This window comes from Pseudoalteromonas sp. MBR-15, assembly GCF_053628915.1.
In genome coordinates this window covers 115,344-230,686 of sequence record NZ_JBRJHH010000003.1, presented here as the reverse complement: position 1 = coordinate 230,686, position 115,343 = coordinate 115,344, and the positions used below count along the sequence as shown (strand labels likewise).

General features: G+C 41.5%; 105 protein-coding genes, 1 pseudogene and 1 riboswitch (2 of these 107 cut by a window edge). Of the genes and pseudogenes, 60 read left to right on the top strand and 46 right to left on the bottom strand.

What is annotated here, in order from left to right; all coding sequences use genetic code 11:
* Both ACSSVW_RS06060 and ACSSVW_RS06055 read right to left on the bottom strand, forming a co-directional pair.
* A protein-coding gene (locus ACSSVW_RS06060; RefSeq protein ID WP_454179016.1) for a glycosyltransferase family 9 protein crosses the window boundary here: on the bottom strand, window positions 1-771 show its 5' portion. The gene continues 237 nt to the left of window position 1, outside the view; the window shows 771 of its 1,008 coding nt (coding positions 1-771); its start codon is at window positions 769-771; the stop codon falls past the left edge of the window.
* A gap of 31 nt (window positions 772-802) precedes the next feature.
* Window positions 803-1,552, bottom strand: coding sequence for a glycosyltransferase family 25 protein (locus ACSSVW_RS06055; RefSeq protein ID WP_454179015.1), 750 nt, complete (start codon window positions 1,550-1,552; stop codon window positions 803-805).
* A gap of 126 nt (window positions 1,553-1,678) precedes the next feature.
* Here ACSSVW_RS06055 and ACSSVW_RS06050 point away from each other — a divergent pair, with 126 nt between their 5' ends.
* A complete protein-coding gene (locus ACSSVW_RS06050; protein ID WP_199524352.1) occupies window positions 1,679-2,515 on the top strand; it encodes a sulfurtransferase in 837 nt (278 codons plus the stop codon).
* Here ACSSVW_RS06050 and ACSSVW_RS06045 read toward each other — a convergent pair.
* The 3 genes from ACSSVW_RS06045 to ACSSVW_RS06035 all read right to left on the bottom strand — a co-directional run bounded on the left by ACSSVW_RS06045 (window position 2,490) and on the right by ACSSVW_RS06035 (window position 7,054).
* The gene (locus ACSSVW_RS06045; RefSeq protein ID WP_454179014.1) at window positions 2,490-4,028 is read right to left on the bottom strand and encodes a tetratricopeptide repeat-containing sulfotransferase family protein; all 1,539 of its coding nucleotides are present in this window, start codon (window positions 4,026-4,028) and stop codon (window positions 2,490-2,492) included. The genes ACSSVW_RS06050 and ACSSVW_RS06045 overlap by 26 nt on opposite strands.
* 55 nt (window positions 4,029-4,083) lie before the next feature.
* Window positions 4,084-6,516 carry a TonB-dependent receptor gene (locus ACSSVW_RS06040; RefSeq protein ID WP_454179013.1) on the bottom strand — a complete coding sequence of 811 codons (2,433 nt, stop codon included), beginning with the start codon at window positions 6,514-6,516 and terminating at the stop codon, window positions 4,084-4,086.
* Between the two features lie 181 nt (window positions 6,517-6,697).
* Window positions 6,698-7,054: a DUF5522 domain-containing protein gene (locus tag ACSSVW_RS06035; RefSeq protein WP_074988837.1), complete on the bottom strand. Its 357-nt coding sequence runs from the start codon at window positions 7,052-7,054 to the stop codon at window positions 6,698-6,700.
* A 43-nt stretch (window positions 7,055-7,097) separates the two neighbouring features.
* Between ACSSVW_RS06035 and ACSSVW_RS06030 the strand changes: the two genes are divergently transcribed.
* On the top strand, window positions 7,098-7,418 hold the full coding sequence (locus ACSSVW_RS06030) for a hypothetical protein (protein ID WP_182396117.1): 321 nt from the start codon (window positions 7,098-7,100) through the stop codon (window positions 7,416-7,418).
* A 94-nt stretch (window positions 7,419-7,512) separates the two neighbouring features.
* On the opposite strand, the gene ACSSVW_RS06025 is transcribed toward ACSSVW_RS06030, so the two are convergent.
* Window positions 7,513-8,481, bottom strand: coding sequence for a class 1 fructose-bisphosphatase (locus ACSSVW_RS06025; protein ID WP_036971090.1), 969 nt, complete (start codon window positions 8,479-8,481; stop codon window positions 7,513-7,515).
* 161 nt (window positions 8,482-8,642) lie between these two features.
* Here ACSSVW_RS06025 and ACSSVW_RS06020 point away from each other — a divergent pair, with 161 nt between their 5' ends.
* Both ACSSVW_RS06020 and ACSSVW_RS06015 read left to right on the top strand, forming a co-directional pair.
* A complete protein-coding gene (locus ACSSVW_RS06020; protein ID WP_454179012.1) occupies window positions 8,643-11,072 on the top strand; it encodes a zinc-dependent metalloprotease in 2,430 nt (809 codons plus the stop codon).
* Window positions 11,073-11,223: 151 nt separating this feature from the next.
* Window positions 11,224-12,006, top strand: coding sequence for a YggN family protein (locus ACSSVW_RS06015; RefSeq protein WP_036971085.1), 783 nt, complete (start codon window positions 11,224-11,226; stop codon window positions 12,004-12,006).
* Between the two features lie 151 nt (window positions 12,007-12,157).
* On the opposite strand, the gene ACSSVW_RS06010 is transcribed toward ACSSVW_RS06015, so the two are convergent.
* Window positions 12,158-13,783: a methyl-accepting chemotaxis protein gene (locus ACSSVW_RS06010; protein ID WP_036971082.1), complete on the bottom strand. Its 1,626-nt coding sequence runs from the start codon at window positions 13,781-13,783 to the stop codon at window positions 12,158-12,160.
* Window positions 13,784-13,886: 103 nt separating this feature from the next.
* Window positions 13,887-14,585: a 16S rRNA pseudouridine(516) synthase RsuA gene (gene rsuA, locus ACSSVW_RS06005; protein ID WP_421419287.1), complete on the bottom strand. Its 699-nt coding sequence runs from the start codon at window positions 14,583-14,585 to the stop codon at window positions 13,887-13,889.
* A gap of 58 nt (window positions 14,586-14,643) precedes the next feature.
* Here rsuA and zapE point away from each other — a divergent pair, with 58 nt between their 5' ends.
* The gene (gene zapE, locus ACSSVW_RS06000; protein WP_421419288.1) at window positions 14,644-15,750 is read left to right on the top strand and encodes a cell division protein ZapE; all 1,107 of its coding nucleotides are present in this window, start codon (window positions 14,644-14,646) and stop codon (window positions 15,748-15,750) included.
* Window positions 15,751-15,815: 65 nt separating this feature from the next.
* On the opposite strand, the gene ACSSVW_RS05995 is transcribed toward zapE, so the two are convergent.
* Window positions 15,816-18,848 carry a TonB-dependent receptor plug domain-containing protein gene (locus tag ACSSVW_RS05995; protein ID WP_421419289.1) on the bottom strand — a complete coding sequence of 1,011 codons (3,033 nt, stop codon included), beginning with the start codon at window positions 18,846-18,848 and terminating at the stop codon, window positions 15,816-15,818.
* A gap of 341 nt (window positions 18,849-19,189) precedes the next feature.
* On the opposite strand from ACSSVW_RS05995, the gene ACSSVW_RS05990 reads away from it, so the two are divergent.
* A complete protein-coding gene (locus tag ACSSVW_RS05990; RefSeq protein ID WP_075594072.1) occupies window positions 19,190-21,328 on the top strand; it encodes a winged helix-turn-helix domain-containing protein in 2,139 nt (712 codons plus the stop codon).
* A 351-nt stretch (window positions 21,329-21,679) separates the two neighbouring features.
* Here ACSSVW_RS05990 and ACSSVW_RS05985 read toward each other — a convergent pair whose 3' ends face one another.
* The 3 genes from ACSSVW_RS05985 to ACSSVW_RS05975 all read right to left on the bottom strand — a co-directional run bounded on the left by ACSSVW_RS05985 (window position 21,680) and on the right by ACSSVW_RS05975 (window position 24,445).
* A complete protein-coding gene (locus tag ACSSVW_RS05985; protein ID WP_421419290.1) occupies window positions 21,680-22,729 on the bottom strand; it encodes a metallophosphoesterase in 1,050 nt (349 codons plus the stop codon).
* Between the two features lie 788 nt (window positions 22,730-23,517).
* Window positions 23,518-23,847 carry a 5-carboxymethyl-2-hydroxymuconate Delta-isomerase gene (locus ACSSVW_RS05980; RefSeq protein ID WP_065978132.1) on the bottom strand — a complete coding sequence of 110 codons (330 nt, stop codon included), beginning with the start codon at window positions 23,845-23,847 and terminating at the stop codon, window positions 23,518-23,520.
* Window positions 23,848-23,857: 10 nt separating this feature from the next.
* The gene (locus tag ACSSVW_RS05975) at window positions 23,858-24,445 is read right to left on the bottom strand and encodes an outer membrane beta-barrel protein (protein WP_065978131.1); all 588 of its coding nucleotides are present in this window, start codon (window positions 24,443-24,445) and stop codon (window positions 23,858-23,860) included.
* A 101-nt stretch (window positions 24,446-24,546) separates the two neighbouring features.
* Here ACSSVW_RS05975 and ACSSVW_RS05970 point away from each other — a divergent pair, with 101 nt between their 5' ends.
* The 6 genes from ACSSVW_RS05970 to ACSSVW_RS05945 all read left to right on the top strand — a co-directional run bounded on the left by ACSSVW_RS05970 (window position 24,547) and on the right by ACSSVW_RS05945 (window position 29,487).
* A complete protein-coding gene (locus ACSSVW_RS05970; RefSeq protein ID WP_075594074.1) occupies window positions 24,547-25,017 on the top strand; it encodes a CreA family protein in 471 nt (156 codons plus the stop codon).
* Between the two features lie 3 nt (window positions 25,018-25,020).
* Entirely contained in the window at window positions 25,021-25,803 is a 783-nt protein-coding gene (locus tag ACSSVW_RS05965; protein WP_421419291.1) for a hypothetical protein, read from the top strand.
* Window positions 25,804-25,810: 7 nt separating this feature from the next.
* Window positions 25,811-26,431 carry a LysE family translocator gene (locus ACSSVW_RS05960; protein ID WP_036971052.1) on the top strand — a complete coding sequence of 207 codons (621 nt, stop codon included), beginning with the start codon at window positions 25,811-25,813 and terminating at the stop codon, window positions 26,429-26,431.
* Window positions 26,432-26,438: 7 nt separating this feature from the next.
* Window positions 26,439-26,954 carry a gamma-glutamylcyclotransferase family protein gene (locus ACSSVW_RS05955; RefSeq protein ID WP_036971050.1) on the top strand — a complete coding sequence of 172 codons (516 nt, stop codon included), beginning with the start codon at window positions 26,439-26,441 and terminating at the stop codon, window positions 26,952-26,954.
* Window positions 26,951-28,498 carry a serine hydrolase gene (locus ACSSVW_RS05950; RefSeq protein ID WP_065978128.1) on the top strand — a complete coding sequence of 516 codons (1,548 nt, stop codon included), beginning with the start codon at window positions 26,951-26,953 and terminating at the stop codon, window positions 28,496-28,498. The genes ACSSVW_RS05955 and ACSSVW_RS05950 overlap by 4 nt, the downstream gene beginning before the upstream one ends.
* A 68-nt stretch (window positions 28,499-28,566) precedes the next feature.
* Window positions 28,567-29,487: a histone deacetylase family protein gene (locus ACSSVW_RS05945; RefSeq protein WP_036971046.1), complete on the top strand. Its 921-nt coding sequence runs from the start codon at window positions 28,567-28,569 to the stop codon at window positions 29,485-29,487.
* Here ACSSVW_RS05945 and ACSSVW_RS05940 read toward each other — a convergent pair.
* On the bottom strand, window positions 29,484-29,777 hold the full coding sequence (locus ACSSVW_RS05940) for a DUF4144 family protein (protein WP_036971045.1): 294 nt from the start codon (window positions 29,775-29,777) through the stop codon (window positions 29,484-29,486). The genes ACSSVW_RS05945 and ACSSVW_RS05940 overlap by 4 nt on opposite strands.
* A 78-nt stretch (window positions 29,778-29,855) precedes the next feature.
* On the opposite strand from ACSSVW_RS05940, the gene ACSSVW_RS05935 reads away from it, so the two are divergent.
* The gene (locus ACSSVW_RS05935; RefSeq protein WP_196857585.1) at window positions 29,856-32,360 is read left to right on the top strand and encodes an EAL domain-containing protein; all 2,505 of its coding nucleotides are present in this window, start codon (window positions 29,856-29,858) and stop codon (window positions 32,358-32,360) included.
* Here ACSSVW_RS05935 and ACSSVW_RS05930 read toward each other — a convergent pair.
* The 13 genes from ACSSVW_RS05930 to rsmD form a co-directional block, all read right to left on the bottom strand.
* Window positions 32,357-33,166: a DUF2797 domain-containing protein gene (locus tag ACSSVW_RS05930; protein WP_036971040.1), complete on the bottom strand. Its 810-nt coding sequence runs from the start codon at window positions 33,164-33,166 to the stop codon at window positions 32,357-32,359. The two genes, ACSSVW_RS05935 and ACSSVW_RS05930, sit on opposite strands and share 4 nt — an antisense overlap.
* A gap of 46 nt (window positions 33,167-33,212) precedes the next feature.
* Window positions 33,213-35,711 (bottom strand): EAL domain-containing protein, encoded by a 2,499-nt coding sequence (locus tag ACSSVW_RS05925; protein ID WP_454179011.1) that lies wholly within the window; start codon window positions 35,709-35,711, stop codon window positions 33,213-33,215.
* 94 nt (window positions 35,712-35,805) lie between these two features.
* Window positions 35,806-37,092, bottom strand: coding sequence for a phosphoribosylamine--glycine ligase (purD, locus tag ACSSVW_RS05920; RefSeq protein ID WP_036971033.1), 1,287 nt, complete (start codon window positions 37,090-37,092; stop codon window positions 35,806-35,808).
* A 16-nt stretch (window positions 37,093-37,108) separates the two neighbouring features.
* Complete coding sequence (locus ACSSVW_RS05915; RefSeq protein WP_454179044.1) at window positions 37,109-37,930, bottom strand: class I SAM-dependent methyltransferase; 822 nt, start codon at window positions 37,928-37,930, stop codon at window positions 37,109-37,111.
* Between the two features lie 96 nt (window positions 37,931-38,026).
* Complete coding sequence (gene purH, locus ACSSVW_RS05910) at window positions 38,027-39,613, bottom strand: bifunctional phosphoribosylaminoimidazolecarboxamide formyltransferase/IMP cyclohydrolase (RefSeq protein ID WP_065978124.1); 1,587 nt, start codon at window positions 39,611-39,613, stop codon at window positions 38,027-38,029.
* A gap of 241 nt (window positions 39,614-39,854) precedes the next feature.
* Entirely contained in the window at window positions 39,855-40,145 is a 291-nt protein-coding gene (gene fis / locus ACSSVW_RS05905) for a DNA-binding transcriptional regulator Fis (RefSeq protein WP_002957804.1), read from the bottom strand.
* Between the two features lie 21 nt (window positions 40,146-40,166).
* Window positions 40,167-41,138, bottom strand: a complete 972-nt coding sequence (dusB, locus tag ACSSVW_RS05900; RefSeq protein ID WP_036971025.1) for a tRNA dihydrouridine synthase DusB — start codon at window positions 41,136-41,138, stop codon at window positions 40,167-40,169.
* Between the two features lie 260 nt (window positions 41,139-41,398).
* A complete protein-coding gene (prmA, locus tag ACSSVW_RS05895) occupies window positions 41,399-42,280 on the bottom strand; it encodes a 50S ribosomal protein L11 methyltransferase (RefSeq protein ID WP_454179010.1) in 882 nt (293 codons plus the stop codon).
* 66 nt (window positions 42,281-42,346) lie between these two features.
* The gene (gene rpoD, locus ACSSVW_RS05890; protein WP_036971019.1) at window positions 42,347-44,200 is read right to left on the bottom strand and encodes an RNA polymerase sigma factor RpoD; all 1,854 of its coding nucleotides are present in this window, start codon (window positions 44,198-44,200) and stop codon (window positions 42,347-42,349) included.
* Between the two features lie 123 nt (window positions 44,201-44,323).
* Window positions 44,324-46,075, bottom strand: coding sequence for a DNA primase (dnaG, locus tag ACSSVW_RS05885; protein ID WP_036971774.1), 1,752 nt, complete (start codon window positions 46,073-46,075; stop codon window positions 44,324-44,326).
* A gap of 135 nt (window positions 46,076-46,210) precedes the next feature.
* The gene (locus ACSSVW_RS05880; RefSeq protein ID WP_036971016.1) at window positions 46,211-46,657 is read right to left on the bottom strand and encodes a GatB/YqeY domain-containing protein; all 447 of its coding nucleotides are present in this window, start codon (window positions 46,655-46,657) and stop codon (window positions 46,211-46,213) included.
* A 21-nt stretch (window positions 46,658-46,678) separates the two neighbouring features.
* The gene (gene rpsU / locus ACSSVW_RS05875; protein ID WP_002957797.1) at window positions 46,679-46,894 is read right to left on the bottom strand and encodes a 30S ribosomal protein S21; all 216 of its coding nucleotides are present in this window, start codon (window positions 46,892-46,894) and stop codon (window positions 46,679-46,681) included.
* A 145-nt stretch (window positions 46,895-47,039) separates the two neighbouring features.
* On the bottom strand, window positions 47,040-47,657 hold the full coding sequence (rsmD, locus tag ACSSVW_RS05870; protein ID WP_454179009.1) for a 16S rRNA (guanine(966)-N(2))-methyltransferase RsmD: 618 nt from the start codon (window positions 47,655-47,657) through the stop codon (window positions 47,040-47,042).
* A 211-nt stretch (window positions 47,658-47,868) separates the two neighbouring features.
* Here rsmD and ftsY point away from each other — a divergent pair, with 211 nt between their 5' ends.
* The 5 genes from ftsY to glsB all read left to right on the top strand — a co-directional run bounded on the left by ftsY (window position 47,869) and on the right by glsB (window position 53,790).
* Window positions 47,869-49,959: a signal recognition particle-docking protein FtsY gene (gene ftsY, locus ACSSVW_RS05865; protein WP_454179008.1), complete on the top strand. Its 2,091-nt coding sequence runs from the start codon at window positions 47,869-47,871 to the stop codon at window positions 49,957-49,959.
* Window positions 49,960-50,014: 55 nt separating this feature from the next.
* Entirely contained in the window at window positions 50,015-50,692 is a 678-nt protein-coding gene (ftsE, locus tag ACSSVW_RS05860) for a cell division ATP-binding protein FtsE (protein ID WP_036971003.1), read from the top strand.
* Entirely contained in the window at window positions 50,689-51,675 is a 987-nt protein-coding gene (ftsX, locus tag ACSSVW_RS05855) for a permease-like cell division protein FtsX (RefSeq protein WP_065978123.1), read from the top strand. Before ftsE ends, ftsX begins: the two co-directional genes overlap by 4 nt.
* A 238-nt stretch (window positions 51,676-51,913) precedes the next feature.
* Window positions 51,914-52,777 (top strand): RNA polymerase sigma factor RpoH, encoded by an 864-nt coding sequence (gene rpoH, locus ACSSVW_RS05850; protein WP_036970997.1) that lies wholly within the window; start codon window positions 51,914-51,916, stop codon window positions 52,775-52,777.
* A 92-nt stretch (window positions 52,778-52,869) separates the two neighbouring features.
* Complete coding sequence (glsB, locus tag ACSSVW_RS05845; protein WP_036970994.1) at window positions 52,870-53,790, top strand: glutaminase B; 921 nt, start codon at window positions 52,870-52,872, stop codon at window positions 53,788-53,790.
* A 6-nt stretch (window positions 53,791-53,796) separates the two neighbouring features.
* Here the strand turns inward: glsB and ACSSVW_RS05840 are convergent, their stop codons facing one another.
* A complete protein-coding gene (locus tag ACSSVW_RS05840; protein WP_036970992.1) occupies window positions 53,797-55,101 on the bottom strand; it encodes an inosine/guanosine kinase in 1,305 nt (434 codons plus the stop codon).
* Between the two features lie 230 nt (window positions 55,102-55,331).
* On the opposite strand from ACSSVW_RS05840, the gene tadA reads away from it, so the two are divergent.
* Window positions 55,332-55,829 carry a tRNA adenosine(34) deaminase TadA gene (gene tadA, locus ACSSVW_RS05835; RefSeq protein WP_065978122.1) on the top strand — a complete coding sequence of 166 codons (498 nt, stop codon included), beginning with the start codon at window positions 55,332-55,334 and terminating at the stop codon, window positions 55,827-55,829.
* Here tadA and ACSSVW_RS05830 read toward each other — a convergent pair whose 3' ends face one another.
* The gene (locus ACSSVW_RS05830; protein WP_454179007.1) at window positions 55,830-56,003 is read right to left on the bottom strand and encodes a hypothetical protein; all 174 of its coding nucleotides are present in this window, start codon (window positions 56,001-56,003) and stop codon (window positions 55,830-55,832) included.
* A 103-nt stretch (window positions 56,004-56,106) separates the two neighbouring features.
* A complete protein-coding gene (mltF, locus tag ACSSVW_RS05825; RefSeq protein WP_036970988.1) occupies window positions 56,107-57,582 on the bottom strand; it encodes a membrane-bound lytic murein transglycosylase MltF in 1,476 nt (491 codons plus the stop codon).
* Window positions 57,583-57,902: 320 nt separating this feature from the next.
* Between mltF and ACSSVW_RS05820 the strand changes: the two genes are divergently transcribed.
* From ACSSVW_RS05820 to ACSSVW_RS05800, 5 genes are all read left to right on the top strand, one after another.
* Window positions 57,903-58,070, top strand: coding sequence for a hypothetical protein (locus ACSSVW_RS05820; protein ID WP_421419298.1), 168 nt, complete (start codon window positions 57,903-57,905; stop codon window positions 58,068-58,070).
* A 151-nt stretch (window positions 58,071-58,221) separates the two neighbouring features.
* Window positions 58,222-62,106 (top strand): phosphoribosylformylglycinamidine synthase, encoded by a 3,885-nt coding sequence (purL, locus tag ACSSVW_RS05815; protein WP_421419299.1) that lies wholly within the window; start codon window positions 58,222-58,224, stop codon window positions 62,104-62,106.
* Between the two features lie 168 nt (window positions 62,107-62,274).
* Window positions 62,275-64,758 (top strand): YdbH domain-containing protein, encoded by a 2,484-nt coding sequence (locus ACSSVW_RS05810; protein WP_454179006.1) that lies wholly within the window; start codon window positions 62,275-62,277, stop codon window positions 64,756-64,758.
* Complete coding sequence (locus tag ACSSVW_RS05805; RefSeq protein WP_036970983.1) at window positions 64,751-64,933, top strand: YnbE family lipoprotein; 183 nt, start codon at window positions 64,751-64,753, stop codon at window positions 64,931-64,933. The genes ACSSVW_RS05810 and ACSSVW_RS05805 overlap by 8 nt, the downstream gene beginning before the upstream one ends.
* Window positions 64,934-64,942: 9 nt before the next feature.
* Entirely contained in the window at window positions 64,943-65,278 is a 336-nt protein-coding gene (locus ACSSVW_RS05800; protein WP_074988845.1) for a YdbL family protein, read from the top strand.
* Window positions 65,279-65,314: 36 nt separating this feature from the next.
* On the opposite strand, the gene ACSSVW_RS05795 is transcribed toward ACSSVW_RS05800, so the two are convergent.
* Together ACSSVW_RS05795 and waaA are read right to left on the bottom strand one after the other, a co-directional pair.
* Entirely contained in the window at window positions 65,315-65,836 is a 522-nt protein-coding gene (locus ACSSVW_RS05795; protein WP_036971769.1) for a DUF1415 domain-containing protein, read from the bottom strand.
* Between the two features lie 28 nt (window positions 65,837-65,864).
* Window positions 65,865-67,136, bottom strand: coding sequence for a lipid IV(A) 3-deoxy-D-manno-octulosonic acid transferase (gene waaA, locus ACSSVW_RS05790; protein WP_421419301.1), 1,272 nt, complete (start codon window positions 67,134-67,136; stop codon window positions 65,865-65,867).
* Window positions 67,137-67,301: 165 nt separating this feature from the next.
* On the opposite strand from waaA, the gene ACSSVW_RS05785 reads away from it, so the two are divergent.
* From ACSSVW_RS05785 to hldE, 3 genes are read left to right on the top strand one after another with little or no spacing between them, the layout of a single operon-like run.
* Window positions 67,302-68,744: a capsule assembly Wzi family protein gene (locus ACSSVW_RS05785; protein WP_454179005.1), complete on the top strand. Its 1,443-nt coding sequence runs from the start codon at window positions 67,302-67,304 to the stop codon at window positions 68,742-68,744.
* 28 nt (window positions 68,745-68,772) lie between these two features.
* Window positions 68,773-69,363: a D-sedoheptulose-7-phosphate isomerase gene (locus ACSSVW_RS05780; RefSeq protein ID WP_036970972.1), complete on the top strand. Its 591-nt coding sequence runs from the start codon at window positions 68,773-68,775 to the stop codon at window positions 69,361-69,363.
* On the top strand, window positions 69,363-70,802 hold the full coding sequence (gene hldE / locus ACSSVW_RS05775) for a bifunctional D-glycero-beta-D-manno-heptose-7-phosphate kinase/D-glycero-beta-D-manno-heptose 1-phosphate adenylyltransferase HldE (protein ID WP_036970970.1): 1,440 nt from the start codon (window positions 69,363-69,365) through the stop codon (window positions 70,800-70,802). The genes ACSSVW_RS05780 and hldE overlap by 1 nt, the downstream gene beginning before the upstream one ends.
* Here hldE and ACSSVW_RS05770 read toward each other — a convergent pair.
* Window positions 70,792-71,514 (bottom strand): 3-deoxy-D-manno-octulosonic acid kinase, encoded by a 723-nt coding sequence (locus tag ACSSVW_RS05770; RefSeq protein ID WP_421419303.1) that lies wholly within the window; start codon window positions 71,512-71,514, stop codon window positions 70,792-70,794. The two genes, hldE and ACSSVW_RS05770, sit on opposite strands and share 11 nt — an antisense overlap.
* A 125-nt stretch (window positions 71,515-71,639) precedes the next feature.
* Here ACSSVW_RS05770 and ACSSVW_RS05765 point away from each other — a divergent pair, with 125 nt between their 5' ends.
* The 6 genes from ACSSVW_RS05765 to glpG all read left to right on the top strand — a co-directional run bounded on the left by ACSSVW_RS05765 (window position 71,640) and on the right by glpG (window position 76,870).
* A complete protein-coding gene (locus ACSSVW_RS05765) occupies window positions 71,640-72,698 on the top strand; it encodes a glycosyltransferase family 9 protein (RefSeq protein WP_036970965.1) in 1,059 nt (352 codons plus the stop codon).
* Window positions 72,698-73,258, top strand: a complete 561-nt coding sequence (gene gmhB / locus ACSSVW_RS05760; protein WP_065978004.1) for a D-glycero-beta-D-manno-heptose 1,7-bisphosphate 7-phosphatase — start codon at window positions 72,698-72,700, stop codon at window positions 73,256-73,258. Before ACSSVW_RS05765 ends, gmhB begins: the two co-directional genes overlap by 1 nt.
* Before the next feature lie 150 nt (window positions 73,259-73,408).
* On the top strand, window positions 73,409-74,605 hold the full coding sequence (locus ACSSVW_RS05755; RefSeq protein ID WP_421419304.1) for a glycine C-acetyltransferase: 1,197 nt from the start codon (window positions 73,409-73,411) through the stop codon (window positions 74,603-74,605).
* Window positions 74,606-74,659: 54 nt separating this feature from the next.
* A complete protein-coding gene (gene tdh / locus ACSSVW_RS05750) occupies window positions 74,660-75,685 on the top strand; it encodes an L-threonine 3-dehydrogenase (RefSeq protein WP_036970956.1) in 1,026 nt (341 codons plus the stop codon).
* A 55-nt stretch (window positions 75,686-75,740) separates the two neighbouring features.
* A complete protein-coding gene (glpE, locus tag ACSSVW_RS05745) occupies window positions 75,741-76,058 on the top strand; it encodes a thiosulfate sulfurtransferase GlpE (protein WP_065978005.1) in 318 nt (105 codons plus the stop codon).
* Window positions 76,055-76,870 carry a rhomboid family intramembrane serine protease GlpG gene (gene glpG / locus ACSSVW_RS05740; protein WP_065978006.1) on the top strand — a complete coding sequence of 272 codons (816 nt, stop codon included), beginning with the start codon at window positions 76,055-76,057 and terminating at the stop codon, window positions 76,868-76,870. Before glpE ends, glpG begins: the two co-directional genes overlap by 4 nt.
* A 33-nt stretch (window positions 76,871-76,903) precedes the next feature.
* Here glpG and ACSSVW_RS05735 read toward each other — a convergent pair whose 3' ends face one another.
* Window positions 76,904-77,311, bottom strand: coding sequence for a flagellar basal body-associated protein FliL (locus ACSSVW_RS05735; RefSeq protein WP_036970946.1), 408 nt, complete (start codon window positions 77,309-77,311; stop codon window positions 76,904-76,906).
* 166 nt (window positions 77,312-77,477) lie between these two features.
* Here ACSSVW_RS05735 and ACSSVW_RS05730 point away from each other — a divergent pair, with 166 nt between their 5' ends.
* Window positions 77,478-78,023: a chorismate--pyruvate lyase family protein gene (locus tag ACSSVW_RS05730; protein ID WP_421419305.1), complete on the top strand. Its 546-nt coding sequence runs from the start codon at window positions 77,478-77,480 to the stop codon at window positions 78,021-78,023.
* Complete coding sequence (gene ubiA, locus ACSSVW_RS05725) at window positions 78,020-78,898, top strand: 4-hydroxybenzoate octaprenyltransferase (RefSeq protein WP_036970938.1); 879 nt, start codon at window positions 78,020-78,022, stop codon at window positions 78,896-78,898. The genes ACSSVW_RS05730 and ubiA overlap by 4 nt, the downstream gene beginning before the upstream one ends.
* Here the strand turns inward: ubiA and ACSSVW_RS05720 are convergent, their stop codons facing one another.
* The 4 genes from ACSSVW_RS05720 to ACSSVW_RS05705 all read right to left on the bottom strand — a co-directional run bounded on the left by ACSSVW_RS05720 (window position 78,899) and on the right by ACSSVW_RS05705 (window position 82,645).
* Window positions 78,899-79,519, bottom strand: a complete 621-nt coding sequence (locus tag ACSSVW_RS05720) for a 2OG-Fe(II) oxygenase (protein WP_036970936.1) — start codon at window positions 79,517-79,519, stop codon at window positions 78,899-78,901.
* A 129-nt stretch (window positions 79,520-79,648) separates the two neighbouring features.
* The gene (locus ACSSVW_RS05715; RefSeq protein ID WP_065978067.1) at window positions 79,649-80,536 is read right to left on the bottom strand and encodes a LysR family transcriptional regulator; all 888 of its coding nucleotides are present in this window, start codon (window positions 80,534-80,536) and stop codon (window positions 79,649-79,651) included.
* 122 nt (window positions 80,537-80,658) lie between these two features.
* A complete protein-coding gene (locus tag ACSSVW_RS05710) occupies window positions 80,659-82,185 on the bottom strand; it encodes a DUF3369 domain-containing protein (protein WP_454179004.1) in 1,527 nt (508 codons plus the stop codon).
* 52 nt (window positions 82,186-82,237) lie between these two features.
* Window positions 82,238-82,645: a DUF2721 domain-containing protein gene (locus ACSSVW_RS05705; protein ID WP_036970930.1), complete on the bottom strand. Its 408-nt coding sequence runs from the start codon at window positions 82,643-82,645 to the stop codon at window positions 82,238-82,240.
* A gap of 85 nt (window positions 82,646-82,730) precedes the next feature.
* On the opposite strand from ACSSVW_RS05705, the gene ACSSVW_RS05700 reads away from it, so the two are divergent.
* The 3 genes from ACSSVW_RS05700 (at window position 82,731) to tsaD (ending at window position 84,745) form a co-directional block, all read left to right on the top strand.
* On the top strand, window positions 82,731-83,096 hold the full coding sequence (locus ACSSVW_RS05700; RefSeq protein ID WP_065978009.1) for a putative signal transducing protein: 366 nt from the start codon (window positions 82,731-82,733) through the stop codon (window positions 83,094-83,096).
* The gene (locus ACSSVW_RS05695) at window positions 83,080-83,670 is read left to right on the top strand and encodes a YjaG family protein (protein ID WP_036970924.1); all 591 of its coding nucleotides are present in this window, start codon (window positions 83,080-83,082) and stop codon (window positions 83,668-83,670) included. Before ACSSVW_RS05700 ends, ACSSVW_RS05695 begins: the two co-directional genes overlap by 17 nt.
* A gap of 61 nt (window positions 83,671-83,731) precedes the next feature.
* Window positions 83,732-84,745, top strand: coding sequence for a tRNA (adenosine(37)-N6)-threonylcarbamoyltransferase complex transferase subunit TsaD (gene tsaD, locus ACSSVW_RS05690; RefSeq protein ID WP_036970921.1), 1,014 nt, complete (start codon window positions 83,732-83,734; stop codon window positions 84,743-84,745).
* Between the two features lies 1 nt (window position 84,746).
* Here the strand turns inward: tsaD and plsY are convergent, their stop codons facing one another.
* Entirely contained in the window at window positions 84,747-85,355 is a 609-nt protein-coding gene (gene plsY, locus ACSSVW_RS05685) for a glycerol-3-phosphate 1-O-acyltransferase PlsY (protein WP_036970917.1), read from the bottom strand.
* A 226-nt stretch (window positions 85,356-85,581) separates the two neighbouring features.
* Between plsY and folB the strand changes: the two genes are divergently transcribed.
* From folB to trmB, 8 genes are all read left to right on the top strand, one after another.
* Entirely contained in the window at window positions 85,582-85,938 is a 357-nt protein-coding gene (gene folB / locus ACSSVW_RS05680; protein ID WP_036970914.1) for a dihydroneopterin aldolase, read from the top strand.
* Window position 85,939: 1 nt separating this feature from the next.
* Complete coding sequence (folK, locus tag ACSSVW_RS05675; protein ID WP_118844009.1) at window positions 85,940-86,428, top strand: 2-amino-4-hydroxy-6-hydroxymethyldihydropteridine diphosphokinase; 489 nt, start codon at window positions 85,940-85,942, stop codon at window positions 86,426-86,428.
* The gene (locus ACSSVW_RS05670) at window positions 86,425-87,228 is read left to right on the top strand and encodes an undecaprenyl-diphosphate phosphatase (protein WP_036970908.1); all 804 of its coding nucleotides are present in this window, start codon (window positions 86,425-86,427) and stop codon (window positions 87,226-87,228) included. The genes folK and ACSSVW_RS05670 overlap by 4 nt, the downstream gene beginning before the upstream one ends.
* Window positions 87,229-87,389: 161 nt before the next feature.
* The gene (gene mpl, locus ACSSVW_RS05665) at window positions 87,390-88,733 is read left to right on the top strand and encodes a UDP-N-acetylmuramate:L-alanyl-gamma-D-glutamyl-meso-diaminopimelate ligase (RefSeq protein WP_339612268.1); all 1,344 of its coding nucleotides are present in this window, start codon (window positions 87,390-87,392) and stop codon (window positions 88,731-88,733) included.
* A 21-nt stretch (window positions 88,734-88,754) separates the two neighbouring features.
* Complete coding sequence (locus tag ACSSVW_RS05660) at window positions 88,755-89,378, top strand: flavin prenyltransferase UbiX (RefSeq protein ID WP_036970902.1); 624 nt, start codon at window positions 88,755-88,757, stop codon at window positions 89,376-89,378.
* On the top strand, window positions 89,375-90,304 hold the full coding sequence (locus ACSSVW_RS05655; protein ID WP_036970900.1) for an ABC transporter ATP-binding protein: 930 nt from the start codon (window positions 89,375-89,377) through the stop codon (window positions 90,302-90,304). The genes ACSSVW_RS05660 and ACSSVW_RS05655 overlap by 4 nt, the downstream gene beginning before the upstream one ends.
* Entirely contained in the window at window positions 90,304-91,071 is a 768-nt protein-coding gene (locus ACSSVW_RS05650) for an ABC transporter permease (RefSeq protein ID WP_036970898.1), read from the top strand. The genes ACSSVW_RS05655 and ACSSVW_RS05650 overlap by 1 nt, the downstream gene beginning before the upstream one ends.
* Window positions 91,071-91,736, top strand: coding sequence for a tRNA (guanine(46)-N(7))-methyltransferase TrmB (gene trmB / locus ACSSVW_RS05645; RefSeq protein WP_074988851.1), 666 nt, complete (start codon window positions 91,071-91,073; stop codon window positions 91,734-91,736). Before ACSSVW_RS05650 ends, trmB begins: the two co-directional genes overlap by 1 nt.
* Here trmB and ACSSVW_RS05640 read toward each other — a convergent pair.
* Window positions 91,733-93,592: an EAL domain-containing protein gene (locus ACSSVW_RS05640; protein ID WP_454179003.1), complete on the bottom strand. Its 1,860-nt coding sequence runs from the start codon at window positions 93,590-93,592 to the stop codon at window positions 91,733-91,735. The genes trmB and ACSSVW_RS05640 overlap by 4 nt on opposite strands.
* Window positions 93,593-93,840: 248 nt before the next feature.
* Between ACSSVW_RS05640 and panP the strand changes: the two genes are divergently transcribed.
* The gene (panP, locus tag ACSSVW_RS05635; protein ID WP_036970892.1) at window positions 93,841-95,469 is read left to right on the top strand and encodes a pyridoxal-dependent aspartate 1-decarboxylase PanP; all 1,629 of its coding nucleotides are present in this window, start codon (window positions 93,841-93,843) and stop codon (window positions 95,467-95,469) included.
* A gap of 251 nt (window positions 95,470-95,720) precedes the next feature.
* Here the strand turns inward: panP and argE are convergent, their stop codons facing one another.
* Window positions 95,721-96,875 (bottom strand): acetylornithine deacetylase, encoded by a 1,155-nt coding sequence (gene argE, locus ACSSVW_RS05630; RefSeq protein WP_454179002.1) that lies wholly within the window; start codon window positions 96,873-96,875, stop codon window positions 95,721-95,723.
* Window positions 96,876-97,096: 221 nt separating this feature from the next.
* Here argE and argC point away from each other — a divergent pair, with 221 nt between their 5' ends.
* From argC to ACSSVW_RS05585, 9 genes and pseudogenes are all read left to right on the top strand, one after another.
* Entirely contained in the window at window positions 97,097-98,107 is a 1,011-nt protein-coding gene (gene argC, locus ACSSVW_RS05625) for an N-acetyl-gamma-glutamyl-phosphate reductase (protein ID WP_454179001.1), read from the top strand.
* Window positions 98,107-98,868, top strand: a complete 762-nt coding sequence (gene argB, locus ACSSVW_RS05620; protein WP_454179043.1) for an acetylglutamate kinase — start codon at window positions 98,107-98,109, stop codon at window positions 98,866-98,868. The genes argC and argB overlap by 1 nt, the downstream gene beginning before the upstream one ends.
* Before the next feature lie 7 nt (window positions 98,869-98,875).
* Window positions 98,876-99,796, top strand: coding sequence for an ornithine carbamoyltransferase (locus ACSSVW_RS05615; RefSeq protein ID WP_036970885.1), 921 nt, complete (start codon window positions 98,876-98,878; stop codon window positions 99,794-99,796).
* A gap of 9 nt (window positions 99,797-99,805) precedes the next feature.
* A complete protein-coding gene (locus ACSSVW_RS05610; protein WP_036970883.1) occupies window positions 99,806-101,008 on the top strand; it encodes an argininosuccinate synthase in 1,203 nt (400 codons plus the stop codon).
* Window positions 101,009-101,059: 51 nt separating this feature from the next.
* Window positions 101,060-102,421 (top strand): annotated as a pseudogene (gene argH / locus ACSSVW_RS05605) (argininosuccinate lyase); the annotation flags it as partial.
* A 583-nt stretch (window positions 102,422-103,004) separates the two neighbouring features.
* Window positions 103,005-103,211: a hypothetical protein gene (locus tag ACSSVW_RS05600; RefSeq protein WP_454179000.1), complete on the top strand. Its 207-nt coding sequence runs from the start codon at window positions 103,005-103,007 to the stop codon at window positions 103,209-103,211.
* 84 nt (window positions 103,212-103,295) lie between these two features.
* Window positions 103,296-103,763 (top strand): hypothetical protein, encoded by a 468-nt coding sequence (locus ACSSVW_RS05595; RefSeq protein ID WP_454178999.1) that lies wholly within the window; start codon window positions 103,296-103,298, stop codon window positions 103,761-103,763.
* A 75-nt stretch (window positions 103,764-103,838) separates the two neighbouring features.
* Complete coding sequence (locus ACSSVW_RS05590; RefSeq protein ID WP_454178998.1) at window positions 103,839-104,402, top strand: hypothetical protein; 564 nt, start codon at window positions 103,839-103,841, stop codon at window positions 104,400-104,402.
* Window positions 104,395-104,928 carry a hypothetical protein gene (locus tag ACSSVW_RS05585; protein ID WP_454178997.1) on the top strand — a complete coding sequence of 178 codons (534 nt, stop codon included), beginning with the start codon at window positions 104,395-104,397 and terminating at the stop codon, window positions 104,926-104,928. Before ACSSVW_RS05590 ends, ACSSVW_RS05585 begins: the two co-directional genes overlap by 8 nt.
* 11 nt (window positions 104,929-104,939) lie before the next feature.
* Here the strand turns inward: ACSSVW_RS05585 and ACSSVW_RS05580 are convergent, their stop codons facing one another.
* Both ACSSVW_RS05580 and coaD read right to left on the bottom strand, forming a co-directional pair.
* On the bottom strand, window positions 104,940-106,316 hold the full coding sequence (locus ACSSVW_RS05580) for a capsule assembly Wzi family protein (RefSeq protein ID WP_454178996.1): 1,377 nt from the start codon (window positions 106,314-106,316) through the stop codon (window positions 104,940-104,942).
* Window positions 106,313-106,795, bottom strand: a complete 483-nt coding sequence (gene coaD, locus ACSSVW_RS05575; protein ID WP_036970871.1) for a pantetheine-phosphate adenylyltransferase — start codon at window positions 106,793-106,795, stop codon at window positions 106,313-106,315. The genes ACSSVW_RS05580 and coaD overlap by 4 nt, the downstream gene beginning before the upstream one ends.
* Before the next feature lie 218 nt (window positions 106,796-107,013).
* Here coaD and ACSSVW_RS05570 point away from each other — a divergent pair, with 218 nt between their 5' ends.
* Window positions 107,014-107,667, top strand: coding sequence for a TetR/AcrR family transcriptional regulator (locus ACSSVW_RS05570; protein ID WP_036971760.1), 654 nt, complete (start codon window positions 107,014-107,016; stop codon window positions 107,665-107,667).
* A 109-nt stretch (window positions 107,668-107,776) separates the two neighbouring features.
* Window positions 107,777-109,234 carry a tRNA uracil 4-sulfurtransferase ThiI gene (gene thiI / locus ACSSVW_RS05565; RefSeq protein ID WP_454178995.1) on the top strand — a complete coding sequence of 486 codons (1,458 nt, stop codon included), beginning with the start codon at window positions 107,777-107,779 and terminating at the stop codon, window positions 109,232-109,234.
* A 121-nt stretch (window positions 109,235-109,355) separates the two neighbouring features.
* Here thiI and ACSSVW_RS05560 read toward each other — a convergent pair whose 3' ends face one another.
* Both ACSSVW_RS05560 and ACSSVW_RS05555 read right to left on the bottom strand, forming a co-directional pair.
* Window positions 109,356-110,258, bottom strand: coding sequence for a ketopantoate reductase family protein (locus ACSSVW_RS05560; protein ID WP_454178994.1), 903 nt, complete (start codon window positions 110,256-110,258; stop codon window positions 109,356-109,358).
* Entirely contained in the window at window positions 110,251-110,601 is a 351-nt protein-coding gene (locus ACSSVW_RS05555; protein ID WP_036970865.1) for a VanZ family protein, read from the bottom strand. The genes ACSSVW_RS05560 and ACSSVW_RS05555 overlap by 8 nt, the downstream gene beginning before the upstream one ends.
* Window positions 110,602-110,755: 154 nt before the next feature.
* Between ACSSVW_RS05555 and ACSSVW_RS05550 the strand changes: the two genes are divergently transcribed.
* Entirely contained in the window at window positions 110,756-111,238 is a 483-nt protein-coding gene (locus tag ACSSVW_RS05550) for a YajQ family cyclic di-GMP-binding protein (RefSeq protein WP_074988861.1), read from the top strand.
* Between the two features lie 216 nt (window positions 111,239-111,454).
* Window positions 111,455-111,610, top strand: a riboswitch (cobalamin riboswitch).
* A gap of 34 nt (window positions 111,611-111,644) precedes the next feature.
* Window positions 111,645-113,498: a TonB-dependent receptor domain-containing protein gene (locus ACSSVW_RS05545; RefSeq protein WP_454178993.1), complete on the top strand. Its 1,854-nt coding sequence runs from the start codon at window positions 111,645-111,647 to the stop codon at window positions 113,496-113,498.
* A 60-nt stretch (window positions 113,499-113,558) separates the two neighbouring features.
* Here the strand turns inward: ACSSVW_RS05545 and msrA are convergent, their stop codons facing one another.
* Both msrA and ACSSVW_RS05535 read right to left on the bottom strand, forming a co-directional pair.
* On the bottom strand, window positions 113,559-114,092 hold the full coding sequence (gene msrA, locus ACSSVW_RS05540; protein WP_036970858.1) for a peptide-methionine (S)-S-oxide reductase MsrA: 534 nt from the start codon (window positions 114,090-114,092) through the stop codon (window positions 113,559-113,561).
* A gap of 85 nt (window positions 114,093-114,177) precedes the next feature.
* Window positions 114,178-115,343, bottom strand: partial view of an efflux RND transporter permease subunit gene (locus ACSSVW_RS05535; protein WP_065978026.1) — the 3' portion only. The gene runs 1,933 nt beyond the window's last position; the window shows 1,166 of its 3,099 coding nt (coding positions 1,934-3,099); its start codon lies off the right edge, out of view; its stop codon occupies window positions 114,178-114,180.

The window sequence follows — 115,343 nt, the reverse complement described above, 5'->3', positions numbered from 1 at the left end:
TACATCAATCATTTCAATAAGTGATGTTTTACCAACTAAGTTAGTGATATGGATTGTATCTTGTTGAAGCTGAGAAGTTAGAAGCTCTGAGTCTTTTTTTTCAGTTGGATCGCCGACAAGATAGAAATGACAACTTTTATATTCAGCATTTATTTTTTGCAAAGCGTCAATTGCTAAGTCTACAGGATAGTGACGGTGTCCTTTGTTTGTCCCGCCAAAATAAATACCAATATTTTTTCTTTCACTTTTCTTAATTATCAAGTTACTTTTTTTATAATGTAAATTGGTATTGGGAAATTGGGAGAAAGGCTCGCCGTGACTTTCATTGACTAAGCGACAATAACGATAAATATAATGGTGGTTTTTATTCAGCTTAAACTTATGTGTTAAGAGTGGAGAGCGGCCGTTTTGTGCATAACCAACACGAAACTTTATACACGCTGCGTAACATAGTAGTGCTTCAGAAAGAGAATTACGGAGTATGATTGCTAGTCCTATATTCTTTTCTTTTAACTTTTTCGCTTGGCCTAATAAAGAAGTAGGTTGGTTTTTGTTAAACCTTTCATCACTGATAACATGGATTGTTTCATCTCTAGCAAGAATATCAACTAGATGAGGACGAGCAAGAACGTAAATTTGTTTTTGTGGATAAAGATTTTTTAATATGCCGATTGTAGGGGTACAGTTGACAACATCACCAATAAATTTTGGTAATACAATTAGTACATTTCCGCTGATTGAGAGGTTATTTATAGTTGATAAGTTTTTCATTAGTATTTAAATATGCTTCAACAATCCGTTTTTATATATTTGTTATAACTATTTTCTCAATATCTGCTGTTTTCACTTTTCGTTGCAAATACATGTAAGTTCTATACTTTAGGTTCCTAAGGAATGTGGATCGTGATGAGTGCCTTCCTGAATTTGCCATCACTATATCACTTTCAAAACTTCTGTCTTCTGAAATTGGATAGGGTTTGATACCTAGCATTTGCAGCCCTACCTCGCTATGGAATTGCATATCCACATCGACAGGCCGGCAGAAGGGTTTTCGAGTAAGTAATTTTTTTGCTCCAGGTAAACTTATTAAGTATCCCTGTGTGCCATTTGGGGCTTTTCGATAATTACCAAGTGTGAAATTATGTTGAAGGCTTTTGCTATCAATAAACGGAAAATCTCTGTTGTCAGAAAGCTTAATGAGATCCCAACCATGCAGCGAACTTGATAATTCTATGATTGATATTAGGTGCTCTTCAATAAACAGGTCGTCTTCAAGCACTAAACAATGATTAATTTTTTCATCGACCATTTTTTGCCATATACGCATGTGGCTTACATAGCAGCCTATTTCGCCTAGCGTTAAGTCACGATGATATTTTTGTTTATTGTTTTGCGGTGAATACCACTCATCTAATTGCTCTTTAGTGAGTTCCTTGCCAATTGTCGCAGGAAACCTCTCGGCGCTGATACCTATGTTCGTAAGTCTATTATTGAGTGTTTTCCAGCGCTTTTCACTGCCTTGCATGTTAATGACAAATATAGGAACTGACATGACTTCTATTAATTAACCTTTTCTAATTTTTATTCTAACATTTAGAATAAAAGATACATCCAGAATTTGAAAGTTTGATGAATTGCGTTTGCAGCGTTTAAACACTTATGACTAAACAGGAATTAAATGAAAAATATAGTCTCAGCCTCATGGTTAAATAATAACCTGACAGCGAAGGATCTGGTTATTTTTGATGCGGGTATGGTTCGCCCAGGTCAGGAGGGCAGCTACGCTCCAGCCGCTATGCTACCGAATGCACAGCGCTTTGATTTTAAAAATACACTGGCTGATAACAGTAATCCGGTCCCAAGTATGATGTGTAGTAGCGAGCAATTCACCGAACACATGCAAGTCGCGGGAGTTAATCAGAATTCACGTGTTGTCATTTATGAAGACCAAGGTTTATTTAGTTCAGCACGGGCATGGTGGATGTTTAAGGCTATGGGCTTTGATAACGTAAAAGTCTTAAGTGGAGGTTTAGCAAAGTGGTTGGCTCAGGGATTTGATGTTCATTCTGAGTATTACACGCCGACAACAAAAGGTAACTTTGTCGCACAGCCCCGTAAAGATTATTTTATCACGGCAGAACAGGTACTAAATTCACTTTCAGATACGAGTATTATCACGCTAGATGCAAGGCCTACAGCTCGTTTTACTGGCGAGCAAGCAGAGCCACGTGATGGCATGCGCAGTGGTCATATTCCGGGTAGTCGTTCTTTACCTTTGTCAGATGTATTGAATGACGGGGAGCTTAAGTCTCTTGATGCATTACACACATTGTTCAACTCACATGTAAATGGACACACTCAGCTGCAATTTAGCTGTGGCTCAGGAGTGACGGCCTGTGCCCTTGCTTTGTGTGCGGATGAGTGTGGTTATACTAACCTTCGGGTTTACGATGGTTCATGGAGTGAGTGGGGAGCTTGTCACGATTTACCTATTGAAAAAGGTCCGCATCAATAAATGCAGCGTAGTTATGCCAGCTGCCGATACTATTTTTGTTAAGTGGCTGGCGAATTTGCTTTTTACTCGCTGTCGCAGATGCTGCGTTATTTTTATAAAATGCCAAACAGCTTGCTTGCCAATTTAAGTTACAAAATGCATAAAGCTTTTGGGTTTGTTTAATTGGCTCTTCGACTAACTGCTCGTAACTCTGTAAATACACTTGTTTAGGGTACTTAGTGGCAAAGTGCGTCGCTAAAGCGGTGTAGTCTTGGTGAAAGGCGACAATATCGTAAAATGTAAAGCTGTAATGGTGAAAGACACTTTGCGGGTTATATAACTGCCTGTAATTGGCTACGCTGCAATCATGCCAATTTCGTTGCATACACACTATTTTGGCGTGAGGAAAAGCCGCTAAAATAAAATCAATATAGTAAAAATTAAACGGTTGTTTATCACAACTGCGCAGTGTGTTACTGAGTTTTTCGGCTCGTTGTTGGTAGTGGGTTATTGTTTGGTGAATGTCAGCGCTAGCGTAAGCCTTTGCGAACATTTCACTATCAATAACACGGTTTGATTGTGTGCCATGTTGCATGAGTTGTGCGATATCATTCAGTTCGCCAATCCCTTGTAATTCATCACTTTGGTTAAGTATTTTTTCAACGAGAGTGGTGCCTGACCGCGGCATCCCTACAACAAACACAGGGGCAAAGTCAGAGTTACTAGGGGTTAATTGACTGTGTGTGCTGTGTCTCATTAATGTTTGGCAGAACTGACGATGTTGCTGTGATTGATAGTTAAGTTGTTGCGCAATAGCTTGTTTACTGTGCGTAAAGTACTTAAATGCATTCTCGTAGTCGTTTAAATGCTCATAATTTAAAGCAAGACTATGGAAATACGCCTGTTGATCACTCGCTGTATGTACGCGTTGAGCTTGGGGGTGTAACACGTTTAAGTGCTGCTTAGCTTCTTCGGTATTGTTCAACTCGGCCAGTGAATAATGGGCTTGATAATAGTGCTCGTGTTCAGTAATAAGCTGCTTTAATAATGTTTTAGCTTCGCCAAACAGGCCGTGAACTTTTAAGGCCACTGCTAAGTTATAGCTTATTTGAGGTGTTTGCTTATCAAGTTGATAGGCTGATTGTTGAAATGTAAGGGCATCATCATAATAGCCTAAGCGAGTTGCAATGTTGGCGAGTGTATCTAACTCCAACGCACTGTAATGCTGTGTTGCCATTGCACTTTTATAATGAACAGTGGCGCGACTTATCTCCCCTCGCAATATAAGGTGCTTAGCGAGGTTTAAATGATAAATATTTAAAGGCTCAATACTGAGGGCTTTTTCAATTAACTTAACCGCTTTATTTAAATCACCGGCAGCTGTATTTACTTCACTGAGTAAAAAGTAGCTAACGTGATCATGCGGGTTTTGCTGCAGGCGTAAAACTAACTGCTGGTGGGCTTCAGCCAGTTGTTTATTCGCTAGAAGTTGATGTATATGTGTGCGAAGCGCGTGTTGAGTACTATTAAGCATGGTTCATCTTAAAAGCCTTGCGGTAAACCAGCAAGGCTTTTATGAGATAGGCTAATTATAGCTCAAAGTTATAACTAAATTTTAAGCCAATAGTACGGGGTGCTGTTGTGTAGTGGCCATATACACGTTGTAACTCAGGTAACTCTTTGTTTAGCTCAGCATATTGAGACTGTCCTGCCCATGACTTATCACGGCGTACAGAGGTAAATGCATACTTATCAAAAAGGTTATCGATGTATAAGGTTGCTGACCACATATCGCCTGTAATTTTTGCTGATAAATTGCTAAGAGCGTAACCTGGCAGTATTTCACCGTCAGCTTTTAAACCTACTTTTGTGATTACATCGCTTTGGGCTGTAATCCCGTAGTTTACGCTAAGTAACTTATCACCGAGGATGTCTTGCTCATAACGCAGACCAAATGAGAACTGATGTTCAGGTGCTCCCGGTAAACGGTCTCCTTTTGCGCCGTCATAGTAGCTTTGATAGTGTGCAAGTTTGTCATCAAGAACACCAAATAAATAAGGTGTATCTTCAGTTAGCTCTGCTTTAGCGTACGCGTAGGTTGCATAAGCAGCCCATCTGTCGCCAATCATGGCACGGGTAGACAGTTCAACACCTTTTGAGTTGGCAGAGCCTGCATTTGACGTGATAAGTTCTTGGCCGTTAACAGTACTGCTGCCGACTTGCGCATCTTTCCAATCAACGTTGAATAGCGCGGCATTAAAGTGCAAGCGATTACGCAACCACGATGATTTAAAACCAAGCTCGTAGTTAACGGTGGTATCCGGTTTATAATCTTCTTCGTTTGGAAGTGCACAAACGATTTGTTGCTCTGGCAATACGTCTGGGCATGGTGCAATCCCATTACCACCACCAATACGGAAACCTTCACTGACGGTAAAGTAAGCAAGAATACCATTATCAAACGTGTAATTAGCATTAAACTTAAATAAGTTACCACTATCGCTTGCACTGACATTTTCCATTACTAGGTTATCAAGTGAATCAAAGTCGCCTGAATATAGTGGTGTTGCAGAGCCCGACGAAGTCGATACGTCATATTCATAAAAACGCGCACCTAAAGTGACATCAAACTGATCAGTGATGCTGTAGCCAATTTCACCGAAAATAGCTTTTTCAGTGGTTTCATTATCTGAAATGAGAATGTATTCAAGATCTTCTTCTACATTTAAAATGCCACCCCCCCAGTACTCAGTAAGACCCGGCGTATACTCGCGGTCATCAGAGTGGCTTTCTAGTTTGTTGTAGAAACCGCCGACAATCCAGTTGAGGTTACCACTGCTGTTTGATACGAGGCGCAGCTCTTGAGTGAAATTATCGCGCTCTGATGTATCGTGCGTGTAACCAACAAATGCAGGGAAATCAGCATAGCCAGACCAAATATCGTAGAGTAGGTCTGTTTGGTCTCGTTGACCCGACTGCTCGTAGCTTGACCAGCCAGATGCTGAAACAAGTTCAGCAAAACCAAGATCTGCTTTTATTTCTAAGCTTAATAAATCGTTTTCTTCTTCTCCAGGTTCAAGCACTCGCGCGACATTGTCGTATTTACCTAGTACGCCTTGCAAAGCACTGCTATCAGCCAACGAGCCGTATTGCGATGTTGAGTTGCCGCCATTTTCTTGTTTTTGATAGAAGTAGTTAAGCGTTGCATCAACTGTTTCTGTTGCTAACCAACGAAGTGATAAGCGGGCAGTGGTAATTTGCTCATCGTTCACGTCACTGACGCTTTTAAGGTTCGCATTAACGTCGCTACTGTCGCTAAAGTCAGGATTTGGGTTAGACACACCCGGCTCTTTAACCACGTGGGTGTAATCAATGTAACCTGGATTATCGTAATAGTTCAAGCTGGCACGTAATGCGAGTTTATCGTCAATGAGTGGGGTGTTAAATACCACACCAAACTCACCGCCAGTGCCATCACTTTCATTCATGCTGAATACATCACCGGTTACTTTACCTTCAGTGATATCAAGTTCTGGCTGCTTTAATAAATAGCGAATTGCGCCACCTAAAGTACCTGCACCATACAGGGTGCCCTGCGGACCAATGAGGACCTCTACACGGTCAACATCAGTTAAACGCAAATCGATGCTGAGCGGTATTTCACCAACATAAGTTGCAACAGTGCCACTGTCAGAAATACGGTCTGAGGTATTTGTATTAAGACCACGTACAATGATCGGAGACCCTTCACGACCACCTTGGTCAGAAATTGTTAAACCGGGTACCCAGCGTGCAACATCTTCAAGATCGCCAATATTCTGATCGCTAATTACATCACCATTTAAAGCGGTGATATTAAGTGGCGCATCTTGTACTGAACCTGCTCGTCGCGTTGCAGTGATTTGAATAGTTTCAATTGATTTATCAAGTTCAACAGTATCATCAGCAGCGAGTGCGATGTTGCTATTGATTAAAACCGCAGAAATTGCACTGGCAAGTAGAGCAGGCTTAAAGGTATTCATGTTTGATTCCGATAAAGTTACAGTAAAATTATGCTTAAAAAACACACTAAGTTAATAGTTTAAGCAATAAATAAAGGATATTAAGTGAATTTATATCCAATTATAATGTATTTTTATTCTTGCAGTCATGCGTTATTTGCAATTAAATGCAAAATAATTGAATAAATACTCTACTTTACTGTTATTTATCGGTAAATGGGCAGTGAGTGCAGCCATTGGAACAGCAATGACCACGCTTTAAAAAGAACCAGCGGCTAAATACCATGTAGTTGTTCTGCATTGTGTAATCGAGATTTTCTATTAAGTTTCCATGATGCGAAAAGGGTTTAGCAAAAGCCAATTGCTGTGCAAGGGGCTGTTCATATAGTGTAGATAAAAATAGATTTATCTTTTTAATTGTACAATCACGGCATAAACAGGATGTTGCGGCGTCATCAAGTGGTAAAATAGCAGGTAACTCATTACACCAGCATGCGTTTATATCGTCGGCACGACATGTCAGTGTCGCATTACACTGTGAACAACTAAGGATGGTCATTGGCTAGAAGTAATTTTTTGGTATTAATAGGTAAGCATAGCAAATGGATAAATTAGACGCACTAAGTCAGTTTGCGAGTTTTGGTAAGAAACGCGAGCAAGCTGTGGCTGTAATCGTTAATACCGCAGATGATCAAGGCGCTATATATACACTAACAAAAGCAACTTTTTGTAATGTACTAGAGCGTGTGATCAGCAATGAAATTGATATTGATGAGTTAGAATTATGGGCGAGTGTTTTAGAGTCACGCCAAGATATCGATGAAAGTGCTGTTGAAGGGGCTATTTTTGCGTTGAGTAATGCTGAGCAAATGGGCGAGCTGAATAAAGAGACGCTGATTACGTTATTAGCACTTATTAAGTAACTTTTGTTGGCCCTGTGATTGCACAACCGGGAGTGAGTAATAAAAAACCGTGCTGCTTTAACAAACACGGTTTTATTATTTTTAATAGCTGTCGCTACTTATGATAACTCAAGCAAGTTTCTACTTCGTTTTTGGAACCTAAAATCACCGCAACACGTTGGTGAATGGCATTAGGTTGGATATCCATAATGCGCTCAGTGCCGGTAGAAGCAATACCGCCAGCTTGTTCAATTAACATTGCCATAGGGTTTGCTTCGTATAGTAAACGTAATTTGTTTGGTTTATTGGGATCTTTTGTGTCAGTAGGGTAAGTAAAAATCCCCCCTCGACATAACACGCGGTGAACATCTCCGACCATTGCGGCAATCCAGCGCATGTTAAAGTTGCGTCCACGAGGACCTGTATCACCAGCAATCAAGTCAGTAATGTAGTTTTGCATAGCCGGTTGCCAATGACGTTGGTTAGAGGCGTTAATTGCAAACTCACTGGTCTCTTCAGGGATACTGGCAAAGTCTTCTGTTAATAAAAAGGTACCGTGTGTTTTATCTAACGTAAAAAAGCGAGTGCCTTTACCCGTTGTTAATGCCAGTACTGTCGATGGGCCATATAAAACATAACCAGCCGCAACTTGGTTTTTACCTGGTTGCATGAAAATGCTTTGGTCAGCTGGGTCTGCACCTTCAGGGGCTTCCATTATTGAAAAAATAGTACCAACTAAGGAGTTTATGTCGGTATTTGATGAACCATCAAGCGGGTCAAACGCCACAATATACTTTGCGTCCGGATTCCCTGCTACAGTGAAATCTTCTTCTTCAGAAGCGATGGCTTTTACGTAGCCCGATTCTAATAAGATATCTTTTAAAAGCTGGTTGGTAAGGACATCAAGCTTCTTTTGTGTTTCACCTTGAATATTTTCATCAAGAGTTGACCCTAATACGCCAGAAAGGGCGCCTTGGCCAACACGGAATGAAATTTCTTTACATGCCGCAAGAACCGTTCTGATCAATGAAATCAGTTCTCGTGGGCAGCCATCTTCTAACAATACCGGTGGGAGTCTACGCATTCTATTTTCCTGATAACGTTGTAGCTAGACATTTTTTAGTGTGAGAGAGAATGTCTTAGCAAGCGCTGAATTTCGTCTTAAATAGCTGTTTTTTATCGGCGATACTTTATACTGCCTAATACCTGTACAGTATTTAAAACGCGAATAACAAAGATAAGATTATGCAAAAAATACCATTACTACGATACCTGCTCTTAGCTGTGTTACTTACTATGATACCCCAAGCACACGCAGCAATTAAGTCTATAAATGATTTTACTGAAAAAATGACACATTTTTCAGGTTACTTTTCCTTTTATTACGACACTGAAAACGGCAAAGTCTATGTTGAGGTAGATAAACTCACGCAGCCGTTTTTATTACAACAAAGCTTGCCGTATGGCGTTGGCTCGAATGATATTGGTCTAGACCGAGGGCAACTTGGCAATACCCACCTTGTGCAGTTCGAGCGTTTTGGCGATAAAGTCATGTTACGTGCACTCAATACGTATTATCGCGCTAACACTACTAATGTCGCTGAACAACAAAGTATAAAAGAGGCATTCGCGTCAAGTATTCTTGCCGGCTTTGATGTTGTCGCCCAATCCGATTCTGCCACCCTAATTGATTACACTCCTTACTTATTAAGTGATGTGCATGGCGTTACTCGCAGCTTAGCAGCTCGGGGGCAGGGTAGTTTTAATGTAGACGCCAATCGAAGTGCGGTGTATTTAACGCGCTCAAACGCATTCCCAGAAAATACTGAGCTTGAAGCGGTTTTAACCTTTCAAGGTAGCAACCCTGGTAAGTATGTTCGTCAAGTTAGTGCGCACCCTTATGCGCTGACAGTGCACATGCATCACTCTTTAATTAAATTACCCGATGACAACTACACGCCGCGTAAATTCCATCCGCAGGCTGGTTTTTGGAGTATTGAACATAAAGATTATGCGGCACCACTGGATGAAACCATGTATGTGCGTTATATCCCGCGTCACCGTTTAGCTAAAAAAGATCCAAGCTTACCAGTTAGTGAGCCCATTGAGCCGATTGTGTATTATTTAGATCCAGGTGTGCCTGAGCCAGTGAAAACAGCACTGATAGATGGGGCTAAATGGTGGAACGATGCTTTCACAGCAGCAGGCTACAAAAATGCCTTTATTGTGAAGGTGCTGCCTGATGATGCTGACCCTATGGATGTGCGCTACAACGTGATTCAATGGGTGCATAGAGCAACCCGAGGATGGTCATATGGCAGTTCAGTGATTGACCCACGTACGGGTGAAATTATTAAAGGCCACGTGACTCTTGGTTCATTGCGTGTACGTCAAGATATCTTACTAGCAGAAGCATTAGCTGCCCCGTATTTAGAAGGGAATGAAGTGGCAACGCGTTTACATGCGATGGCGCTTGACCGTATTCGCCAACTCAGTGCGCACGAAGTAGGGCACACTCTGGGTATTTCTCACAACTTTGCAGCGTCTGTTGCCGACAGAGCCTCTGTCATGGATTACCCGCATCCTTTATTAAGTTTTAATGAGCAAGGTAAATTGGATGTTAGTCGCGGCTATGCATCTGGGATGGGCGTTTGGGATACTCAAGTCGTTAAATATGGCTACAGTGATTTTAGCAATCAAGATGAAACAAAGCAGCTTGCTGCTATTCTTGCCGAAAACAAAAGTAAAGGTCTTGAGTTCATCTCAGACAGTGATGCTCGGGCACAAGGTGGGGCACACCCTACGGGACATCTTTGGGATAATGGCAGTTCGCCCAGTGATGAATTAGTGCGTGTACTTGCTGTGCGCAAACAAGCACTCGCTAGTTTTGGTATTCATAATATTAAAACGGGTACTGCATTGTCGCAGTTAGAGGAAATGTTAGTGCCGTTATATTTGTTCCACCGCTATCAAGTTGAAGCTGCAGTAAAGCTCGTAGCTGGCGTAAACTACGAATATGAAGTACGAAATGGCTCACAACCTAAAGGTGCACAGGTGGTTGCAAAACAAACGCAACAATTAGCCGTTAATGCGCTTCTTGAAACGCTTAAGGCTGATAATCTTGTCTTGCCTGAATCGATATTATCGCTTATTCCGCCAAAAGCGTACGGAGAGTCAAAATCACGTGAGAGTATTGTTGGTCGTACAGGACTGACCCTTGATGCAATGGCACTTCCCGAAGTGGCGGCGACACATAGTTTAAGCTTACTGTTTAATAGTCAACGTGTTAACCGTTTGGCACAACAACACGCCAGAAGCGATGCGTTTTATGGGTTAGATGCGTTATTAGCACAAACGTATCAGCAAATTTTTGAGCAAAAAATGGATGACGGCCTAGCGGGTAAAATAACTCAGCGTGTACAACTGTTAACGGCAAAGCAGTTCGCTGATTTAGTTGCCAGTGATGAGGTTGATCCTGAGGTGCAAGCGCAGTTTCGTTATTACTTGGCAAAGCTTGCAAAAAGTTATCAGCAAGAGTCAATGCTAGGCAGTGCCTCGGTAGGGAACAGTGCATTTAAGCAATTTTTGAGCGAGCAGGTGTCGCAATTTTTAGACACGGGGAAATGGCCGGATAACTTTAAGGCATTACCCATGCCTCCGGGCTCGCCAATTTAACTTATTAGTCTAAAAAGTAAAACGCCAAGCCTTACCATGGATGAACGTTTAAGCTATTGTGAAAGCGACGTTAGGCCTTGGCGTTTTACTTGCATAAAATTGGATATTTGCTAATCTAGCGGCCTCTCTTTTTTGTCTTTTTGGGGTGTATATGGCGTTACTCTCTCGCTCGTTATTGGCAGCGGCCATTGCATTCTCTAGCTTTTCTAGTTATGCCTCGTTAGAAAAAAAACAATGTGAGGTCGAGCTAAGTCATGGCTTAATTATTACTGACGATGTCATTCGTATTGTTGATAAAGGCCAAACTCGTGTGCAAATTAATAATAATAACCAGCTGTTTATTCGTGGTTATTGGGTTGATTTAAATCCAGAAGAAACCAAAGTTGTTGAGCAATTTAGTCTTGGTATCCGAGATACGGTGCCAGAATTAGTTGAACTGGCCACTGACGGTGTGAATTTAGGGTTGAGCGCAATTGAACAAGTTGTTGAAGGGATGTCTGATAAAGAGCCTGAAGTATTAAAAACTCAACTACAATATGTAGAACGCGCGTTGATGGATAAATTTAAGCGCGGTGATGACTTTTTCTTTATTGCTCCGCAATCATTATCGAAAATTGATGATTTCTTTACCAAAGAGATCAGTCAAAAAATTCACTCAGCGGTGCATGGTTCATTAGGCGCTATTTTAGTTTCGTTAGGGGATGCCTTTAAATCTCGCGAAGGGAATATTGAAGACCGCATCAACGACATGGGACAGCGTATGGATATTATATCTAAAGAAATAGATAAGTCCCTCCAAAAGAAAGCAGAGCAACTTGAAATGAAAGCCTCTGAGTATTGTGAGTGTTTGAACTCGTTAGATGTTACCGAGTCACGGTTGCAAAAAATAGTACCAGGGATGGCTGACTTTGATTTGGTACAGATTAAATCCTAGTACAGTTCAGGCCTTAGTTAGGTAATCAATAATAAAAAGCCCAGTTGTTTTCTGGGCTTTTTAGTGTCATGTACTGTGTTGTTTTAAATGTGCTGACACACTGAGAACTCATTATGACAAATGCACATAAATAACACGTTAAGTGTACTCATTAGCTAAACTTAGCTGTTTCGGTTTCTAAGTTTGTGGTGAGGCCTTTAATTAAATCAGTCGCAGTGTGTGCTTGATTTGATACATTGGCTGTTTGTGCTGCGGTATCAGAGATGGTCACAATACGTTTTGCCGTATCTTCACCTGCATCTAGCTGCTCTTTCGCTGCAATTGCAATTTGGTGACTCATTTGAGCAATGGCACTAAGCGAGCTGGCGACGCGATTAAGCGCTTCGTTTGCTTTAGTCGACTTTTCTACCGTTTGTTCACTGGTTGCAATACTTAACGACACGGAAGATTTAGCGTCTTGCGTTGCTGATTGCAGTTTCCCAATCATATTACGTATTTCTTCGGTACTGGTTTGAGTACGCTGCGCAAGACCACGCACTTCATCGGCGACAACGGCAAAACCACGACCTTGCTCCCCCGCTCGGGCGGCTTCAATGGCTGCATTCAAAGCAAGTAAATTTGTTTGCTCAGCAATACCTTGAATAACGCTAAGTACGTTAGCGATATTATTTACCTCATCATCAAGTACTTGAATGTTATTGCCCGCATTGTCAATTTGCTTCTCTAACAGGGCAATGGTTTCGGCTGCTTCGTTGGTTAAATGGCTGGCACTTTGCCCTTGATTCTCAGCTTCTTGGACTGAATAAGCGGCTTGCTCAGCATGCTCAACGACGGTTTGCGCTGAGGCGGTTAATTCGGTAATTGCAGAGGCGACTATCTGCGTTTCCTCATTTAAGCTGCGAGTAAGTCTATCAAGTTCAATTGAACGTGATTCATTGTCAACACTTTGATTTTGTAAGCTGTCGGTCACGTCTTTAATACCGCCAACAACGCCTCGCAAACCTTGTTGCATATAATGCATTGCGGCAATAATGCTTTCACTAGGAGCATCTTGGCGAATAGGCGAATGTAAATTACCACGCGATACGTTTTTAACAATGCCAATTACTTCATCAATTTCACCGCCTAAAGCATTGGTGAGTGATGAGCCAAACCGAGCGATAGCAAACGTGAGAGCTATCGCAATGAGCATTGATAAAGCGAGCAACCATTTTGCGGTGCTCCAGTAGCGCTCATCAACTTCTTTTGCGCTGATACCAGTACCAACATACCAACCGAACAGAGGTGTTTTTTGCACGACAGAGGTTAAGTCGACGGTTTCACCGTCACGGACAGAGTCCCAATGATAAGTAATAATTTTATTGGTAGTATTACCCACCAGTTTTTCAACCATGCGACCAATACTATTACCACTGGCATCTTTAAAGTCATTAAAGCTCGTACCATGCAACTCGGGATCATGCGGAGTAGCAACAAAATCAAGGTTGTTGTCGACCACATACACGTATTCAGAGTCGTGATATTTATTTTCTCTAAGTACTTGGATTGCGAGTTTTTTGGCTTGTGCTTCTTCAAGTTGACCGTTTTTAACCATCAACTCAAATTGTTCTACAATGTTGGTAGTACTTTTCATTAGTTGGTTTATGCGAGCGATATTGTCGCTTTCACTGGCATGACGTAATGATTGCAAACCTAGTAAAGCTATCGCTGATAACGCGATAAAAATAGCGATAGCAAAAAAGGTGATTTTTGTTTTTAAAGCTAGTCCTGATAACACAGTCAGCCTCCTTTATTATTTCCCCTTTAATCTTCTACCATGTTTATCAGCATTAATTAAGAAAAAATGACAGCGTTATCATGATTTTTACTCAAGTCCCTATTTAGAGTATCAGTTCAGCGTCTGTTAGCGGACGATACTCACCACTATTTAAGTTTTCATCAAGGTGAATGTCGCCTATTTTTTCACGATGCAATTCAACGACTTTATTGCCAACAGCGGCAAGCATTCGCTTAACTTGATGGTACTTACCTTCGCAGATTGATAAACGTAAACTGTAACCCGCAAGTTGCTCAACAATGGCTGGGCGAGTTAACTCTTTTTCGTTATGTAATTGCACACCTTGCTGTAGAGCTAAAATAGCGTCTTCATCGATAGGCTCTTGTGTTTCAACTAAATACGTTTTGAATTTATTGTGTTTAGGGGCCGTAATTTTGTGTGACCAATCGCCATCGTTAGTGATGATAACAAGACCTGTCGTATCGATATCTAAGCGTCCGGCAACATGAAAATCACTCATGTTTGGTTCGTCTAATAAGTCAAACACAGTTGGGTGTAAGTCATCTTTATTTGCGCATACATAGCCTGAGGGCTTATTAAGCATAAAGTAGCGTTTACCTAAAAATACTAACGGTTCGCCTTGCCAACGTACATCGTCTTCTTGAGTAATTGAATAATCAAACGAGGTGATCACCTCACCATTAACGCTAGCGTACTTACGTTTTATACCCGCTCTGGTTTTACTGCGAGGTAACTCTGCAATATGGCTGATAAATTTATCTAAACGGCATGGAAATTTCATTGGGATCACATTTTTAGTCGGCTACAATGGCGGCGAGTATAGCGGATACTAGTGACCTATGACAGTACAGCAAGGACAAATTTTACAGTACTACAATGCGCAAATAGAGCAGGGAGTCTTAAGTGATGATGTTGCTCAGCGCAATGCCATTACTGCGCTTGATAGTTTAGCCTTTGAGTTAACAGCCCCAACACCTTTCTGGAAAAGACGAAAGCCAATTAAAGGCCTTTATCTGCACGGTCCAGTTGGACGCGGTAAGTCGATGCTGATGGATGTGTTTTTTCATCATGTCGATATCGAAGCAAAAGTGCGGTTGCACTTTCACCATTTTATGAAGCAAGTGCATGCACGTTTGGGAGAATTACAAGGACAAAAAAATCCGCTGTCTGTTATAGCCAAAGAGTGGGCCACGCGAATTAAACTACTTTGTTTTGATGAATTTTTTGTCTCTGATATTGGCGACGCAATGATTTTAGCAGGGCTTTTTGAAGCGCTATTCGAGCATCAAGTTGTACTGGTTGCCACCTCAAATTGTCAGCCTGAGAGGCTATATTGGAATGGCCTACAACGTGCACGTTTTTTACCGACTATTGATTTATTACAACAACATTGCTGTGTGATGAGTGTTGCGGGCGAGACTGATCATCGGCTTCGCTTTGGAAAACAAAATAAACACTTTGTTATCAATAATGATGAAGCAATAAAAGAGCGCTTTTATGCGCAAGAGCAAGCAATTACTGAGCACCAGGCTATAACGGTTCACAATCGACATATTTGCTACGTGCTAAAGGCAAAAGAAGCCATTATGTTTGATTTTATGGCGCTGTGCTCAGGAGCACGCAGTACGGCTGATTATATCTATTTAGCTGAGCAGTTTAAGCGAGTGTATTTGCTTAACGTCCCCGTTATGGGACGAGGTGCGACAGGTAAGCAGATAGTACACGGTATTGAAGACAGTTATCAGCGTGAGAAACAAGATTTGCAAGAACATTTTTTAGATGATGAAGCGCGGCGTTTTATTGCTTTAGTGGATGAATTTTATGATAGAAATAGGCTGTTGATTATATCAGCTGAGGGGAGCATAAGTGAGTTGTATCAAGGCCACAAGTTAGCATTTGAATACGCCCGAGCAGAATCACGCCTTATTGAGGTACAAACATGGTGAAAAAAAGACGAAGCCATCACGCTTCGCCTTTACCAGGGATTGCTTGGGAGCATTAAAATATTTTTTTAGAAGCTATATTGCGCTCCAATAAACATATAGCGGCCTTTACCACCACCCCAATCAGAGTTGAAGTTACCTGTTCCATGTGGGAAAAACGCCCCATTGTTATCAAAGATGTTGTTAATACCACCTGATAAACGTAATTCGCTGTTATTATCTAGTTCCATAGTGTATGAAGCTGCTAAGTTGTGTTTTATAAATGAGCCAAACTTTTGAAATGCAAGTGGCTCAGGGTTACTAATACAATCAGCTGATTCATTTGCACACTTTTCAGTATTTTTAGCAATCGCTTTTTCGTAATCTCGATCTAGCTGTTCATCTTCTCGGAAGCTTCCTTGGAACTGAGAGCTCCAACGAATACGTAAGTTTTCATTGCTCCACGAAAGCGAGAATGCAGCTTTATCTTTACCTCGTCCATAGCCAACATAGTTGGTTGTTACGAAATCACCATCTTCACCTAAAAATGTTTGAGAGTGTTCAATGATATGGTTGTAATCAAGTTTGACTGCGATATTACCCATGTCATCTAGGTCAAAGTTATAGGTAGCTACAACGTCATAACCGCGAGTTCTAATTTCATCAAGGTTATATTCACGCTGCTGTATCTTATTGATTTGTCCATCACTACCGCGGGTAATATCATTACAAAATGGGTTAGTCGTACCATAGCCAGTATTTGATGCGTAACATTGATATAGAATATTCTCATTACTTATTTCATCAATTGCATCCTCAATTGCGATATCGTAATAATCAACCGCTAAATTGAAGTCTTTTAGACTCTCTGGTGAATAAGTAAAGCCAGCAGTATAAGTATCTGCGGTTTCTTCTTTTATATTACTGTTACCAGATGATGGAGAATAACCACTGTTGTCATCATCAAGTTCAAAACTAGCATCCTCTGTAATTAGAGCTGCGATAGCTGGATCTAGACGACAGTTATTGTGACCTATATCGTCAGAAGTTGCTGTCACCCCATCACAGATGTCTTTGTATGAATCGTAATCACCACGTTCAGGTGACATGAATTCGGTAATTGTAGGAGCGCGTTGAGCTCGTGCATAATTTGCACGTAAAGCGAGTGTATCAACAGGTTTCCAAAATAACCCTAACTTATAACTAGCAACAGTGCCTACTTCGTCAATGTCGTAGTTAGAGATACGTATTGATGTTTCAGCGTCTAAACTTTTTGCTAAAGGAGCATCACGTAAAAGGGGAATACCAAACTCTGCGAAGGCCTCAACTACATCAATTTCACCGTAAAATTCTGGCATGTAGTTATAAGTAATACCGCCCGTTTGCATGTCTGTAGATGTTTTAATGTCTTGCGAATCTCTACGATATTCACCACCAAAAACAGACGACACATAACCCGCTGGTAATTCGAATAAATCACCACTAATGTAACCCATTAAGGTAAGTTGTTCATTGGTTGTTTCAAGTACTGGTGTCGAGCGGATCCAGTCAGCCATTTCAGGTGTGATAGAGCCTTCACCAAATAAATTAACAGCAACACAACCTTCATCACGTGCATCACTGTCAGCACATTGAATAGTGCCATCATTTAGCTTTTCAGCATCAAGGGCTTGTGCTAAACGTACTAAGCTAAGTTCATTGGCGCGTACTTGTTTTTGCTTGTATCGACCATAACCCACAGAAACATCCCAATCCCACATTTCATCAAACATAGTGCCTTGTAAGCCCGCCCATGTTCGAATTGTCTCGCGGTTATTGTCAGTGCTAATATTGCCCACTTCATTGAATCTTCGGTCCCAATATATACGGTCTTTATACGGGTCGCTATCGATAATTCTTTGCGGTACGTAAGGGTTATCAATAGGAATATAACCAGCTGAGAATGGTTCTGCTTCACCAGTCGTTGGGTTAATATAAACGACCTCACTGCCTTCTGATGTGTCTTCTGGTGATTTGTTATTAAATGAACCACTTTTACTAAATTGCACTTGCGCATATGCAGTAGTGCTATCATTGATATCAAAATCAGCTTTTAGAGCAAGTGATAAGTTATCACTCGGTACGTTTAACATTACATACTGAGCTGAGTTGATGCCGTATAATTCTTCGTTTCCAGCCCAATCATCACGTAAATTTGTACCGTCATACCAAAACTGCGTATCATTCTTTGAGCTTTCTAAGAAAACACCGCCAGGAAGACCGTCACTTCTATCTCGCCAATCAGCACGTGTGGTATCGCGCATACATTGGTCGCCTGTAGTTGTGCCAACACCATTACATAGTTCATCTTCGTTATAGAATACGTCGGCTTCCATCTGGGCACGTTTTCTATCGTAGTAACTAATACCAAAATCGCGGTCCCAGTTTGCACTGACATACATATAACCACGGTCTTCTGCAAATGAACTGCCGTAGTTTGCATCTATGGTAAAGGTTTTACCTCCACCTTCATCAGTGCGGCCAGTTTTAGCCGAAAAGTCAAAGCCTTCTTTTTTCGACTGGGTAATAATATTAACTACACCGGCTACGGCATCAGCGCCATAAGTAGCAGAGGCACCACCACTAATGATTTCAACACGTTCAACCATACCACTAGGGATAGTGTTAAGGCTTACATAGTTACCACTGTAACTATTTGCTACAACACGACGACCATCTATTAGGGTAAGAGTTCTATTAGCACCTAGATTACGAAGTTCAACAGTTGATAAACCCGTATTAGAGTTATTTGATTGGCTAGTCGTGTTACCAATATCTATACCTAAACCGGGCATATTATCCACAAGTATATCTGATAAATTAGATAAACCAGTGTCTTCAATCGCCGCTTTATCCATCGTTACTAAGGGGGTTGTTACAGAAAAACTATCACGCTTTAAGCGTGAACCAGTAACAATGATTTGCTCAACGTCTTCTTTGGCTTCGGGTTCAACATTAACAGAGTTCGTTGTTTGTTGACGGGCAATTTTAACTTCTTCAGCTTCATTTGCATAAGCTTGCTGGCATAAAGCGCTCGTTACAGCAAGCGCGATAGCACACGGTTTGATTAGTTGATTTCTCACGGGTGTTCCTACTTATGTTGTGTTTATTTTTAGTTCTAAAAAACCAGAGTGAAGCTCAATTAAGGGCAGTTAAGTATAAATGTACAGCGAGCAACACTCTGGTTGTCAGGTATTGACGTTAAAACTTTTATATAAATGTGAATGCAACTACAACTAACCATGACTCGTTTATGTCTCTATTTAACATCTATTGAATGTCTATTTATTTAAAATCAGTAGGTTAACTGTGAGGATGCTATTAACTAGTTCTTAACTTTAAAGCTGGTTAAAAGGGAGGATTTAAGATAACTTGAATAAGCTATATACTGCTACATACCAACAATGAGGGTTATTTTGAGTTAATGGAAACAACTAATCGTGCTTATCAATTGGGTCGTTGTGTTATTAACCCGCTAGAAAACAAACTGATCCATGATAATAGCGAGCAAATCTTACAACCAAAGTTTATTGAATTACTCGCTTGTCTTGTTGCGCGTTATCCTGAAGCTATTACCCGAGAAGAGTTAATCAATATTGTATGGGAGGGGAATTTTTATGTTGGTGAAAAAGCATTAACCAATGCAATATGGCATTTACGTAAAGCATTTAAAGAGCTTGACCCTGAACAGACTTATATAGAAACGTTGCGTAAAACAGGATATCGACTGGTTCAACCTCCCTCTGAATGTGCGTTAAGTGGAAACGAAAAAAACAAAAGTAGGCGCTTATCATTGATTAGGCCGATTCTTGCGGGGGCTTTTGTAGCCATTTCTGTTATTAGTGTTGTTGCTTTGTATTGGCAGTTTTCTACCCAACCTGATAATCAAGATAATACTGCATTTTCACTCCCCCTTAACAGTATCGAAAGCGTAACAGCAAGTCCCGGGCGAGAAATATACCCTGCGATATCAAACGACCAGCATTATTTAGTGTATTTATGGCGACAGTTAGGCAAACCGACCAACTTATACTTACGTGATTTGCACTTTCCTGAGCACCCAGCAAAACAACTCACTGACTCACCTTACACTAAAGGCCACTCTGTATTCAGTCCTGATGCAAAGACTCTCTATTATTATCGGTATCAAACAAATAAGTTTTGTGAGATTGTTAAACTCTCTTTAGTGAACGCAACCAGTGTGGTACTGACTGAGTGTAGTCGTCAGTTTCGAACTGATTTAGACATTAGTGCTGATGGTCGTACATTAGTTTATATTGATGAACAAATTTCTGAATCTGGTAAGTCTGTTAGTCGCTTAAAACTACTTGATTTACATGCTAATCAATTAAGTGAAACATTTATACCCTGTACAGATCACTGTGACGTAATCGATGAATCAGTGTCATTTTCTCCGGATGCTCAGCAAGTAGTGGTGACTCGAAATGTTGAAAATGATCAAAAAGCATTGTTTTTAATCGATGTGTCTTCTGGGGAAAGCCGCCGCATTACCGATAATTTTGTTGATATTCATGGCGTTGATTGGCATCCACATAAAGATAAACTGGCTTTTACAGCTGTGGAAGCAGGAAAGCGTTATGGGTACTTTTACGACATAAGTGACAACTCTTTAATAAATACACAAATTGCAGGTATGAGTTCACCTAACTTTAGTAGTGATGGCAGTGTGTATTATCATCAGTGGGATCTCGATAGAGTGATCACGCGCTTGAAAATAGACGAGCAAGTTGCAAGCTCACCTTTTTCAATGCTTTCAACTAATTTTAGCTCTCGTTTTCCTGAATATAACGAGCAACAGAATAAACTTTTATATGTATCTGATGAATCTGGTAGTTCACAATTATGGATTGTGAACCCTGATAGTAGTTCTCGCAAACAGCTTACTGATTTTAGTCATGTTACAGGGCAAATACTCGATCCTACGTGGTCACCTGATGGCCGCTATATTTTGTTCTTTTTGGAAAATAAAGGACGCACGTCTTTATATTTTTATGATTTCAAAGTCGAGCAAAGCCAAGCGCTAACGCTGCCATTTAAGCCTGATATTAAGCCGAGATTTTCAGCAGACAGTCAATCGTTTTTGGTGTCGGATGGTGATTATTTATACCGTTATGATTTAAATGGGCAAATTAAAGGCAAGGCTGTAAATACTAAAGCTCGTTATGGTATTGAGACATCGCAAGGCGATATATTATTCAGTAACTCAAATGATGCTATTTGGGTTAAGCATCACGACACAGGTGTAGAAGAATTACTGGTACAGGATATTAATTTAGCGCATCACTATACATGGTTATATGTTGCTGAAAATGCTTTTCATGAAGGGCGTATTTATTACTATAAAGTGCGCTTAGGCGACTACCGTATTAGCTATTATGATTTAGAAACACAACGTCATTTTGATTTAATTGCGTTACCTGAGCGAGCATACAGCCGCTCATCAGGTTTAACCTACATACCTAATGAGCGTTGGTTAGTCTATACCGCTTATTTATTGCCTGATATAGAGATCAAGCGTTTACCTGCCGAGTTTATACCCTAGTTTCTCTAACTCTAGTTTTGCTGCCTCTGTTTTACAGCTTTGCCGGTAAGTATTAAAAGAAAAGGCATGTATATGTAATTACTGTGTCTTTATCTGATAGCCAAGGCAGCGAAATAGGGGACAAATTCTATGTAAAACAAGAGGGCTTAAGGCTAAGCGCGTACAAGCCTAAGTGGGTTTTAACACTGTGGGTTTAAAACTAAATGCCTTAAGTGCAAGTTCGTCTTAATCTGTTCAGTTACCTGTTATTCATTACCCATTACCCATTCTCATTAACGGTGTAGTTAACTGCAACACTAAGCACTCCCTTAAGCATAGGGGGGTTAATGTTGCAGCTTTAAATTGCATTTATTACAGTGGCTTTTTTTCACCGGTAAGCGTTGCTCTAAAAAACTGGTTGTTTTCCCATAGGAGCAATTCACCTTCTTTTCCTCGTTTGATTGAGCTGTCGATCGCGATAACCTTACCATCGAAACGCGTTTCGATTGATGGCATTGAAGTATGGCCTACGATTACCTTAGTCGCTTGTAACTTTCTTAGCACGCCAGCAACCGCTTCATCTTTAAGTTGCTCATCTCTAAAGTAGCCTCGATACCAGATAGGGCCTGTTTTTCCATGTAAAGTAGTCCATAAAGGATTGGCTTTTAATTCCTTCTTACTTTTAGATATGCTGTCTCTAAACGCTTGGTTTGCACTTTCAAGTGTCATGTTTAGATTCAGAAAGTCCTCATGAATGCCCCCATGTAAAAAAATAAAGTCATTTAATTTTATAATGGTTGATTTACTTCTTAACCAGCGGCCTAACACACTTTGCACGCTGTATTGCTCTGTTAGATTATCGTTAAAAAACGAGACGGTATGTTTATATTTGGGGTGCAGGTAGCGTTGGTCATTTCGCAAAACTAGATATTCATGATTACCGAGAAGGTAATGAACGTGACCTCCGGCAATTGCTGCTTGTTGCTCAAGCTTGAATACTAGCCAAAGTGCTTCTGTAACAGTGTCGCCACGGTCAAAAATATCGCCAGTTATGATTAGGTGCCCAGTACCATACTGCCAATTTAATGCGTCGTTTATTACACCATTGTTGATGAGCAATTTTTTAAATATTGCAAATTGCCCATGGATATCACTGATTGCAGCAAACTTTTTTACATCACTATATTGGTCATTGTCTGTCGCTTTAAACTCCTCAGGAATAGCAAGTGGGCCAGCATAGTTTGTAATTTCTAGCTTGCTGTTAATCACATCAAATTGTTGGATGTTATTGTTATTATAAAATAAATAAGGGCCATCATCATACTTGGTGCTTTTTTCATCGTTATTGTGTGCCAATGCTGTGGTGATAAACAATGAGTTTGTAAGAAGTAATGTGTAAATTAAAAACTTAGAAAAGAACATGTTAATACCTCGGGTTCTCTTTAATTGCGTATTACAAAGCTTTAAGAGATATAAAGCAAAGTGAGTAAATATATAAAGAGCAGATTAATGTAACGAAAATAATAAACGTAAAATCAAGCATTAAAGCCAGTACACCTTTTTGCTCTTCACGATACTTATGCTTTCGCTTTGCTATGGAGTGATTATTCATTTTTACCTCCTAATTTTCTATGTGCGTTACGTTTTTTGTCTCTATCATCAGGTGCTAGGGATGTACTCGAAGGTGTTAATTCATTGCAACATCCATCACTAAGGTAAGGCGAAAAGAGCACCTGTAATGAGTTATCGCAATTACAGAATGAGGTAACAAATCATTTAAACTCTATTTTTGATGGCTTATATGTCTTTTTTACATCTATTTTTAAATATTGTTTAATAAAAACAATTTGTTATGTTTTTTGATGGTTTATTAGCTTGTTTTATTACTGAGTCACACCTTGAAAAAGCGACTACTAAGAGTAAGAGCATTCGGCGCTGAAATAGTGTTAGAGGGAGAGTAAAGCATTGAGTGAGAACCACGACACTAATCTAAGTGTACTGAGGATGTTCGCTTAATGACTAAGCAAGCAAGTTATTATCATTTTTAAACAGCACATTCTTTTGATTTAAAGGGAGAGCTGAATATGCACAGAGTTGCTCATTGGGTTTTGCATTGTTGCCCAATGAGCGTGGTGAGTGCTTACTACTTATTTGTTGCCTTAAATAGAAATGAAATGCTTATGAACAGAGTTTCTAACTCAGCAAATTGTTTAACACTTGCAGTAAATGTCTGGGTTCATGTCGGAAATGTTGACACTTAAGCTGTACGAACGACGACAGTATGTTCTTAAACAATTCAGCAATTGCTCACTCAAGAGTTGCTTTTGTTCAACAGTACGACCTTGCATTATCGATGCGCTAATGTGAATAAAACCGTCTTTTCCTTCACCTAGCTGGTAGTGTTGATAAGCGATGGCACGCGTTTTTATGGTTGATAATTCGAATAAACCAGAATCAAAGACTGCCAAGTGTACTTTTTCAACCAGCACTTGCGGAAGAATTGGTAAGTCTTCAGAGTGTTCAATAACAATATGCGGCATGGGGTGTTCCTTAAAAGCGGTAGCTAAAACCGATGTTTGTCTGAAATTGGTTCAACACATCACCGTCGAAATGCCAAAGGCATTGTTCGTTTTCTGATGTGGGCAAGGTACATGACACATTACTTGCATTATTTACAATAGTCGCCAACCAGCGACTTTCAACATAAACACGTACATTGTCGGTAAATAAGTACTCAGCACCGGCATATAAGCCTGTGGTAAAAAAGGTATCAGACTCTGTAAAGTTGGTACTAACATGGTTTGCACCAATTTGTGCACCGACAAAGCCACTGATGTTTTTACCTAGAGGCACTTCAACAGCACTTTGAAATAGTAGGTATTGCATCTCGATTTTCTTATCAGTCTGTGCTTCCATATTCAATGTTGTTGCTGAGTAAAATAGCCCATACCGTGCTGATTCAATAGTTCGGTCAATGCTGAATGTAAATTGACTATCATCGTCGAGATCAATTTTTAGGTTTTCTTCGGTTTCTAATGATTGACTGAAATTCTTGCCAAAACCTGCACTGACAGAATACCCAGCAGAGGCGGTGAAACTCGTTAGCATTAAGCACAATACAGTTAGCGACTTTTTCATTGTTTAGGTGCTCGTTGTTGAGGATGTTTTGAGATAGTATTGAAACATAGCAGGCAAATTGTTGTAAATGCATAACGCGCGTTTTTATAAGGATAACTAACATGAAGTTACTGAAATATGTAGCCTGTGCAGCGACTTTGGCGTTGCTCAACGGCTGTTCGGATGAGGCTGCGTCAGTCAGTTTAGGGCTATTTACGACTAAAGATATTAAAGTTGTATCACAACAAGACCCACTTATTAGCGGTGTAACCTGTCATATTAGTCATATTGAGGCGAACCTCGATTTTGCCGATCCATCGGATATGTCGATATCGTGTCGTCAAACGGGACCAATTACTGCTCAGCAGTTACAAAGTATCGATCGTAGTAAATCTGGTGACGTGGTGTTTAAGTCATCGAAAAGTATTTTATTTAAATCGTTAAAAGTCCGTCGCATTTATGATGCGCCAACGCGTACTTTATTGTATCTATCTTATTCAACCAAAGAGTCAACAGGCAGCCATCATCACGCCTTATCTACGGTGCCTTTGTATAATACCGAAGCATGGCAGTGGGCACTTTCACAAGAGTAAATTATGTTAGCACTATTTAAATCAGCCCCATTAGTTGATGAACAAGAACAACAATGGTTAATAGACACGTTTATGTGGGCTGTTGAGCACTTTGACAGCGATTACTTTTTAAATCAGACACAAATAATTTTGCCGAATAGTCAGTTCTTTCCTGACAGTGTGTCTAGCATTGAAGACATGGCAAAAAAGGTATTTGCCCGCGTTGTTGATTATGCCGGCATGCAAGCGTGGCCAGTTAATTTGGTCTCGCCCTCGCAATTAACACCACAGGTATTTCCTCATTTTGCGTTTCAAGACTCATTAAGAGGAGAGAGTGCAACGCTTATGGTACCTGCCAATCATTTGATTAATGTGTCGTTTAACCAAAATCAAATTAACCAACCACAAGATTTAGTGGCGAGCTTTGCTGGTACGTTGGCAACCATATTGATTCATCATGTTGGCGTGTTACCGCCAGGTGGAAAAGATTTTTTACCACAGGCCAGTGATGCACTTGCGTGTTATTTAGGGTTTGGGGTTATGATGAGTAACACGGTCTATCAGTTTAAAGGTGGATGTGGGTGTGGTTATAATCCGTATGCAAATCGTCAGGCTGCATTAACAGAGCCTCAAACGTTATTTATGCATGCACTGGTCACGCACTTTAAAACAGACAATCAAACTAAAAAATATTTGAAACCGCATTTACGTAGCCAATATAAAAAAGCACAAAAGCAGATAAAAGCCTTTATTAATGATAGCGCTAATCCTTTGCTACTTGCTTTAGATGAACAAAAAGTAGGTTAGTTAGCACGTGCAATATGTTGATGAATTTTTATTAATTGCTGTGGCGCATTTTTTTGCTGTGGCAAGCCCCGGCCCTGATTTTGCAGTGGTGCTTAAACAAAGTATTCAACAAGGGCGTAAAAATGCGCTTTGGACTAGTGCGGGAGTGGGCGCGGCAATACTGCTGCATATTGGCTATTGTGTTTTAGGCGTGGCGCTTATTTTGTCACAATCACCCAGCTTATTTATGGTGCTTAAATACGTGGCAGGTGCATATCTAGCTTATTTAGGCGTACACGCAATTCGCAGTGCTAAGCCCGCTCACACTGATGAACAAACACTCACTGAAACTGCACCTGAATCCTACTTCAAAGCGTTTCGACGGGGCTTTTTTACTAATGCGCTTAATCCTAAAGCGACATTATTTTTTATGTCGTTATTCACACTTGTAATTAGCCCAGATACGCCAGTTGGAGTGCAAGCTAGCTATGGGGTGTATATGGCTGTGGCTACTTGGCTGTGGTTTTCATTTTTATCACTGGTGCTTTCCAAGGCATCGGTTCGCGCATTTTTTTTAAAGCGTGGTTATTGGTTTGATAGAGGCATTGGTGTGGTGCTAATTGCCTTAGCCATTCGTGTAGTCGTGTGAGGTGATTATGACAGTATATAACTTTTCATTTGGGTCAAACATGTCGTCAAGTCGTCTATTAGCTAGGCTGCCTGAAGCAAAGCGTGTCGGGACAGCGGTATTGAAAGGCTACGAACTGACGTTTGATATGGTGAGCACAGATGGCTCAGCTAAATGTAGTATTCGTCAAACCCACGAGCCTGAAGCGTTAGTTTATGGTGTGGTGTATCAGTTAAGTTTAGCTGAAAAAGCGATATTAGATGAAATTGAAGGTCCACGATACGATTGTGTTGATGTGTGTGTAGAACTGGTTGAAGGTGAGCAATTGACAGCGCATTGCTACATTGCCAATACATTAGACAGCGCGTTACTGCCATTCGACTGGTATCTTCAGCATGTTCATCGCGGCGCACTTGAAGCTGGCGTGCCAAATCATTACAGTGAAGCTATCCTATCGCGAGACAGTCGCGATGATCCAGATAAAACCCGAGCAGCGAAAGAGTTCGCTATTCATAACAATAAAAATCACCAAGGTACATTATGACATTCCGTAAATTAGCCGTAGCAGCTGCGCTGTTAACTAGCTGTGCATTTAACAGCTATGCCGATATCGACACGAAAAAAATAGAAAAAGTTATTGAAACCTCAATGGCACGTTTTGATGTACCGGGGATGGCTGTTGCGATTGTTGAAAATGACAAGGTAGTGCTAGCTAAAGGCTTTGGTATTGCGAACCTTGATACCGGTAAAAAAGTGAACAAAGACACGTTATTTGGTATCGCCTCTAATACAAAAGCGTTCACGGCAGCCGCGTTAGCAAAACTGATTGATGAAGGTAAGTTAAATTGGGATGACAAGGTGATTGATCACCTACCTGAGTTTCGTTTATACGATTCGTACGTGACCCGAGAAATGACCATACGCGATTTATTAAGCCATCGCAGTGGCCTTGGTTTAGGCCAAGGCGATTTAATGATCTGGCCTGACACGGATAAATCGATTGATGAGATTATCGCAGGTCTAAAATATTTAAAACCGGCAAGTAGTTTTCGCAGTAAGTATGCGTATAACAATTTAATGTTTGTTACGGCAGGCGAAGTCGTTGCACGCGTCTCAGGCATGAGCTGGAATGATTATATCGAAAAAAACATACTACAACCCCTTGCGATGGAGAATTCACGAGCAGGTTTTTCACGCATTCCTAAAAGCAATAAAAACTGGGCAATAGGCCACATTCCGATGGATGGTCAGTTACACCCATTTTTCGTTAATTACTTAGAAGATTTTCGTGGTGCAGGTGCAATAGCATCCAGTGTAAACGATATGAGCCAGTGGCTACGCACACAACTTGCTCACGGAAAAATGCCTAACGGTGAGCAACTATTCACAGAAAAACAACAGCAGCAAATGTGGCATCCACACATTACTTCACTGGCATCAAAAAGTGCCTATGACATGTATCATCAGCAATTTAGAGGTTATGGCTTAGGGTGGAGTATTGAAGACTTTCATGGAATTAAAAAGCTAGGCCATGGTGGGGGGATTCTTGGCATGGTTTCGCAAGTAACGTTACTCCCAGAGAAAAACCTTGGGATTGTCATTTTAAGTAACCAGCAAGCATTCAGTGCATTATCAGCTGTGACTTACGAAGTATTGGAAGATGCCCTTGAACTTGACGATAAAGATTGGGTGGAAGAGTTAGCGAAAAAGCATTTTGAGAACAAAGAAAAGGCCTACGCGAACGCTACGCCAGAAACCCCCGCTGATTATCAACCTAAACTGCCTAATATTAATTACACAGGCACATTGCATGATAACTGGTATGGCGATGTAATAATTGAAGAATTAAATGGTCAACTACGTATTGATTTCACTCATACCAAACGTTTAAAAGGTCAGCTTGAGCATTACACGGGTAATACGTTTATTGTTAAATGGGATGAGAAGCTGCTTGAAGCAGATGCGTATATCGAGTTCCAAATGAACCCCGATAACCGTGTCAGTAGCGCGACAATGCGTGCCGTTTCGACCGAGGTCACTGACTTTAGCTTTGACTTTAGAAACCTCGATTTACAGGCTAAAAAGTAAACCAAAGTCGCAAAGCCGCCACATGGCGGCTTTGTTATAATCGGAGAAAATTGTTCAAGGAGCATGTTATGAGAACGGCTGTTATCTCACACCCAATGTGCCGTAAACACAAAATGATAGAAGATCATCCAGAGTGTCCAGCACGATTAGATATGATCACTGATCGCTTACTGGCAAGCGGTGTTGATATTGCGGTAACTCATTTACAAGCGCCCAAAGCCACCCGGAATGACTTCTTACGTGCTCACGATGAATCCCTTGTTCGGCATGTTGAGCAAACGATTCCAAGCTCAGGCCTTGCTGAACTAGATGGTGATACATGGTTATGTCCCGACTCGATGAAAGCCATTGAGCGAGCTGTAGGGGCGGGCATACTTGCGGTTGATGAAATTCTTGCTGATAACATTGATGCGGCATTTTGTTCTATAAGACCCCCTGGCCATCATGCTAACCGCACCACTTCTGCAGGGTTTTGTGTCTTTAATAATTTAGCAATTGCGGTTAAGTATGCCCAAAGTAAAGGGGTTCAGCGCATTGCAATTGTTGATTTTGATGTCCACCATGGTAATGGTACGCAAGACATCTTTTTAGACGATGAAAATGTATTATTTTGCTCTTTGTTCCAACATCCTTTTTATCCGAATACGGCTGTTGAAAATAATCAAACTCTGGTTAATTCCCCCTTGCCAATTGCCAGTGATGGTAATGATTTAAAAGCTGTTTATCTTGAGCAATGGCTTCCTAAATTGACTGAATTTCAGCCTGAGTTATTATTCATAAGTGCGGGATTTGATGCTCATTTAGAAGATGATATGGCAAGCTTAAAGTTTGTAGAAGATGACTATGCATGGCTAACATCTCAGCTCGCTGAGCTGTGTGAGCAACAACACTGCCGGGGTATTGTGTCTTTTTTAGAAGGGGGATACGCTCTTTCTGCATTAGGTCGCAGCGCCGTTGCTCATGTAAAAGCGCTGGTGGATGCGCCCTAAGACTCCAGCAGTGAAAATGCTTGTTGCGTGGTCAGTCTCGTTACCTTACTGAGACAACAAATACCTTCTTGAGTTAAATGTTGCGTTACGCGCTTTGCCAGATCTGTATCACTCAATGGGGCGAGTTGGTTATTATTTAAGTCAAAGTGCTGGCCGTTTTTGGCTATTAAAATGACCTGATTTTTTTGATTTTCATCTAAATTAAATAAGAAACTCTCCAGATCACTCTCATCTTTTAAGTAATCCAACTCCTGCTGTGCGCAGATGATCAAGGGAAATGATTGGTGCATTTATTGTCCTGCATCAAAGCTACATAGGTTGAAATGATTATAATTGCTAACTCCTTTCAAAACTAGGTAAGTTTGCTTATGAATCAACCAAGACGCCATCAAAAGGTCGGTGATGTTTTCTCGCAAAAGCTGGTATCGTGCCCTGCGCATACTCCGCTGGTTGATGCTGTGCGGTTGATGCATGTTCATAATGTAACGGCTATTTTTGTTAAACACGAACAATCAATTGTCGGTATTTGGACCGAAGCTGACTGCTTGCAGGTAGACATTACCAGCCCTGTTTTTAAAGATGTGGCGATTCACGAGGTGATGTCGGCGCCAGTTGTTTCTGTGCCAAGTCAGTGCTTGCTGAGTGATGCGACATTGCGTTTTCAGCAACATGGGATTCGTCACTTGTTGGTATTGGATAACGATAAGCAGCCCGCGGGAATGCTCAGCCTTTCTGATATAGTTCATAATCAAGGGCTTGATCATTATTTACAGTTTAGACCCATTCATGAGCAATACCGCACCGATTTAGAAATTGTGGACTCAGCGATGTCTATCGAAGGCGTGGTTGAGATTATGCGCGCGAAGCGCCTTGAAAGCGTTCTTGTTTATAATCAAGCGTTAGACATTCATGGCATTATTACGCAGCGTGATATTGTTGGGTTGATCATTCAAACTGAATGGCTCAATCCTTGTTGGCAGTATGCAAGTTATCCATTGATTGAAATTGATAGTGAAAGCAGCCTATTTGATGCGTACCGATTGATGTCTGATCGAAATGTACGTCATCTTGTTGTGAGAGATACCGATATTTGTGGCGTTATTTCATTTGCCGATTTGATTACTGAAATTGAATCGGCTTATTGCTGTGAATTAGAGCGTGCAATTGAACAACGCGACATTGCACTACAAAAGTCTCAGCGTAACTTATTCCTTGCTAATAAGATTATTGATGCTTCACTCGATGGCATTATGCTGACTCAAAGAGACGGCACGATTATTCAAGTAAACCCCGCGTTCACAAAGCTAACAGGTTTTGCTGAGCATGAAGTCATCGGCAAACGGCCGAGTATTTTAAGTTCTACAAAACACAGTCGTTCTTTTTATCAGAAAATGTGGCATGCCATTGAGTACGACGGAGTTTGGCAGGGAGAAATTTGTAACTGCAAAAAAGGGGGGGAAGAGTTTGTTGAGTGGTTGACCATCATTAAAATTAAAGACCCTAATGTTGATGAAATTCTTTACGCTGCTATTTTCAGTGATATCACGGAGCGTAAGCGCGCAGAAGAAAAGATTTCACAGCTTGCCTATTACGATGAATTGACCGGTCTGCCTAATCGACGCTTATTTAATGACCGGCTTTCAATCGCATTAAGTGCGGCTAAGCGAAACGATGATCTACTCGCTGTGATGTTTATTGATTTAGACCGCTTTAAAGAAGTCAATGATAGCTTAGGGCATGATGCTGGCGATAACTTATTAGCGCAAGTTGCAGATCGTATTTTATCTATTCTCCCCCAAGGAGACACTCTGGCGCGTTTAGGTGGCGATGAGTTTGTATTGCTGTGCGAAGTGAGCCGTGTTGAAACTTTATTGGGCTTCGCAGAGCAAGTATTACAACAAGTCAGTATGCCACTATTAATTAATGAACATGAGGTTGCGATTACTGCTTCAATCGGCGCGGCTGTTTACCCTGATGATGGCGTTGATAGTGCTACGTTGCTTAAACATGCCGACATAGCGATGTACCGTGCTAAAGAAGTCGGACGAAACTCATTTCAGCTCTTTAAGCCCGCGATGAATGCACGTTCTTTAGAGCGTTTAGCGATGATGAGTCGTTTACAAAATGCTATCGAAAGCGATGAATTCGAATTGTACTTTCAGCCTAAGCAGCATTTAAATAGCGGTAAAATATTAGGCGTTGAGGCATTATTACGCTGGCAAGAGCCGAGTTTAGGTGTGATATCGCCTGCCAAATTTATCCCTCTTGCAGAAGAGCTTGGTTTAATTGTTAAGCTTGATTTATGGGTGATCGAGCAAGCCTGTAAGGAATTAACCAAATGGCGGCAATATGATATTGAGGCAGGCCGTTTAGCGATTAATATTTCGGCCAATCATTTACGGCAGGGGTTGCTGGCATCTAATGTTGCGCGTTTACTTGAACAATATGATGTAGACCCCCGCAAGTTAGAAATTGAGCTAACAGAAAGCTGCTTTATTAGTCATTTTAGTGAAGCGAAGCAAGAGTTACTCGCACTAAAAAAACTCGGTGTGCATATTACGCTTGATGATTTTGGCACGGGGTATTCTGCGCTAAGTTATTTAACCAAGTTACCCATTGATACATTGAAAATTGATGCCAGTTTTATCGCTAAAGTGCCGGATGAATATGGCAATAGTGAGATTGTAACTGCAATAATTACGCTTGCAAAAAGTCTAAGTATTCATGTGGTTGCTGAAGGCGTGGAGAAAATAGAGCAGCTAAACTATTTGCAAATGCTTAACTGCGATACCATCCAAGGGTATTACTTTTGCCGCCCCATAGCGAAGCAGCAATGGTATGACTTTTATCTTGCTAAAGCCCAGAGTGCTTAACCCAGAGTGACTTCATAAGACGTAAATTTACGAATATTAATGACGCCAGTATCAAAAATGAGGTACTGACCTTTAATACCTTGAAGTACGCCAGATACCTCAGGGTTTTTATCAAAGTTAAAAGAGCTAACCTTTGTCGGATACTCGCTAACAGGGTAGTCTAGTTCAACAACGTCTTCGTTAAGTTTTTCAATGGCTGTTGCACCAAAAAGCGCTGCAAGTTCAGAGAGCTTAGGCTCTATTTGCGGAATAAGTTCTGCAGCAGCAGCTTTTAAATCGATGACTTCTGATTGGCCTTTTAACATGTTTCGCCAGTTCGTTTTATCGGCGATAAACTGTGCTAAAGCAACTTCAACAAGACCCGATTGAAGTCGAGTTTGCACTTTAAAGATAGGAAGTGCTTGGGTCGCGCCTTGGTCAATCCAACGAGTGGGGATTTGCGTGTGACGGGTAATACCGACTTTTAATCCAGAAGTGTTTGCTAAATAGACATAATGAGGGATCATGCAGTTTTCTTCCCCCCATTGTGGCTCGCGGCAAGTCCCTTTATCAAAGTGGCATGTTTCTGGTTTCATAATACACATATCACAGCTAGCGAGCTTACGCATGCATACAAAGCAGTGACCTTGCGAGTAACTTTTTTTGGTTTTCTTGCCGCAGTTGCTACAAAAAATATTGCCTGTAAAAGTCAGTGTCAGTGTTTTGCCAATGTAATCATTTAAAGAAACGAGTTCATCACCAATTGGCAGGTGGTATTGAACGGGTGCAGCGTGCGACGATTTTAATTTGCGAAGTGTGCCTTGCATCTTTACATAGCCCCTAAAGATGTAAAAAAGGCTAGTGTAACATGCTCTATTTAGAATGTGTGGCAATTAACGACAGGTACTCATCGAATGGAATCGCTTTGCTGTAATAAAAACCTTGTCCTTGGTCGGCGCCCATTTTAATTAATAACTGTTCTGTTGTTTGATCCTCAATGCCTTCAACGGTGATATTCATATCCAGGTTATGAGCCATATCAATGGCTGTTTTAACGATAACTTGGTGTGTCTCGTTGTTGGTAAGGTCGAGAATAAATGACTTATCAACTTTAATGGTACTAAATGAATAATTAACTAAATAATTCAATGAAGAGTAGCCTGTGCCAAAGTCATCAAGAATCACTTGGCTTCCTAATTTATTTAATTCATTTACGAAACGCACCATATCAGTGTGATTTTTTATCAGTGCAAATTCAGTTAACTCAAATTTTAACTGCGCAGCAGAAACCCCGTGCTTTAAGATACTGTTTTCGATTTTTTCGATTAATTTAGGGATGGCTAAATTTTTAGCACTTAAATTCACACTAATCGTGTGATCGTAATAGCCTTGTAGATTCAGTTTTGCCACTGTCTGACATGCTTTTTCGATAACCCATAAGCTTAGCTCGTTGATAAGGCCTGTGCGTTCAGCGAGTAAAATTAGTTGCTCAATATCAAGGTGCTTATCGGCTGATGGCCAGCGCAATAGCGCCTCAGCACCCACGATAGTTCCGGTGCGTAAATTGACAATGGGTTGCAAGTAAATGGCGAGAGAATTGCTGCGAATCGCATGTTGTAAAGACACCGCTAAACTTAAATCCATGTCGATATGTGGGGCGGTTGTATCTGTATTTTGGTGCTTTTGTGACAGCCCTAAATAGCCGCGTTGTAACCAAGAGTCAAAACCATCATTTTCCACAGGTTCTGTAATACTGAAGCGGTAGTAAAGCTGTAAATCTAGCCCTGATATTTGATACTGCTTTGGCAGTTGTTTGCAAAGCGTATTGAGTTCTTCGTTGAGCTCGTCTTGCGGTTGAATTTTGGTTGAAACAAAAGCCAGTATGCCGTTACCTAAATCGGCTACCTTTGGGGCGGTATCCAGTGAGGATTCTAAGCTTATAAACTGTCTTTGTTTGCTAAGTTGGTGCTCTAAAGATTTAGCAACCGTGGTAATGATATGACTGCTTTGGGTCGGATTTAAAATGCTCATTAAGGCATTAAACTGCTCGATTTTTAACAAGCATAAGTTGGCGTTTCTATGCTCATTTATCATTCTCATGTAGGCTTGCTTTAACATGGCCTGATTAAGTAATTTTGTTTGCTGCGAATGAGTCGCATGATACAGCGCTTTCTCTCGTTGGTACCGTACACGGTCGGCCAAAGCCATTGCCATTAATACGATCTCGCATAAAATCGCAATTAAAAATAGGTGGCGAGTTGCAAAACTGTAAGGGATAAAACCCGTTAATTCGAGTGGTTGTACAGCAGCACCTATTATTAACGGGACCCATGACATCACATAAAACTTTGCCCAACGAAAGCCACTCACGAGCTTTTTGTAAATCATGCAAATACATAAAATATACAGCGGCACCATTAAGGCAAAGAAAATCTTTGACGAATGGTACTCCAACATAAAGAAGCTAATTAAGCTAAAACTGAACAGTAAGGCTAAAAAGCTAATGCTGAGTTTGTAGAGCCGACAGTTGTCTTTGTGGTAACGCAAAAACATGGTGCAAAATGCGACCGTGAAAAAGGCAATGGCATAGTTACTAAAAACGACGTGTTCATTAAAAAATAGTTGCCATGAAAGAGGCCATAAATAAAAACCAAAACCCAGTACTGAGCCCATAAGTAATAAGGCTGAAATGATATAACCAATGTAAATTAGGTAAACACGGTCACGAATACCAAAAAATAACACTAAGTTATAAAGGGCCGCCATGATAAGCACGCCAATAAATATCCCCCAAATCCCCACTTGTGAGCGAATGAGGTGTTGAAATTCGTTTTTACCATAAATTTTGATGGGTGTTTTGCTGATACCAACCGTATCAATTTTTACAACCAGAGTTGTTTGTTCGTTAGCCTGTAATGTGAGTAACGCATGAGGCGTACTGTACTGAAATAAGTTAAGCCCCGTAACTTTATCGCCTAATCTCGTTTTTTTGATCAGCTTTTGATCAGCATCCAATTCAAACAGGGTTAAATAGTCAACCATGGGATTGTCGAAGTGGATAAATAAATCAATTGCTTTCGATTGTCTATTTTCCAGGTCTAGCTTGAGCCAGTAATCTTTTGCCGCTAAATCCCATTCTATGTACTCAAAGGGTTGCTCAATTAATTTCTTTGGCTCAGAAAGGAACTCTTTAAGGGTTAATGATTCAGTGTCGTCAATACGGTAAGCTGTGTGGGTGTATACAGGCGCTGTTTTATCAATAGTATAACGAGTAGGGCTTGCAAGATGAGTCGACAAAGTCGTGATGATAAAAAACAAAGTTGCAAGAATAAAAAATGAAACAAAATGATATTTCAGCGCTTTATTATTCAAAATGGGTTCTTTAACAAATTAATACTTTACTACAGTGTAGCATTAAAAAAGCGCAGTTAAACTGCGCTTTTTTCACAAGGGTACAGGTTCGACCTTAATGCTGTTCACGTGCAATAGCACGGTAAGCGATGTCGGTGCGATACTCCATACCGTCCCAGCTGATTTGCTCAACTAGCTTATACGCGCGTTGCTGTGCTTCGGTTACCGTATTACCTAGTGCGGTTGCACATAATACGCGACCACCCGCGGTTACAACCGCATCACCATCTTGCTTAGTGCCAGCATGGAATACCTTTTCGCCTTCAGGGTAATTAACAAGTAAACCGTTAATTGCATCACCTTTCGGGTAATCACCAGGGTAACCTTTCGCTGCAAGAACAACACCCACTGCTGCACGCGGATCAAATTCAATGCTTGTTTTATCTAATTCTTCACGGTTAGCCGCTTCAATTAATTCAACAAGATCTGATTTCAAACGCAGCATCATTGGTTGTGTTTCAGGATCACCAAAACGACAGTTATACTCGATCACTTTTGGTGTACCGTCTGCAGTGATCATTAAACCTGCGTACAAGAAACCAGTGTAAGGGTGGCCTTCTTGCGCCATACCTTCAACCGTAGGGTTGATCACTTCATTCATAACACGTTGGTGAATTTCATCTGTAACAACGGGGGCAGGTGAGTATGCACCCATACCGCCAGTGTTTGGACCTTTATCGCCATTGTAAGCACGTTTGTGGTCTTGGCTTGTGGCGAATGGCAATACGTTTTTACCATCAACCATGACGATGAAAGACGCTTCTTCACCTTCTAAGAACTCTTCGATAACCACACGGCTACCCGCTTCACCAAAGCTATTACCAGCAAGCATGTCGCGGATAGCTTCTTCAGCTTCGCTCTCAGTCATTGCAACAATAACACCTTTACCTGCCGCTAAGCCGTCTGCTTTAACAACAATTGGAGCGCCTTTTTCTTTTAAATAAGCAAGAGCAGGGTCAATTTGTTCAAATGTTTGATAATCAGCTGTTGGAATATTGTGTCGTGCTAAAAAGTCTTTCGTGAATGACTTTGAGCCTTCCAGTTGTGCCGCACCAGCTGTAGGGCCGAAGATAGCAAGACCGTGTTCACGGAATGTATCAACAACACCCAGTACCAATGGCACTTCAGGACCTACAATGGTGAGCTCTACAGCGTTTTCTTTTGCAAACGTAACAAGACCTTCAAGGTCTTCAACATTGATTGCAACGTTTTCAAGTTTTGGCTCTAGTGCCGTACCAGCATTACCTGGCGCAACGAATACCGTGTTTACTTTACTATTTTGAGCAGCCTTAAACGCAAGTGCGTGTTCGCGGCCGCCACTGCCGATGACAAGTACATTCATGGCGAAATAATCCTATTTAAAGCGGTTTTTTAAACTTCAGCGTCATGCGGTCACTTTCACCAATCGCTTTATATTTTGCAGCGTCTTGTTCGTCAAGCGCTAAGCGTGGTGGCAATGTCCATACCCCTTTAGGGTGATCTGCTGTGTCGAGTTGGTTTGCATTAATGTCACTAGTTGCTACCAGTTCAAAGCCTGCTTGTTTTGCAATATCAATTACATAGCTTTGTTTCATATAACCTGAAGATTTCTGATCGTCATCACTACGAGACTCAGGAAGGCGATGTTCAACAACGCCTAGTGTGCCACCAGGTTTAAGTGCTTTATAAAATGCTTTAAATGCACTTAAGGTGCCTTCTTTCTCTTTACCCATGTACCAGTTGTGTACATTTCTAAATGTGAGTACTAAGTCAGCACTGCCGGCTGGGGCAATATCAAGGTGAGTAATGGGAGCAAATTCAGTAAGTTTCACTTCACTAAAACGTGCATCATCGCTCATCTTTTTCTTAAAACCCGCTAATGAACGTTGATAATAACCGACTTCTGAATCAGCTGGGAAATGTGCCGCGTAATAGACGCCATGACCTTTTACAGCCGGCGCTAAGATTTCGCTGTACCAACCACCACCAGGGGCAATTTCTACCACTGTCATTGTCGGTTTGAAACCAAAGAATTCAAGGGTTTCAATAGGGTGGCGATATGTATCGCGCGCGCTGTTTTTAGCGTCACGTTCACTTGATTGTACAGCACTTGTAAGCGCTGATTCATGGCTGTGACTGAGTGCGTGTGCAGATGCAAGTGCTAGGCTTGCAACAAGTAGCGATTTTACGGCAAATTTCATCATCTATTCCTTCATTTTTAGGGTTATTAATAATCAGAATACGTGAATTAGTAGCAAACAAAAAGGGTTAAACAATTTGCTTAACCCTTTATGTAATTAGTGGCGGAAATGGCGCATACCAGTAAATACCATTGCCATACCCGCTTCATCAGCTGCCGCGATAACTTCTTCATCGCGCATTGAACCACCAGGTTGAATAACCGCTGTGATACCAGCGTCGCGAGCTGCATCAATACCGTCACGGAACGGGAAGAATGCATCAGATGCCATTACAGAGCCTTTTACTTCAAGGTTTTCATCAGCTGCTTTAATTCCTGCAATTTTCGCTGAGTAAACACGGCTCATTTGGCCGGCGCCTACACCAATAGTCATACCGTCACGAGCGTAAACAATTGCGTTTGACTTAACGAATTTTGCAACCTTCCAGCAGAATAATAAGTCTTTTAATTCTTGCTCAGTAGGCTGACGCTTAGTAACAACTTTAAGGTCACCTTGGGTTACCATACCTAAATCACGGTCTTGAACTAAGATACCACCATTAACACGTTTGATATCGTGACCAGTTGTCTTGGCAGACCATTCACCGCATTCTAATAAACGTACGTTTTGTTTAGCTGAAACGATCTGTGCTGCAGCTTCTGATACTTTAGGAGCAATGATAACTTCTACGAATTGACGAGAAACAATCGCTTCGGCTGTGTCTGCATCTAGCTCTTTATTAAAAGCAATGATGCCACCAAATGCTGATGTAGGGTCAGTTTTGAATGCACGGTCGTACGCTTCAAGAATATTTTCACCGATAGACACACCACATGGGTTCGCATGTTTTACGATAACACAGGCGGGTACGTCGAATTCTTTAACACACTCTAATGCAGCATCCGTATCTGCGATGTTATTGAATGATAATGCTTTGCCTTGAAGTTGTACTGCAGTTGCAACAGATGCCTCTGCAACGTCATTTTCAACATAGAAAGCAGCATCTTGGTGCGAATTTTCACCGTAGCGCATGTCTTGCTTTTTAGTGAATTGCATGTTGATTGTACGAGGGAATTTAGTCTCTTCAGCAGCTTCCTCTGTATAATCAGGAACCATTTTGCCGAAGTAGTTTGCAATCATACCATCGTATTGTGCTGTGTGCTCATACGCAGCAATCGCTAGGTCAAAACGTGTTTTATACGTTGTTGAGCCATTGTTGCTTTGCATTTCGCTGATTACACGGTCATAGTCTTTCGCATTAACAACGATAGTCACGTCTTTGTGGTTTTTCGCTGCAGCACGCACCATTGTTGGACCGCCGATATCAATGTTTTCAATTGCATCTTCAAGGCTGCAGTCTTCTTTCGCAACTGTATTTGCGAAGGGGTATAAGTTAACTACAACGATATCGATAGCAGAGATATTGTTCTCGCTCATTACATCTTCATCTTGGCCGCGACGCGCAAGAATGCCGCCATGAATTTTTGGATGAAGTGTTTTTACGCGACCATCCATGATCTCAGGGTGACCAGTATGGTCAGATACTTCAGTGACTTTAATGCCATTATCAGCAAGTAATTTGCAAGTACCGCCTGTTGATAAAATATCTACGCCTTGAGCTTCAAGAGCGCGAGCAAATTCAACGATACCGGTTTTATCTGACACACTTAATAGTGCGCGACGAATTGGACGATGTGTATCCATTGTAGTTTTGATTACCTCAATGTTTGAGCTAGCTTAGAAAGGCGGTATTTTAACTGAATATTGCTGAGAAAACGATGTTTTAAGCGTGAGGAATTTGCATAGTTTTTAACGGTTATAAAAAAAGCACCTTAAGGTGCTTTTTTGTCGAGTATGCAGTGACCCACATACTCGCGTTGTATTGGATTGGTAACCTATTAAAACGACAAGGCGTTAGAATGATTACGATTTCAATATAACGGTATTAGTTCATGCCATATTTTTTAAGCTTCTTACGTAAAGTACCACGGTTGATACCTAGTAAGATTGCTGCACGAGTTTGGTTACCACGCGTGTACGTCATTACTTCTTCAAGTAATGGTGCTTCTAGCTCAGAAAGAACAAGGTCGTATACGTCTTGTACGTCTTGACCATTAAGTTGCTTCAAGTAGTGATGAACCGCTTTTTTCACTGCATCACGCAACGGCTGTGGTTTCTCGTGTGACTGTACATGAGGGTTTGTGATAAATGGAGAAGTCACGTTTTGTTCGAACATCGTTATATGTCTCTTTCTTTCTTAGTTAGCTGCTAGTGTTTTAAAGTATTGCTCTAATGCGTCGACTTGTGCCTGTGGGTTATCTAACGCATTAAATACTCGCCTAAACTGACCGTCACTGTCATGGGTTTGCAAATACCAAGATACATGCTTACGAGCGATACGCGCTCCCATTGGCTCACCGTAAAACTGATGAAGGTTTGCTAAGTGCTCCATCAAAATGCTACGCACCTCTGCAATTTCAGGTGCTGGCAAATGTTCTCCAGTTCGCAAATAGTGGTCTATCTCCCTAAATATCCAAGGGCGACCTTGGGCGGCTCGACCAATCATAATGGCATCTGCACCCGTATAATCCAAAACCTGTTTTGCTTTTTCTGGTGATGTAATATCACCATTGGCAACGACAGGGATCGACACTGAACGTTTAATATCCCTAATCGTGGCGTACTCTGCTTCACCTTTGTACATACATGCGCGCGTACGCCCATGTACAGCCAAAGAAGCAATGCCATAACGTTCAGCTATTTTCGCAATCTCGACACCATTACGGTTATCCTGATCCCATCCAGTACGGATTTTTAAGGTGACAGGGACATCGACAGCATTAACAACTGCATCGAGTATCTCTTCCACTAATTCAGGAAACTGTAATAAGGCTGAGCCTGCGAGTTTCTTATTCACTTTTTTAGCTGGGCACCCCATATTAATATCTATGATCTGTGCACCGTTGCTAACATTGAATTGTGCTGCCTGTGCCATAAGCTCAGGATCGGCTCCGGCAATCTGCACCGAGCGAATACCCGATTCACCGCTGTGATCCATACGGTTCATCGACTTTTCGGTTTTCCACACTTTTGGGTTTGACGAGAGCATTTCAGATACCGCAAGCCCCGCACCTAAGCGACGGCAAAGTTGTCTAAATGGTCTGTCTGTAATGCCTGCCATTGGCGCGACAATTACGTTGTTCTCAAGTTGGTATGAACCGATACGCACTGTTATTCAATAGGCCTCTTTTCAAGGGGCGCTAAGTTTACGGCTTTTTTTGCAAAAATCAAAGGCTATAAATTGAACAAAAGTGACTTTTTTTTGCCTATTTTGTATTGACTTTTGATAACAGTTTGACGGGCGGGTTGATTTGTTTGTTATTTAACCAGAAAAAAATTCACGTGAAAATAGATAACAAATTGAAGAGTGTAAAAATAAGGTAAAGCCTGTTAAATACTGGCTTTACCTATTAAATGTTCAGATGTGTATTATGACTTTTTGGTACCACTAACACGTGTCCATTCACCTTCAACAGCCATCTCGTCAAGTGCTAAAAACGGTGCGTAAACATCGGCAACAGATTGTGCTTGTTCCTCTAAAATACCCGACATAGCAATTTTACCGTTGGGCTTTAATAGTCCCAAAATGACTTCATGAAGCTCTTTAAGAGGTTGTGCTAAGATATTCGCAACAACCACATCAGCACTAAAATCAGGTTGATCTTCAGGTAAATACACTTCGAGCTTGTCTGCAACACCATTGCGCTCAGCATTATCGCGACTGGCCTCAATTGCTTGAGGATCAATATCGATGCCGATCATACGTTCAGCACCTAATTTGATCGCTGCAATTCCTAAAATACCTGAACCACACCCGAAGTCGACGACCGTTTTCCCGGTTAAATCTTGGCTTTCTAGCCACTTTAAGCATAGCGCTGTCGTTGCATGTGTGCCCGTGCCAAAAGCAAGACCAGGATCAAGCAATACATTGACTGCATCCGGTTCTGGAATATCACGCCAGCTTGGACAAATCCATAAGCGCTCACCGAACTTAATCGGGTGGAAGTTATCCATCCACTCACGTTCCCAGTCTTTATCTTCAAGTTGCTCAATTTTGTATACGAGTTTGTCTGCGAGCGTCGGTTCAGCCTTAAGTACGGCTACGACGCTGTCCATATCATGATTAGCATCGTATAAACCAATCACCGTGGTATCAGCCCACAGTTGTACTGTACCAAGTTTTGGTTCATAAATAGGGGTGTCTTTCGCATCAACATAAGTAACCGATGCGCTGCCAGTGTCCATAAGTAAGTCGCTGATCATCTCGGCATTATCAGCGTTTGCATTTATGCGAATTTGGATCCAAGCCATGGTCGTCTCTCAAATAGAAAAAAGGCCGCAACAGCGGCCTTTTAGTTAATATATTAATAATGCTATTTATTTAGCATCTAAGAAGCTTTTTAGTAGGTCTGAGCGAGAAGGGTGACGTAATTTACGTAACGCTTTCGCTTCAATTTGACGAATACGTTCACGTGTTACGTCAAATTGTTTACCTACTTCTTCTAAAGTATGGTCGGTGTTCATGTCGATACCGAAACGCATACGCAGTACTTTAGCTTCACGTGCTGTTAGACCTGCTAATACGTCATTGGTTGCGCCTCGAAGAGATTCCATTGTTGCAGAATCAATTGGCGAATCAATGGTTGTATCTTCAATGAAGTCACCTAAGTGCGAATCTTCATCATCACCGATAGGAGTTTCCATCGAAATTGGCTCTTTAGCGATTTTAAGTACCTTACGAATTTTATCTTCAGGCATTAACATACGCTCAGCTAACTCTTCTGGGCTCGGCTCACGGCCCATCTCTTGTAACATTTGACGAGAGATACGATTTAACTTGTTGATCGTCTCAATCATGTGCACAGGAATACGGATGGTACGCGCTTGGTCAGCAATTGAACGCGTAATTGCTTGACGGATCCACCATGTTGCATAAGTAGAGAACTTATAACCACGGCGATATTCGAACTTATCAACCGCTTTCATTAGACCAATATTACCCTCTTGGATAAGGTCTAAGAATTGTAAACCACGGTTGGTGTATTTTTTCGCAATTGAAATTACAAGACGTAAGTTGGCTTCAACCATTTCTTTCTTTGCACGGCGCGCTTTAGCTTCACCAATGCTCATTCGACGGTTGATATCTTTAATACGCTCAATGCTTAAGCCAGTGCTTTCTTCAATTGCAGATAACTTGCTAATACAACGAATTATTTCTGGTTTTACTTCTTCAAGTGCTACTGAGTACTTCTCGTTTGCAGCAATTTCAAGATCAATCCAAGCAGTGTCTGTTTCGTTGTTAGCGAAGTGCTTCACAAAGTTTTTCTTTGGTAGCTTCGCAATTTGTACAGCTTGCTTCATGATAAGACGTTCTTGTACACGAACGCGATCCATCATTTCACGCATGTTGTTTACCATGCGATCAAACTGTTTAGGAACTAGTTTAAATGTTTTAAACAGTTCACCGATTTCAAAAATAGCAGCTTGTGAATCAGGGTGTGAGCGGCCTTTTGCTTCGAATGTATCGCGTGCTTTATTGTAAAGCTCACGCAAATGTTCGAAGTGGACACGTGCTTCTTCAGGATCTGGACCTGTGTCACCATCTGCATCATCATCGCTGTCATCATCGTCGTCGTCGTCGTCATCGTCGTCTTCGTCGTCGAGCTGCTCTTCATTTAGATCTGAACCGATGTGAGTCGCAGAAATTTGTGATTCGTCTTCATTATTAGGATCAAAGAAACCAGAAATAATGTCGCTTAAGCGCATTTCTTCTGCTTCAAACTTGTCCCATTGCTCGAGTAGATATGTAATTGCTTCAGGGTATTCAGCAACAGAAATCTGAACTTGGTTGATACCTTCTTCAATACGCTTGGCGATAACAATTTCGCCTTCACGTGTAAGTAGCTCAACAGTACCCATTTCGCGCATGTACATACGCACAGGGTCAGTCGTTCGACCGATCTCTTTTTCTACAGTCGCAAGTGCAGCGGCCGCGGCTTCTGCTGCGTCTTCGTCTGTCGTTGTTTCTTGCATCATTAATTCATCGGCATCAGGCGCGTTTTCACTTACCTTGATACCCATATCATTAATCATGCTAATGATATCTTCTACCTGATCTGAGTCGATAATGTCTTGTGGAAGGTGATCATTAACTTCTGCAAAAGTTAAATAACCTTGCTCTTTACCTTTTTGAATCAGAAGCTTTAATTGTGACTGAGGAGTTGGATCCATAGAGATTTTTTCTTCCACTCTGAAAGTTGATACAACAGGCGCCAGCTCGCTTAAAAAATAAGCGACACGAAAACTAACTAGACGCAGTGAATAGCACAGTATAACAGCTTTATTCAATTCTGACTAGCTGTTGCTGCCTTTTAACGCTTGCGTCAGTAAGTGGCATTCTAGCCGTTCTTCGCTGCTTAAGCCTTGGGTCTTGTCTTTTATTAATAGGGTCTCTAGTCGATAATTTAAACACTGGTCTTCAATAAATTTAAAAGTATTTTTGAAAACTGTCTCTAAACGATCGTCATTTATTTGATGCTGCCAAGTTGCTAATTTCACTAATGCATCATATTCAGCGCTATCTCGGAACGATTCTAAGATTTGCGCGGTTGTAATACCATGTCGTTCACGTGCTAAATGCTGTATCCGTAAAAATAGCTCAATGCCGGCAATTTTCATTTCAGCAAGTTCAGGCATGTAAGCGATGCTCGTGGCTAGATTCGGATGCTGCAATAAAATACCTATAGCTTGACGCATCGGCGTTATTTTAAATTTACGCTCAATTGCATGTTGCTGCTTTGGGGTTTTAACCCGATTACTCAATTGCTCTCGTGTACGACCAATTAATCGGCCCAAATGTTCCAGTATATTTTCTTGGTAAAATTCACTCGGTATTTTTTCGATTAAAGGTAAGGCATCACTGAGTAACTTTGCTTTGCCAGCGTCTTTAGTTAGGTCAATCTCTTGGCTTAGCTTGCTGAACAACACTTTGCTGAAATCATCGGCCTCTGCTAGGCGTGCTTCGAATGCCTCTTTTCCTTCTTTTTGTACCAATGAGTCGGGGTCTTCACCGTCAGGTAAAAAGACAAATTGAAGTGATTTGCCATCAGCTAGATAAGGTAGGGCATTTTCGAGTGCGCGCCATGCTGCATCACGACCCGCTCTATCACCATCATAGCAGCATATCACTTTATCAGTGGTTCTAAACAAGGTGTGCATGTGCTCAGCTGTGGTTGCTGTGCCAAGTGCTGCTACAGCGTATTCAATGCCTTGCTCTGCTAAGGCAACCACATCCATATACCCTTCTACAATTAAAATATGTTCAAGTTTCTTATGTGCTTGTTTCGCTTCGTATAAACCATAAAGCTCAAAACCTTTGTGGAAAATACGTGTCTCAGGAGAGTTAAGGTATTTTGGACCTTGATCGGCTTGCATCACGCGACCACCAAAGGCAATAACCCGGCCTCGCTTATCACGAATAGGAAACATGAGCCGATCACGAAAAAAGTCAAATTGGCGACCCGGCGACTTTTCAGACGCGAGTTTTAGCTCAATTAATTGCTCTTTTTGCTCTTTATTTCGGCCTAATTGCTGGCACAGTGCTTCCCATTCACTTGGCGCATAACCAATCATGAACTTTTTAGCAGTTTCACCGCTTAGGCCACGGCCTTTTATGTAATCAATTACCGCTTTTGAGTTGCTATGGTGTTTTAATTGGTGCTGATAAAAACGGGCGGCATGAAGCATTAAATCGTAATCGGAACGTTTTTGCTCGGCGGTACGCTGTGGACCTGAACTAGTGCCTTGCTCACGTGGTACGTCTAAATTTAGAATACTAGCCAGCTCTTCAATAGCATCAACAAACTCTAATTTGTCGTACTCCATGACAAACGAAATGGCATTACCATTCGCTCCGCAACCAAAGCAGTGGTAAAACTGTTTATCTTGAGAAACAGTAAATGACGGGGTTTTTTCGTTGTGAAAAGGGCAACATGCTTGGTAGTCTTTCCCGGCTTTTTTTAGGCCAACTTTTGAATCAATTAGCTCAACAATATCTGTTCGTGCGAGCAAATCATCAATAAATTGTCGAGGGATTTTTCCGGCCATAGCTGTTGTTTTTCCTGCGCTATTTTTGCGTTCTAAAGTGAGATTTGAACACAATTACTCTCTTTATGAAAGACTAAAAACAAGAAACCGAGCACTAGGCTCGGTTTGCTTGAATCATACGTCTGTATGTGGGGGTTAGGCAGTTAATCGTTGCTTGATTAAGCCAGAAATCTTACCTAAATCGGCACGACCTTCGGCTTTGCTTTTGATTACTCCCATTACCTTACCCATGTCTTGCATACCTGCTGCGTTTGTATCAGCAATAGCCGAGTCAATAAGAGCAATGATTTCTTCTTCACTCAATTGTTGAGGTAAGAATTCTTCAAGAGCTTTAATCTCATTGGCTTCAATTTCTGCTAAATCTTCACGACCCGCATCAATATACTGGGTGTAAGAGTCGCGACGTTGTTTTACAAGCTTCACTAAAACAGCGGTAATTCCGTCGTCGTCTAGCGTGATTTGCTCGTCAATTTCACGTTGCTTGATTGCAGCAAGTACCATGCGGATTGGCTTAAGACGGTCTTTGTCTTTTGCTCTCATCGCATCTTTTTGCGCATCTTTTAGCGTTAATAAAAGGCTCATTTATACAAGACCAAATACTGATTAGTATAATTTAACGCGACGTGCGTTATCGCGAGAAAGCTTCTTCATGTGACGCTTTACTGCAGCAGCTTTTTTACGCTTACGCTCAGCTGTTGGCTTTTCATAGTGCTCGCGACGACGAACTTCTGAAAGGATACCTGCTTTTTCACATGAACGCTTGAAGCGACGAAGTGCTACGTCAAACGGTTCGTTCTCTCTTACTTTAATTACTGGCATTAAAAATTCACCTACCTAAATAATGAGCGTTGCTCAAGTTGATCGAATAACGATCAAGTGGTTCAAAAATGGTGCGGTATTGTAATCCGAAGCAACACCACATGTAAAGAATAATATTAACAGAAACTGAGGCGGCTAAACAGTATTAATTTGGCTCTCGTTGATACAAACGACAAATTACCTGCCCTGCAGATTTCTCCTTTAAAAGCAGCCAGTTATCTGGGGGAGTGAAGCTGCTTAGCTCACTTTCAACTTCCACATAAATCAACGCTTGCTCAGTTAACCATTGATTTGATTCGAGTAATAAACAACTTTTTTCAGCTAAATTTTGTCGGAATGGCGGATCAACAAAAACAAGATCAAACTGCTCATCTAGCGAATTATTTGCCAATAATGCGAGGCTATCGCCCTGTTTAATTGTGGCATTTTCAAGTTTGAGGGTGCTTATATTTTGTATAAGTTGAGATGCAGCACTTTTATCAAGCTCAAAAAATACAGCACGTTTAGCAAAGCGTGACAACGCTTCGAATCCTAACCCGCCAGAACCTGCGAAGCAGTCAAGGACCGCTGCATCACGCGTATCTTGCATTAACCAGTTAAACACGGTTTCCTTAATGCGATCAGTCGTTGGACGTAAACCTTGTACATCTTTAACAGGAAGTTTTCTGCCACGAAATTGTCCGCTAATAATACGGATAAAGCCATTTGCTGATTTATTATTGCTAGCGTTTACTTGGCGGTTAGCTGTTGATTTTTTTCTCATTTAACTCACTAATTATTGGTAACTGACCCCCAGCTCAGATAATATTGCAAGCAATAGCTGGTGTGTCATTTTTCTACTGCGCTAAAAATGGTAGTATTGCGACCTTAGCGATAGATGGTACCCGTTTCGGTTTGGCTGAGCATAGCTGAACTATCACCAAACTATTATTCATGTAAGTTTATCAGATTTTTATAAGTGGTTATTAGCAAGTATGGCAAAAAAAAGTAAATTCTTGTCTTGGTTTGGTTTTGGCAAATCAGAAAAACAACAAGCAGAGCAAACAGCAAATGAGGCTGATAACCAAAAGCAATTAGAAGAACAACAGCGTATTGAAGCTGAAAAAGCGCAAGCGGCGAGCTTAGAGCAGGAACGTATTGCAGCAGAAAAAGCTGAAGCCGAGCGTGTAGAACAAGAACGCATTGCAGCAGAAAAGGCTGAAGCTGAACGTATCGCAGCAGAACAGCAAGCAGCAGAGCAACGTCGTCAAGAACAACAAGCGCGTCTTGCAGAGCAAGAAGCGGCCATGAAGTTAGAACAAGAACGTATTGCAGCGGAACAGGCGCAGCGTGAAGCAGATCAAATTGCAGCAGAGAAGGCACAAGCTGAACGTGTAGAACAAGAACGTATTGCAGCAGAAAAAGCAGAAGCGATGCGCATAGAGCAGGAACGCGCTGCGGCAGAAAAAGCTGAAGCTGAACGTATCGCTGCAGAACAGCAAGCAGCAGAGCAATGTCGTCAAGAACAACAAGCGCGTTTTGCAGAGCAAGAAGCGGCCATGAAGTTAGAGCAAGAGCGTATTGCAGCTGAACAGGCGCAGCGTGAAGCAGAGCAAATTGCAGCACAAAAAGCAGAAGCCGAACGTGTAGAACAAGCACGCGTTGCAGCAGAAAAAGCAGAGGCCGAACGTGTAGAGCAAGCACGTGTTGCAGCCGAGAAAGCTGAAGCCGAACGTGTAGAACAAGAACGCATTGCAGCAGAAAAGGCTGAAGCTGAACGTTTAGAACAAGCACGTATTGCAGCAGAAAAAGCTGAAGCTGAACGTGTAGAACAAGCACGCGTTGCAGCAGAAAAAGCTGAAGCTGAACGTGTAGAACAAGCACGCATTGCAGCAGAAAAAGCTGAAGCTGAACGTGTAGAGCAAGAGCGTATTGCAGCCGAAAAAGCTGAAGCTGAACGTTTAGAACAGGAACGTATTGCAGCAGAAAAAGCTGAAGCTGAACGTGTAGAACAGGAACGTATTGCAGCAGAAAAAGCTGAAGCTGAACGTGTAGAACAGGAACGTATTGCAGCAGAAAAAGCAGAAGCTGAACGTATAGAACAAGCTCGTATTGAAAAAGAAAAAACAGAGCAAGTAACCGATAAACCCAAAAAAGAAGGCTTTTTTGCCCGCCTTAAAAAAGGTTTATTAAAAACTCGCGTTAATATTGGCTCGGGCTTTGCCTCTATTTTTAGTGGTAAAAAAATTGATGATGAGCTATTCGAAGAGTTAGAAACACAGCTATTAACGGCTGATTTAGGTGTCGATACAACCATGAAGTTGATTGATAACCTAACAGATGCAGCCGATCGAAAACAACTTAAAGATGGCGATGCACTTTACGAGCTAATGAAGCAAGAAATGGCCGCAATGTTAAAGACAGCTGAGCAGCCATTAACTGTGCCAGAAAATAAAAAACCGTTTGTTATTTTAATGGTGGGTGTAAATGGGGTGGGTAAAACCACGACCATTGGTAAGCTTGCTAAGCAATTCCAAAATGAAGGTAAATCAGTCATGCTGGCTGCGGGGGATACTTTCCGTGCCGCCGCGGTTGAGCAATTACAAGTGTGGGGTGAGCGTAACAGTATACCTGTTATTGCACAGCATACTGGTGCAGACAGTGCATCGGTTGTGTTTGATGCCTTTCAAGCGGCGAAAGCACGTAATGTAGACGTATTAATCGCGGATACAGCAGGGCGCTTGCAAAATAAAGATAACCTCATGCAAGAGCTTGAAAAAATAGCGCGTGTAATGAAGAAAATAGACCCAGATGCGCCGCATGAAGTCATGCTAACAATTGATGCGGGCACGGGGCAGAATGCCATTAGCCAAGTAAAACTATTTAATGAATGTGTTGGCTTAACGGGTATTACCTTGTCTAAACTGGATGGGACAGCAAAAGGGGGGGTTATCTTTGCTGTGGCAGATAAGTTTAATATTCCAATTCGTTACATAGGCGTAGGCGAGGGAATCGACGACCTGCGTACTTTTAATAGTAATGACTTCATTGATGCGTTGTTTAGCCAAGATGAGGACGACGTATAATTCATAAAAAAGGGAGCATCCTCCCTTTTCAGCTGCAAGATGATTGATAATTAAAATGATAAATTTTCAGCAAGTCAGTAAAACATATCCCGGCGGGCACCGTGCGCTGGAAAAAGTCAGTTTTCATATTAAGTCAGGCGAGTTGGCTTTTTTAACTGGGCATAGTGGCGCAGGTAAAAGTACATTATTAAAGCTGATTAGTTTGATGGAACGTCCATCGGCTGGCAAAGTATTAATTAATGATATTGATTTAAATGCTGTTAAATCTCGTCAAATTCCTTATGTACGCCGTGATATAGGGATTATTTTTCAAAACCATCGTTTGTTAGAACGCTATACGGTATTTGATAATGTCGCTTTGCCGTTGATTATTGAAGGCACACACCATAAACAAATTGCAAAGCGTGTGCATGGTGCGCTTGATAAAGTGGGCTTACTTGATAAAGCCAAATGTAACCCTGCGACTTTATCTGGAGGCGAGCAACAACGCGTGGGAATTGCGAGGGCTATCGTAAATTCACCGCCTATTTTGTTAGCTGATGAACCGACCGGTAATTTAGACCCCGAACTTTCAATGGATATTTTACGCTTATTCGAAGACTTTAATAATCATGGTACGACGGTGTTAATTGCCACCCATGATATTGGTTTAATTGCACGGATGCGCTATCGCAGCCTAACCCTTAAAGATGGACGTATGATCCAGGATCCATTAGCTGAGGGAGCGCTATGAGCCTATTATTTAAAAGTAGAGCCAGTCACAATGATCGTCAGCAGAAATCAATTCTAGCGGCGCCGTATTTCTTTTTTATTAACTTAATCCGTCAAGGTGTGCATAGCTTAGGTGAAATGTGGCGCACGCCACTTGCCTCCTTGATGACCATTGCGGTATTAGGGCTAAGCTTAACGTTACCAGCGACCTTGTATTTAGTCGTGAAAAATGTGTCTCAGGTAAGCAGCGGGTTTGAAGATGCCGCTGAAATTTCGTTGTTTGTTAAAGAGTCTATGACAGAGCAACAAACACAAACATTAGTCAAACGTTTAGCGCTTTACCCTGAAATCGATAAGGTTGAGTTTATTTCTAAAGCGGATGCGCTTGTTGAATTTAAGCAGGTGTCAGGATTTGGACAAGCATTAGAATACTTAGATGCGAATCCACTGCCCGATGTTGTTATTGTGACACCGACGGCACGGTATCGTCAGCCAAATGCTGCTGAACAGTTACTCAAAAAACTTGAAGATGAGCGTGAAGTTGATTTTGGTAAACTGGATATTGCGTGGCTTGAGCGCTTAAACGCACTGTTAAGCTTATTAAAAGAGAGCGTCATTACCATTGCTTTACTATTATTAACCTCGGTGACTTTGATCATTGGAAACACGATTCGTTTATCTATCATGGATAAAAAGGAAGAGATCCAAGTTATGAAGTTAGTGGGGGCAACCAATGCATTTATACATGCGCCATTTTTATGGACGGGTATTTGGTATGGCATTATCGGTGGACTATTTTCATTTATTTGTGTTGCTTTGATGATGTGGTGGCTAGGTGCAGCGGTGAGCGAAGTCGCGGGAGTTTATGGCAGCCGTTTTAATTTAATCGGTTTGACGTTATCTGAATTTGCCATTTTAGTTGCACTTGCAACGGGGCTTGGTTTTGTCGGCTCGTATTTGTCTGTAAATAGATATATAAAAGAAATAGAACCCGATAAAGTATAACAATAAAGTGTAACAATTCGTTGTTACACTGCTTTATTAGCACTAAATAAAAGCAGTAATAAATTTATCGCTCTTTCAATTAAAGCTAGAATTCACCGCATATTCAGCGTGTTAGCGTAGACTAAAAATAGATACAAAAACCACTTGATTTGAACTTTAAAAAAGTTTTTAATTGAAGTTAGCACTCTCGCTTAAAGAGTGCTAAGATGGTTTCAAATGTTTATCACTGAGGTGAAAAATGAGTAAAGATTTATACGCAATGGCACTTACTGCAGGTCAACAAAGCGCGAGTATGGACGGATATCTTCAAGCTGTCAGTACGATTCCAATGCTTGATGCCGAGCATGAAAAGCAGTTAGCGACACGTCTTCAGGAAGAAGGTGATCTTGATGCTGCGAAGCAACTCATTATGTCGCACCTTCGTTTTGTAGCTCACATTGCAAAAAGCTATTCAGGGTATGGTTTACCGCAAGCTGATTTAATTCAGGAAGGTAACATCGGTCTAATGAAGGCTGTAAAACGCTTTGACCCGAGCGTCGGCGTACGCTTAGTTTCATTCGCTGTACATTGGATTAAAGCGGAGATTCATGAATACGTACTAAAAAACTGGCGTATCGTGAAAGTTGCAACGACAAAAGCGCAACGTAAACTATTCTTCAATCTACGTAAAAACAAAAAACGTTTAGGTTGGTTTAACCAAGCCGAGGTTAGCACTGTTGCTAACGAGCTAGGGGTTAGTGAAAAAGAAGTACGTGAGATGGAATCGCGTATGAGTGGCCAAGATATGGGCTTTGATTTAACGGGTGACGACAATGACGATGCACCTACAAGCACCTACTCGCCAGTACAATATTTAACTGATGGCAGTGCTGACCTTGCTGACGATATTGAAGAGCAGCAATGGCAAGAACAGTCGCATGCACGTTTATTTAGTGCATTAAAAACGCTTGATGAACGCTCGCAAGATATCGTAAGTGCTCGTTGGTTAGCTGATGATAAAGCAACCCTGCAAGAGCTTGCTGAAAAGTATAACGTGTCAGCAGAGCGTGTTCGCCAGCTAGAAAAAACAGCGATGAAAAAACTGCAAACAGCCATGAGCTAATGGAGTCACGAGCTAATTAAGAGCTCGGACTTCAGAGTTATCTCTACTATAAAGCCTCGCAAATGCGGGGTTTTCTGTTTTAAGGATGCAGTATGCCAGATACTGATTACCAACACGTACTTAATGAAATTACCAAAGAAGTTCAGCCATTATTGAGTCAAGGCAAAGTGGCAGACTACATTCCTGCACTTGCGGATGTTGAACCAAACCAATTTGCCATTGCTATTCATACTGTCGATGGTCACACTTTTTGCGCTGGTGATTGCCGTGCTCGCTTTACCATTCAGTCTGTGTCTAAAGTGATGACATTAACGCTTGCACTGCAGCGTTATGGTGATGAACTTTGGCAACGCGTGGGCAAAGAGCCTTCTGGTACTGCATTTAACTCGCTCACTCAGCTAGAGTTTGAGCAGGGTATTCCCCGAAACCCGTTTATTAATGCTGGAGCCATCGTGACTTGCGATGCCTTATACAGCCGACTTTCAGCGCCAATGCACTCGATGCTTGAATCTTTTCGTCAACTGTCAGGCAATCCATCGGTTGTGATAGATAAAAAAGTTGCTAATTCAGAGTATGAGTTTCGTCATCGCAATGCCGCTATGGCACACTTAATGAAATCATTTGGTAATTTTAATAATGAAGTCGATGATGTTTTGTGGGCTTATTTTAATTTTTGTGCCATTGAGCTTAACTGTGTGGAGCTCGCTAAAGCGTATAATTATCTTGCAAACCAAGGCAAAGACACCCGGGGTAATAAAGTACTGAGTACAAGACAAAATAAGCAGCTTAATTCGTTGCTGTTTACCAGTGGTTTATATGATGCGGCGGGAGATTTTGGTTACCGTGTTGGGATGCCCGGAAAATCAGGGGTATCGGGCACAATATTAGCCGTTTTACCTAATCAGTTTACAGTTGCTGTGTGGGCACCACGTTTAAACTCATACGGTAACTCAGTGGCTGGGATAGCCGCCCTTGAGCGTTTATCCCAGAAACTGGATATTTCGATTTTTTAATGAGTATTACTGATCCCAGTATACTTGTTCTAAACAATCTTCACGTTCAGGTAAACCACGCGATAGACGCGGAGAGTGCTGTACGAGAACTTCATAACTCGCACGGTTGGCATACTTGCTAATTTGCGCCAGTGATGAGTAAGTCATCGCTGGTTGCTGGTGTTTCGCCGAATTAGCAACATTAAGCTTGTGGTACACATTTGCAGATAAATCATGTAGCACAGCAGCGAGTGCACAATCACCCGCGCCATTGGTGTTTTTAATGCTATCAGGGCCGCCCATAAATGGGGCAGTGTGGCTGTATGCACGGATTGGGTTTTGACAATCGTCTTTTCTCATTGCACGCGAAAATTCATAGCGATTAAAGTCAGCGATAGCGCCTGGTAGCAGCGGGTACTCTGTTTCGCGTTTAAATTGCTCGTCAACATAACCGGCCATAAACAAGCCTTTTTCACCTGCAGTACAAATCACTAAGTCGGTCCAATCAAGTGCTTTATCTGCCGCAAGAAGTGGGTCTTCGAAGCCTGTAATCGCAAGGCCTTCTTCTTCATTCATTGCTAAGATATCGACATGCTTTTTAACAAAGTCGGCCCACCATGAAGGGTCTTGCTCAATTAAGAATTTAGTGCCTAGAGTCAATACCACTGGCACGTCTGCATCATTGGCATATTTAACTGCCTGCATAGTTGCTTCTGTCATGGTTTCATCACCTTGGGTACGCATTAAATACGCGCTGATCACAAGTGCTGATGAATTTTCAATTAACTCTTTATCAATTGATTCAGGACGTAGATGATTCATTAAACCTGCGCTTATCGCGAAGGTGCGCTCACCAGTTTCATCAATCAGTGTAAAACAGCGACCAATTGGGCCATCAACAGGTTGTAAATAATCTAGATCAACCCGGCTTGATGTATTACATAAAAAACGGTACGCATAGCTGCCAATTTTAATGTTTTCACTCATTACACCTAACAACACAGAGCGATCATCAGCAAGTGTTGAGTAGTTATGCATCGTGTTACCGATGGTGCCACCTGCGAACTCGTAATCGATCATATCGTCAAGCTTTAGGCGGTCATATAATGCATTGGTAATGTCGCTATCAATTACCTGTGACATGCCACGGCGCAATTGAAATTCATCGAGGAAAGCTTGATCAACTTTCGCTTCAATATCGACAACTATTTGATCGATACCCGTTATATAACTACGTTGTAGCCGCTCGGTTGAGTTCAGTTGATTTGTTAGTGGATCTTTGGCTTCCACTGGAAAATAATGTTTATGCCTGCGGCGTCCAGGAAATTTCATTTGCTACCCGTGTATTGATATCAATTGCAAAGTGTAAATCAACAAATTTACCTAGTTGAATTGCTATTAGCTAAATAAAAAAAGCGCGAGATTATAGCGCAATATAGGTTCATTGAGCCATGATAAAGCCATTAAAATTTACTTTAATTTTTTAGTGTAGTCTTAATTATCGCCCTTTTTATCGACTAACTAGGTATAATTACAGGCAGTTTACAAGTTTTGTGTGATTTATGAGCGAACAATATAGCGACGAATACTGGATGAAAAAAGCCCTCGCTTATGCAAATGAGGCGGGAAACATTAATGAAATTCCTGTGGGGGCGGTATTAGTCAAAGACAATCAATTAATAGCGTATGGGTATAATCGCTCAATTACTGATAACGACCCTTCTGCTCATGCCGAAATGATGGCTATTCGTGAAGCAGGTAAGGCACTTAATAATTATCGGCTTATTGATTGCACTTTATATGTCACTTTAGAGCCTTGCTCTATGTGTGCAGGGCTATTAGTTCATAGCCGAATTAAGCGTCTGGTATTCGGCGCAAAAGACGCTAAAACAGGATCGGCTGGGTCTATTATGAACTTACTGCAAGAACCGCGTCTTAATCATCAGGTTGAAGTAACCGGTGAGATAATGGCTGAGCAATGTGGGGCTGTAATTTCGGCATTTTTTAAACGCCGCAGAGAAGAGAAAAAAGCGGCTAAACTCGCTGCTCGCAACGCCTAGTTAAACAACTGGCGTTGCAGGATTTTCCTGTGCTTCCATTAATTGCATCGCGAATAAACGACGACGCCAAATAACTTTTTTGTGGGTATTGCGTAACATAATACGACGGCGAGTCGCTGTCGAATAGATAACATTCCGTTTGAACTTATGTGTGGTACGTCTTCTTTTTAACATGTGTGCTCCTTAAGTGAAAGTAAAGCATGACATTGTCCATTCCATCAATACTAGAAGATAATGATCATTTGATGACAAGTAAACAGGTTTCTCTGGCTTTAGGCTAGTTGTTATCTGGCTTTTGCTGTTCAGAGCTGGTTTGTTGTTGAGTGTCAGCTGGTTGAGCCGTATTTTCATCTAACTCAGGCGAAATGACGGGTTGTTCTTCAATGTTTTCTTCAGTGCTTGGATTGGCAATCGCATCATTTTCATCCAACCAAACCAAAGCATCGTAGTAACGGCGAATATTATCAACATACTTCACGGCAACATCGCCACGCGCGTAACCGTATTTAGTTTGACGATAATAACGCTTTTTAATGAGCAGCGGTAAGCGTTTTTTTACATCAGCCCATTTATCAGGGCTCGCGCCTTCTTGTTCTGTGATAATTCTCGCATCATTTACATGCCCCCACCCGACATTGTAAGAGGCTAATGCAAACCAAGTACGATCAGGCTGTGGGATGCGTTCTGGGATCCATGAAATGAGTTGAGCTAAATATTCGGCGCCCCCTTTGATGTTTTGCTCTGGGGCTAAGCGATTTGTTACACCCACTTGTTTCGCAGTCGCTTGTGTAAGCATCATGATACCACGCACTCCGGTGGGCGATTTCGCTTTAGGGTTCCACATCGATTCTTGGTAACTGAGGGCTGCTAACAAGCGCCAATCAATATTACCTGCATACTGCTCAAACCACGGTTGGTATTTGGGTAAGGTTTCTTTTATGGCCTCAATATATGCCAGTGTATTCACATAATTGAACTGCCTTACATGGCCAAAATACTTTTCTTCGAGGACGTATAACTGATTATTTTGTTTTACCTCGCCGAAAAAAGGCACCATCAAAGCGTATAAAGAATCATCACCATCTTTTCTGAGTAGCCAAGCTATTGGGTCGTTTCTTGTTACTGAAAAGCCAATACTCAAATTAGGGTGATAGCGTCTAAACAACGATAACGTGTGTGAATCAGCCAGTGTGTAATCTATTTCATTATCAATCACCGCCTGTAGTAGCTCTTCCTCATCCATGTCTTCTGTTTCGTGCCAAGTTAGATTGGGATGAAGTTGCTTTAGCTGTTGCAGCGCTAAGGAGTGGCTGCTTTTGGCGAGTACGGTTAGGTTACCTGTTAAATCTGCAAACTCACGAGGACGAACATGCCCTTGTTTATAAACAAGCTTTTGACTAATTGTGCGGTAAGTCGGGCCGAATCGGTAGTGCTGCGCGCGAATTGTATTGTAGGTAAGACCCGATGCAATCACATCTAAATCGCCACTTTCGAGGCGAGCAAACATGTCGGATAAATTAAAAAATGGCACCATTTCAAGCTCAACACCGACGTAGTCAGCAAACTCTTGCGCCAATTCATATTCGAAACCTTGTACGCCTTGAGGGGCTTGGTAATAATTACTCGCACCCGCTAATGTGCCAATTCTAATTTTATTTTGTGCTTTGATTTGCGCTAATTGCGATGGTTGCTGTTGCATATCACACGCGCACAACATGAGCACTAGGCTAAAAATAGCGAGTAACTTTTGCATAAAAAATAAATGCCCCTTAATACATTACTTTACCGTTATAGCAAAACTTCGTTGCTGCGTCACTTGGCGAATAGTACTAACAAAAATTATGAGCGACCTTATCGTTATTTTATCAACTATAACAAGGGTCTGTATTATGACGACTGGTGAGCCTATCAACGTGAAGATTTATAACAGCTTTCATTGTGTTTAATTCCAACTGAAACTCGCATTTATACGGCGTAATTGATTTTAATAAGGGGGTGACCATTCTTTGCAATCAATACCTTGCCTAAATCGCGTTTAATTCCAACTGAAACTCGCATTTTGAGGTGGCTGGGATGTATACCCAAACCACCTCAAAATACAGAATTCAGCGTTTCACAGGTGCTGAATATCAAGGCGTTGCTTTGCAACAAGGGTGCTCCCTTGTAAAAAGCAACAACGCCGAGAGTCAGTTTTTGTGGAACGCCCTGCGGGTTGGTTTAAACGCGATTTATACGGCGTAATTGATTTTAATAAGGGGGTGACTATTCTTTGCAATCAATACCTTGCCTAAATCGCGTTTAATTCCAACTGAAACTCGCATTTCGAGGTGGTTTGGGTATATAATACGCGCCTAAAATATCGTTCAATCCCTAACCCCGGATGAAAATACCTATGTTGATCCTTCGTGGTGCACCAGCACTTTCCGATTTTAGAGTTCAGAAAATTTTAGCGCGTTGCCAACAGGCGCAACTTCCAGTCACCAATGTTTATGCAGAATTCATGCATTTTGCTGATCTTACTGCTGAGCTTTCAGCTGATGAGCACACTAAACTGGAGAAGCTTCTTACTTATGGTCCAACTATTGCCGAGCATACACCAGCAGGGTCGTTAATTCTTGTAACGCCGCGTCCTGGTACTATTTCGCCTTGGGCATCTAAAGCAACTGACATTGCACACAACTGTGGTTTGAGCCAAGTTCACCGTGTAGAGCGTGGTATTGCATATTATGTTGAAGGTCAGTTAAGTGCTGAGCAGCTTGCAGACGTTGCTGCGTTATTGCATGACCGTATGACCGAAGCAACACACGCTGAGATGGCTGATGCTGCTAAGCTGTTCCGTCATGATGAACCACGTCCTATGTCATCAGTTGACATTTTAGGTGGTGGCCGTGAAGCGCTTGCGACAGCTAATGTTGAGCAAGGTTTTGCACTTGCTGATGACGAAATTGATTACCTGGTAGAAAACTTCCAAAAGTTAGGGCGTAATCCGAACGACATCGAATTATTCATGTTTGCACAAGCAAACTCTGAGCACTGTCGTCATAAAATCTTTAATGCTGATTGGACAATTGATGGCATCGAACAGCCAAAATCATTGTTCAAAATGATCAAAAATACCTACGAGCAAAATCCTGAAAACGTACTATCAGCTTATAAAGATAACGCTGCGGTAATGAAAGGCTCGGTAGCAGGTCGCTTCTTCCCGAATAACGAAGGTGAGTACGCGTATCATCAAGAAAACATCGAAATTTTGATGAAAGTTGAAACTCACAACCACCCAACAGCTATTGCGCCATTCTCAGGTGCATCAACAGGCTCTGGTGGTGAAATTCGTGATGAGGGTGCAACAGGTCGTGGTTCTAAACCTAAAGCGGGTTTAGTTGGCTTTACGGTATCTAACTTACGCATTCCTGGTTATGAGCAACCGTGGGAAACTGATTTCGGCAAACCAGGTCGTATCGTTACTGCACTTGATATCATGACAGAAGGTCCATTAGGTGGCGCGGCATTTAACAACGAATTTGGTCGTCCTAATCTACTTGGTTATTTCCGTACATACGAAGAAAAAGTATCAAGCCATAACGGTGAAGAAGTACGTGGTTACCACAAACCAATTATGCTTGCCGGTGGTTTAGGTAATATCCGTTCTGAGCATGTTCAAAAAGGTGAAATCCCAGTTGGTGCAAAACTTATTGCACTAGGTGGTCCTGCGATGAACATCGGTCTAGGTGGTGGTGCTGCGTCAAGTATGACATCTGGCCAATCGAATGAAGATCTTGATTTTGCCTCTGTTCAACGTGAAAACCCTGAAATGGAGCGCCGTTGTCAGGAAGTTATCGACAAATGTTGGCAATTAGGTGATGCAAACCCAATCGCTTTCATTCACGATGTGGGTGCGGGTGGTTTATCAAACGCATTCCCTGAGCTAGTAGACGACGGTGGTCGTGGTGGTAAATTCCAACTACGTGATATCCCGAATGATGAGCCGGGTATGGCACCACACGAAATTTGGTGTAACGAATCACAAGAACGCTATGTACTTGCTGTTGCGCCAGAAGATTTCCCACGTTTCGAGGCAATTTGTAAACGTGAACGTGCAGAATTCGCAGTGATTGGTGAAGCCACTGAAGAGCGTCACTTAACGGTTGAAGACAGCCACTTTGGTAATAATCCAGTAGACCTTCCTCTTGATGTATTACTTGGTAAAGCACCAAAAATGCACCGCGAAGTTGAGTCTAAAAAAGCACAGTCGCAGCCATTAGATGTCACGGCAATTGATGCGGCTGATGCAGCGCAGCGCTTATTACGCTTACCAACGATTGCAGAAAAAACTTTCTTAATCACCATTGGTGACCGTACGGTAACGGGCTTAGTTGCACGTGACCAAATGGTCGGTCCTTGGCAGGTGCCAGTTGCAAACTGTGCGGTAACAGCTGCGACGTATGATACTTACCACGGTGAAGCAATGTCATTGGGTGAGCGCACGCCAGCTGCACTTCTAAACTATGGTGCGTCTGCACGTTTAGCGGTGGCTGAGTCATTAACGAACATTGCATGTGCTAACATCGGTGGCCTTGAAAATATCAAGCTATCTGCAAACTGGATGGCAGCAGCGGGTCACCCAGGTGAAGATGCGGGTCTTTACGAAGCGGTTAAAGCGGTAGGTGAAGAGTTGTGTCCGGCACTTGGTTTAACGATCCCTGTGGGTAAAGACTCAATGTCGATGAAGACACAGTGGGATGAAAACGGTGAACAAAAATCAGTAACAGCTCCATTATCACTGATCATCACTGCATTCGGTCGCGTTGAAGACGTACGTAAAACAGTAACGCCACAGCTTCGCACTGATAAAGGTGAGTCATCGCTATTATTAGTCGATTTAGGTGCGGGTCAAAACCGACTGGGCGCATCAAGCCTTGCACAGGTTTACAAGCAATTAGGTGATGTAACCCCAGACGTTGATAACCCTGCGTTATTAAAAGGTTTCTATGAAGCGATGCAAGCGCTTGTTGCTGATAACAAGTTACTTGCTTACCACGACCGTTCTGATGGTGGTTTATTTACCACAATCGCTGAAATGGCGTTTGCTGGCCACACAGGCGTAACGGTTGACCTTGCTGGCTTAACGGGGTCAGACATCGAAGCACTTTATAACGAAGAGCTCGGTGCAGTAATTCAAGTTGCTAACGCAGATTTAGACGCAGTTAAAGCGGTACTTGCTGATCACGGCTTAGCGGCTATTAGCCATGAAATTGGTGCATTAAATGCCGATGACCGTGTGGTATTTACTCGCGGTGATGCAGTCGTGCTTAATCACACACGCACAGAGCTTCGTACAATTTGGGCAGAAACAACTTACCAAATGCAAGCACGTCGTGATAACCCTGAGTGTGCTAAGCAAGAGTTTGATGCAAAATTTGATGCCAAAGACCCAGGTCTGAACGTTAAATTAAACTTCGACTTAAACGAAGACGTCGCTGCACCTTACATTGCAACAGGTGCAAAACCGAAAATGGCTATCTTACGTGAGCAAGGTGTTAACTCTCACTTAGAAATGGCTGCGGCATTTAACCGCGCAGGTTTTGCAGCGGTAGACGTACACATGAGCGACATTCTTGAAGGTCGTTTAACACTAGAGCAGTTTAAAGGCTTAGTGGCATGTGGTGGTTTCTCTTACGGTGACGTACTGGGTGCGGGTGAAGGTTGGGCTAAGTCAATCTTATTTAACGAGATGGCTCGCGAGCAGTTCCAAAGCTTCTTCCACCGCGAAGATACATTCAGCTTAGGTGTGTGTAATGGCTGTCAAATGCTTTCAACATTGAAAGAGTTGATCCCAGGCACAGAGCACTGGCCACGTTTTGTAACCAATAAGTCAGAGCGTTTTGAAGCACGTTTTAGCCTTGTAGAAGTACAAGAAAACCCATCGGTATTCTTTAATGGTATGGCGGGTTCTCGTATGCCAATCGCTGTTTCTCACGGTGAAGGTCATGCTGAGTTTGCTAACAGTGATGCAGTAAAAGCCGCGATTGAGTCAGGCACTGTGGCTGTGAAGTTTGTTGATAACTACGGTAACCCAACAACGCAATACCCAGCTAACCCGAACGGTTCGCCAGAGGGTATCACAGGTATTACGTCTACAGATGGCCGTGCAACGGTTATGATGCCTCACCCAGAGCGTGTATTCCGTACGGTAGCGAACTCATGGCACCCTGATGAGTGGACAGAAGACAGCCCGTGGATGCGTATGTTCCGCAACGCACGCAAAAACGTGGGGTAGAGTTTAAGTAATCTACTTAGGTTCATATAAACCGGTTAAACTAAAAAGGCTGCACTATTAAGTGCAGCCTTTTTGTTTATAATGGGTTGAGAAGCGAGAAGCGAGAAGCGAGAAGCGAGAAGCGAGAAGCGAGAAGCGAGAAGCGAGAGCAAAGGCAAGGAGAGTTTTTTGAAGTTTAAACGTGCTATTACAGGCTTGTTAGGTTTAGTGCTCGGGGTTTTTCTGCTTGCCTATATCTTTAGATTACCACTGACCTCATGGTACTTAACGCCTGTGCTGAGTGCTAATGGCATTGAGCTGCATTGTATTGATTGGTCACTAACAAGAAAGCTTGATTTAAAGGTCGAAAAGCTGTGTTTGACTTATCAAGGACAGCAATTAGAAGTTGCGGGTATACGTGCTAATAAGCAGCAAATTATCATTTCTCGTGCCAACCTTACGATCAATAGCCCCTTATCAAAAAGCGACAATCAGCGCACAGAATTAAAAAAACTTGCTTTAGACCTTCCAAAGCAAAGACCGCTTATAAATATTGAGCAGCTTGATATTTCGTCGGGTTTTAGCGCCGAGCCGGTTAGAGTCACCGTGCAAGAAAATCGCTTAAATCACTTTACAGTCAGCCGCGATATTAATGCGGATGTCACGGTTACTGGTGGTGAGATAGTCGCCAATATAATGCTTAATGATGAACTTGCCGGAAGGTTTATTGCGCTGCCAAAAAATGCCCATTTTTCGACTGACTCACAGATTAAGTTTGATGGCATAACACTCAATGTGGCCAGCTCTGTTACTGCCGATTATCAACATCAACATGAACATCAACATCAGCAAAATAAGCAAAGCATCGAACACTGTGATTTTAGCGCACAGAGCCGTGGCCAAGTAACGGCTGAATTTCAGCTCAATCAACAACAGCTCACTGCTGATTTGAGTGGTTTAAAAAATCAAGTCGTTATTTCACCTATTTGTTTAGATAAAATCGAACAGCAGCAATACAAAGAGTTTGCACGAGCACACACCCCCCTTACTTGGCATGTGCAGTTTACACAACCCATTGCGCTGCAACAAAAGCAGCTTTCTTTACCCGAGTTGGAACTGACTTCAAGTAATGAACAAGGCCAATTGGTGTTTAAAAATACCCAATTAGCGCTAGACGCTCCCATTAAAACACTTTACTCACACGCTGTAGTAAATTTCACCAGTGACGATATAGATAAGCTAATGTTGAAGGCTCGTATTGAAGCAGGGCGCGTTAACTCTGAATTTCAACTTTCACTGACATCACTGCCTGATTTTATTGATGTACTAGCGGATGGCGTGAGTATCAAAGGTGAAGTAGAGCTTGAGAATATACTTACTCGTCCTATAGCGGGTAATCTCAATGCTGATATATCCGTTAAAAGAGCTCAAGTTTTTGATGCGAAAGTGACTGATTTAAAAACTAAAATAAACGTGCATCTCAGTGATTCACAGAACGTAACAGCGAAACTCAATAGTGCAATAAAGTCAGCGACCTATAAAAATATGCAGATGTCGGGACTAACAAATGAGCTCACAGTGAAGAGTGATTTAAGTGTGGGAGAGTTATTTGCTGATATTAGCGCGACCAGTAAATTAGCTAAGCTAGTGACTCCTAAACTGACATTAACGAATTTGTCTGTGGTGTCAAATGCAACCCAAAGTCGCGCATTACAGGCAACGCACCATGTTTTTGTCGACGGTATTGAAGCGCTGATAACACATCATATGTCTAAGGTTGCTCATCCATTTGAGTTGGTGATACCTGAACAAGCTATGTCAAAACTCAACCCTATTTTAAAGCAGTTTGAGCCATTAGCGACGTTAACCGATGGCGTTATCTCGGGCCTTATAAAAGGTGACGTAAATTTACTGCAGGCAAGCGGGGATATCCGCATTGCAAAGCTCAGTGCGCTTTATAATGATTATCTCGCTAATGATTTTAACACTCAGGTGAAGGCGGAGTTTAATTCAGGTCAGCTTAATATTGCCCCAACTAAATTTACACTTAATGAACTGCGTGCAGGTGCTGTGGTTACAAAATTACAAGGCCTATTACAGGTTGACGCAAATCAGCCATGTACATCAAATGTCACTGGTCTTGTGATGGGGGGAGCATTTGTTGTGAATGAATTTTGCCCGCTTGCAACAAGTCAAACTGCAATGATTAAGTTCGAAAACATCGACGCCAGCAAGTTGGTAACGCTGGATGCGGAGTCAGGTATTAGTTTATCTGGGCGCTTAGCAGGGACCTTGCCTGTCATTATAAATGAGCAGGGCATTGCCGTTAAGCAAGGGCAGCTGGTTAATCAAGGCGATGGTAAATTATTGATTACTAACAATGCAGGTTTTGAAGCGGTAAAAGCACAGCAACAAGAACTAAGTACCACGCTTAGCTTGTTAGAGAATTTAGATATTAAACAATTAAAAAGCAGTGTTGATCTTAAACCGGATGGGTGGCTGCACTTAGGTGTTAACTTACAAGGCTTTAATGAAAAACAGCAGCAAGCCGTTAATTTTAACTATAATCACGAGGAAAATGTGTTTACGTTATTAAGAGCACTGCGTTTAAGTGATGAGATTACTCAAAAGGTTGAGAAAGAGTATGCAAAAAAAGGAAGCAATAATGGCTAAATGGTTAGTAATGCTAACAGCCGTCGGTTTGTTAAGTGCTTGCACACACCGCGTTGAGGTAGCAGCAAAAGAACCGATTACAATCAACTTAAATGTGAAAGTTGATCACGAAATCCGCGTTAAAGTGGATAAAGAACTCGACACGTTATTCAGTGACGACAGCGAATTATTCTAAGGAGCAAACATGCGTAAATTCCAACTTAAAAAATTGAATGTGATCACTTTAATCAGTGCTGTTTGTTTATCATTTTCTGCTTGGGCTATTAGCCTAGATGAGGCTAAAAACCAAGGATTAGTGGGTGAAGATAGCTCTGGTTATCTCGGATTAGTCGTCAATAACAGTGAAGCGAAAGCCGTGGTTGATGAAATCAATGCGAAGCGTAAAGAGCAATACTTGAAACTTGCCAAAAAGAACAATTTATCTTTAGCGCAAGTAGAGGCATTGGCGGCTGCGAAAACTATCGAAAAAACAAAACCTGGTCACTATATTGAAGTGAATGGTCAATGGGTAAAAAAATAACCTATTAAAGGTGCTAAAAGCCAGCGAAAGCTGGCTTTAGCCTTTATCAATACAGCTTTTTAACAGCTGCTGCCAAAAGTCGATACCCTTGCGTCTTGCAAGTTTAATATTATGCTCAGGAATAGATTCAGGCTCATCGTAGTTGGCGAGCGCTTCGCTCATACTCGCTTCACGAATTAAATGAAGTGTCGGGTACGGAGCACGGTTTGTATAATTTGCAGCATCTGTCTCATCACTATCCGCAAACACATAGTCGGGATGAAAATTAGCGATTTGATATTTCCCTTCAAAGCCTTGTGCAACTAGTAGTGCGTTGGCTAGGTCGACCAAATCTAAAAACTCGTCAAAATCACTAAAGCCTTGCTCAAACATTAGTAAAGTTGTTTCGCGCTGCTCATTGTGGTCAAGTTCCGTGCATTGCTCAAGCATATCCATGACAGCATCATCTAGTGTTACTGACGGACTGACTTGATAGTGAATACAGTTGTTTTCTACTTCTTTACGGGCAAATGGGCAAAAGTTGTATTTTACAATGACACTTGATACCCATTCGCGCATTTGTAGCTCGGGACGGCTTTTTGGCAGGTTATGATTCACGTTGTTTCTCTAAAAATTGCTCAATTAATTGCACTGTTCTACGAATAGCACCTTGATTATTAATAACACATTTTGCGGCTTGTTGACCTAACTTAACGAGGGCCTCGTTATCGGCACTTAAAGCGATAAGTGTTTCGGCAAGGTGCTGTTCATTGTTAACTGTTTTAGCGCCTTCAGCGTTTATAAGCTCAGGGTAAATATGGTCAAAATTATACGTGTGAGGACCTGCTAGTACGCCAACTGAAAATGCCGCAGACTCGAGTGGGTTATGGCCACCTCGTTCAATTAAACTGCCGCCAATGTAGCTTATGCGAGCAACGCCATACAGGCATTGTAGTTCACCTAAGGTATCGGCAAGAACGATTTGTTGGCTCGTATAATTATTCTCGCTGCGACGACTAAAAGTCATGTCTGAATGTTTAAGGAGTGATGCTACTTTATCAAATTGTTCAGGATGACGCGGAGCTATAATTAACAGGGCATCGGGTACTACACTGAGCAACTGCTGATGTGCACTTAGAACACGCTCATGTTCAATTGGGTGGGTTGAACCTGCAACCCAAATAAAGCGCGCGTTGTTATATTCGCTTTTAAGAGCGGCAACTTTATCTAATTGCGCGCGCGTGGGGGTTATATCAAACTTAATTGAGCCAAAGACACGCACCTTCTGCGGCGCTAAACCTAACTCAATAAAACGGTTAGCATCATCTTGGTTATGACTGGCAAGGGCGCTAATTGATTTCATAATCACGTTTGTTAAGGGCATCACTTTTTGATACCCCTGCTGCGACTTAGCTGAAAGCCGCGCATTTAAAACAAGTACTTCAATATTGCGTTTTTTACATTGCGCCATTAAATTGGGCCACAACTCTGTTTCCAGAATGCACAGGACGCGAGGCTTAATTCGCTTTAAAAACCGGCTGGTGGCACACGGGAAATCAATCGGTAAATAACAGCAACTGAGCGTATTTTTAAAGTTGTTCTTTATTTGCTCACGACCAGTGGGTGTATTACAGGTTACTAAAATACTTAGCTGCGAATTTTGCTGTTGCAGCGCCTTGATAAGTGGCGTTGCTGCTAAAACCTCACCAACAGACGCGCAATGTATAACCACGTCATGCTGTTGTAATGATGAAACACCAAAACGCTGTGTAAAATGCGCACGGTAGCCTTTATTTTTTTTACCACGCAAAGCGTAAAGGTAGAAAATAATAAGCGGGCTAAGAATGTATAAAATGAGAGAATATAAAATACGTGCCATTGGTTAGCCTATCAGTGTAAAACATTATGATAGCGTGTTAGCCAATCGAGCTAAATATAAAATGTTAAAAAGGGTTATCTTGCAGAGTTTTAAGTGTTTCGTCGCCGCTAATTTGGTAGTATTTCAGTTACTTTATATTTAGTCTTTATAGTTATGAAATTTAAAATGATAAAAGCCACGGCTATAAGCGTGTTACTCAGTTGCTCTTCTCCTTTATTGGCAACACCCACCGCTTACTTACCGATTGGCATGGATGCACAGCTTGATCATCAATTAGATACTTTATTTGCATTAACCTCAGGCACACCTATGACGAAGCCATATCGTTTGGCTGAGGTAGAATACGCACTTAATAAACTTGAAAATAAAGCGCCAAGTTTGGCTGCAGCGATCCGCGCTAAGATTAAACCCTATCAGCGTGAAGATGCTATTACGCGTGTGGGTCTAAAATTTCAGGTCGATGGTGATACTACGAAGAAAATTGCTAATCAACGTGGTTTAAGCTCAGATGAGTGGGGCCAAGGCTTTTTTGAAGGTATTTGGCGTGCAAACGATTATACCTTAGTACAAGTTGGTGTTGATTACAGAGCCAAGCAAAATAAATTTGTGAATTACAATACTTTTGTAAGTTTTGCTGGAGATGATTTGCAACTGAATGTTGGTTATAAAGAACATTGGTTTTCACCGTTTAAACATTCAGCTCAAATTATTTCTACTAATGCAAAAACAGCCCCTTCTATTTCATTAGGTATGGTGCAACCTGCGCATAATTGGTGGAATTTTGACTTTGAGCTGTATTATTCTGAATTAGAGCATGTCGAAAACGGTATTTTATATCAAGGGGAGCTGCATAGCGGCACGCCAAAGCTGGCTGGTACGCATTTCAGTATAGAACCCCTAAGTGGTTGGAAAATTGGCATCAACCGTATGATGCAATTTGGTGGTGGTCCTCGAGAGGTTGATGCAGGTGATGTGTTTGATGCATTTTTTGACCCAGCGGGTAATGATAATAGCGAGCTTGCAGGTGGGCCAGATAATGAGCTAGGGGATCAGTTTGCATCTATCACTAGCACTATCAATTTTGATTTTGGCTTTCCAACCGAGTTGTATTTTGAGTACGGTGGCGAAGACACAAAAGAGCACCAAAATTACCAATTCGGCAATATTGCTTATAGTATCGGTGCTTTCTTCCCACAAATAACGGATACCGTTGCGCTACGCTATGAGCATACAAATATGCACAGTTTGTGGTATGAAAATTATATATATCCAACTTTTGGGAACACCGTTGATGGTTTTGTCGTAGGACATTTTGCAGCGGATCAACGCTATTTCGGAGATGGTGTTCCATCTCAAACTCATGTACTAGAGCTGAGCTACTTAGAGTCTCTGAGCTCTTTATGGGTAGCGAAATTAACAAGCATTAAAAATGAGAGTAACTACCATTATGATATTGGCGGTTATAGTAAAGAATACGAAAGTGCCATTGAACTTCAACTGAGCAATACGCGTCAATTGAATGAACATACACTCGAAACCACCCTGACTTATGGCGAAGATGTGTTTGGTGAAAATTATACTTGGCTATCTGTTGCATTATACTGGTAGGTCTAGCCGTTTTTTTTAAGGAATTTATATGTCTAATCTTGATTCTGTAGCGGCAAGCTACCTAGAAAGTTTAAATCGTCATCAAATGCTGTTTGAGACCATGGAAACTTATCATCCTGAGGTAATGCAATTACTTGAAGCATGCCACAGTGCTTTGCAGGCAGGGGGTAAAGTAATTTGGTTTGGTAATGGTGGCAGTGCCGCCGATGCGCAGCATTTAGCGGCAGAGTTTGTTGTACGTTATAAGTTAGAGCGTGGGCCGCTTGCTTCAATCGCATTGACAACTGACACGTCAATTTTAACGGCGCACAGTAATGACTATCATTTTGATACTGTGTTTGAACGCCAAGTTCAGGCGTTGTGTAAACCTGAAGATTTAGTGATTGGCTTAACGACTTCAGGCACTAGCCCTAATATTAATCTTGCGCTTGCTGCCGCTAATGAAATAGGCGCTTTCACTGTGGCTCTAACTGGCCGTGACGGCGGTAAAGTGAAAGATATCGCGAAGTTACCAATAATCATTAAAAACGATGAAACAGCACGCATTCAAGAAGCACATATGTTTATCGGTCACTGGTTATGTGAAGCCATTGATATGGTTGTAGCGGAGCAACAGTAATGGATTTAGCGTTACTTAAAAACTTATCTAAAGCGCGAATTTTAGTTGTTGGCGATGTGATGCTAGACCGTTACTGGCATGGTGACTCGGGTCGTATTTCACCAGAAGCCCCGGTGCCCGTAGTTAAAGTCAGTAAGTTTGAAGACAAAGCGGGTGGCGCTGCAAACGTGGCTAAAAATATTGCCCGTTTAGATGGTAAGGTCGGTTTATTAGGGCTTGTTGGTGAAGATGAGAGCGGGCAAATTCTTGAAACCATTTTGAGTTCTGAGAAAATTGATTCGCAGCTTGTTAGCGTCTGTGATTTACCCACCATATCTAAAATGCGCGTGATAAGTCGTCATCAGCAAGTGGTGCGCCTAGATTTAGAAGAAACCTTTACTGAACAACACAGCCAGTTGCTTTTGAATCGTTTAGAGTTAGTGTTAGATGATTATGACTTTGTACTATTTTCTGATTACAACAAAGGCTCACTAAGCTTAATTCAAGCCATGATCCAAGTGGCTAAAAATGCAGGTAAAACGGTTCTTGTTGATCCAAAATCATCGGATCTAAATTTGTATCGTGGTGCCGACTATATTACGCCAAACTTGAATGAATTTAAGCTGGCTGGTGGTAAAACTGAGTCTGAGCAAAGCTTAACCGAGAGTGCGCGCCAGCTTATTGAAGATGCGGGCGTTGCGGCGATGTTATTGACTCGTTCAGAGCAAGGAATGTCGTTAATCAGTCAAACTGAGAAGCATGACTTTGCGGCGCAGCAATTAGAAGTCAGTGATGTTACTGGTGCCGGAGATACTGTAATTGCTACATTAGCGGTGATGTTAGGCGCTGGCATGCAACCTAAAGATGCCGTTGAAATTGCTAATCTTGCAGCGGGTATTGCCGTAAGTAAACTAGGCGCAGCGACGGTATCTCCTGAAGAATTGAGTCGTAAATTGGGTCAGTACTTACAGCAAACCGGCGAGCATTATCAAACGCCATTTGAAGATGTGTTGCAGCATATCGAGTTTGCAAAACAAAATGGTGAGAAAATTGTTTTTACCAATGGCTGCTTCGATATTCTACACGCAGGTCATGTGCGTTATCTAGCACAGGCAAAAGCCAGAGGCGATCGTTTAGTTGTTGGCTTAAATAATGACGAATCAATCACGCGTCTTAAAGGACCTGAACGTCCAATAAACCCGCTTGAAGAGCGGGCTATGGTTCTCAGTGCGCTTGCATCGGTTGACTGGGTAATTCCATTTGGTAGTGCACAAGAGAGTGACACACCAGCTAAGCTCATCGAGCAAATTAGCCCCGATGTACTGGTGAAAGGGGGCGATTACACGGTTGATCAAATTGCGGGTGCAGACCATGTATTACGCCATGGCGGTAAAGTTGAAGTGCTTGAGTTCCTTAATGGTTGCTCGACGTCTAACGTCATCAGCAAAATTAAATCTTAAGCAATGCTTGGTAGTCACAATACAGTGACTGCCAATCACTTTGTTGCCAGTGCATTATCTCATTACGGCTTTGTTCTTTAGCAAATGAACGGGCAAGGCGTTTAATATTTTCTTGTTGCCACGCAATTTCGGGCAGTCTTATTTCACCACGGTCAAAATCGATAATAAAGACCTTACCCGCTTCGTCAAATAAAATATTATTGATATTCAAATCAGCGTGATAAACACCACGGTTATGAAATTCACTGAGCGTTGTGGCCACATTCTTTAATTCGTCATGAGTTAACGGGCGAGTCACCAATATATCTAAAAGGCTTTGTGCTCCTTTTACTGCCTCGGTGATAATATCGCCTCGATAAATAAAACCACTTCGTGTGACTTTTGCAGCGATAGGTGTGGGCACATTTAAGCCTAACTCAGTTAAGTGCATCATCAACGAAAACTCTTTGTAAACCCGCGTGTGCTCTAAGCCGACATACACATATTGATCTGTTAATAGTTTGCCTATGAGTCCGCCACGCCAATAATGGCGCAATACACCGGTCAGTTGTTCATGCTTAAAAAACCAGGCCGTTGCTCGGCCTTTTTTAGCGCCAACTATTTTATTTTGTTGTTGCCAAAAGTGAGCATCAAACCAGTCATATGTAAGCATCTGAGTGTATGCAGGGTGGCACAAAAGGGTCGAATTTTGCAGATGCTGAGTGTCGAACATAACAACTTAAAATATAAACAGTGAATAGCTATATAGTACCGCATTTTTAGCTTTTCGCATAAGTGCTTGCAATAGCATCAGGTTAATTTAAGATCGCCTATTATTTGCTGTTGCTAAGGGTGCACGTGACTCAATCAACCTCCTATTCAGATATTTGTATATTAAGGCTTTCGGCTATTGGTGATGTATGTCACGCGGTGTCGGCGGTGCAAGCAATTCAAAAAGCGCATCCTCATGCGAAAATTACTTGGGTTATTGGTAAAGTGGAAGCGATGCTGCTTGCTGATTTACCGGGTGTTGAGTTTGTTGTATTTGATAAAAAGCAGGGTAAGCAAGCATACAAACAACTTAAAGAAACCTTTAAAGGGCGAAAGTTTGATGTGTTACTTCATATGCAGGTAGCGCTCAGAGCTAATCTTGCTGCACGTTGTATACCTGCTAAAGTAAAAGTGGGCTTTGACTGGGCACGTTCAAAAGAATTACATAGTCTATTTATCAATAAGCGAATTGCAGCTCAAGCAGAAGCGCATGTTCTTGAAGGGTTCCAAGGTTTTGCAAAGGCAATCGGTGTACCAGAGTATGAGCCTAGCTGGCAGATGCCAATAACAGATGCTCATCAACATACGGCAGATACTTTACTCGGTACAGAGCGGTTAGCAGGACGTATTTTTGTTATTTCACCTGCGGCCAGTAAAAAAGAGCGTAACTGGCTTCCTGAACGTTATGCTGCGCTCGCTGATTACGCTCATAATCAAGGATTCTCAGTTGTAATTACGGGGGGGCCAACACCCCTTGAAAATGAACTGGCTGAGCAAATTATTGCGCACAGTCACGTGCCTGTACTCAACTTAGTTGGTAAAACTCAGCTTAAAGAGTTGTTGTGTGTGCTAAAGCGTGCCTCATTAGTGCTTGCGCCTGATACAGGACCTGCGCATATGGCCGTTACAGTGGGTACACCGGTGATAGGTTTATACGCTCACTCAAATCCAAAACGCACGGGGCCTTATTTATATCAAAATTATGTTGTTGAGGTTTATCACCAAAACTTACTTGAGCAAACAGGTAAAACAGCAGACCAGCTGCCGTGGGGGACACGCGTTAAAGGTGCAGATTTAATGGCGCAGATACGTGTTGAAGAGGTTACTTTAATGTTTGATCTTGTTTTATTAAAAGAGCAATTGTGATGAGTAAAGTGCTATTTTTAGACCGCGATGGTGTTGTAAATATTGACCATGGTTACGTATACAAGCCAGATGATTTTGAGTTTGTGCCAGGGGTCTTTACGGCGTGTAAAAAGTTCACTGATGCAGGTTATGAAATTATCATCGTGACGAATCAATCTGGAATTGGTCGAGGCTATTACTCAGAGCAAGATTTTCACCACTTAAGTGAATGGATGAAAAATGAGTTTTTAAAACACGGCGTACACATTCTAGATGTCTATTTTTGTCCACACCATCCAAGTAAAGCGTTGCCTGCCTATTTACAAGAATGTGAATGCCGTAAGCCAGCGCCTGGCATGTTGTTGCAAGCGATTGAAGAGCACCACATAGATCCCGCTCAAAGTATCATGGTTGGTGACAAACTTGGCGATTTACTCGCTGGCGAAAGAGCCAATGTGGCAACGCGTGTTTTAGTGCGCTCTGGACAAAATTATGCAGAGTCAACGGAGCAGCATGCGCACTATGTATGCGACTCGTTAGCTGAATTACCTAATTTGATTTTACACTTACAGCAGGTATGACCAGTTTTTTCCTATCTACCGCGCCTAATTTAGGTTGTGCGACGAACTACAAACAGTGCAATTGTTCGCCTAAGCTTTTACAATAGGCGCAAATTTCACAGTCACAGCTAATCGGCTCTGATTACTTAAAAGATTATTTGGAGATTTCAGATGAGAGCATCTGCGTTTTTCACTCAGCTTCAGCAACAAATAGATGAAGTAAAAGCTGAGGGTTTATACAAAAGCGAACGTGTTATTACTTCACAGCAACAAGCTCAAATTGAAGTTGCATCAGGTGATAAAGTTATCAATTTCTGTGCAAATAACTACTTAGGTCTTGCAAATAGCCCAGAGCTAATAAAAGCCGCACAACAAGGCCTTGACGATCATGGTTTTGGTGTTGCTTCAGTGCGTTTTATCTGTGGTACTCAAGATATTCATAAAACATTAGAGCACAAAATTTCTGAGTTTCTAGAAACAGAAGACACGATCCTTTACTCATCGTGTTTTGATGCTAATGCAGGCTTATTTGAAACAATTTTAGGCCCAGATGATGCCATCATCTCAGATGCGTTAAACCATGCTTCTATCATTGATGGGGTTCGTTTATGTAAAGCAAAACGTTTCCGCTACGCTAATAATGATATGAGCGACTTAGAGAAGCAATTAATTGCAGCTGATGAAGCCGGGGTAAAAACCAAGCTTATTGCCACTGACGGTGTGTTTTCAATGGATGGCGTTATTTGTAATCTTAAAGCAGTATGCGACCTTGCTGATAAATACGATGCATTAGTTATGGTTGATGATTCTCACGCCGTTGGCTTTGTGGGTGAAAACGGTAAAGGAACACCTGAATACTGTGGCGTATTAGACCGTGTCGATATCATTACCGGCACATTAGGTAAGGCGTTGGGCGGCGCATCAGGTGGTTATACATCAGGTAAAAAAGAAATTGTTGAGTGGTTACGTCAGCGTTCACGTCCATATCTTTTTTCTAATTCATTAGCTCCATCAATTGTTACAGCATCAATCAAAGTACTTGAAATGTTGAGTAACGGTGGCGAACTTCGCGCTAAATTATGGGATAACGCTCATTACTTCCGTGAGCAAATGGAAGCAGCAGGGTTTACCTGCGCAGGTAAAGACCACGCGATTATTCCAGTAATGCTTGGCGATGCGAAGGTCGCTTCGATGATGGCTGACAAGTTACTTGCTGAAGGTATCTATGTAACAGGTTTCTCATTCCCTGTTGTACCTAAAGGCCAAGCACGTATTCGTACGCAAATTTCTGCGGCGCATACAAAAGAGCAATTAGACACTGCAATTGCTGCCTTTACCCGTATTGGTAAAGAAATGGGTGTTATCTAATTTTATTTTCTAAACCGAAGCACCTGCTTCGGTTTTTTTAATTGAGTGTAAATCATGAAAGCATTATCTAAATTAAAAGCAGAACCAGGGATCTGGATGACCGATGCGCCAAAACCTGAGGTTGGCCATAACGATCTGCTTATTAAAATCCGCAAAACAGCAATTTGTGGAACAGATGTCCATATTTATAAATGGGATGAATGGGCACAAAACACTATTCCAACACCTATGGTTGTTGGCCACGAATACGTGGGTGAAGTGGTTGATATGGGTCAGGAAGTACGTGGTTTCCAAGTGGGTGATCGTGTTTCTGGTGAAGGCCATATTACCTGTGGTCACTGTCGTAACTGTCGCGCTGGTCGCGTGCATTTATGCCGTAACACAACAGGTGTGGGTGTGAACCGTGAAGGTGCATTTGCCGAATACCTCGTGATCCCTGCATTCAATGCATTTAAAATTCCAGATAATATTTCTGATGAATTAGCATCAATCTTTGACCCATTCGGGAATGCAGTACACACAGCGTTGTCGTTTGATCTTGTTGGTGAAGATGTCCTTATCACCGGGGCGGGTCCAATTGGTATTATGGCAGCAGCGGTTGCTAAGCACGTCGGTGCGCGTCATGTAGTGATTACTGATGTAAACGAGTACCGCCTAGATTTAGCGCGTAAAATGGGCGCGACACGCGCTGTAAACGTTGCGAATGAAAACCTAGAAGATATTATGAAAGAGCTCGGCATGACCGAGGGCTTTGATATTGGTCTTGAAATGTCAGGTGTACCTGTTGCATTCAACAGCATGTTAAATAACATGAATCATGGTGGTAAAGTTGCCATGCTGGGAATTCCACCATCAGATATGGCGGTTGATTGGAATCAAGTTATTTTCAAAGGCTTAATTATCAAAGGTATTTATGGCCGAGAAATGTTTGAAACGTGGTACAAGATGGCGAGTCTAATTCAGTCTGGTCTTGACCTTAATCCAATTATCACGCATCAATTCTCAGTGGATGATTTCCAAGAAGGCTTTGATACAATGATTTCAGGCCAATCAGGTAAAGTAATCCTAAACTGGGATTAATACCGTATAGTGTGATAAGGCGGCTTTCGGCCGCCTTTTTAGTTTAGAGAGTGTTATGTCATATAAACATATTTCAGTCAGTGAAACGTTTGCATTATTAGATAAAAATGATGTGGTGATTGCTGATATTCGCGACCCTAACTCATTTCAAGCTGGGCATATCCCTGGTTCTGAGCATTTATCAAATGCTAATATCAGTGAGTTTATGATGAACAAAGAGTTTGATCAGCCTATTATTATCGTTTGCTATCATGGCGTAAGTTCTCAAGGTGCAGCAAGCTATTTAGTAGAGCAAGGCTTTGAAGATGTCTACAGTATGGATGGCGGCTTTACAGCATGGCAGACACAACAACCGGAGCACATTGAACGATGATTGAATTGGGCAGCATTAATAATCCTCGCGCCGCGCAAGGCTTTATCGATTACATTAAAAGTAAAGGCTTGCAGGGTGAACTGCGCTCACACGATGGTAAGACAGTGATTATTTGTGTTGCTCCTGAGCATTTTCATCAAGCTCAGCCACTGTGGCAAGCGTTCACCGCGAATCCAAATGACGAAAAGTACCTTCAAGCATCGTGGCAAGTTGGCAGTACTGAGTCGCCGTTGTTATATCAAGGCCAGTCACTTAACCTAAAAGCACGCTTTAAAGCATTGAGCTGGTTAAACCGTACTGTGACCTTAGTTTCAATCGCTATTTTTGTGGCGTTTTTACTGGGTGGGTTTGAAACTCTTTATGGTATGTTGCAATTTAACCCTGCTAAGCCGCTAACCTGGTTTACCCCTGCGATTGTTCATTTCAGCGCTATCCACCTCATTTTTAACCTGATTTGGTGGATGACACTGGGTAATGACATAGAAAAACGCAGTGGTAAATTAACCTTAGTTGGGCTTTTCTTAGTGACGGCATTTATCAGTAATTGGGCACAGTTTTTAGTAGTTGGTCCGAACTTTGGTGGGCTCAGTGGTGTTGTGTATGGTTTGCTCGGTTTCTGTTGGATTTACAGTGTAATGCGACCTCAACAACCCCCGCTTGTTAGCAACAGTATTGTTGGCTTTATGTTGGTGTGGCTAATTTTAGGCTTTGTGGATATGTTGCCGGTTAGGATGGCGAACTGGGCACATTTAGCAGGGCTTATTGCGGGTATGGCTTACGCCATGTCAGATAAACTATTGTCGCGTAAGTAGTTTTATTATACGTGACGGCCTTTGCCGTCACGTTTAATGGTATAAATACTTAGTAAACAACACTTCACGTACTATTTCTTGTCCAGTCTCTTGCTTTAACAGTGCTTTGAGTTTTTCTGTACAGCGCTTTCTAATTTCTTCACGGCCCGTGAGCGACTTGATATTTTCTTCAGGTTCTTTTGACAGTATCTCGACAATCGCATCACGCAATAGTGGAGTATGGTGCTCAACCACACCAATATCAGAAATATCATTAAGCATTAGATCAACAGTGATCCGTACATAACCCAGTTTTTTATTTCCTTGGCCAATATAATTGGTGATAATGTCAGGCTCAAAACCGAAGTAACCGACATTTGATTCTGCGCGTGTCGAGAAACTTGTCGTAGCGCCAATAACGAGCATGCTAATCAAGTAAATTGATAACAATGACTTTTTCATAGTTTAAGAATATCCCACCTATTCAATGGTTTTTAGTCTATACCCAAATTAACTTAAGATACAGGTTGTTCTCTGTTTTTTAACCCATGTAGAGATTAAATCATGACTTTTTCGAAACGGGTTGCAGTGATATCATTTACGCGGTTTTTAAAATTATTGAGTCGTTGTGATTACATTCCCAGTTTCGTTAGCTGCGCATTGGCAGCCTGCTTCGGCATATCCTCATTTAACGCAACAGCAGCAAGGTTGGTTGCTTGAAGCAGGGTCATTGACGGCCAAGCTTAAGCGTCATTGCCAACACTTTTCGGTTAAAGTGCTCAATGAAGCCCCTTTTGATCTTACAAAGGAGCAACAAGCTTTATTAAATACGTCGTTGGGCCAAGCGCTTAACCGCGAAGTGCTACTATTATGTGATGATAAACCAATGGTTTATGCACAAAGCTGGTTACCCGCAGATGATACCTTAAAAAAGCAGCAGTTGCTAAGTATGGGAACACGGCCATTAGGGGATGTTATTTTTCAAGACCCAAGCTTATCTCGCACAGAGATAGAAGTGGCAGAGTTTAATGAGCAGCACACTATTCAAACTTTATTAGCTGTGCTTGGCAAAGAGTCTAAACCACTGTGGGGAAGACGAAGTGTATTTTCATTGTCAAATGCCCATTTTTTAGTGGCCGAAGTTTTTCTGCCAGAGGCTTATATTTACTTATGAAACTAGCTGCATTAAAAATCGCACACATTCCTTATTACAAACAACTTATGCGAACAGATAAGCCGATTGGTACTTTGCTATTGCTTTGGCCAACGTACTGGGCGTTATGGCTTGCAAATCAGGGAGCACCAAGCTTATTAAATTTTGTGGTGTTTAGTTTAGGGGTGTTTGTAATGCGAAGTGCAGGCTGCGTTATCAATGACTTTGCTGATCGTAAAATTGATGGTTCAGTAAAGCGCACAGCAACGCGTCCGCTAGCCGCAGGGCGAGTGTCCAGTGGTGAGGCGTTGAGCTTATTTGTGTTGTTAATTGCCGTGGCATTTGGATTAGTTTTAATGCTGGGGTGGTCGACGATTTTGCTCTCTTTGGGGGCTCTTGCGTTGGCATTTTGCTATCCGTTTATGAAGCGTTATACCCAATTACCACAAGTGGTACTAGGAGCCGCATTTAGTTGGGCTATTCCAATGGCATACATGGCCTCAATTGGCTCAGTGCCAATTGAAGCGTGGCTGTTATTTATTGCAAACCTCGTGTGGACTGTGGCTTACGATACCATGTACGCCATGGTTGACCGTGATGATGATTTAAAGATTGGTGTTAAATCAACGGCCATCTTATTTGCACGTTTTGACAGGCATATTATTTTCTTACTGAATGCGCTATTCATTGCGATACTCAGTTACATTGGCATAAGCAATCAGCTTGATATGCCTTATTGGTTAGGCTTAATAGCGGCGATTGGATTTTTACTTTACCAGCAAACGCTTATTCACTATCGCGACAGAGAGCACTGCTTTAAAGCGTTTCTAAATAATCATTATGTCGGGCTGGTTATTTTTATTGGCCTTGTAGCATCCTTGCCATTACCGTTTTGATTATCGCGGTGGGTCGATAATGCCGCTTATTGAGGCATTTTTTCTGAACCAACCAGCAATTGAATAACGCACATCGTCTGCGGGTAATACCTCATGCATAAAGCGTTCGCTTTCAAACATGACTAATGTGCCTGCCTTCGGTTTTATGACCACTTCAATGTCTTTACTTTTAGGTTTATAAATAACCAACTCGCCGCCAGACGCGGGGCTATTTAGGTAGCAAACCGTTGTAAAAATACGGTTTGAGCGTCCTTTAAAGGCATCGTAATGCTTTTTATAAAAGTCACCTTGTTGGTACTTCGCATAGTGGCATTCATAATCAAACAAGCCCAAGAAAAACTCTCTATTTAACTGGGTCTTAATTGCTTCCATGGTTGCGAGATAAGTTATTTGCGCTTGGCTTGAGCTATCAAACCAAAAGGTCTTATCTTTGCGTACCGTTTTATCGATTTGCTGATCGTTTAACCTACCGATACCTGCAACATGAAAATGGGGATTAATTCGGTAACAATCTGCAATTAAATCATTTATCAACTGCTCATCAATTGCGTTTTCAACAATGGCATAACCAGTATGTTCAATTGCATTTAAATAAGTATTGGAAATAAGCTGCGCGGTCATTCATATGCACAATCAAAAAAAGGTGCGTAAGTGTATCTGAAAAAAAATTACATGCACGCTTTTTATGCAGTAAAACAATGAGGATGTATAAGCTGGCCTAACGTAGTCAAGCCAGCTTGATATGTGCATTTAGTTGTGGCTAGATAATGCTGTTTTTTCAATAAGATCTAATAAATAACTCACGTGCGAGTTTTCATTAATTTGTTGATTAGTTTGGATCACTAACTGTTCGTGAGCGATTCCTTTATTGGTTTTTAATACTAGCAATTCAGGGTCTGAAGAAACGCTGTTGGCATGCTCAATACTCGCAATCGCAATATGGTTTGACTTTTTCAAACCTTCCATAACTTGTTCAATACTACCGACCTTAACGCTGGTTGATTTATTGAATGAATCAATTGCTTCGTTTAGCATCGATTGAACCGGCTTCGATTGTGAAAAACAGCTGTACATTGGGTAGTCTGTTAAGTCTTTCTTGCTAATGTCTGTTTTATTAGCAATTGGATGATTTTTTGATACAAATAAAATTAGCTGATCAGGCAAATGGATATCACTACCAATGCTATTCATGGCTTGTGAGCAAACGCTGATATCAATTTCACCAAGTTGCAGTTTGCGAATTAACTCACTTTGTTCTTGCAACTGCATTTCAATTTTAACATGTGGGTACTGTGCTAAAAATTGCCCACACGACACAGGTACAACTGCACTTGCTTTAGTTGTGTAGCCGATAACGAGCTTTTCGTTTTCACAACCATTTAATGACTCGAATAAACGTTTTTTTGTTTCTTCTAAATTATTAAGTGTTTGTTGTGCGTACTCGAGGAAAAGTTCACCTTCTTTGGTTAGCTTTACAGAACGAGTAGAGCGAGTAACGAGTTCATAGCCCACTTCATCTTCAAGTGTTTGAATACTACGAGTTAACGCTGAAGTGCTTATCTGGGTTTTTTCAGCAGCTTGGCGGAAGTGTCTGAGTACGCCGAGTGCAACGAATTGTTCAAGTTGTTCAAATCTCACTTTATATAGTCCCTTTTTATTAAGTAAGCCCTTACATTGAGTTAAAATAATAATACCTAACATTGAGTATAGTAAATTATTGTACCCATTTTTAAAAGTGTTGTTTTACAGGTAAGTTACAACTAGTCAGGGTAACGGTCTTTAATCTCCAAGAAAAGTGGTAAATTTTCAAGTAATAAGTCGACTAAAGTTGGATCAAAATGTTTCGAACGTTGATTTTTTATTAGTGCGAGTGCTTCATCGGGTGGCCACGCTTTTTTGTAACAACGGTCACTGCATAGAGCGTCAAACACGTCAGCAAGCGCAGTTATACGACCAACGATATGAATATCTTTACCTGCTAAACCGTGTGGATACCCAGAGCCATCCCACTTTTCATGGTGCTGAAGTGAGATCATTGCACCGCAAGTCATGATCTCGTTACTTGAACTTTTTAGAATTTCATAACCTACTTCAGCGTGTGTCTTCATTATTTCCCATTCTGTATCATCTAATTTTCCGGGCTTATTTAAGATGTTGTCAGGGATACTTATTTTTCCTATGTCGTGTAAGGGGGAGGCAAGCTTGATGATTTCACACTGAAAGGGATTAAGTTCTGATAGTTTTGCAAGTAACTCGCTGTATAACGCGACACGTTTAACATGTGAGCCTGTTTCTTTAGAGCGTTTTTCTACTGCTTCACCAAGAATATAGGACAATTCCTTTTGCGATTCTTTTACCATTTCGCGCAATTTAAGATTGTCATAGGCCAGTGCAATATTGTTTGCATAAAACTCAAGAAGTTGATGATCGGTAGCATGTAATTTACTTCCTTTATTTACATACAGCATAGTTTCAAGGCCCGCTTTGGTTGGAAAGTAACCAATGTAGTCGGTGCTTGTTTTTAGTGATGACTTACGATCATGAGCATCAATAAATAAACTTTTAACTTCGTCAGGAATATTATTTTGACTGGGGATAGGCCCAACGCCTGAAGCCGCCAATAATTGAAAGTCTGTTGCAGGAGATGATTGTAAATTAACCGCGGCAGCACAATAAATTTGAGTGTCGTTTATACCCATCACATTTGTCACGTGGCTTAAAATAGTGGATGCAAATTCTTGCACACTGTCGCATTTTAAAAAGTTAGCTGAGGCATTTATGATTTGTTCGAGGCCATGTTTATGGCGATCAATAATTTGGATATCACGATGAGATCTCAGTGCAGAATAGAGCAGTGTTTTAATTTTTATGGCTGTTAATTCGGTTTTGTTTTTGTAATCGTTTATATCGTAATCACGGATAATAGATTCTTCAGGTGCTTCACCTGGTTGTCCGGTACGAAGAATTAGGCGGATATGGTGGTTATCAATGTCGTCCCTAATATACTGAATAAGTTCAAGTCCGGCATGGTTTGTTTCCATGACGACATCAACAAGTGCCACTGAAAAAGGGATATCTTTTTTCAAAAGCTCTTTAGCCTCTGCTGCAGAGTAGGCATCGTAGAAGCGTAAGCTTTTATTTTCAAATTGAAAACCAGCTAGTACAAGCTTGGTAACTTGATGAATATCTTCTTCGTCATCAACAACAAGAATATGCCAGTATTCAGGTTCTTCAGTTTGTACGTTATTTTCTTCTAACCGTTCTTCAGAAAATAAAAAATCATCCACACAAGCACCACTTATTGTCGTATTAGGTAACAATAAGTATAGAGGCAGAAATTTACTCTGCCTTATCCACTAAGGGTTTTTTTTCTATATTTCTTAATTCAATTTCTATTGCATCACATGAAATATGAATCTCATATAAAGAGGTAAGAAGCGATAAAGTTAAGCAAGCAAGACTGAGTCCAAATAATATGATGCCTGTTGTATTAAACTCAATAAACAAAGCGAACATTGACAAGGTACACATGAGAAATGATGCCACGCCGTAAACTTGCATTATACGAATCAGTTTAATACGCTTTCTGAGGTTGGCGATTTGTGCAACAACCAAAGGACGAATACTTTCTCCTTCGCGCGCATTCAGTTCTCGAATGAGTTGGGCAAGTACCAAAAAGCGATTGGTGTAAGCAAGTAAAAGTAAAGAAATGGCCGGGAATAACAGCCCAGGCGTTGTTAATGTCATAAGGCTACCTTCAATATAGGTTGTAGCAGGGTCAATTGCTAGGGTAGCTTAGGTTGCTAAAGCTGCAAAGTAAAAGAGAGTAAATTTGCATAAAAATAATTTAAATCAACCAACTACGTCAGAACCTTTTTCATGGGTACGTATCTACCAAGCCGCTAATGGGCTTGAAGCTAATATTATAAAAGGGCTTTTACATACCGCAGGAATACAATGCCAACTGCAAGGTGAGCTTCTGCAAGGTGCAATGGGAGAGATTCCCTTTGAACAAACGGGGGTTGATATTCTTGTTTACGCATTAAAAGAGCGCCATGCACAAGAAATATTGGTAAACTACCGGCAAGTAAAACAATCGGCTCCAGACTGGGTTTGCCCATCATGCAGCGAACTGAATGGCCCAACATTTGAAATATGTTGGTCTTGTAGGACTGTTAAGAATGACGAAAGCGAATAATTTTCAACGCATTAGAGAATTAAACTATTTGCAAAAAGCGGTATTAGGCGGCGCGCTTCTTGAGCGTATGTTGCCTAATTACAGCTTATTTAGTGAAGCAACTGGCTTTGGTGACGCAGCGGTATTTCGCAGCGCACTGAATGTATGCTGGGAAAAAATATTACTGCCAAAAAGTAAGATAAGCCTTGAAAAGCAAATTGAAAAAATTGAGCCTAATGTACCAGAGCTCAGTGACTTTGATATGTTTGGCACTTACCCCGCTATTGACACTGCAACCGCATTATTGGGAATGTTGCATGGTCTGATGGCTAAAGATGACCAAGAGTTTTTAAACATTAGCAAAATTTCACAAGCCTCTGTTGCACGCTTTATTGAATACCAATTAACGGTTGAAGGTGAAGTGGCTGATAACAAATCAGTCCGCGAACACCCGCTAATGCAGTACGAGATGGATGTGCTTGCAGAGCTAATTGATTTTGTTGAGCAAATGGGCCGAATTACCTCAGAAAACGTAAAAGAGCTCAAGCAGCTTGCTATTTCAGACGGTCAAACCAACATTGGTATTGCAATTTAGTGTTCAGTAATGCGTATTTTAGCTGTAAAATACGCGCTTATTTTTCTTGGCGGAGTAATTGATGCGAATTTTAGGTATTGAATCATCATGTGATGAAACAGGTATTGCCATTTACGATGATGAACAAGGCTTATTAGCACATCAACTATACAGCCAAGTTAAAGTGCACGCAGACTACGGTGGTGTGGTACCTGAGCTTGCATCACGCGACCATGTACGTAAAACTTTGCCATTAATCGACGCAGCTTTTGCGCAAGCCGGTTGTGGTCCTGACGATATCGACGGCATTGCTTACACCGCAGGGCCAGGTTTAGTGGGGGCTTTGTTGGTGGGCACCTCTATCGGTCGCTCTCTTGCTTATGGCTGGAATATTCCTGCTGTCGCTGTGCACCACATGGAAGGGCATTTACTGGCGCCAATGCTCGAAGAAGATAAGCCGGAATTCCCGTTTATTGCGCTACTTGTGTCGGGTGGGCATACAATGATGGTGAAAGTGTCAGGGATTGGTGAGTACGAAGTACTGGGTGAATCTGTCGATGATGCGGCAGGTGAAGCATTTGATAAAACAGCGAAGTTATTAGGACTTGATTACCCAGGGGGCCCTCGTTTAGCAAAACTAGCTGAGCAAGGCACGCCTGAACGGTTTGTGTTTCCACGTCCGATGACAGATAAACCTGGGCTCGATTTCAGCTTCAGTGGTTTAAAAACGGCTGCATCGCTTGCTATTCGTGACAGTGCTGATGATGAGCAGACTAAAGCTGACATAGCCCACGCATTTCAAACTGCAGTAATTGATACGTTGATTATTAAGTGTAAGCGTGCCCTTAAACAAACAGGTATTAAACGCTTAGTGATTGCCGGTGGAGTGAGCGCTAACGTTCAATTACGTGCGCAATTAGAGCGTGTAATGCAAGGCATGAAAGGTCGTGTGTATTATCCTCGCACTGAATTTTGTACAGATAACGGCGCTATGATCGCCTACGCGGGCATGCAACGCCTTAAAGCGGGGCAGTTTGCAAGCCTTGATATGAAAACTAAGCCGCGCTGGCCAATCGACTCTTTAGAAGCGCTGTAACTTAGTCGTTGTTATTGTCAGGGGCTTTTTTCTTAGTCCCTACTTTTGGTTCTTCACCACTTAATAAACGGGTTATGTTTGCTCTGTGACGGAAAATAATCAACAGTGTTAAAAACGTGACTGGTAACGTATAAAGTGGTTTTATCCACCATGTATAAAGTGGGGCAAGCGACACTGTAATAAGTGCTGCAAGTGACGAATAGCGCGTTATTGCGATTATTAATAGCCAAGTCGCGATTAATAATCCACCTAAAGATAATCCAATAGGTAGTAAAGTACCAAAGGCCGTCGCAACGGCTTTACCCCCTTTAAAGCTGAAAAATACAGGGTACATATGGCCTAAACACGCTGCGACGCCAATTAAACCTAACATCAGTGGTTCGATTTTTAAGAAATAAGCGCCCCACACAGGGATGGTGCCTTTTAAAATATCAAACACCAGCACTAATACAGCCGGGACTTTTCCACCAAGTCGGTACACATTGGTGGCACCGGGGTTATTCGATCCGTGACTGCGTGGGTCTGGTAGTTTAAATAACCTAGACACGAGGATAGCGGAGGAAACCGACCCCAGTAAATAGGCTAAAACTAACATTAAAACTTCTAACACGCGCTTCCTTATTTTTTAATCTGCACTTTTGGGCTATCATTGGCGGCAAAACCATCTGCCGCTACTTTTGAGTAGATAGTACGCTACATTTTGCAGTGCATCTACCCGTTATTGTAGAGGGAATTTTTATATATTAAAACTTTATGACAGCTCTGTGCGCATTATTGAAATTAATACGCGTATACGATAGGTATTGGTTTTAATATTTATGTCGCTTGGAGTATCAATGGACAAGGTATACATATCACAACTGCACGTAGACACCATTATAGGCGTGTATGATTTTGAAAAAGAAACGAAACAAAGCCTGTATTTTGATATTGAAATGGTGTGTGATATTTCAGCCGCAGCGGCAACCGATGATATAAACTTAGCGCTTGATTACGCTAAAGTCAGTGAACGCGTTATAGCGCACACGACGGCAAAACCCGTCGAACTTCTTGAAACCTTAGTTGAACAACTCGCCGCGATTATTTTAACCGAATTTACAACCAGCCAAGTCACAATTCGTGTCAGCAAACCAGCTGCGGTTCCTCAAGCTAAAACGGTGGGAGTCGAAATCACCCGTCACAAGGCAAGTTAATATGGCACAGATTTTTATCAGCTTAGGCTCGAATGTAAATAAAGAGCATTATATTCGCCAAGCATTAAAGACGTTAAAGCCGTATTTCCCTGATAGTGTTCATTCATCGGTATATGAAAGTGAAGCGGTGGGATTTGCGGGTAATAATTTTTATAACTCAGTGCTTGGTGCGAATACTGACATGCCATTGCCTGAGTTGTGTAAATTACTGAAGCAAATCGAGTTAGATAACGGTCGTACTCGTGAAGATAAAAAGTTTAGTCCTAGAACATTAGACCTTGATTTATTGTTTTATGATGACATTATTTGCGATTCGCCAGCGCAATTACCGCGTGATGAAATAACAAAAAATGCGTTTGTTTTAAAACCGCTAGCAGAAATTGCCCCAGATTTTTTTCACCCTGTAGCTAAGCAAACACTGGCTGAGCTATGGGAAAATTATAACAACCCACAACAAAAACTATGGAAGGTGGAGTTTACTAACCCATGAGTATTATTGAGATAATTGTTTTAGCCTTAATTCAAGGATTGACTGAGTTTTTACCTATTTCGAGCTCAGCGCATTTAATTTTACCTTCGCAAGTTTTAGGCTGGCATGATCAAGGTTTAGCATTTGATGTTGCAGTACACGTAGGTACGCTTGGTGCGGTGGTACTGTATTTCCGTAAAGAAGTGGTTGATATTTTGGGGGCTTGGTTTAAGTCGTTTGGCTCACAAGGCGCAACCGATGACAGCCGTTTGGGCTGGTGGATCATTGTTGCCACGATTCCTGCGTTATTAATTGGGTACTTATTTAAAGACTTTGTAGAGAGCTATTCACGAAATGCGTGGGTGATTGCCACTTCAACTATCGTTTTCGGCTTGTTACTTTGGTATGCCGATGTAAAAGCAAAACAAGTAAAAAATATCTACCAAGTAAATTTTTTTAGTGCGTTACTATTGGGCTTTTCGCAAGTGCTGGCAATGGTTTTTCCAGGCACGTCGCGCTCTGGCATAACGATAACCGTGGGTTTATTGCTGGGTTTAAATAAGCAAAGCGCAGCACGTTTTTCGTTTTTAATGTCGATTCCGGTCATTGCTGCGGCAGGTTCATATTATATATATCAACTTGCAACTGCAGGTGAAGCGATTGATTGGCAAGCTATTTTACTCGGTGCAGGTCTATCGTTTGTTTCGGCTTATGCCTGTATTTTCTTTTTCTTAAAAGTAATTGAGCGCATGGGCATGATGCCATTTGTTATCTATCGCTTGTTACTTGGTGTCGGTTTATTTGCATTTTTAATGCTGTAAAAAACCGTTTTACTCACTTTAAAAAACACCTCGGTCTTGAGGTGTTTTTTTATGTTTGCTATTCGGCAAAAGTCTATTGCCGTCTAATCATGGTAAGTAAAGGTTATATTTGGCATTATAACGCTTTATTTTTTCGTAATTCATTTTGTTCAGGACAGTAGATGCATATTCATATTCTTGGAATTTGTGGCACTTTTATGGGCGGGATTGCCGCAATCGCTAAATCGTTGGGTCACACAGTGACAGGCTCTGATCAAAATGTTTACCCCCCAATGAGTACGCAGTTGGAAGAGCTTGGCATTACGCTAACTCAAGGTTATGACATTACACAATTAGACCCCGCGCCCGATATGGTGGTCATTGGCAATGCGATGAGCCGTGGTAACCCCTGTGTGGAATATGTGCTCGATAAAGGCTTACCTTACACCTCAGGCCCAGAATGGCTTAAGCATAATTTATTGCAAAACTCATGGGTGCTTGCTGTCGCAGGCACGCATGGTAAAACGACAACCGCGAGTATGTTGGCATGGCTGCTAGAATATGCAGGTATGAAACCGGGCTTTTTGATTGGTGGCATTGTGCAAAACTTTGGGGTATCAGCACGAGTTGGTGAGACGCCTTTTTTTGTCATTGAAGCCGATGAATATGACACCGCCTTTTTTGATAAACGCAGTAAGTTTGTGCATTACTTACCACGGACCTTAATCCTCAATAATCTTGAATTTGATCATGCTGATATTTTTGAAGATTTAAATGCGATTAAAAAACAATTTCATCACTTGATGCGTACATTACCCTGTAGTGGCAAAGTTATCTGGCCAAGCCAAGATGAAGCACTGCAGGATGTGATTGAGCGCGGCCTTTGGAGTGACAGCGAAACGCTGTCAGGTGATTGGGATTATCGCTTACTTAAAGCGGATGGCAGCGAGTTTGAAGTGTTGTTAGCGGGAGAAGTACAGGGCGTTGTGTCGTGGCAAGCCATGGGCGAACATAATGTCAAAAATGCGATTATGGCGATTGCAGCTGCGCGTCATGTCGGTATCGCTGTGCCCGTGAGCATTGCAGGTTTAGCTGAGTTTATTTCACCTAAGCGTCGCATGGAACTCAAAGCTGATATAAACGGCATTAAAGTGTATGACGATTTTGCCCACCACCCAACCGCGATAAAAACGACTTTAGCAGGCCTGCGCGCTAAAGTCGGCAATGAGAAAATTATTGCGATATTAGAGCCCCGTTCGAACACCATGAAAATGGGTGTGCATCAGCAAACGCTTATTGACTCGCTTAGTGCAGCCGATGAGGTGTATTTGTTTGAGCCAGAAAATTTGAGTTGGTCATTAAAAGACTATGCTGACAAAGCGGGTATGCACTGCAGCACAAGTACTGAGGAAATCATTACGTTGGTTGCAAACAGTGCGGCTGCCCATCATCATATTTTGATTATGAGTAATGGTGGCTTTGAAGGTATTCATCAGCGCTTGATCACGGTATTAGAACAAAATTAACCAGTATACGGAGTTAACTGTATGCAATTTAAAGATAAAATAACCCTAGCGTTTAGTGGCGCGTCGGGCGCGCCTTACGGTTTAAGGTTGTTAGAAGTATTATTAGAACAACAGTTTCAAGTGTACGTGTTGATCTCAAGCGCTGCGCGTGTGGTACTTGATACCGAATCAAATATTAAGCTTTCAGGTAATGAAGACAAAGCGACAGAGCAGCTTAGTAAGCTGTTCAATGCAGCCCCAGAGCAGCTAAAAGTATTTGGTAAAGATAATTGGTTTAGCCCCGTAGCATCGGGCTCGGCAGCCCCTAAAAAAATGGTGGTGTGTCCTTGCAGTGCAGGCTCAGTCTCGGCCATTGCCGTTGGCGCATCTGATAACTTATTGGAACGTGCTGCTGATGTGGTTATTAAAGAACGTGGTCAGCTTATTTTGGTGCCACGCGAAACACCTTTTAGTGAAATACACCTAGAAAACATGCTCAAGTTAGCAAAATTGGGTGTCACCATTATGCCTGCAGCACCCGGGTTTTATCATAAACCTGAGCACATTTCTGACTTGGTCGATTTTATGGTGGCACGTATTTTAGATCATTTACATATTGAACATACTCTAACGAAACGTTGGGGTTATGGAGAGGGCAAACAGTGAGCGAACAGACAATCGCATTAAATATTGAAGGCCTTAAAAAGGTTTATAAAAATGGCGTTGAAGCCGTAAAAGGGATTGATTTACAGGTAAAACAAGGCGACTTTTTTGCTTTGTTAGGTCCCAATGGGGCGGGTAAATCAACCACAATTGGCGTGATTTCATCACTTGTGAATAAAAGCGCAGGCCGTGTTGAAGTCTTTGGTCATAATATCGATACAGATCTCGAAGCTGCAAAATCAGAGCTCGGCTTAGTACCGCAAGAGTTTAACTTTAGCCAGTTTGAAACGCTTAACCAAATATTAGTTAATCAAGCTGGCTACTATGGCGTACCAAGAAAGCTTGCTCATGAACGTGCTGAAAAATACCTAAAACAACTTGGTTTATTTGAGAAAAAAGATAAACAAGCTCGCACGTTATCGGGGGGAATGAAGCGCCGTTTAATGATTGCCCGTGCGCTTATGCACGAACCAAAGTTACTTATTCTTGATGAGCCTACGGCGGGGGTTGATATTGAACTGCGTCGCTCTATGTGGGATTTCTTGCGTGAAATCAATAAACAAGGCGTTACCATTATTCTTACCACGCACTATTTAGAAGAAGCGGAATTGTTGTGTAAGAACATCGCTATTATTGATAGTGGTGTGATTGTCGAAAACACCACAATTAAAGCGTTACTTGCCAAGCTTGATAAAGAAACCTTCGTGCTTGACTTAAAACAGCCAGTTAACCCTATCAGCCTTGATGGTTATCAGTTTACTTTAACCGATGATCATACCTTAGAAGTTGAGGTGGCTAAATCGCAGGGGCTAAATCAGGTGTTTACGGCGTTAACCGAGCAAGGCAATACAGTGCTCAGTATGCGTAATAAGGCCAATCGATTAGAAGAGTTGTTTGTGGGTTTATTAGAACAAGGGCGAGGCGAATAATGTTTAAATATGGTGTAGCGCTAAAGAGTATTTGGATTAAAGAATGCATTCGTTTTTTACGTATCTGGGTACAAACGCTGGTACCGCCAGCAATTACGATGAGCCTTTATTTTGTTATTTTTGGTAACCTAATTGGCTCACGCATTGGTGATATGGGTGGTTTTTCCTACATGGAATTTATAGTACCTGGCCTCATCATGATGTCGGTGATTACTAACTCTTACTCTAATGTGGCGTCGAGCTTTTATTCCACTAAATTCCAAAAAAGTATCGAAGAGCTACTTGTAGCACCGGTGCCTAATTACATCATTGTACTAGGCTACATGGGTGGAGGTATGACACGAGGCATGTTGGTTGGTTTAATTGTTACGTGCGTGTCTTTGCTATTTGTTGATATTCAAATTCACAATATTTTCGTGATTATGGCGACTGTGATTTTAACCTCAGCCGTATTTGCTCTGGGGGGCTTAATAAATGCAATTTACGCAAATAGCTTTGATGACATCAGTATTATACCTACGTTCATTTTAACGCCATTAACCTACTTAGGTGGGGTGTTTTACTCGATTACCCTGTTACCTGAGTTTTGGCAGGGGGTATCGCAAGTAAACCCAATTATATATATGGTTAATGCATTTAGGTATGGCTTCTTAGGTGTGTCGGATGTCGACTTATCGGTCGCGTTTGGTGTGCTAGGGTTATTTATTGTGGGGTTATTTACGTTAGCTTTAACGCTAATTAAACGCGGTGTGGGGCTTAGACACTAATGACAGATGCAAATTCGAGAAGTATTGTATCGAATCAACCCGGCTTGCATGACAAGCTAGACGAGATTGTTTTAAAGCACTTAAGTGCAGAGTTTAAAAAACCAATTGCAGCGCACACGCAAGCTGCATTTGATCAAGTGAATGACAAAGTTCACGCATTCAATGGACCAATTATTCTTGATTCATGCTGTGGGGTGGGAGAGAGTACCGCTAATCTTGCTAAGCGACACCCAGAGGCACTTGTTATTGGAATTGACAAGTCGTCACATCGTTTAGATAAGCACGATATTGAATATAAACAAACAGACACTGGCCAGTATATTTTGGTACAAGCTGATTTAAATGATTTTTGGCGTTTAGCGGTTGCAGCAAATTGGCAGCCAACTCACCATTATCTACTTTATCCAAACCCTTGGCCAAAAGCTAAGCACTTACAAAGGCGCTGGCATGGGGCTGCAATTTTTCCATTTATTGTTAAACTTGGCGGCCGATTAGAGCTCAGAAGTAACTGGGATATCTACGTAAAAGAGTTCGCTCGCGCCCTTGAGTTGGCTGGACATCCATGCCAAGTTGAACGCTATGAACACGATGTGCCTATTACGCCGTTCGAGCGAAAGTATTGGGCCAGTGGACAGCAGAGCCACCGCTTAGTCATAAACCTTTAAATTTGCGTGTTAATGTAGGGAGTGGGTGGGGCAAAATAATTACCTTGCATGAGTGTGATACCCGCACGTGAAAGTGCATCAGCAATTTGCTCACTTTCTACTTGCTCAGCAATAACCGCTAAGTTTAATTGCTGAGCATACTTCACTAAATGCTCTATAAACATAAAACTATCGGCATTATTGTGTATTTGGCTTACTAGGTCTTTGTCGAGCTTTAAGCCATCCACTTCAAGCTTTAAAATGTGAGACAAGTTTGAGTACCCCGCACCAAATTCATTGATCATCACTTGCGCCCCTTTATTCTTTAATAAACTAATAAAGGCTTTCACTTGGCTAAAGTATGCAATGGCTTCAGTTTCATGAAACTCAAAAATAATATTGTGTGGTTTTGGATAACGCCTTAATTGCTGCTCTAGAAATTCACTTAAACTTGGATCGAGAATATCTTGCGCGGTGATATTAATACTCCAGCGCACATTTGTCTTTCTGAATTGTTCGATGCATCGTGAAAACATGGTGCGTGTTAACAACCCGTCCATGCGTGAGCGCTTTAATACAGCCATAAAGTAATCAGGGCAATGAATCCGACCTTGTGCAGTTGCCATTCTGGCTAAGCTTTCATAGTGACTTATTTGCTTAAGTTCCGTGTTATAAATTGGCTGAAAGTAGGGCACGATTCGATTGTTATCGAACGCTTCTCTAACTTCTTTAGCGAGAGTGACGTTGTGTCTAAATTGCTCTTCAACTTGTTTAAATACATTCTCATAGCGAACAATACGTTGGTTATTTAACTTGGCTTGTTGCAAGGCTATATGTGCATTTTCTATGAGCATGAGTTTGTTACACGAGGCGATTCCAGCATGCAAAGTAATATAAATAAATGGCTCGCTTAGCACGGGAATTGCGTGATTAAAGGTATTGATAATATCGTCAATACGTTGCTCAGCGTTGCGAATATTCAATAATGCGATTTTATTCGTCGCTAAACGAAAGATTGCGCTCTCGCTTGATATGCGGGATTGAAAATATGTGAGTAGATTAGCCATCACTCTATCGCTGACATCGGTGCCATAAAAACTACTAATATCCTCAAGCTCATTGATACTGATAACAGCGAGTTCCATGCGGTGTCTGGTTGTTCTTTCTATGTAATTTTCGAGCGCAATATGATTGGCAAAGCCGGTGCGAGCATCAGTCAGGAGTGAGCGTTTAAGCTGTAAAAAATAAAGCCACGCGATTAAAGCAACAATAAAGAAAAAGAAGCCGCTTGTAATGGTTGCTTTTGTTATGCTGTGTTGCAGTTGCTCATTGAGATCATCAATAGCAATGTCTGCACCTGTAATATAAGTGTGGCCGTTTTTGTCAACAAAGGTCACAAAGATACTTTTAAAGTTGCCCCAGTGATCTTGTGATATTTCAAAAACGGGTTCTGTCGAAAAAAAAGCTTCTTTATTGATGTCGGTGGCTTCAGGGTACGCATCTAAAAAGTGTGTCACGCGTCCACTGTTGTGATCTTTTTGAGTATAGCTAGAGGCACTAAAGAATACCGTATCATCGCGCAGCACCATCGCATATACATACGCTACCTGCATTTGCTTAGCGTAGTCAGATAAAGCCTTGCTTTTATCTTTATACAGCTCAGGTGAAATAGTTTGGCCTGCATTCACACGGGTATGATAATCATCCCCTAAAATATGCTTAACACTGATTGCTGCATTGAGTAATTTGGCATCAACATTCGCCATTATCTCACTACGTGTTGATTCATAGGTGTAATAAATATAGCCAAATAAGCTAATAAAAAATGCGGCAAAACCATAAATAAGCCAGCGTGTTCTTTGCATTCCATTCGGCATAGGTGTTCCCTTTGCAGTTATGACTTGATTATACTTAAAAAATACGCAGCTGATAGCAGAAAATTACGACAAAATTCACCCATCGATCATTTTTTTGTCACCGAAAGCATGGCTTTTTGGCTTTAAGCGAGACATTTTCATGATATTCCAGTAAAGTTAGCCAATTTCATAGAAACAGTGCCGCAAAATGTAAACCTCAATGTTCCTCCATTGGGTTCATTTTTAAGCTGCTTATAATGGGTATTAGGATGGATCAAAAGCGTTGTGCCGTCGCCTCTAAAGAAAGTTTGATTCGTATTTTTACGGTGCCAGAAGCACCAGACTCGACACTGAGTAAAATTGAATCAGAGATTTCAAGCAACCTTGCAGGATTCTTAAACGAGAATATTGCTGCGATTGAGAAGCCTCTTCATGAGATAGAGAAAGACTTTCAATCGGCAATGATTCCAGAAGAGCCCACATTTGTATCTGACTATGCTCAAGATATTATGGAGCAACTTGTTGCGCATTCAGTTCATACAGCCGCGCCTAGCTTTATTGGCCACATGACTTCTGCTTTACCGCACTTTGTACTGCCGTTATCAAAGTTGATGGTAGGTCTGAATCAAAACTTAGTAAAAATTGAAACCTCAAAAGCGTTCACCCCACTTGAACGACAAGTGCTTGGTATGATGCATCACCTTGTATATGGACAAGATGATGCGTTTTACAGTAAGTGGATGCATAGTGCAAAAACGTCACTCGGTGCATTTTGCTCAGGGGGGACAGTTGCCAACATTACCGCACTGTGGATTGCACGAAACCGTTTATTAAGAGCGGATGGCGATTACAAAGGAATTGCAGCTCAAGGCTTAATTGCGGGTATGTTGCATTATGGCTATAAAGGGCTTGCTGTACTGGTTTCTGAACGAGGTCATTACTCTCTTGGTAAAACAGTCGATTTATTGGGAATTGGTCGCGACAATATCATTGCAATAAAAACCGATAAGAACAATAAAGTAGACATTCAAGCCATGCGTGAAAAAGCGCAAGAACTGGAAGCGGCAGGCATTAAGGTAATGGCGCTGGTAGGTGTTGCGGGTACTACGGAAACAGGCAGTATTGACCCCCTTAATGATATGGCTGATTTAAGTGAAGAATTGGGCTGTCATTTCCATGTTGATGCAGCATGGGGAGGAGCAACCTTATTATCGCAAAACTATCGCCATTTATTGAGTGGTGTTGAGCGAGCCGATTCAATTACAATCGATGCCCACAAACAGATGTATGTGCCAATGGGCGCTGGTTTAGTGTTATTTAAAGACCCAGCAGCAACCGATGCGATTGAGCATCATGCAGAGTATATTTTACGTAAAGGCTCAAAAGATTTGGGGAGTCATACGCTTGAAGGTAGTCGCCCAGGCATGGCAATGTTGGTGCATGCATGCTTACGTGTCATTGGTCGTAAAGGTTACGAGATGCTGATTGACCGCAGTATCGTTAAAGCACGTACCTTTGCTGAATTAATTAGGCAAGACGAAGACTTTGAGCTGATTTCAGAACCTGAATTGTGTTTATTAACCTATCGATATGTCCCTAAACAGATTCAAGAAAAACTTAAAAATGCTGACGAAGAAACTAAACTCGATATTTATGCTTCACTGAACCGTTTTACGGCCAGTATGCAAAAACGTCAGCGTGAAGCTGGGCGTTCGTTTGTATCGCGTACACGTTTAACCCCTGCGCAATACGATTACCAGCCTACCGTGGTGTTTAGAGTTGTGTTAGCGAATCCGCTTACGTCAAAGGCTATATTAAAAGATATTCTTGCGGAGCAAAAAGAACTGTCTAAAACAGATCCTGTATTTAAAAAGTATTTAAGTAAGTACATGGATTAGGTGATATAAATAAGTAAAAAGGAGCTTGAAAGCTCCTTTTTTTATACCAATTTGCGTATTTCAATGAGCAAGGTTGAGGCAATAAAAGCTCGTTGATAACAATGCAAAAATTTCGTTATTTAGGTATTCTCGGCAATTGCTCCTGCATTGCTCTACCTTCTGCATCTATGCAGTCGTAAATCAGCAATTTTTAACGCAGTTAGCGACTGGTTTAATCCCTCAAAATGATTAAAAATTATTGCAAAATGGTATTATGCCTTTTGAAAACAGCTAGCCTTAATCATTTCACTGATGATCTGTTGCGATGGTTTGATTTTTTCCATGGCTAAAAACTCATCAGGCTGATGAGCTTGGTTGATTGACCCTGGCCCCATAACAATCGTTTCACAGCCTAATTGTTGAATAAACGGCGCTTCGGTGCAGTAGTTAACTGCAACCGCAGGTTGGCCTGACACCTTTTCTGCCAGTTTTACTAAAGCGCTATCTGTGCTGCCGCTGAATGCAGGTATCGGGTCGTGTAAGTCAATAACACTGACAGCGTTTGGATACTCAGTATTTATTTCATTGGCTGCATTAATCAAAATGGCTTGCAGCTCTTGTACGCTTAAACCGGGTAGTGGGCGCATATCAATGTGCATTTCACAGCAGCCACAAATACGGTTTGCGTTATCGCCGCCATGAATATGACCTAGGTTTAATGTTGGGTACGGTATTACAAAGTGCTCAACTGAATATTTATTCTTTAATTCTTCTTTGATGATTAACAGTTTTGTAATCATTTTATGCATGACTTCGATGGCATTTAAGCCTCGCTCAGGGTCTGAGCTGTGACCCGAACGACCCACAACGCGAATCGCTGAACTCATGTGGCCTTTATGAGTAAACACCGGTGTCATGTCTGTTGGCTCGCCAATAATACAGCGCGCGGGCTTTAAATTAGGGTGGCGACATATTTGCTGAGCACCCGCCATTGTCGTTTCTTCATCGGCTGTGGCTAAAATTAATAAAGGCTCTGTTTGCTGGCTTGCATCAAGCTCACTAATGGCCTGCAGTACAAAAGCAAAAAAACCTTTCATATCAATGCTGCCTAAACCGAATAACTTGTTGTCATGCTCGCTTAATTTAAACGGATCATAATTCCAGCGGCTATCATCAAATGGCACGGTATCGGTGTGGCCCGCTAACATCAGTCCCCCTTCACCTTCACCCCGTCTCGCTAATAAATTAAAGCGACCTTTGCCATGCTCAAGCTCTGTAATTTCGCAGCTAAAGCCTAAGGTTTCGCACCAATTGGCAAGTAAGGTAATGACCTCTTTATTGCTCATGCATAAAGAGTCTTCAATTGCACTAATTGAAGGCGCAGCAATCAATTGTTGATACATCGATAAAAAAGAGGGAAGCGACATAAAAAAATCCAAAAATAATTATTCAATCTAATTGCATAACAATATAAAAGTATTTATTATGAATATCAATTCACTTTTTGAGCATAAATATACTTTAAAGTAGCGTATGAACACAAAACGACGATAACCTTATTTCATTACTTTAGATAGTGTTTTTATTCGCTAAACAGCGAGTAGTTTTAAATGTGTAAATAGATAAGTTAAATAGGTAAAACCAAGCAATGAATGTAGTGATTATTGGCGCAAGTGGATATAGCGGCGCAGAGCTTGCGAGTTTAGTCGCCAAGCACCCACAACTAACTTTAAAGGCATGTTATGTCTCTGAGGGCAGCTTAGATAAAAATAAGTGTTTAAGTGACTTATATCCTGAGCATTTAGGGCTTTTAGACCATCCATTACAGCCATTAACAGCAGCCGCTTATACCGACATCGAACAGCATGCTGATTACGTGTGTTTATGTACAGATCATGAAGTGAGTGTTGACCTTGCTCCTCGATTTTTAGCAATGGGTAAAAAAGTATTCGATTTATCAGGCGGCTTTCGTTTAGCTGGGAATGAGGATTACCTCACTTACTATGGCTTTGCGCATCAGCATCCAACGCTTTTAACACAAGCAGCCTATGGACTAGCAGAGTGGAATGCGGATGCAATCAGTCAGGCAAATTTGGTTGCGGTTGCAGGCTGTTATCCTACAGCCGCACTTAACTCATTAAAACCATTGAAAGAAGCCGGCTTATTAGCAGAGCAAACAATTATTATTAATGCCGTGTCAGGCGTCACGGGGGCGGGTAGAAAAGCGAGTGTTAATACGCATTTTTGCGAAGTATCACTTGCGCCTTATGGGTTATTTAACCACAGGCACACACCTGAAATTGAACAACATTTAGGCCATCCTGTGTTATTTACCCCGCATTTGGGGAATTTTCCGCGGGGAATTTTAGAAACTATTTATGTGCAATTAAAACCCGGTGTAACACCAGAGCAAGTAACAAAAGCGTATCAGGTGTTAGCCGATGAACCGTTGATTCGTTTACTTGGAAGCAAAATACCCAGTATTAAAGGCGTTGCTAAACAGCCGTATGTTGATATTGCGTGGCAACAAAAAGGCGAACAGCTCATTGTTATGTCGGCCATTGATAACCTGTTAAAAGGGGCGGCTGGGCAAGCATTGCAATGTATTAATTTAGCGATGGGTATACCTCATCATACCGGATTAGTAGGAGCGTTATGATGAAAACATGGGTCATTAAAATTGGCGGTGCGGTATTAAATACTGCCGATGCTGCAAAAGCCCTATTTGATGTTTTAATCTCACAACAGCAAGCCAACTTTGTGATTGTTCATGGTGGGGGTGCATTAGTTGATGCATGGCTTATGGATGCGGGATTCGCCAGTGCTAAGCACCAAGGTTTACGTATCAGTCCAAAAGAACAAATGCCATACATCGTTGGGGCGTTAGCTGGCTGTGCTAATAAACAACTAATGAGTCAAGCCATTGCCTCGGGTCATAAACCTGTGGGTATGAGCCTTTATGAAGCCGGTGTTGTGGTTAAGCAAAAATTAAAAGCGTTGGGGCAAGTTGGGCAATGCTGTGACAGTATCGACAGTATTTTACCCAGCTTAATTGAACAAGGCCGTCTACCATTAGTCAGCTCTATTGGTTTTGATGAAGAGGGACTTTGGTACAACGTAAATGCAGATGAAGCGGCCGCAGCGATTGCGAAAGAGCTTGATGCAGAACTTATTTTTATGACTGATGTAGAAGCGGTACTTGATGCAAATAAGCAACCATTACATCAACTTAATACGCAGCAAATAGATGCATTAATTCTTCAAGGAGTTATTCAGGGCGGGATGGAGGTCAAAGTTAAGACCAGTCTTCTTGCTGCCCAACATTTACGACGTGGTGTGTATATCTCAAGCTGGTTAAAGCCAAAAAATTTAGTCGCTTTATTGCAAGGCGAGCACGTTGGAACAAAGATTACACCATAGGTATTACATGTTAACTCACTTTTTATCGGGTCTTGAATTAGACCAAAAAGGCGCACTTAAATTATTAGACTTAGCGCAAAAAATTAAAGCAAACCCTGTTGATTTTAGCCAAGCGTTAGCGGGCAAATCAGTGGTTACATTATTCGAAAAACCAAGCTTACGCACGCGTTTATCATTCGATATAGGCATTAATAAATTAGGTGGCCATGCTGTGTATTTAGACTCACAAAATGGGGCTATGGGTGCACGTGAATCGGTGAAAGATTTTGCTTTAAATATTTCTACTTGGGCCGACGGTATTGTGGCTCGTGTATTTGCACATAAAACATTAACTACGCTTGCTGAATTTTCGTCAGTGCCTGTGGTGAATAGTTTGTGTGATTTATATCACCCATGCCAAGCATTAGCTGATTTCTTAACGCTGCAAGAAGTACACGGCGATGTCAGTAAACTGAAGCTTGCTTATTTAGGTGAAGGCAATAACGTGACGCATTCACTTATGTTACTTGCTGCAACGTTAGGGACTGATTTTGTGGCGGTTTGCCCTAAGGGGAGTTCTCCAGATTCACAGATTCTCAAACAAGCAGAGCAAATTGCAGCCATGAATGGTGCATCTGTGATGGTCAGTGACAGAATTGAAGCGGCAGTCGGCGCAAATGCAGTCTATGCTGATACGTGGGTATCTATGGGAGATAAAACCCCACTTGAGCAAGTTAAGGCTAAATATATGCCGTACCAGTTAAATCAAGCGTTGCTTGATCAAACGGGCGCGCAAACAGTGTTGCATTGCCAGCCAGCTCATCGCGAATTTGAAATTACCTCTGAGGTAATGGATGGCCCTGCATCAAAAATTATTCAACAAGCAGAAAATCGTATGCATGCGCAAAACGCACTGCTTGTCACATTATTAAATCCAAATTTTGTTTAAGGAACACCAATGAGTTCAATCAAAAAAGTCGTATTAGCCTATTCTGGTGGTCTAGATACATCGGCAATCGTGCCGTGGTTAAAAGAGAACTACGGCTGTGAAGTTATCGCATTCGTTGCTGATGTAGGCCAAGGTGCTGAAGAGCTTGAAGGCGTTGAGGCCAAAGCAATCGCCTCAGGTGCATCTGAGTGTTATGTGGTTGACCTAAAAGACGAAATGGTCAGTGATTATATTTATCCGACATTAAAAACAGGCTCTATCTACGAAGGTACCTATTTACTGGGTACGTCGATGGCGCGCCCTATTATTGCAAAAGCACAAGTAGAGATTGCGCGTAAAGTGGGGGCTGATGCACTGTCGCATGGCTGCACAGGTAAAGGTAACGACCAAGTGCGTTTTGAATCATGTTTCGCAGCATTAGCGCCTGATCTTAAAGTGATTGCGCCATGGCGTGAATGGGATTTATCAAGCCGTGAATCATTACTAGATTACTTGGCTGAGCGTAATATCCCTTGTTCAGCATCTGCTACAAAAATTTACAGCCGTGATGCAAACGCATGGCACATTTCGCACGAAGGTGGCGAGCTTGAAGATCCATGGTGCCAACCGAGCGATCAAGTGTGGACCTGGACTAACTCTCCAGAGCAAGCACCAAACGAGCCTGAATATGTGACATTAAACGTAGTAGAAGGTGAAGTGGTTGCGGTTAATGGTGAGACATTAAAACCATACGATTGTTTAGTTAAGCTAAATGATATCGCAGCGCCACATGGTGTAGGCCGTGTAGATATTGTTGAAAACCGTTTAGTCGGTATGAAATCGCGTGGTTGTTATGAAACACCTGGGGGCACAGTAATCATGGCTGCACTGCAAGCTGTTGATGAGCTCGTGTTAGATAAATCAAGCCGCAAGTGGAAAGAAGTGCTGGGTGGTGAGTTCTCACACTTAGTGTATGACGGCCGTTGGTTTACGCCGCTTAAAGATTCAATTCTTGCAGCTGCTGAATCACTCTCAAAGCTGGCAACAGGTGAAATTGTTCTTAAACTGTATAAAGGTCAAGTAACTGCAGTACAGAAGAAGTCACCTAACAGCTTATACAGTGAAGACTTTGCAACCTTTGGTGAAGATGATGTATACGACCAATCACATGCTGAAGGGTTTATTCGTTTATTCTCACTTTCGAGCAGAATCTCTGCATTAACGAAAAAATAATTTTATTTTGCCCCGTTCAGCGGGGCAATATCAGCGTTTGGAGAGAATTCAATGGCATTATGGGGCGGACGTTTTTCTACGGGTCCAGATGAAGCATTTAAGCAATTTAACGATTCACTTCCCTTTGATTATCAGCTTGCAGAGCAAGATATTATTGGCTCAGTTGCGTGGGCCGGTGCGCTTAAACAGGTTGATGTATTAAATCAACAAGAATACGACGATCTTGTCGCAGCACTTAATACTCTGTTGGATGAGGTTAAAGCTAATCCACAGGCTGTCGCTGTGGCAGGGCATGAAGATATTCATTCTTATGTTGAGTCGGCATTAATTGACAAAGTTGGCGACTTAGCAAAAAAACTTCACACAGGTCGTAGCCGCAACGACCAAGTCGCTACAGATTTCCGTTTATGGTGTCGCGATACAGCGGATCATATTCTTGACGCTATTGCTGATTTAAAGGCCGAATTTATTGCTTTAGCAGAACGTGAGCTGGGTACTATTTTACCGGGTTATACACATTTGCAACGCGCGCAGCCCGTGCTCTTTAGTCATTGGTGCATGGCGTATGTGGAAATGCTTGAGCGTGATGAAAGTCGTTTAACAGATGCGAAAAAGCGTATGAACTTTTGTCCATTAGGCAGTGGTGCACTGGCAGGTACGGCGTACCCAATTGACAGGCAAACGCTTGCCGAGGGGCTAGGTTTTACCGCTGCAACGCGCAACAGTCTTGATGCAGTGTCTGATCGCGACTTTGTGGTGGAGCTATTAAGCTGTGCCTCTATCTCAATGATTCATTTATCTCGTATGGCTGAAGATCTTATTTTCTATAATTCTGGTGAAGCAGGGTTTGTTGAATTGTCGGATGGTGTGACGTCGGGTTCATCATTGATGCCACAAAAGAAAAACCCAGATGCACTTGAGCTAATTCGGGGTAAGACAGGGCGGGTTTTTGGTGCTTTTAGTGCCATGATGATGACCTTAAAGGCCTTACCACTTGCATATAATAAAGATATGCAAGAAGACAAAGAAGGCTTGTTTGATGCGATGCCAACGTGGCTTGCGTGTATTCATATGGCACAAGCATGCATTAAAGGGATTAAAGTTAATGCTGAAAAGACCCTAGCCGCAGCAAAAGGGGGGCACTCTAACGCCACCGAATTGGCTGACTATTTAGTGGCTAAAGGCATCCCTTTTAGAGAAGGTCACCACATCGTAGGCACCTTAGTGCAAATGGCTATTACCCAAGGGAATAACTTAGAAGATTTAAGTTTAGAGCAATTCAAATCTGTGCATAGCATTTTCGAATCAGATGTATATCCTGTATTAGAAATAGATGCATGTATTAAAGCGCGACAGGCTTTAGGGGGTACCTCGTTAGAACAAGTAACGAGCGCCATCGATAATGCCAAGAAGTCTGCTAATAAAGATGTGTAATGCACATTAAGCTGATGCCGAATTAATGGTTCTGTTATTTCGGCTCAAAGCTATGGATGGCTGAATTCTTGCCGCACCAAAGTGACAGCGTGCACAGACATTTTACAGTGTGGTGCTGATGGTTTATAAACAATAGCCAAAAATTTGGCACGATGTCTATTAACTCAACGCCATAATGTATTACTCGTTATGCAAAAAGTGTGATGAGGCTGTTTGTCTTATACACGATGAAAATAATGTGTGTCGCTCACTTTAAAAGAACGAAATTCATTTTGAAGTCTTGTGATAATGCGGTGATCCCGTGTAAAAACGAGGCTTAACTCCCTGGATAGGAAAAACGCACGGTTACCCCTGTGCGTTTTTTTTTGCCTAAAATTTACAAAGATCAGCGGAAATTGATCAAAATGATCGTTGTTTCTAAAAAGTTGGATCACTAATTGCAAAGTTAGAGACAGCAGTTATTTTACTGCAAAAAGCGTCAAAAGAATGAGAACGCTTAACTCAGCTTACAACCTGTTGTAAGCTTATTGTAAACAACTAATAATTTTAAAGGATTTAACTTATGCAAGTTAACAACAATAGCCAAGTGCAATTGCAAGCTTACAACCAAATGCAACAAACAAAGCCCGCTTTGGAACAAACTACTAGTAATAAAACCCTGCAATCTGATACAGTAACTTTATCAAGTGAAGCCTTGGCTTTATCAGGCGGCGCCGAAATTCAACGTGGTGGTGGCGGTTTAGTTTTCCCTGATAAGAAAGAGACATAATTTTTGGAAATAATAAGTTAGATGTATTTTGATTTAAGCTCGCTCGGTTTACATTTCGACACAATAATAGTTTTAGGAATGCTAATGGCATTTTTACTTAACTTATTTTTTTATGTAAGTGAGCTTAATCAAAATAAATCTCTTGTTGTTACTTCTTTTTTTATGGCTGTTTCCTATTTTAGCAGCAACCACTTTATTGAACTTGAAAGCTCTAATACAAACTTGTATATAGAGTGGTTCATTTACGACCTAATAACACTTTTATTAATTGTCTTCTCACATTATTTTTTAAAAAATACATCCACTGCTACCAAGTACATTTATACTGGTTTGGTTATAAACAGTGTCCTCTATGCTCTAATTCATATTGATCTTATTGTTTTATGGAATCGCGAAGTTTGGTGGTTTTGGACTTTTTACTCCATTGGAGTTAATGTTGTCGACTTCTTAATGATTGTAGCTTTGATTACAAACAAAGATTTCTTATTTTTTGGAAAGTTAAAAAGTCACTTATTTAATAAACGAAGTAAAAATAAACTTGGTTATCGGTAAGAGCCATAGCCAAATTTCTATTCATAAAAATTAATACCCATTAATTGTTCTTCATTACTAGAAGTAGCTAATTTTATGAGCTTTAGTAATCTAATCGTAACTATTCAGCAGACGTTGGGTACACATTTAGCCACGTTTATTGTGTGGGGGTTTTTAATGACCTTCTTATTTAATATGGTAAATCAATCGTCAGTTGTAAAAAGAGATAAAACATTGATGTGGATCTCTTTAACAATTTTTTTATCGTATTTACTTACCGATCCATTAGTTTCAATGGCATTTGAAATAGAAGCTTTAAGGTATGCATCAGTATTTATCTTATGGTTTTTTTTAGACTTAATCTGTTTAGCTATTATTTTGTTAATCTCAAGAGGGTGTACGAACAATGATTTTCCAGCAAAGCTTTACGTAACTATTGGACTGCTTACAAATAGTTTCTTGTTCCTGTGCTTATATATTGATGTCAGTGTCAACGGTAATGAAGTGAGATGGTGGCTATGGGACTTTTATACTGTCACAGTGAATATTATGGATCTTATGATGATAGTCGCATTACTCACTAACAAGGATTTTTTTAAGTTTGCAGCAGTAGCGAAACGTTTTAGTTCTAAAGCGACTAGAAGACTGCCCAGTGCTTAAACTCCTGCAAGAAAACTTTGGCCTTTATCTCGCTACTTTCATCATGTGGGGATTTTTAATGGCCTTTTTATATAACATGGTGAAGAAGTCTTCATCGCCAAATGGTGATAGAACAGTGATGTGGATGGCACTGGCTATGTTTATCTCTTACATGGCTAGTGACCCATTACTTAATATAGCGTTTGGCTACAATATGTTAGATTCGAGTTTTGCATACGTCATTTGGGCTGGCTCTGATTTATTGATGTTGGCCGTTATCTGGTTAGTCGCCCACCAAAAAACCTTTCTTGAAGTGCCTGCAAAGCTGTATATTTACACGGGGCTTTTAGTAAATACATCGCTGTTTTTAGGGATGTACTATGATATTAACTACACTTATACGGGTGAGTGGTGGTTTTGGGATTTTTACACTATTACAGTGAATCTCATGGACACGATGATGCTTATAGCGCTGTTTTGTAATAAGGATTTTTTAGGGTTAGTAAAGCTTTATAGAAGCATGCGAGGTCAAACCAAATTAGCCTGACCTCACCCGCTCTAGAAACGGTATTCCCAGCTTGTTCTAAGTGCTGTATTCGTGTTTGAGTCGTCGCCCATCTCATCTTTTGAGACCAGCCCTGTTACTTTCCAAAGACCATTGAAGAGTGCTTGTTGGTAGCCAAGTTCAAGTTGCAATTGGCTCACGCTGGTAATGGTTTCGTTATCAAGGCGTTCACTATCAATCCATCGTAGCTTTGCATGTCCACCATAGCCATCTAAAGTATGGTAATAGGCCCCAAGGATAGCCGATTTACTTTGTTGTGGTATTGAGCTTCCTACAAGTCGCTGGCGTTGAGTATAGCTTCCTGAGCCGTACACACACTCGCTATGTAGTTCACATGTTTGTTCTGTGTTTGAGTACTCAAAATACGTTTTTAGTAAACTATCCGATGTACCAAAGTAACTTTCAACGCCTAACGTGTAGAACGGATCGCTGGGTGCTAAACCACTTTTGTTTTGACCCATTACCTCTGCGTAGAATGCCACAGGGTGCGATAACGCACTTGTTGAGTACTTAATATCAAAACTTGTTAAACGGTGAGTCGATTTGTTATTTTCTAATGTAATGACATCACGCTCTGTTGATGTTAAATAGTCAGAGCCGGCAGTATTAAAGGCAACTTCTAGTCCCATAAGTGGTGTACTGGCAAATCTGAGGGCCCAATAATCACCTTTTTCACTGCTGTTTAGATACGGTTTTTGCTTGGCATATATCCCCGTTAACTGCCAATTCCCCACAAACGATAACCAATGTGGGCCAACATACTGGCTATTAGCTCGACTAAAACGCAGTCCTTTCATGGGCGCGGCATTATTAGAGAGTAACAGCGCATTTTCGTTACTAGGCCCCCACCAGTGACTGACTTGTTCAGCACTAATAGACCAGTTACCGACAAGCACAGCTAAATAGCTGTCTTGGTAATTAACATGCTGTGTATCGAGTGCCTCATCGGCGTAATTAACACTGACTTTTGCACTGACACGCTGACCTGTGATTGAGCCGTAACTATTTATACCGCTTTTTTGCTGGTGGCGTTTACCAAAGCTTTGGTGTGTTTCAGGCTCGCTATTGTAATTTAAGCGCACACTCGAGCTGGTTTTTTGCTTCGCATTATCTAACGCATGTTTTACATGCTGATAAGCAAACAAGCTTTGCGCGTTAAGTTGGCTGGTATTTACAGACGCTAAGTCTCGTGCAATTCCTTGCCACATAAGCGGGTAGCTATTAATCGGTTGCTTAATAACGCCTTGATTAAATAGCATTTCGATTGATGCGCGTAGCAGTGGGTCATCGCTTTCTATCCATGGCCCAGCAATACTTGGCGCAGAGATCATTAGTAATGCACTTAAGCTAATGAGCTTCTTTAATTTCATCCGTGTATTTTTTCCTGTAATGCTTTGCCAACTATTGGGTCAACAAATTCACTTACATCGCCATGATGACGTGCTACTTCTTTCACCAGGGTTGAAGAGATAAAAGAATTTTTTTCGGCAGGCGTTAAAAACACGCTCTCTAAATCAGGGTTTAGGCGGCGGTTCATGTTTGCTAATTGAAATTCATAGTCAAAGTCTGACACCGCACGAATACCGCGAATAAGAACTTCTGCTTTATGCTCGCGCGCTAAATCAGCCAGTAAACCAGAAAACCCGATAACACTGACATTATCAAGGTGCGCTAATATTTTATTGGCCAGTTCAACACGCTCATCAAGTGTAAAGCAAGGTTGCTTACTTGGGTTGTGCGCAATTGCAACAATAACGTGATCGAACATTTTTGCAGCGCGATGAATTAGGTCTGTGTGGCCATTTGTTAGCGGGTCGAATGTGCCCGGATATATTGCAGTAACGTTCATAACTATCAGCTATCTATAAATTTGCTTGTTATATTAACAGTGTTTGAGTCTGTATGCAGCTTAGAAAATACGCGTATCTTACTAGTTTTTGTCCCTAAAAAGGAACGGTAAACCGATTGAGGTTAGATTTTTTCAAGGTAGTATTTTATTGCCGCGCATTTGTTTATACTGCTTGGCTTTCAGTACTTAATAATCATAAAAAACAGAGTAATCAGCATATGAGCACTAAGGATAAAATTATACACACCAGCATTGAGTTATTTAACCTCCATGGTGAGCGTGCCATAACAACCAATCATATAGCTGCACATATGGGTATTAGTCCGGGTAATTTGTATTATCACTTTAAAAATAAAGAAGATATCATCCGTCATATATTTGCTTTATATAGTGAGCACTTGCACACTCACTTCAAGCCGTTAACCCCCGATGATGATGCACTCGAAAACTTAGCAGGGTATTTAGACTCTTTGTTTGAATTGATGTGGCGATACCAGTTTTTTTATGACAACTTGGGTGACATTTTGTCGCGAGACGAAGCCCTTAAAAAAGATTACATCGAATTTCAGGCGGCATTACTTGAACAAGTCAAAGAGGTTTTATTAGCGTTGAGAGCGGGTGATATTATCACCATTGAAGATGCTGATGTAACAGAGCTTGCTCATATGTTAAAAATGACAGTGAGTTTCTGGACACCTTATATCAAAGCGCGTCGCTTAAGTGGTGAATTGGCAAGACAAGATATTTACCACGGTATTTTAAAGGTGTTATTACTATTAAAAGCCCACTGTACTGAGCATAGCCTAGCGCAAGTTAACCAATTACGCGCGAAGTACTTAGCTTTAGCTAACGCTGAACCAACTGCACAATAATCCGTCTGAAGCAGTTTATTTCCTAGACGCTATAATTTTTGTTATAATCGCGCGCCCTTGAGGTTGGTATGTCTCAAGGCGTGTGAATTCCACAGTCTAAGAGTGAACTATGCTTAAATTTATCGTCAAATTACACCCAGAAATCGCTATCAAGAGTAAATCTGTACGTAAGCGTTTTACCAAGTTATTAGAAAATAACATTAAGATCGTTTTACGTCGTGTTGACGAAAAAGTGCAAGTAAGAAACAACTGGGATAATATTTCAGTTGTAAGTCTCTTGGAGTCAGAACAAGTCCGTCTTGATATCATCGATGGCTTAAAGCGTATACCTGGGATCGTACAGTTTATAGAAGTAACCGAGACTGATTTCGAATCGCTTGATGACGTCTACCAAAAAGCCAAAGAATTAATCGGCCACACTATTGAAGGCAAAACATTTTGTGTTCGTTGTAAGCGCTCTGGTAAGCACGACTTTACATCAAGTGATGTTGAACGCTATGTAGGGGGTGGGTTAAATCAACATGTAGAGGGCGCGCGCGTTAAGTTATCTCACCCAGAGGTAACAGTACGTTTAGAAGTGCGTGACGAAAAAGCCTACATTGTTACAGAGACTCATTTGGGTATGGCTGGTTTCCCATTACCAACGCAAGAAGATGTGCTATCACTGATGTCAGGTGGTTTTGACTCAGGTGTTGCTAGTTATCAAATGATCAGAAAAGGGGCTCGTACTCACTTTTTGTTCTTTAACTTAGGCGGCGCAGCGCATGAAATTGGCGTGAAGCAAGCAAGTTACTACATTTGGAAACAGTTTAGCTCAACCCATAAAGTGAAATTTGTCACTGTTGATTTTGAACCCGTCGTAGCGGAAATACTCGAAAACATTGAAAACAGCCAAATGGGCGTTGTCCTTAAACGTATGATGATGCGTGCTGGCAGCCAAGTGGCTGAAAAACTAGGTGTACAAGCACTTGTTACCGGTGAGAGTATTGGCCAAGTTTCGAGTCAGACGCTGGCAAATTTAAGTGTGATTGACCGTGTCACCGAAACGCTGATCATTCGCCCACTTATTCAACACGACAAGCAAGATATTATTAATATTGCACGTAAAATTGGCACAGCAGAAATGGCAGAGAGTATGCCTGAATACTGTGGTGTAATATCTAAAAAACCAACAGTTAAAGCAAAAATTAAAACCATCTTAGCTGAAGAAGCTAAATTTGATTTTGATGTACTTAATACGGTGGTTGAAAATGCACGTGTTATGGATGTCCGTGACATTGATACCGAAGCAAAACAAGAAGTGAAAGAAGCAGAGTCAGTCTCTGATCTTCCAAAAGACGCAGTGGTTGTTGATATTCGTTCACCAGAAGAAGAAGACGCTAATCCGCTAGAGCTTGAAGGTATCGAAGTAATTCATTTACCATTTTTCCGCTTAGCGACTAAGTTTGGTGATTTACCAAAAGATAAAGAATACTACTTATATTGTGCTAAAGGGGTAATGAGCCAGCTACAAGCGCTTATTTTACACGAAGAAGGCTTTAGCAACGTAAAAGTGTATCGCCCATAAGTAAACGGGTATAAAAAAGCGCGAATTACGCGCTTTTTTAATGCCTAACGAAAGACGCTGACTTTTCAATTTGCTGTTAATTGGCACACCTTCCAGCTGCCATAATAGAAGAGGGGTGTTGTTAAAGCCCCGCTGATTTGGCTTTTATCATACTAAGCATGGCTTGATTGTAGGGGGTTTTCACTCCAAGCTTAGCGCCTTGCTCACATACATACCCACAAATAGCGTCAATCTCAGACGCTCTATTATGGCTAATATCTTGTTGCATCGACGAAAAGTTTGCGGCGGTTGCACTCATTACACTGTAGGCATTGTTTAGCGCGTCACTTAATGAGAGTGAAATACCTTGTTTGTTAGCAACTAAGCACGCCTCACTGAGTAAATTAATAATTCGTGAGCTAAAGTGCGGCGTACGAAGTTGACCGTTTTTTACATTATGAATAGCGCTCAGCGGATTAATTGCGATATTCACCAACAGTTTTTGCCAACGAAGGGTATGAATATCATCGGTAACACTAAAATTAGGTAAGCTGCTAAAGTGCTGCTCGATCTGCTTTAGCACTTTGCGCGCCGCATCATTACACGTACCTAAAAGACTGGTACCGTCACCAGTATGATTCACGCTGTATTGAGTTGCTTTGAACCCCGCCTGCTGAGTGGTTAAAAATGATAGACCTTGATGGGGTGAAAGCGCGGCGTTAAGTTCATCCACATTGCCCATGCCATTATGAGACAAGATAACTTGGCAGTGCTCAGCTAGATAAGGTTGAAGTTGCTTAAATGCAGCTTCAACCTGATAGGCTTTCACCGTAAATAACACCCACTCGAATGGGGCAAACTGGTTAAGTTCTTTATGATTAATTAGGCGTGCGTTAATAGGTTGTGATTTACCATTTGAAGATTGATAAAAACGGGTGGTCAAAGTGGGCTTGCGCGTTAATAAGGTAACAGTATGTTGAGCTGATAAAAAATGACTGAATAACAAGCCAATAGCACCATCACCTACAATTAAAATATTAGCCATTGCGCTGTTTATTACCTAAATGAAAACCAAGTTTAATAATAAAGTAGCTCGAAGCACCTATAAAATCGGCAACAAAATCGGCAACTGAAGCTTGACGATAAGGCAGCATATCTTGCATAAACTCAATGGCAGCACCGTACCCTGCAAGCAATAATATTTGCACTATAAGGGGTAATTTAAACGCTTTATCCATCACCATAGCCAGTACGAAGAAAATGCCAAAATGCGCGACTTTATCAACATGTGGGAATAGGTTACTTACGCCTTTAATTTCTTTGGCGAAAAGAATAGTGAAGCCAATAATGCTGACTAAAAATATAATTTGGTATATGCGCCTAGTCACAATAAACCTTTAAACTGCCTAAAAAATGAATGGGCAGTATATCAAACAATTTTCGTATCGCACCTGAACGGTGTGCAGAAAAATGTAAAGATTTATAAAATTGACGTTATAATCCTAGGCATATTTATTTTAAAAATCTTGTTAGGAGAACCCCATGCCTTCATTTGATATTGTTTCTGAAGTAGAAATGAACGAAGCGCAGAATGCAGTGGATAATGCTAAGCGTGAATTAGAAACACGTTTTGACTTTCGTGGTGTTGATGCATCAATCGAATTAAACGACAAAGTAATTAAGCTAAAAGCCGAAGCACCACAGCAAGTTATGCAATTATTCGATATTCTTGCTGCGAAAATTTCAAAGCGCGGTTTAGACGTGTCTAGTTTAGAGCTTAGGGATGAGTCGCGCAGCGGTAAATACGTCATGCGTGATGTGGCACTTAAGCAAGGTATTGAAAAAGACGTTGCAAAGAAAATCGTCAAGTTGATTAAAGACTCAAAAATTAAAGTACAAGCCGCGATTCAAGGTGAAGAGTTACGTGTAACAGGTAAAAAGCGTGATGATTTACAAGAAGCAATGCAAGTTGTTCGTACTGCTGATTTAGGTCAACCATTCCAATTCAAAAACTTCCGCGATTAATTAATTTTATTGCGAAAGCACTGTCTGACTACGAACGCACAGCTCTACTAGAAGAGCGGTGAAGTTGTGACTAATCTAAAGCCAAACATAAACGTGTTTGGCTTTTTTATTTTACTTTCTATCTAAGTTTATTTAGAAGTTTAGACGTCCATTGACATTTATTCCTAAAATCATCACAATAGCAGCCTATTTTCAAGGTGCTTGCTGTATCTGCTTAGATACATGCTATTTCAAAGGCTGAAATGACAGCAAGATAATCGGGAAGCTGGTGCGTTTTCAAGGAGAAAACAATGCCAACACTGCCCCCGCAACGGTAATGCGTATGCTCAGTATATGCAGAGTCCGGAGACCGGCCTTGAATTAACTTACTATTTGCGTGTGCGGTGGGCACAGGCTAGGGGATATCATGCTAAATAAATCTACGTTAGGCGTAGCGGTTGCTGCTGCGTTGTCTTTTTCTGTGTCTGCGGATGAGCAATCAATCGAGCACATCACAGTGACTGCCAATAAATTCGAACAATCTATTAATGAAGTCTTAGCGAGCGTTACAGTCATTGACCGTGCTGATATCGATGCAAGCTATGTTCGCGACTTACCTAGTTTACTGGCAACACAAGCCGGTTTCCAAATTAATGCTAATGGTGGTTTTGGGCAAAGTTCAGGTGTTTCACTTCGGGGTGCCAGCTCACGTCATACGCTTATTTTAATTGATGGTGTACGCACAGGTTCGGCAACGCTGGGCTATAAAAGTATTAGCAATATTCCGTTAAACAGTATTGAACGCGTTGAGGTCATTAAGGGTTCTCGTGCTGCTGTGTATGGCTCAGATGCGTTAGCGGGTGTGATCAATATTATTACTCGTAAAGCACAAAATACCACTTTGGATGTCACCTTTGGTTCAGATTCTTACCAAGAGTACCAAGTGGCTACTGGTGGTCAGATTGCAGACGTCGATATTTCTGTTAATGCAGGTTACGAAAAAACAGACGGCTTTGATGTATTGCAAGGTGTAGCGCCTGATGAAGATGGCTATGAAAATAAAAACCTTGGTTTTAACCTAGGCTATCAAAATGAGCGACTAGGGGAGCTTTTATTACAGGGTCAGTACTCAGAAGGTGAAGCGCAATACGATAGCTCTTTTAGTCCTGCTGATAGTACAGTAGAAAAAGGTGAGTTCGAAAACTACCAAGCTTCATTAGGTTGGAAAAAAGCATTCGAAAAACACGCCCATGCGATTGATATTGCAATCTCTAGCGACAGTTCAGATGACTCGCGTATCGACTACACCGGTGCAACGGTGGTTGATAAGTTTGAGACAGAACGTGAGCAAATCGATTACAACGGCCAATATTTTTTAAATCAAAGTTTAACAATTAGCGGTGGTTTAAACTGGTATAAAGATGAAGTAAATACTAATTCTGGCACTTATCTAAAAGACAGTCGTGAGATATTCGCTGCGTTTGTTGGGGCTTACTACGATGATGAGCACGTGCTGGCAAATCTAACGGTACGACAAGATGATGACCAACAATTTGGTGACGAAACAACCTATACGGCAGCGGTCGGTTATCATCTAAATGACATCGCGACATTCCGCTTAAGCCAAAGCACCGGCTTTAAGTCACCAACCTTTAATGATCTGTATTATCCCGGCTCTGGTAACCCAGAACTCAATCCTGAAACATCAGACAACCAAGAGTTAGGTTTATCACTTAATGTGAATGATATCAGCCTAGATATCGCTATTTTCCGCAGTGAAATAGATAACAAAATTGCCTGGGCACCAAATGCATCCGGCGCTTGGCAACCAACGAATATCAATCAAGCTCGCCACGAAGGGGTTGAATTTAGCTTTAAAAACCAAGTGCTAGGTTTTGATCACAGCTTCAATTTTACTTACCTATCAGCAGAGGATACTGAAACAGGTAATGCATTGACCTATGTATCTAAACACAGCGTGAATTGGTCATTACATAAAGCATGGGGCGACTTTGATGCCGGTATTGATATGCAATATCGCGGTGATCGAGATGGCAAACTGACACACTTACCTTCATACACGTTATGGAACCTTGTGGGTCATTACCAAGCAACCGATAACCTGACCGTGTCACTTCGCGTAGAAAATCTATTCGATAGAGAATATAACGCCGTTGATGCGTATGGGAAAGATCTCGATGGTGATTTCATCAACGACGAATTTTATTACTACAATACGCCAGAGCGTCGCTTATTTGTAGGTGCCCGTTATCAGTTCTAATAATAAAGGAAATTATTAGTTCTGCGTCTAAAAGCTCGCTACCTACTTAGCGGGCTTTTTTCATTTTAATTTATCGGCGTAATAACGAGCGAACTTTTCAAGTTTAGGGGCAATAAGAATACTGCAATAACCTTGGTTCGGGTTTTCGTTATAGTAATCTTGATGGTACTGCTCTGCTGGGTAAAAGTGTGTAAGCGGGCTCAGCTCGGTGACAATCGGCTCACGAATTTGTTTTTGTAAGGCTGCTATCATCGCCTCTGCTTCATCTTTTTGCTGTTCATCATGATAATAAATGACACTGCGGTATTGTGTGCCAACATCATTACCTTGGCGGTTTAATTGTGTCGCATCGTGCAGCGTAAAAAACATTTCAAGTAAGGTATTGTAGCTGATAATGCTGCTATCAAAGTCCAGTTGTACGACCTCGGCGTGTCCGGTTAACCCCGTACAAATCTGCTGATAACTGGGGTTTTCAATCTCGCCGCCAGCATAACCAGAGCTTACATTTAATACGCCTTTGACGCGTCTGAATGCGGCATCAATACACCAAAAGCAGCCACCACCCAATGTGGCTATTTGTATGTTGTTATTCATGTTTTACTCCCTCACTGTTTTGCTGACTATAGCTGAAAAAACAAAACGCCGTAAAGACGGCGTTTTGTTAAAAGCTACAGAGCGTCTAAATTTCTTCTAACGGTTTGTCTTTCGCTTGCTGTTCCAGTTTACTTTGTAAGTACTCTGGTGACTGTGTATTACGCGCAAAGGCAGTATACGCAGCGGGCACAACAAACAAGGTGAGTAAGGTTGCCACAATTACGCCGGTGAATACCACAACACCAATTACCATACGGCTTTCTGCACCCGGACCACTTGCGAGTACTAGCGGTACAGAGCTCATTACGGTTGTTAATGAGGTCATAATGATGGGACGTAAACGCTGCGTAGCAGCTTGTGTAATGGCTTCGTTAAACTCAACGCCTTTATCTCGTAGCTGGTTTGCAAATTCAACAATCAAGATGCCATTTTTAGCACTTAAACCTATTAGCATCACAATACCAATCTGGCTGTAAATATTTAGCGTTAAGTCTGTGTACCATAAACCAAATAAGGCCCCAACTAAACCGAGTGGCACGGTTAGCATGATCACCAGTGGGTGAATAAAACTTTCAAACTGGGCTGCAAGCACTAAGAACGTCACTGTCAGCGCAAGGATGAACACATAGGTCATCGCTGATGCACCTTCGTAAAACAGCTGAGACTCACCTTTGTAATCAATGGCGCCATCAATGTCGTTCTCTTCAGCGGCAACCTGATTTAAAAAGTTCAGTGCTTCTTCTAAGGTGTAGCCATCAGCTAAGTTGGCGCTAAGAGTAATCGCACGCATACGGTTGTAGCGATTTAAACGTGATGCAGTCGCTTCTTCTTTTAGCGTAATGAGGCTATCTAGCGGCACGAGTTCACCACTACGTGATTTTAAGTAGATGTTTGAGATATCCGTTGGGTTAGCAAAGTCTTCTTTGGTCCCTTTTAGGATCACATCGTACTCTTCACCACGGTCGATAAAGGTTGTCACTCGACGTTGACCTAGCATGGTTTCAAGAGTGCGGCCTACATCGGATACAGACACGCCTAAATCAGCGGCTTTGTTTTTATCGATATTGATTAAAAACTGTGGGAATGTCTCTTTATAGTCGTGGTCAATGCGCACAAGGCCTGGGTTTTTCTCAGCACGCTTAATAATGCGGTCACGCCAATCGGCTAATTGGTCGTAATCGTTACCTTGTAATACGAACTCAATTGGGCGTGATGAGCCACCGCCACCAATACCACTGCGCATGATAGCAA

Bases quoted from the DNA above. Each gene is read 5' to 3' on its own strand.
- tsaD (WP_036970921.1), top strand. From the start codon at position 83,732: ATGCGAATTTTAGGTATTGAATCATCATGTGATGAAACAGGTATTGCC.
- ACSSVW_RS05735 (WP_036970946.1), bottom strand. From the start codon at position 77,311: ATGAAAAAGTCATTGTTATCAATTTACTTGATTAGCATGCTCGTTATT.
- ACSSVW_RS05545 (WP_454178993.1), top strand. From the start codon at position 111,645: ATGCTAAATAAATCTACGTTAGGCGTAGCGGTTGCTGCTGCGTTGTCT.
- tdh (WP_036970956.1), top strand. From the start codon at position 74,660: ATGAAAGCATTATCTAAATTAAAAGCAGAACCAGGGATCTGGATGACC.
- ACSSVW_RS06045 (WP_454179014.1), bottom strand. From the start codon at position 4,028: ATGCTTAATAGTACTCAACACGCGCTTCGCACACATATACATCAACTT.
- ACSSVW_RS05950 (WP_065978128.1), top strand. From the start codon at position 26,951: ATGACATTCCGTAAATTAGCCGTAGCAGCTGCGCTGTTAACTAGCTGT.
- ACSSVW_RS05800 (WP_074988845.1), top strand. From the start codon at position 64,943: ATGCGTAAATTCCAACTTAAAAAATTGAATGTGATCACTTTAATCAGT.
- ACSSVW_RS05820 (WP_421419298.1), top strand. From the start codon at position 57,903: ATGTATACCCAAACCACCTCAAAATACAGAATTCAGCGTTTCACAGGT.
- rpoH (WP_036970997.1), top strand. From the start codon at position 51,914: ATGAGTAAAGATTTATACGCAATGGCACTTACTGCAGGTCAACAAAGC.
- ACSSVW_RS05970 (WP_075594074.1), top strand. From the start codon at position 24,547: ATGAAGTTACTGAAATATGTAGCCTGTGCAGCGACTTTGGCGTTGCTC.
- purL (WP_421419299.1), top strand. From the start codon at position 58,222: ATGTTGATCCTTCGTGGTGCACCAGCACTTTCCGATTTTAGAGTTCAG.
- ACSSVW_RS06015 (WP_036971085.1), top strand. From the start codon at position 11,224: ATGGCGTTACTCTCTCGCTCGTTATTGGCAGCGGCCATTGCATTCTCT.
- ftsX (WP_065978123.1), top strand. From the start codon at position 50,689: ATGAGCCTATTATTTAAAAGTAGAGCCAGTCACAATGATCGTCAGCAG.
- ACSSVW_RS05940 (WP_036971045.1), bottom strand. From the start codon at position 29,777: ATGCACCAATCATTTCCCTTGATCATCTGCGCACAGCAGGAGTTGGAT.
- glpE (WP_065978005.1), top strand. From the start codon at position 75,741: ATGTCATATAAACATATTTCAGTCAGTGAAACGTTTGCATTATTAGAT.
- gmhB (WP_065978004.1), top strand. From the start codon at position 72,698: ATGAGTAAAGTGCTATTTTTAGACCGCGATGGTGTTGTAAATATTGAC.
- prmA (WP_454179010.1), bottom strand. From the start codon at position 42,280: ATGGCTTGGATCCAAATTCGCATAAATGCAAACGCTGATAATGCCGAG.
- ftsE (WP_036971003.1), top strand. From the start codon at position 50,015: ATGATAAATTTTCAGCAAGTCAGTAAAACATATCCCGGCGGGCACCGT.
- glpG (WP_065978006.1), top strand. From the start codon at position 76,055: ATGATTGAATTGGGCAGCATTAATAATCCTCGCGCCGCGCAAGGCTTT.
- ACSSVW_RS05780 (WP_036970972.1), top strand. From the start codon at position 68,773: ATGTCTAATCTTGATTCTGTAGCGGCAAGCTACCTAGAAAGTTTAAAT.
- ACSSVW_RS05560 (WP_454178994.1), bottom strand. From the start codon at position 110,258: ATGGCTAATATTTTAATTGTAGGTGATGGTGCTATTGGCTTGTTATTC.
- argE (WP_454179002.1), bottom strand. From the start codon at position 96,875: ATGTCGCTTCCCTCTTTTTTATCGATGTATCAACAATTGATTGCTGCG.
- argB (WP_454179043.1), top strand. From the start codon at position 98,107: ATGAAAACATGGGTCATTAAAATTGGCGGTGCGGTATTAAATACTGCC.
- ACSSVW_RS05980 (WP_065978132.1), bottom strand. From the start codon at position 23,847: ATGCCGCATATTGTTATTGAACACTCTGAAGACTTACCAATTCTTCCG.
- ACSSVW_RS06050 (WP_199524352.1), top strand. From the start codon at position 1,679: ATGAAAAATATAGTCTCAGCCTCATGGTTAAATAATAACCTGACAGCG.
- thiI (WP_454178995.1), top strand. From the start codon at position 107,777: ATGCTTAAATTTATCGTCAAATTACACCCAGAAATCGCTATCAAGAGT.
- hldE (WP_036970970.1), top strand. From the start codon at position 69,363: ATGGATTTAGCGTTACTTAAAAACTTATCTAAAGCGCGAATTTTAGTT.
- coaD (WP_036970871.1), bottom strand. From the start codon at position 106,795: ATGAACGTTACTGCAATATATCCGGGCACATTCGACCCGCTAACAAAT.
- ACSSVW_RS05955 (WP_036971050.1), top strand. From the start codon at position 26,439: ATGACAGTATATAACTTTTCATTTGGGTCAAACATGTCGTCAAGTCGT.
- argC (WP_454179001.1), top strand. From the start codon at position 97,097: ATGAATGTAGTGATTATTGGCGCAAGTGGATATAGCGGCGCAGAGCTT.
- fis (WP_002957804.1), bottom strand. From the start codon at position 40,145: ATGTTCGAACAAAACGTGACTTCTCCATTTATCACAAACCCTCATGTA.
- ACSSVW_RS05615 (WP_036970885.1), top strand. From the start codon at position 98,876: ATGTTAACTCACTTTTTATCGGGTCTTGAATTAGACCAAAAAGGCGCA.
- ACSSVW_RS05785 (WP_454179005.1), top strand. From the start codon at position 67,302: ATGATAAAAGCCACGGCTATAAGCGTGTTACTCAGTTGCTCTTCTCCT.
- ACSSVW_RS05965 (WP_421419291.1), top strand. From the start codon at position 25,021: ATGTTAGCACTATTTAAATCAGCCCCATTAGTTGATGAACAAGAACAA.
- ACSSVW_RS05695 (WP_036970924.1), top strand. From the start codon at position 83,080: ATGACGAAAGCGAATAATTTTCAACGCATTAGAGAATTAAACTATTTG.
- dnaG (WP_036971774.1), bottom strand. From the start codon at position 46,075: ATGGCCGGAAAAATCCCTCGACAATTTATTGATGATTTGCTCGCACGA.
- ACSSVW_RS05550 (WP_074988861.1), top strand. From the start codon at position 110,756: ATGCCTTCATTTGATATTGTTTCTGAAGTAGAAATGAACGAAGCGCAG.
- ACSSVW_RS05795 (WP_036971769.1), bottom strand. From the start codon at position 65,836: ATGCGCGAATGGGTATCAAGTGTCATTGTAAAATACAACTTTTGCCCA.
- purH (WP_065978124.1), bottom strand. From the start codon at position 39,613: ATGGATACACATCGTCCAATTCGTCGCGCACTATTAAGTGTGTCAGAT.
- rpoD (WP_036971019.1), bottom strand. From the start codon at position 44,200: ATGGATCCAACTCCTCAGTCACAATTAAAGCTTCTGATTCAAAAAGGT.
- ACSSVW_RS06035 (WP_074988837.1), bottom strand. From the start codon at position 7,054: ATGACCATCCTTAGTTGTTCACAGTGTAATGCGACACTGACATGTCGT.
- folK (WP_118844009.1), top strand. From the start codon at position 85,940: ATGGCACAGATTTTTATCAGCTTAGGCTCGAATGTAAATAAAGAGCAT.
- tadA (WP_065978122.1), top strand. From the start codon at position 55,332: ATGAGCGAACAATATAGCGACGAATACTGGATGAAAAAAGCCCTCGCT.
- trmB (WP_074988851.1), top strand. From the start codon at position 91,071: ATGACAGATGCAAATTCGAGAAGTATTGTATCGAATCAACCCGGCTTG.
- ACSSVW_RS05570 (WP_036971760.1), top strand. From the start codon at position 107,014: ATGAGCACTAAGGATAAAATTATACACACCAGCATTGAGTTATTTAAC.
- folB (WP_036970914.1), top strand. From the start codon at position 85,582: ATGGACAAGGTATACATATCACAACTGCACGTAGACACCATTATAGGC.
- ACSSVW_RS05590 (WP_454178998.1), top strand. From the start codon at position 103,839: ATGAGCTTTAGTAATCTAATCGTAACTATTCAGCAGACGTTGGGTACA.
- ACSSVW_RS05600 (WP_454179000.1), top strand. From the start codon at position 103,005: ATGCAAGTTAACAACAATAGCCAAGTGCAATTGCAAGCTTACAACCAA.
- ACSSVW_RS05935 (WP_196857585.1), top strand. From the start codon at position 29,856: ATGAATCAACCAAGACGCCATCAAAAGGTCGGTGATGTTTTCTCGCAA.
- ACSSVW_RS05990 (WP_075594072.1), top strand. From the start codon at position 19,190: ATGGAAACAACTAATCGTGCTTATCAATTGGGTCGTTGTGTTATTAAC.
- ACSSVW_RS05975 (WP_065978131.1), bottom strand. From the start codon at position 24,445: ATGAAAAAGTCGCTAACTGTATTGTGCTTAATGCTAACGAGTTTCACC.
- ACSSVW_RS06025 (WP_036971090.1), bottom strand. From the start codon at position 8,481: ATGCGTAGACTCCCACCGGTATTGTTAGAAGATGGCTGCCCACGAGAA.
- purD (WP_036971033.1), bottom strand. From the start codon at position 37,092: ATGAATGTACTTGTCATCGGCAGTGGCGGCCGCGAACACGCACTTGCG.
- ACSSVW_RS05705 (WP_036970930.1), bottom strand. From the start codon at position 82,645: ATGACATTAACAACGCCTGGGCTGTTATTCCCGGCCATTTCTTTACTT.
- glsB (WP_036970994.1), top strand. From the start codon at position 52,870: ATGCCAGATACTGATTACCAACACGTACTTAATGAAATTACCAAAGAA.
- ubiA (WP_036970938.1), top strand. From the start codon at position 78,020: ATGAAACTAGCTGCATTAAAAATCGCACACATTCCTTATTACAAACAA.
- ACSSVW_RS06040 (WP_454179013.1), bottom strand. From the start codon at position 6,516: ATGAATACCTTTAAGCCTGCTCTACTTGCCAGTGCAATTTCTGCGGTT.
- rsuA (WP_421419287.1), bottom strand. From the start codon at position 14,585: ATGAAATTTCCATGCCGTTTAGATAAATTTATCAGCCATATTGCAGAG.
- ACSSVW_RS06030 (WP_182396117.1), top strand. From the start codon at position 7,098: ATGGATAAATTAGACGCACTAAGTCAGTTTGCGAGTTTTGGTAAGAAA.
- msrA (WP_036970858.1), bottom strand. From the start codon at position 114,092: ATGAATAACAACATACAAATAGCCACATTGGGTGGTGGCTGCTTTTGG.
- ACSSVW_RS06020 (WP_454179012.1), top strand. From the start codon at position 8,643: ATGCAAAAAATACCATTACTACGATACCTGCTCTTAGCTGTGTTACTT.
- ftsY (WP_454179008.1), top strand. From the start codon at position 47,869: ATGGCAAAAAAAAGTAAATTCTTGTCTTGGTTTGGTTTTGGCAAATCA.
- ACSSVW_RS05670 (WP_036970908.1), top strand. From the start codon at position 86,425: ATGAGTATTATTGAGATAATTGTTTTAGCCTTAATTCAAGGATTGACT.
- mltF (WP_036970988.1), bottom strand. From the start codon at position 57,582: ATGCAAAAGTTACTCGCTATTTTTAGCCTAGTGCTCATGTTGTGCGCG.
- ACSSVW_RS05660 (WP_036970902.1), top strand. From the start codon at position 88,755: ATGCAATTTAAAGATAAAATAACCCTAGCGTTTAGTGGCGCGTCGGGC.
- ACSSVW_RS05610 (WP_036970883.1), top strand. From the start codon at position 99,806: ATGAGTTCAATCAAAAAAGTCGTATTAGCCTATTCTGGTGGTCTAGAT.
- panP (WP_036970892.1), top strand. From the start codon at position 93,841: ATGGATCAAAAGCGTTGTGCCGTCGCCTCTAAAGAAAGTTTGATTCGT.
- ACSSVW_RS05720 (WP_036970936.1), bottom strand. From the start codon at position 79,519: ATGACCGCGCAGCTTATTTCCAATACTTATTTAAATGCAATTGAACAT.
- ACSSVW_RS05930 (WP_036971040.1), bottom strand. From the start codon at position 33,166: ATGCAAGGCACACTTCGCAAATTAAAATCGTCGCACGCTGCACCCGTT.
- rsmD (WP_454179009.1), bottom strand. From the start codon at position 47,657: ATGAGAAAAAAATCAACAGCTAACCGCCAAGTAAACGCTAGCAATAAT.
- ACSSVW_RS05805 (WP_036970983.1), top strand. From the start codon at position 64,751: ATGGCTAAATGGTTAGTAATGCTAACAGCCGTCGGTTTGTTAAGTGCT.
- ACSSVW_RS05755 (WP_421419304.1), top strand. From the start codon at position 73,409: ATGAGAGCATCTGCGTTTTTCACTCAGCTTCAGCAACAAATAGATGAA.
- ACSSVW_RS05770 (WP_421419303.1), bottom strand. From the start codon at position 71,514: ATGTTCGACACTCAGCATCTGCAAAATTCGACCCTTTTGTGCCACCCT.
- waaA (WP_421419301.1), bottom strand. From the start codon at position 67,136: ATGGCACGTATTTTATATTCTCTCATTTTATACATTCTTAGCCCGCTT.
- ACSSVW_RS05830 (WP_454179007.1), bottom strand. From the start codon at position 56,003: ATGTTAAAAAGAAGACGTACCACACATAAGTTCAAACGGAATGTTATC.
- ACSSVW_RS05640 (WP_454179003.1), bottom strand. From the start codon at position 93,592: ATGCCGAATGGAATGCAAAGAACACGCTGGCTTATTTATGGTTTTGCC.
- ACSSVW_RS05580 (WP_454178996.1), bottom strand. From the start codon at position 106,316: ATGAAATTAAAGAAGCTCATTAGCTTAAGTGCATTACTAATGATCTCT.
- ACSSVW_RS05915 (WP_454179044.1), bottom strand. From the start codon at position 37,930: ATGAAATTTGCCGTAAAATCGCTACTTGTTGCAAGCCTAGCACTTGCA.
- ACSSVW_RS05595 (WP_454178999.1), top strand. From the start codon at position 103,296: ATGGCATTTTTACTTAACTTATTTTTTTATGTAAGTGAGCTTAATCAA.
- ACSSVW_RS05945 (WP_036971046.1), top strand. From the start codon at position 28,567: ATGAGAACGGCTGTTATCTCACACCCAATGTGCCGTAAACACAAAATG.
- ACSSVW_RS05840 (WP_036970992.1), bottom strand. From the start codon at position 55,101: ATGAAATTTCCTGGACGCCGCAGGCATAAACATTATTTTCCAGTGGAA.
- rpsU (WP_002957797.1), bottom strand. From the start codon at position 46,894: ATGCCAGTAATTAAAGTAAGAGAGAACGAACCGTTTGACGTAGCACTT.
- ACSSVW_RS05985 (WP_421419290.1), bottom strand. From the start codon at position 22,729: ATGTTCTTTTCTAAGTTTTTAATTTACACATTACTTCTTACAAACTCA.
- ACSSVW_RS05650 (WP_036970898.1), top strand. From the start codon at position 90,304: ATGTTTAAATATGGTGTAGCGCTAAAGAGTATTTGGATTAAAGAATGC.
- zapE (WP_421419288.1), top strand. From the start codon at position 14,644: ATGACAGTACAGCAAGGACAAATTTTACAGTACTACAATGCGCAAATA.
- ACSSVW_RS06055 (WP_454179015.1), bottom strand. From the start codon at position 1,552: ATGTCAGTTCCTATATTTGTCATTAACATGCAAGGCAGTGAAAAGCGC.
- mpl (WP_339612268.1), top strand. From the start codon at position 87,390: ATGCATATTCATATTCTTGGAATTTGTGGCACTTTTATGGGCGGGATT.
- ACSSVW_RS05880 (WP_036971016.1), bottom strand. From the start codon at position 46,657: ATGAGCCTTTTATTAACGCTAAAAGATGCGCAAAAAGATGCGATGAGA.